This is a genomic window from Flavobacterium sp. AK-301 (assembly GCF_058310215.1).
In genome coordinates this window covers 519,042-634,384 of the sequence record NZ_JBZEES010000001.1, presented here as the reverse complement: position 1 = coordinate 634,384, position 115,343 = coordinate 519,042, and the positions used below count along the sequence as shown (strand labels likewise).

Annotated in this window: 106 protein-coding genes, 1 tRNA gene and 1 pseudogene (1 of these 108 only partly in view); 47 read left to right on the top strand and 61 right to left on the bottom strand. The window is 33.4% G+C overall.

Annotated elements, in window-relative coordinates:
* Nucleotides 1-159: 159 nt before the first annotated feature.
* Together AC4FQX_RS02895 and AC4FQX_RS02890 are read left to right on the top strand one after the other, a co-directional pair.
* Nucleotides 160-567: pseudogene (locus AC4FQX_RS02895) on the top strand (AarF/UbiB family protein); the annotation flags it as partial.
* 248 nt (nt 568-815) lie between these two features.
* Nucleotides 816-1,787, top strand: a complete 972-nt coding sequence (locus AC4FQX_RS02890) for an ABC transporter ATP-binding protein (RefSeq protein ID WP_491166159.1) — start codon at nt 816-818, stop codon at nt 1,785-1,787.
* Nucleotides 1,788-1,945: 158 nt separating this feature from the next.
* Here the strand turns inward: AC4FQX_RS02890 and AC4FQX_RS02885 are convergent, their stop codons facing one another.
* The 4 genes from AC4FQX_RS02885 to AC4FQX_RS02870 form a co-directional block, all read right to left on the bottom strand.
* On the bottom strand, nt 1,946-4,363 hold the full coding sequence (locus tag AC4FQX_RS02885; RefSeq protein WP_491166158.1) for an alpha/beta hydrolase family protein: 2,418 nt from the start codon (nt 4,361-4,363) through the stop codon (nt 1,946-1,948).
* Nucleotides 4,364-4,431: 68 nt separating this feature from the next.
* The gene (locus AC4FQX_RS02880) at nt 4,432-5,010 is read right to left on the bottom strand and encodes a DUF1287 domain-containing protein (RefSeq protein ID WP_491166157.1); all 579 of its coding nucleotides are present in this window, start codon (nt 5,008-5,010) and stop codon (nt 4,432-4,434) included.
* Nucleotides 5,011-5,164: 154 nt separating this feature from the next.
* The gene (locus tag AC4FQX_RS02875) at nt 5,165-5,380 is read right to left on the bottom strand and encodes a heavy-metal-associated domain-containing protein (protein WP_491166156.1); all 216 of its coding nucleotides are present in this window, start codon (nt 5,378-5,380) and stop codon (nt 5,165-5,167) included.
* Between the two features lie 164 nt (nt 5,381-5,544).
* Nucleotides 5,545-7,962, bottom strand: a complete 2,418-nt coding sequence (locus AC4FQX_RS02870) for a heavy metal translocating P-type ATPase (RefSeq protein ID WP_491166155.1) — start codon at nt 7,960-7,962, stop codon at nt 5,545-5,547.
* A 274-nt stretch (nt 7,963-8,236) separates the two neighbouring features.
* Between AC4FQX_RS02870 and AC4FQX_RS02865 the strand changes: the two genes are divergently transcribed.
* From AC4FQX_RS02865 to AC4FQX_RS02845, 5 genes are all read left to right on the top strand, one after another.
* Complete coding sequence (locus tag AC4FQX_RS02865) at nt 8,237-9,244, top strand: beta-ketoacyl-ACP synthase III (RefSeq protein ID WP_491166308.1); 1,008 nt, start codon at nt 8,237-8,239, stop codon at nt 9,242-9,244.
* A 320-nt stretch (nt 9,245-9,564) separates the two neighbouring features.
* On the top strand, nt 9,565-11,379 hold the full coding sequence (locus AC4FQX_RS02860; RefSeq protein ID WP_491166154.1) for a type VI secretion system Vgr family protein: 1,815 nt from the start codon (nt 9,565-9,567) through the stop codon (nt 11,377-11,379).
* A 3-nt stretch (nt 11,380-11,382) separates the two neighbouring features.
* A complete protein-coding gene (locus tag AC4FQX_RS02855; protein ID WP_491166153.1) occupies nt 11,383-13,332 on the top strand; it encodes a phospholipase effector Tle1 domain-containing protein in 1,950 nt (649 codons plus the stop codon).
* Nucleotides 13,319-14,476 carry a DUF2931 family protein gene (locus AC4FQX_RS02850; protein ID WP_491166152.1) on the top strand — a complete coding sequence of 386 codons (1,158 nt, stop codon included), beginning with the start codon at nt 13,319-13,321 and terminating at the stop codon, nt 14,474-14,476. The genes AC4FQX_RS02855 and AC4FQX_RS02850 overlap by 14 nt, the downstream gene beginning before the upstream one ends.
* Before the next feature lie 105 nt (nt 14,477-14,581).
* Nucleotides 14,582-15,757, top strand: coding sequence for a DUF2931 family protein (locus AC4FQX_RS02845; protein WP_491166151.1), 1,176 nt, complete (start codon nt 14,582-14,584; stop codon nt 15,755-15,757).
* 86 nt (nt 15,758-15,843) lie between these two features.
* Here AC4FQX_RS02845 and AC4FQX_RS02840 read toward each other — a convergent pair whose 3' ends face one another.
* The gene (locus AC4FQX_RS02840) at nt 15,844-18,234 is read right to left on the bottom strand and encodes a TonB-dependent receptor (RefSeq protein ID WP_491166150.1); all 2,391 of its coding nucleotides are present in this window, start codon (nt 18,232-18,234) and stop codon (nt 15,844-15,846) included.
* A 416-nt stretch (nt 18,235-18,650) separates the two neighbouring features.
* Between AC4FQX_RS02840 and argS the strand changes: the two genes are divergently transcribed.
* From argS to fic, 7 genes are all read left to right on the top strand, one after another.
* Entirely contained in the window at nt 18,651-20,429 is a 1,779-nt protein-coding gene (gene argS, locus AC4FQX_RS02835) for an arginine--tRNA ligase (RefSeq protein WP_491166149.1), read from the top strand.
* Between the two features lie 19 nt (nt 20,430-20,448).
* Nucleotides 20,449-21,930, top strand: coding sequence for an SGNH/GDSL hydrolase family protein (locus AC4FQX_RS02830; protein ID WP_491166148.1), 1,482 nt, complete (start codon nt 20,449-20,451; stop codon nt 21,928-21,930).
* Nucleotides 21,923-23,344 carry a LysM peptidoglycan-binding domain-containing protein gene (locus AC4FQX_RS02825; RefSeq protein WP_491166147.1) on the top strand — a complete coding sequence of 474 codons (1,422 nt, stop codon included), beginning with the start codon at nt 21,923-21,925 and terminating at the stop codon, nt 23,342-23,344. The genes AC4FQX_RS02830 and AC4FQX_RS02825 overlap by 8 nt, the downstream gene beginning before the upstream one ends.
* Nucleotides 23,344-25,029: an MBOAT family O-acyltransferase gene (locus tag AC4FQX_RS02820; protein ID WP_491166307.1), complete on the top strand. Its 1,686-nt coding sequence runs from the start codon at nt 23,344-23,346 to the stop codon at nt 25,027-25,029. Before AC4FQX_RS02825 ends, AC4FQX_RS02820 begins: the two co-directional genes overlap by 1 nt.
* Before the next feature lie 108 nt (nt 25,030-25,137).
* Nucleotides 25,138-26,475, top strand: coding sequence for a signal recognition particle protein (gene ffh, locus AC4FQX_RS02815; protein ID WP_491166146.1), 1,338 nt, complete (start codon nt 25,138-25,140; stop codon nt 26,473-26,475).
* A 142-nt stretch (nt 26,476-26,617) separates the two neighbouring features.
* Complete coding sequence (locus AC4FQX_RS02810; RefSeq protein WP_491166145.1) at nt 26,618-27,505, top strand: bifunctional 5,10-methylenetetrahydrofolate dehydrogenase/5,10-methenyltetrahydrofolate cyclohydrolase; 888 nt, start codon at nt 26,618-26,620, stop codon at nt 27,503-27,505.
* Between the two features lie 278 nt (nt 27,506-27,783).
* Nucleotides 27,784-28,338 (top strand): protein adenylyltransferase Fic, encoded by a 555-nt coding sequence (gene fic, locus AC4FQX_RS02805; protein WP_491166144.1) that lies wholly within the window; start codon nt 27,784-27,786, stop codon nt 28,336-28,338.
* 84 nt (nt 28,339-28,422) lie between these two features.
* Here fic and AC4FQX_RS02800 read toward each other — a convergent pair whose 3' ends face one another.
* Together AC4FQX_RS02800 and AC4FQX_RS02795 are read right to left on the bottom strand one after the other, a co-directional pair.
* Complete coding sequence (locus tag AC4FQX_RS02800) at nt 28,423-28,842, bottom strand: SRPBCC family protein (RefSeq protein WP_491166143.1); 420 nt, start codon at nt 28,840-28,842, stop codon at nt 28,423-28,425.
* 124 nt (nt 28,843-28,966) lie between these two features.
* Entirely contained in the window at nt 28,967-29,533 is a 567-nt protein-coding gene (locus AC4FQX_RS02795) for a Crp/Fnr family transcriptional regulator (protein WP_491166142.1), read from the bottom strand.
* Nucleotides 29,534-29,896: 363 nt separating this feature from the next.
* On the opposite strand from AC4FQX_RS02795, the gene AC4FQX_RS02790 reads away from it, so the two are divergent.
* Nucleotides 29,897-31,159 carry an NAD(P)/FAD-dependent oxidoreductase gene (locus AC4FQX_RS02790; RefSeq protein ID WP_491166141.1) on the top strand — a complete coding sequence of 421 codons (1,263 nt, stop codon included), beginning with the start codon at nt 29,897-29,899 and terminating at the stop codon, nt 31,157-31,159.
* 419 nt (nt 31,160-31,578) lie between these two features.
* On the top strand, nt 31,579-32,910 hold the full coding sequence (mgtE, locus tag AC4FQX_RS02785) for a magnesium transporter (RefSeq protein WP_491166140.1): 1,332 nt from the start codon (nt 31,579-31,581) through the stop codon (nt 32,908-32,910).
* A 162-nt stretch (nt 32,911-33,072) separates the two neighbouring features.
* Here mgtE and AC4FQX_RS02780 read toward each other — a convergent pair whose 3' ends face one another.
* A complete protein-coding gene (locus tag AC4FQX_RS02780; protein ID WP_491166139.1) occupies nt 33,073-33,531 on the bottom strand; it encodes a GNAT family N-acetyltransferase in 459 nt (152 codons plus the stop codon).
* 553 nt (nt 33,532-34,084) lie between these two features.
* On the opposite strand from AC4FQX_RS02780, the gene AC4FQX_RS02775 reads away from it, so the two are divergent.
* The 3 genes from AC4FQX_RS02775 (at nt 34,085) to AC4FQX_RS02765 (ending at nt 37,414) form a co-directional block, all read left to right on the top strand.
* Nucleotides 34,085-36,352, top strand: a complete 2,268-nt coding sequence (locus AC4FQX_RS02775) for a TonB-dependent receptor (protein ID WP_491166138.1) — start codon at nt 34,085-34,087, stop codon at nt 36,350-36,352.
* Nucleotides 36,342-36,476: a histidine phosphatase family protein gene (locus AC4FQX_RS02770; protein ID WP_491166306.1), complete on the top strand. Its 135-nt coding sequence runs from the start codon at nt 36,342-36,344 to the stop codon at nt 36,474-36,476. Before AC4FQX_RS02775 ends, AC4FQX_RS02770 begins: the two co-directional genes overlap by 11 nt.
* A gap of 347 nt (nt 36,477-36,823) precedes the next feature.
* A complete protein-coding gene (locus tag AC4FQX_RS02765; protein WP_491166137.1) occupies nt 36,824-37,414 on the top strand; it encodes a hypothetical protein in 591 nt (196 codons plus the stop codon).
* Nucleotides 37,415-37,458: 44 nt separating this feature from the next.
* Here AC4FQX_RS02765 and AC4FQX_RS02760 read toward each other — a convergent pair whose 3' ends face one another.
* The gene (locus AC4FQX_RS02760; RefSeq protein ID WP_491166136.1) at nt 37,459-37,815 is read right to left on the bottom strand and encodes a winged helix-turn-helix transcriptional regulator; all 357 of its coding nucleotides are present in this window, start codon (nt 37,813-37,815) and stop codon (nt 37,459-37,461) included.
* Nucleotides 37,816-37,905: 90 nt separating this feature from the next.
* Here AC4FQX_RS02760 and AC4FQX_RS02755 point away from each other — a divergent pair, with 90 nt between their 5' ends.
* Nucleotides 37,906-38,277 (top strand): DoxX family protein, encoded by a 372-nt coding sequence (locus AC4FQX_RS02755; protein WP_491166135.1) that lies wholly within the window; start codon nt 37,906-37,908, stop codon nt 38,275-38,277.
* 440 nt (nt 38,278-38,717) lie between these two features.
* Here the strand turns inward: AC4FQX_RS02755 and AC4FQX_RS02750 are convergent, their stop codons facing one another.
* The 6 genes from AC4FQX_RS02750 to AC4FQX_RS02725 form a co-directional block, all read right to left on the bottom strand.
* Nucleotides 38,718-39,134, bottom strand: coding sequence for a RidA family protein (locus AC4FQX_RS02750; protein WP_491166134.1), 417 nt, complete (start codon nt 39,132-39,134; stop codon nt 38,718-38,720).
* 75 nt (nt 39,135-39,209) lie between these two features.
* Complete coding sequence (locus tag AC4FQX_RS02745) at nt 39,210-39,779, bottom strand: Crp/Fnr family transcriptional regulator (RefSeq protein WP_491166133.1); 570 nt, start codon at nt 39,777-39,779, stop codon at nt 39,210-39,212.
* A 71-nt stretch (nt 39,780-39,850) separates the two neighbouring features.
* Nucleotides 39,851-40,675, bottom strand: coding sequence for a 23S rRNA pseudouridine(2604) synthase RluF (gene rluF, locus AC4FQX_RS02740; protein WP_491166132.1), 825 nt, complete (start codon nt 40,673-40,675; stop codon nt 39,851-39,853).
* A 91-nt stretch (nt 40,676-40,766) separates the two neighbouring features.
* The gene (locus tag AC4FQX_RS02735; RefSeq protein ID WP_491166131.1) at nt 40,767-41,639 is read right to left on the bottom strand and encodes an alpha/beta hydrolase; all 873 of its coding nucleotides are present in this window, start codon (nt 41,637-41,639) and stop codon (nt 40,767-40,769) included.
* Nucleotides 41,640-41,656: 17 nt separating this feature from the next.
* Complete coding sequence (locus tag AC4FQX_RS02730) at nt 41,657-42,436, bottom strand: zinc ribbon domain-containing protein (RefSeq protein ID WP_491166130.1); 780 nt, start codon at nt 42,434-42,436, stop codon at nt 41,657-41,659.
* 3 nt (nt 42,437-42,439) lie between these two features.
* Nucleotides 42,440-43,534 (bottom strand): Nif3-like dinuclear metal center hexameric protein, encoded by a 1,095-nt coding sequence (locus AC4FQX_RS02725; RefSeq protein ID WP_491166129.1) that lies wholly within the window; start codon nt 43,532-43,534, stop codon nt 42,440-42,442.
* A gap of 286 nt (nt 43,535-43,820) precedes the next feature.
* Here AC4FQX_RS02725 and AC4FQX_RS02720 point away from each other — a divergent pair, with 286 nt between their 5' ends.
* From AC4FQX_RS02720 to AC4FQX_RS02710, 3 genes are all read left to right on the top strand, one after another.
* Entirely contained in the window at nt 43,821-44,699 is an 879-nt protein-coding gene (locus AC4FQX_RS02720; protein ID WP_491166128.1) for a HEPN domain-containing protein, read from the top strand.
* 398 nt (nt 44,700-45,097) lie between these two features.
* Nucleotides 45,098-46,132 (top strand): tetraacyldisaccharide 4'-kinase, encoded by a 1,035-nt coding sequence (gene lpxK, locus AC4FQX_RS02715; RefSeq protein ID WP_491166127.1) that lies wholly within the window; start codon nt 45,098-45,100, stop codon nt 46,130-46,132.
* Nucleotides 46,095-46,907 (top strand): purine-nucleoside phosphorylase, encoded by an 813-nt coding sequence (locus tag AC4FQX_RS02710; protein WP_491166126.1) that lies wholly within the window; start codon nt 46,095-46,097, stop codon nt 46,905-46,907. Before lpxK ends, AC4FQX_RS02710 begins: the two co-directional genes overlap by 38 nt.
* A gap of 193 nt (nt 46,908-47,100) precedes the next feature.
* Here AC4FQX_RS02710 and AC4FQX_RS02705 read toward each other — a convergent pair whose 3' ends face one another.
* The 9 genes from AC4FQX_RS02705 to recF form a co-directional block, all read right to left on the bottom strand.
* On the bottom strand, nt 47,101-47,979 hold the full coding sequence (locus AC4FQX_RS02705) for a DMT family transporter (RefSeq protein WP_491166125.1): 879 nt from the start codon (nt 47,977-47,979) through the stop codon (nt 47,101-47,103).
* Between the two features lie 334 nt (nt 47,980-48,313).
* On the bottom strand, nt 48,314-48,745 hold the full coding sequence (locus tag AC4FQX_RS02700; protein WP_491166124.1) for a VOC family protein: 432 nt from the start codon (nt 48,743-48,745) through the stop codon (nt 48,314-48,316).
* A gap of 290 nt (nt 48,746-49,035) precedes the next feature.
* Nucleotides 49,036-50,085, bottom strand: a complete 1,050-nt coding sequence (gene gap / locus AC4FQX_RS02695; RefSeq protein WP_491166123.1) for a type I glyceraldehyde-3-phosphate dehydrogenase — start codon at nt 50,083-50,085, stop codon at nt 49,036-49,038.
* Between the two features lie 37 nt (nt 50,086-50,122).
* A complete protein-coding gene (gene lipA / locus AC4FQX_RS02690) occupies nt 50,123-50,995 on the bottom strand; it encodes a lipoyl synthase (RefSeq protein WP_491166122.1) in 873 nt (290 codons plus the stop codon).
* A 133-nt stretch (nt 50,996-51,128) separates the two neighbouring features.
* Complete coding sequence (locus AC4FQX_RS02685; RefSeq protein WP_491166121.1) at nt 51,129-51,680, bottom strand: RNA polymerase sigma factor; 552 nt, start codon at nt 51,678-51,680, stop codon at nt 51,129-51,131.
* The gene (locus AC4FQX_RS02680; protein ID WP_491166120.1) at nt 51,659-52,819 is read right to left on the bottom strand and encodes a glycosyltransferase; all 1,161 of its coding nucleotides are present in this window, start codon (nt 52,817-52,819) and stop codon (nt 51,659-51,661) included. The genes AC4FQX_RS02685 and AC4FQX_RS02680 overlap by 22 nt, the downstream gene beginning before the upstream one ends.
* Nucleotides 52,820-52,909: 90 nt before the next feature.
* Nucleotides 52,910-53,524 carry an FMN-binding negative transcriptional regulator gene (locus AC4FQX_RS02675; RefSeq protein WP_491166119.1) on the bottom strand — a complete coding sequence of 205 codons (615 nt, stop codon included), beginning with the start codon at nt 53,522-53,524 and terminating at the stop codon, nt 52,910-52,912.
* Between the two features lie 13 nt (nt 53,525-53,537).
* Nucleotides 53,538-54,683: a UDP-N-acetylmuramate dehydrogenase gene (gene murB / locus AC4FQX_RS02670; RefSeq protein ID WP_491166118.1), complete on the bottom strand. Its 1,146-nt coding sequence runs from the start codon at nt 54,681-54,683 to the stop codon at nt 53,538-53,540.
* 119 nt (nt 54,684-54,802) lie between these two features.
* Nucleotides 54,803-55,882 carry a DNA replication/repair protein RecF gene (gene recF, locus AC4FQX_RS02665; RefSeq protein ID WP_491166117.1) on the bottom strand — a complete coding sequence of 360 codons (1,080 nt, stop codon included), beginning with the start codon at nt 55,880-55,882 and terminating at the stop codon, nt 54,803-54,805.
* Between the two features lie 144 nt (nt 55,883-56,026).
* On the opposite strand from recF, the gene AC4FQX_RS02660 reads away from it, so the two are divergent.
* The 8 genes from AC4FQX_RS02660 to AC4FQX_RS02625 all read left to right on the top strand — a co-directional run bounded on the left by AC4FQX_RS02660 (nt 56,027) and on the right by AC4FQX_RS02625 (nt 63,638).
* Nucleotides 56,027-56,791 carry a tetratricopeptide repeat protein gene (locus tag AC4FQX_RS02660; RefSeq protein ID WP_491166116.1) on the top strand — a complete coding sequence of 255 codons (765 nt, stop codon included), beginning with the start codon at nt 56,027-56,029 and terminating at the stop codon, nt 56,789-56,791.
* Nucleotides 56,792-56,795: 4 nt separating this feature from the next.
* Nucleotides 56,796-57,290, top strand: a complete 495-nt coding sequence (gene ribH, locus AC4FQX_RS02655) for a 6,7-dimethyl-8-ribityllumazine synthase (RefSeq protein WP_491166115.1) — start codon at nt 56,796-56,798, stop codon at nt 57,288-57,290.
* A gap of 468 nt (nt 57,291-57,758) precedes the next feature.
* Nucleotides 57,759-59,636: a DNA mismatch repair endonuclease MutL gene (gene mutL / locus AC4FQX_RS02650; RefSeq protein WP_491166114.1), complete on the top strand. Its 1,878-nt coding sequence runs from the start codon at nt 57,759-57,761 to the stop codon at nt 59,634-59,636.
* A complete protein-coding gene (locus AC4FQX_RS02645; RefSeq protein WP_491166113.1) occupies nt 59,633-60,379 on the top strand; it encodes a rhomboid family intramembrane serine protease in 747 nt (248 codons plus the stop codon). The genes mutL and AC4FQX_RS02645 overlap by 4 nt, the downstream gene beginning before the upstream one ends.
* Before the next feature lie 24 nt (nt 60,380-60,403).
* Nucleotides 60,404-61,276, top strand: coding sequence for a rhomboid family intramembrane serine protease (locus AC4FQX_RS02640; RefSeq protein WP_491166112.1), 873 nt, complete (start codon nt 60,404-60,406; stop codon nt 61,274-61,276).
* A 19-nt stretch (nt 61,277-61,295) separates the two neighbouring features.
* Nucleotides 61,296-62,339, top strand: a complete 1,044-nt coding sequence (locus AC4FQX_RS02635; RefSeq protein ID WP_491166111.1) for an endonuclease/exonuclease/phosphatase family protein — start codon at nt 61,296-61,298, stop codon at nt 62,337-62,339.
* A gap of 20 nt (nt 62,340-62,359) precedes the next feature.
* The gene (locus tag AC4FQX_RS02630; RefSeq protein WP_491166110.1) at nt 62,360-62,941 is read left to right on the top strand and encodes a hypothetical protein; all 582 of its coding nucleotides are present in this window, start codon (nt 62,360-62,362) and stop codon (nt 62,939-62,941) included.
* A gap of 94 nt (nt 62,942-63,035) precedes the next feature.
* Entirely contained in the window at nt 63,036-63,638 is a 603-nt protein-coding gene (locus tag AC4FQX_RS02625) for a transposase (RefSeq protein ID WP_491166109.1), read from the top strand.
* Nucleotides 63,639-63,916: 278 nt separating this feature from the next.
* Here AC4FQX_RS02625 and AC4FQX_RS02620 read toward each other — a convergent pair whose 3' ends face one another.
* The 28 genes from AC4FQX_RS02620 to AC4FQX_RS02485 all read right to left on the bottom strand — a co-directional run bounded on the left by AC4FQX_RS02620 (nt 63,917) and on the right by AC4FQX_RS02485 (nt 90,366).
* Nucleotides 63,917-64,531: a WbqC family protein gene (locus AC4FQX_RS02620; protein ID WP_491166108.1), complete on the bottom strand. Its 615-nt coding sequence runs from the start codon at nt 64,529-64,531 to the stop codon at nt 63,917-63,919.
* A 262-nt stretch (nt 64,532-64,793) separates the two neighbouring features.
* Entirely contained in the window at nt 64,794-66,335 is a 1,542-nt protein-coding gene (lepB, locus tag AC4FQX_RS02615) for a signal peptidase I (RefSeq protein ID WP_491166107.1), read from the bottom strand.
* A 65-nt stretch (nt 66,336-66,400) separates the two neighbouring features.
* A complete protein-coding gene (gene dapB / locus AC4FQX_RS02610) occupies nt 66,401-67,102 on the bottom strand; it encodes a 4-hydroxy-tetrahydrodipicolinate reductase (protein WP_491166106.1) in 702 nt (233 codons plus the stop codon).
* A gap of 55 nt (nt 67,103-67,157) precedes the next feature.
* On the bottom strand, nt 67,158-67,721 hold the full coding sequence (locus tag AC4FQX_RS02605; protein ID WP_491166105.1) for a DUF5683 domain-containing protein: 564 nt from the start codon (nt 67,719-67,721) through the stop codon (nt 67,158-67,160).
* Nucleotides 67,721-68,620, bottom strand: a complete 900-nt coding sequence (locus AC4FQX_RS02600; protein ID WP_491166104.1) for a ParB/RepB/Spo0J family partition protein — start codon at nt 68,618-68,620, stop codon at nt 67,721-67,723. Before AC4FQX_RS02600 ends, AC4FQX_RS02605 begins: the two co-directional genes overlap by 1 nt.
* A 6-nt stretch (nt 68,621-68,626) precedes the next feature.
* Complete coding sequence (locus AC4FQX_RS02595; RefSeq protein ID WP_491166103.1) at nt 68,627-69,397, bottom strand: ParA family protein; 771 nt, start codon at nt 69,395-69,397, stop codon at nt 68,627-68,629.
* A 329-nt stretch (nt 69,398-69,726) separates the two neighbouring features.
* Nucleotides 69,727-70,608 (bottom strand): SDR family oxidoreductase, encoded by an 882-nt coding sequence (locus tag AC4FQX_RS02590; RefSeq protein WP_491166102.1) that lies wholly within the window; start codon nt 70,606-70,608, stop codon nt 69,727-69,729.
* Nucleotides 70,609-70,800: 192 nt separating this feature from the next.
* A complete protein-coding gene (gene scpA, locus AC4FQX_RS02585; protein ID WP_491166101.1) occupies nt 70,801-72,930 on the bottom strand; it encodes a methylmalonyl-CoA mutase in 2,130 nt (709 codons plus the stop codon).
* A 28-nt stretch (nt 72,931-72,958) separates the two neighbouring features.
* Nucleotides 72,959-73,252, bottom strand: coding sequence for a type II toxin-antitoxin system RelE/ParE family toxin (locus AC4FQX_RS02580; RefSeq protein WP_491166100.1), 294 nt, complete (start codon nt 73,250-73,252; stop codon nt 72,959-72,961).
* Nucleotides 73,242-73,685, bottom strand: a complete 444-nt coding sequence (locus tag AC4FQX_RS02575) for a hypothetical protein (protein ID WP_491166099.1) — start codon at nt 73,683-73,685, stop codon at nt 73,242-73,244. The genes AC4FQX_RS02580 and AC4FQX_RS02575 overlap by 11 nt, the downstream gene beginning before the upstream one ends.
* A 223-nt stretch (nt 73,686-73,908) precedes the next feature.
* Complete coding sequence (locus tag AC4FQX_RS02570; protein ID WP_491166098.1) at nt 73,909-74,205, bottom strand: type II toxin-antitoxin system RelE/ParE family toxin; 297 nt, start codon at nt 74,203-74,205, stop codon at nt 73,909-73,911.
* Nucleotides 74,195-74,680 carry a hypothetical protein gene (locus tag AC4FQX_RS02565; protein ID WP_491166097.1) on the bottom strand — a complete coding sequence of 162 codons (486 nt, stop codon included), beginning with the start codon at nt 74,678-74,680 and terminating at the stop codon, nt 74,195-74,197. Before AC4FQX_RS02565 ends, AC4FQX_RS02570 begins: the two co-directional genes overlap by 11 nt.
* 227 nt (nt 74,681-74,907) lie before the next feature.
* Nucleotides 74,908-76,272 carry a methylmalonyl-CoA mutase subunit beta gene (locus AC4FQX_RS02560; RefSeq protein ID WP_491166096.1) on the bottom strand — a complete coding sequence of 455 codons (1,365 nt, stop codon included), beginning with the start codon at nt 76,270-76,272 and terminating at the stop codon, nt 74,908-74,910.
* Nucleotides 76,273-76,276: 4 nt separating this feature from the next.
* Nucleotides 76,277-76,624, bottom strand: coding sequence for an FtsB family cell division protein (locus AC4FQX_RS02555; protein ID WP_491166095.1), 348 nt, complete (start codon nt 76,622-76,624; stop codon nt 76,277-76,279).
* Between the two features lie 34 nt (nt 76,625-76,658).
* Nucleotides 76,659-77,267: a uridine kinase gene (gene udk / locus AC4FQX_RS02550; RefSeq protein ID WP_491166094.1), complete on the bottom strand. Its 609-nt coding sequence runs from the start codon at nt 77,265-77,267 to the stop codon at nt 76,659-76,661.
* Between the two features lie 415 nt (nt 77,268-77,682).
* Nucleotides 77,683-78,915, bottom strand: a complete 1,233-nt coding sequence (locus AC4FQX_RS02545; protein WP_491166093.1) for a hypothetical protein — start codon at nt 78,913-78,915, stop codon at nt 77,683-77,685.
* Nucleotides 78,899-81,400: a DUF2339 domain-containing protein gene (locus AC4FQX_RS02540; protein ID WP_491166092.1), complete on the bottom strand. Its 2,502-nt coding sequence runs from the start codon at nt 81,398-81,400 to the stop codon at nt 78,899-78,901. The genes AC4FQX_RS02545 and AC4FQX_RS02540 overlap by 17 nt, the downstream gene beginning before the upstream one ends.
* A 283-nt stretch (nt 81,401-81,683) precedes the next feature.
* Nucleotides 81,684-82,673: a metallophosphoesterase family protein gene (locus AC4FQX_RS02535; protein ID WP_491166091.1), complete on the bottom strand. Its 990-nt coding sequence runs from the start codon at nt 82,671-82,673 to the stop codon at nt 81,684-81,686.
* A 284-nt stretch (nt 82,674-82,957) separates the two neighbouring features.
* The gene (locus AC4FQX_RS02530) at nt 82,958-84,001 is read right to left on the bottom strand and encodes a hypothetical protein (RefSeq protein ID WP_491166090.1); all 1,044 of its coding nucleotides are present in this window, start codon (nt 83,999-84,001) and stop codon (nt 82,958-82,960) included.
* A 12-nt stretch (nt 84,002-84,013) separates the two neighbouring features.
* Nucleotides 84,014-85,297 carry a glutamate decarboxylase gene (gad, locus tag AC4FQX_RS02525; RefSeq protein ID WP_491166089.1) on the bottom strand — a complete coding sequence of 428 codons (1,284 nt, stop codon included), beginning with the start codon at nt 85,295-85,297 and terminating at the stop codon, nt 84,014-84,016.
* A gap of 49 nt (nt 85,298-85,346) precedes the next feature.
* On the bottom strand, nt 85,347-86,165 hold the full coding sequence (locus AC4FQX_RS02520) for a hypothetical protein (RefSeq protein WP_491166088.1): 819 nt from the start codon (nt 86,163-86,165) through the stop codon (nt 85,347-85,349).
* Nucleotides 86,166-86,202: 37 nt separating this feature from the next.
* The gene (locus AC4FQX_RS02515) at nt 86,203-87,453 is read right to left on the bottom strand and encodes a TolC family protein (protein ID WP_491166087.1); all 1,251 of its coding nucleotides are present in this window, start codon (nt 87,451-87,453) and stop codon (nt 86,203-86,205) included.
* Nucleotides 87,454-87,496: 43 nt separating this feature from the next.
* A complete protein-coding gene (locus tag AC4FQX_RS02510) occupies nt 87,497-87,709 on the bottom strand; it encodes a hypothetical protein (protein WP_491166086.1) in 213 nt (70 codons plus the stop codon).
* 117 nt (nt 87,710-87,826) lie between these two features.
* Nucleotides 87,827-88,216, bottom strand: a complete 390-nt coding sequence (locus AC4FQX_RS02505) for a hypothetical protein (RefSeq protein ID WP_491166085.1) — start codon at nt 88,214-88,216, stop codon at nt 87,827-87,829.
* Between the two features lie 39 nt (nt 88,217-88,255).
* Nucleotides 88,256-88,711 carry a DUF2589 domain-containing protein gene (locus AC4FQX_RS02500; RefSeq protein WP_491166084.1) on the bottom strand — a complete coding sequence of 152 codons (456 nt, stop codon included), beginning with the start codon at nt 88,709-88,711 and terminating at the stop codon, nt 88,256-88,258.
* Nucleotides 88,712-88,732: 21 nt separating this feature from the next.
* On the bottom strand, nt 88,733-89,014 hold the full coding sequence (locus AC4FQX_RS02495; protein ID WP_491166083.1) for a hypothetical protein: 282 nt from the start codon (nt 89,012-89,014) through the stop codon (nt 88,733-88,735).
* A 36-nt stretch (nt 89,015-89,050) separates the two neighbouring features.
* Nucleotides 89,051-89,713 carry a DUF2589 domain-containing protein gene (locus tag AC4FQX_RS02490; RefSeq protein ID WP_491166305.1) on the bottom strand — a complete coding sequence of 221 codons (663 nt, stop codon included), beginning with the start codon at nt 89,711-89,713 and terminating at the stop codon, nt 89,051-89,053.
* 62 nt (nt 89,714-89,775) lie between these two features.
* A complete protein-coding gene (locus AC4FQX_RS02485; protein ID WP_491166082.1) occupies nt 89,776-90,366 on the bottom strand; it encodes a hypothetical protein in 591 nt (196 codons plus the stop codon).
* Between the two features lie 189 nt (nt 90,367-90,555).
* Here AC4FQX_RS02485 and AC4FQX_RS02480 point away from each other — a divergent pair, with 189 nt between their 5' ends.
* From AC4FQX_RS02480 to AC4FQX_RS02445, 8 genes are all read left to right on the top strand, one after another.
* Nucleotides 90,556-90,852, top strand: a complete 297-nt coding sequence (locus tag AC4FQX_RS02480) for a hypothetical protein (RefSeq protein ID WP_491166081.1) — start codon at nt 90,556-90,558, stop codon at nt 90,850-90,852.
* Nucleotides 90,853-90,894: 42 nt separating this feature from the next.
* Nucleotides 90,895-92,214, top strand: coding sequence for a sensor histidine kinase (locus AC4FQX_RS02475; RefSeq protein WP_491166080.1), 1,320 nt, complete (start codon nt 90,895-90,897; stop codon nt 92,212-92,214).
* Entirely contained in the window at nt 92,207-92,959 is a 753-nt protein-coding gene (locus AC4FQX_RS02470) for a LytR/AlgR family response regulator transcription factor (RefSeq protein ID WP_491166079.1), read from the top strand. The genes AC4FQX_RS02475 and AC4FQX_RS02470 overlap by 8 nt, the downstream gene beginning before the upstream one ends.
* A 534-nt stretch (nt 92,960-93,493) precedes the next feature.
* Nucleotides 93,494-94,723 (top strand): ABC-three component system protein, encoded by a 1,230-nt coding sequence (locus AC4FQX_RS02465; RefSeq protein ID WP_491166078.1) that lies wholly within the window; start codon nt 93,494-93,496, stop codon nt 94,721-94,723.
* Nucleotides 94,716-95,165: a three component ABC system middle component gene (locus AC4FQX_RS02460; protein WP_491166077.1), complete on the top strand. Its 450-nt coding sequence runs from the start codon at nt 94,716-94,718 to the stop codon at nt 95,163-95,165. The genes AC4FQX_RS02465 and AC4FQX_RS02460 overlap by 8 nt, the downstream gene beginning before the upstream one ends.
* Nucleotides 95,162-97,021 carry a DUF3732 domain-containing protein gene (locus tag AC4FQX_RS02455; protein ID WP_491166076.1) on the top strand — a complete coding sequence of 620 codons (1,860 nt, stop codon included), beginning with the start codon at nt 95,162-95,164 and terminating at the stop codon, nt 97,019-97,021. The genes AC4FQX_RS02460 and AC4FQX_RS02455 overlap by 4 nt, the downstream gene beginning before the upstream one ends.
* Nucleotides 97,021-98,055, top strand: coding sequence for a nucleoid-associated protein (locus tag AC4FQX_RS02450; protein ID WP_491166075.1), 1,035 nt, complete (start codon nt 97,021-97,023; stop codon nt 98,053-98,055). The genes AC4FQX_RS02455 and AC4FQX_RS02450 overlap by 1 nt, the downstream gene beginning before the upstream one ends.
* A gap of 504 nt (nt 98,056-98,559) precedes the next feature.
* The gene (locus AC4FQX_RS02445) at nt 98,560-99,282 is read left to right on the top strand and encodes an AAA family ATPase (protein ID WP_491166074.1); all 723 of its coding nucleotides are present in this window, start codon (nt 98,560-98,562) and stop codon (nt 99,280-99,282) included.
* A gap of 141 nt (nt 99,283-99,423) precedes the next feature.
* Here the strand turns inward: AC4FQX_RS02445 and AC4FQX_RS02440 are convergent, their stop codons facing one another.
* From AC4FQX_RS02440 to AC4FQX_RS02430, 3 genes are all read right to left on the bottom strand, one after another.
* Nucleotides 99,424-100,599 carry an MFS transporter gene (locus tag AC4FQX_RS02440; RefSeq protein ID WP_491166073.1) on the bottom strand — a complete coding sequence of 392 codons (1,176 nt, stop codon included), beginning with the start codon at nt 100,597-100,599 and terminating at the stop codon, nt 99,424-99,426.
* Nucleotides 100,600-100,664: 65 nt separating this feature from the next.
* Entirely contained in the window at nt 100,665-101,525 is an 861-nt protein-coding gene (locus AC4FQX_RS02435) for a helix-turn-helix domain-containing protein (RefSeq protein ID WP_491166072.1), read from the bottom strand.
* A gap of 98 nt (nt 101,526-101,623) precedes the next feature.
* Nucleotides 101,624-101,698: transfer RNA gene (locus AC4FQX_RS02430), tRNA-Pro, on the bottom strand.
* A 159-nt stretch (nt 101,699-101,857) separates the two neighbouring features.
* Here AC4FQX_RS02430 and trxB point away from each other — a divergent pair.
* Nucleotides 101,858-102,805, top strand: a complete 948-nt coding sequence (gene trxB, locus AC4FQX_RS02425; RefSeq protein ID WP_491166071.1) for a thioredoxin-disulfide reductase — start codon at nt 101,858-101,860, stop codon at nt 102,803-102,805.
* Between the two features lie 165 nt (nt 102,806-102,970).
* Here the strand turns inward: trxB and AC4FQX_RS02420 are convergent, their stop codons facing one another.
* The 5 genes from AC4FQX_RS02420 to AC4FQX_RS02400 form a co-directional block, all read right to left on the bottom strand.
* Nucleotides 102,971-103,804 (bottom strand): GIN domain-containing protein, encoded by an 834-nt coding sequence (locus AC4FQX_RS02420; RefSeq protein WP_491166070.1) that lies wholly within the window; start codon nt 103,802-103,804, stop codon nt 102,971-102,973.
* A 288-nt stretch (nt 103,805-104,092) separates the two neighbouring features.
* A complete protein-coding gene (locus AC4FQX_RS02415; protein WP_491166069.1) occupies nt 104,093-104,830 on the bottom strand; it encodes a head GIN domain-containing protein in 738 nt (245 codons plus the stop codon).
* A 2-nt stretch (nt 104,831-104,832) separates the two neighbouring features.
* Nucleotides 104,833-106,575 carry a PspC domain-containing protein gene (locus tag AC4FQX_RS02410; RefSeq protein WP_491166068.1) on the bottom strand — a complete coding sequence of 581 codons (1,743 nt, stop codon included), beginning with the start codon at nt 106,573-106,575 and terminating at the stop codon, nt 104,833-104,835.
* Between the two features lie 2 nt (nt 106,576-106,577).
* Complete coding sequence (locus AC4FQX_RS02405) at nt 106,578-106,910, bottom strand: PadR family transcriptional regulator (RefSeq protein WP_491166067.1); 333 nt, start codon at nt 106,908-106,910, stop codon at nt 106,578-106,580.
* 62 nt (nt 106,911-106,972) lie between these two features.
* The gene (locus AC4FQX_RS02400) at nt 106,973-107,428 is read right to left on the bottom strand and encodes a DUF4870 domain-containing protein (RefSeq protein WP_491166066.1); all 456 of its coding nucleotides are present in this window, start codon (nt 107,426-107,428) and stop codon (nt 106,973-106,975) included.
* A gap of 156 nt (nt 107,429-107,584) precedes the next feature.
* Between AC4FQX_RS02400 and AC4FQX_RS02395 the strand changes: the two genes are divergently transcribed.
* Both AC4FQX_RS02395 and AC4FQX_RS02390 read left to right on the top strand, forming a co-directional pair.
* Nucleotides 107,585-108,037 (top strand): DUF4442 domain-containing protein, encoded by a 453-nt coding sequence (locus tag AC4FQX_RS02395; protein ID WP_491166065.1) that lies wholly within the window; start codon nt 107,585-107,587, stop codon nt 108,035-108,037.
* A gap of 130 nt (nt 108,038-108,167) precedes the next feature.
* Nucleotides 108,168-109,073, top strand: a complete 906-nt coding sequence (locus tag AC4FQX_RS02390) for a TIGR01777 family oxidoreductase (RefSeq protein ID WP_491166064.1) — start codon at nt 108,168-108,170, stop codon at nt 109,071-109,073.
* 60 nt (nt 109,074-109,133) lie between these two features.
* Here AC4FQX_RS02390 and AC4FQX_RS02385 read toward each other — a convergent pair whose 3' ends face one another.
* Nucleotides 109,134-109,802 (bottom strand): YceI family protein, encoded by a 669-nt coding sequence (locus AC4FQX_RS02385; protein ID WP_491166063.1) that lies wholly within the window; start codon nt 109,800-109,802, stop codon nt 109,134-109,136.
* A 143-nt stretch (nt 109,803-109,945) separates the two neighbouring features.
* On the opposite strand from AC4FQX_RS02385, the gene AC4FQX_RS02380 reads away from it, so the two are divergent.
* The 5 genes from AC4FQX_RS02380 to AC4FQX_RS02360 form a co-directional block, all read left to right on the top strand.
* Nucleotides 109,946-110,518, top strand: a complete 573-nt coding sequence (locus tag AC4FQX_RS02380; RefSeq protein WP_491166062.1) for a nucleotide exchange factor GrpE — start codon at nt 109,946-109,948, stop codon at nt 110,516-110,518.
* Between the two features lie 86 nt (nt 110,519-110,604).
* Nucleotides 110,605-111,717: a molecular chaperone DnaJ gene (gene dnaJ, locus AC4FQX_RS02375; protein ID WP_491166061.1), complete on the top strand. Its 1,113-nt coding sequence runs from the start codon at nt 110,605-110,607 to the stop codon at nt 111,715-111,717.
* Between the two features lie 166 nt (nt 111,718-111,883).
* Nucleotides 111,884-112,813 (top strand): ABC transporter ATP-binding protein, encoded by a 930-nt coding sequence (locus tag AC4FQX_RS02370; protein WP_491166060.1) that lies wholly within the window; start codon nt 111,884-111,886, stop codon nt 112,811-112,813.
* On the top strand, nt 112,814-114,121 hold the full coding sequence (locus tag AC4FQX_RS02365) for an ABC transporter permease (protein WP_491166059.1): 1,308 nt from the start codon (nt 112,814-112,816) through the stop codon (nt 114,119-114,121). It begins immediately after the preceding gene.
* A gap of 89 nt (nt 114,122-114,210) precedes the next feature.
* A protein-coding gene (locus tag AC4FQX_RS02360) for a sigma-54-dependent transcriptional regulator (RefSeq protein WP_491166058.1) crosses the window boundary here: on the top strand, nt 114,211-115,343 show its 5' portion. It continues 31 nt past the right edge of the window; the window shows 1,133 of its 1,164 coding nt (coding positions 1-1,133); the start codon lies at nt 114,211-114,213; its stop codon lies beyond the right edge, outside the window.

Genomic DNA, 115,343 nt, shown 5'->3' with positions numbered 1-115,343 from the left:
TTGTAGACAACCTCTTTTTTATATATGGTTACCTAAAAGGAATAGTAATAATGTCAAATGAAAGAAGAAGCCTTTTCAGATAGCTTCTTTTTTTGTTTTAAGGATTTAGAAAAACATTCTGTTTATTAGGTATAGTTACATTGTTTAATCATTTCGTATCTTTATGATGCACTGAAAAATTTAAAAGGGAGTGTTTTTAAAAGTGGCACAGATGTTGAGTATAGAAAAGAATATTATACTGAAAGTTTATACAGATAAATTTTTTCTGGCACAATTTTCAGTACCGTCATTGTCGGAAACATTAGTTAGAAAAACGTTCAAGAAATATTTTAGAGAATATCCTGAGATTATATACGATTCTTTCACTCCCGATTCAATGAATGTTGCGAGCATCGGACAGGTGCACAAAGCGATCAAGGATGGGAAAAACTTGCTGTGAAAATCCAATGCCTGGGAGTGATAGAAAGTATAAGTTCAGATCTGGCAAAGGTAAAGCCCTTTGCAATAAAGATATTTAGTTTTCAGGAAAGAGGATTTTACAAAAGATACTCAGTTAAGAAAAATAAATAGTAATCGTAGATCCAAACATTTTTTATACATTAATAGAGCCTTTTTTATCTGTACCGTTTATTATATGCTTTAAAAGCATAAGTAAAAACGTAGCATTTCAGAAAATATATACAATAAATTTTATAATTAAATAGTTTGTTTATTGGTTAGGTTGGTAAGAGTGTATTTCCTTTACAGGAAGTGCGCTCTTATTGTTTATAAAGAGATTATATTTGTAAAAAAGTTTATACTCATAAAGCTACAAGATGTTAAAAGTTAAAAATATATCATTTGCATACGAAGAAGAAACAGTTATAGATAACATTGATTTTAGGATTGAAAAAGGTCAGAATATATCTGTTATAGGAGAAAGTGGTTGTGGAAAGAGTACTTTACTGAAACTTATTTATGGTTTATATGATCTGGATGAAGGAACAGTTTCCTGGGATCAGTTTCCGGTTCTTGGTCCTAAATTCAATTTAGTTCCCGGTCCTGATTTTATGAAATATCTGGCACAGGATTTCGATCTGATGCCCTATATCACTGTAGAAGAAAATGTAGGAAAGTTTCTTTCTAATGTTGATCCAGGTAAAAAAGCAGAAAGAGTACACGAACTACTAGCAATGGTAGAAATGACCCAATATGCAAAAGTGAAAGCAAAATATCTTAGCGGAGGACAGCAGCAACGTATAGCTTTAGCAAGAGTACTGGCGGATGAGCCAGAAGTATTGCTTTTAGACGAACCTTTCAGTCAGATCGATAGTTTTCGTAAAAATGCATTGCGCAGAAATCTTTTTGCGTATTTAAAGAAAAAAGGAGTTACCTGTATTATTGCTACACATGATAGCGTTGATGCTCTCTCTTATGCAGATCGTACTATAGTGATGCAGAATGGAAAAATTTTATGTGAAGAAAATTCGGTTGAATTATATCAGAATCCGAAGACAAGATATGTAGCTTCTCTGTTTGGTGAGGTAAATGAGGTTCCTGTAAACGTTCTGATGTCTTATGATGATCCGGAAAAAACAATTTTACTTTATACACACGAACTGTATTTAGCAGAAAAATCCGGTTTAGAAGTAATTGTTAAGCAAGCTTATTTTAGAGGAGATCATTATCTGATCAAAGCAGCTTATCAGAGAAAAGCCATTTTCTTTGACTGTTCTTTTCCAATTCCGGAAAATGAAACAATATTCTTAGAAGCAGATGAGGAACTTATTTTAAGCAGAATCCAATAAAAAAACAGAATAAAGTATACACAAAAGTGGTATGCCTTGTTCTGTTTTTATGCTTTGTTTCTTAAATTGAAGATATTTCAATATTTTATTATAAGACAAAAAAAGATTATTTTTATTGAAAATAAAATCAAATATAAAAAGCTTCGTTCTGAAAATTATTATTTTTTGTTCTTAACGTATTGTTCCAGCCACTGATCTTGTTCCCATAGCAAGTGCATTACAGATTCAATAGCAGCATAACCATGACTTTCTTTTGGAAGAATCACTAACCGCGTTGGTGCTCCAAAGCCTTTTAGAGCATTAAAATAACGCTCACTCTGCATTGGATAGGTACCGGAATTATTGTCCATCTCTCCATGAATCAGCAATAAAGGAGTTTTCATATTTTCAACATGCATAAAAGGAGACATTGTATTATAAACTTCTGGCGCTTCCCAGTAATTTCTTTCCTCACTCTGAAAACCAAAAGGCGTTAAAGTTCTGTTGTAAGCACCACTTCTTGCAATTCCGGCAGCAAACAGATTGGAATGAGTTAACAGATTAGCAGTCATAAAAGCTCCATAAGAATGCCCTCCTACAGCAACTCGTTTTCGGTCAATATAACCCAAAGCATCTACAGCATCAATAGCCGCTTTTGCATCTGCAATCAGTTGTTCTATAAAAGTATCATTAGGTTCATCTTTGCCTTCACCTACGATCGGGAAAGAAGCATTATCCAGTACAATATAACCTCTGGTTACCCAATATACAGGAGATCCGTAGTACGGAAAAGTAAACTGGTTTGGATTAGAAGTATTCTGACCTGCACTGTTCTTGTCTTTGAATTCAGCTGGATAAGCCCACATAATCATCGGCATTTTTTCTTTCTTTTTTATATCATATCCTGTAGGGAGATATAAAGTGCCACTCAGTTCTAGTCCGTCCGCTCTTTTATATTGTATTACTTCCTTATGAACATTCTCTATTTTTTTAAAGGGGTTTTCAAAAAAAGTAATAGCAACAGGAGCCATTCTTTTTTTGATATTTTTGATATAGTAATTAGGATATTCATTTTTAGATTCAAGACTTACCAGAATTTCTCCTTTTCCGATGTTTGTGATAGAGCGAATACTTTCTTTTTTATCTGTTAAAGTAGACTGATAGATACGTTCTTTTTTCTTTGTTTTTAGGTTGAACTGATCAATAAAAGGAAACTGACCTTTATCAGTAAAACCTTCCCCTATCAGGAAAGCATTATTTCCTTCAAGATTCAGGACATAACGTCCCCATTGGTTTTTTATCAGATCAAATTTTCCCGGATCACTATAAATGTCCTGATAGTTTCTGTCAAAAATAACTTCGGGAGTATAGGAAGCGTCAGAAGGATTGAAAAGATATGTTTTTGTATTTCTCGTATTCCACCATTTGTCACTTACCAGAGCAATCTTGTCTGTTCCCCAGGTAATTCCCGCATAACGATTAATGGTTTTAACCAGATTTTTTGGAGTACCATTAAAAGGAGCCTCCAACGCAAATACAGCATCACGATAAGTAACTTCCACAGCTGGATCTCCGCCATCCAGTGCCTCTGCCCAGACTAATGTTGCAGGCTGATCAGCTCTCCATGAAATATTTCTTTTTCCTTTTTCAGTAGCCATAAATCCTTTCGGCATATTTTCAATTAGAGGCTTTTCATTAAGTATTTTTACCAGTTTTCCATTTAGATCATATAAGATCATTTTAGTAGGGAAACGATAAAGAGGAACAATATAAGAAAAAGGTCTGTGTAAAGTTTCGATCATAATATATTTTCCATCAGGAGAGAAACTTTCATTGCTGTACATCGCTTTTTCTTTCCATAGTACAGCTTTTCCTTCAAGAGAAACTTTAAATAGCTCAGAAGTCGTTAAAACTTCAAAGTTCGTTTCATCATTTTTGTTTTTAAGCAAATCCTGATAGGTTCTGTTCTGTGCTTTTGTTCCGTCGCTTACTGTTACAATAGGACCGGTAGGTATTATTTCTGTTGTATTGATTATGGTACCTCTTTGAGAAGGAAGCATTCTGATAAGAAGAGACTGGTTGTCAATGAACCAGTTTATAGGATTTCCCATATTAGCATTAACCGTTGCGTCTGTTATTTTCTTTGCAGAACCGGAAGCAATAGTAATGATCCATACCTCAACACCGATTTCTGTAGTGTTAGTAAATGCAATCTTGGTCTCATCCGGTGACCATAAAAAATTAGCTAGTTTAGCCTGATCAGGAAGACCGGATATTTTTTTAGCTTCTTTTTCTTTTGTTTTTTTGTATTCAATATTGTTCACATAACGAACCGTACTGGAAATATTTGTTTTTGGATTGATACGCAATCCTCCAAGCTTCATTTCTGTTTCGGACAGTTCTGCTAGTGTTCTGTACATATTACTGTATAGCAAAAGCATATTCTCATTTTTACTGTCTATAATAACAGAAGGAGCTCTTTTAACATCAACCAGTTCAAGAATTTCAGAAGGAGGTTTCTGGTAGGTTACATTTTCCTGGGCAAATGTGATTCCTCCGATAAGCAGAAGAAAACAGGATTTAAAAAAGATTTTCATTTTTACAAGTTTAGTAATTGGATTAGAATTAAGTATTTGCTTTTTGAGCAGCTATCGGAAAATTACAATTACTGATAACTGTAATGTCCGATGATTGTATTTTTGAATAAACAGTCCTCCAGAACCTGTCCAGCTCCGATATTATGAACAATAAGAGGTCTTTTCTGGTCTTCTGATTTCTCTTTTGCTACAATCCCGATATGCGTTAGGTTTCCGTTAAGTCTCCAGCAGACAATATCTCCCGTTCTATATTCTTTTGGATTAGTGCTTACAGGTAATATTTTACCAAATCTGGAGAAAAAGGTCATTAAGTTCAGAACTCTTCTGTGATCAATATTTTTGTCAGTAGATTTTAATCCCCATGTTTTAGGGTATTTACTGAAATTCGCTTTCATATCTTCATGTATTTTTTTCTGAAGATCAATATCCGTTTTTCTATATGCTCTGATAATTACATCTGAGCAAACTCCTTTGTTTGCAGGAACATCACCATTAGGGTAATCAATTTTAAAATAAGAAGGATCATACTGGACTTTCTGATGAGTTAGTTCGACAGCAGCAACAGCCAGTTTTTCGTTAAAAGGCATTTGTCCAAAAACAGTTGCCTGAAAGAATAATAAGAAAAGATAAACTAAAATTTTCTGCATAATAAAAATAATTTTTGGATTGCACAATATATTAAAAATGTAGGAACAGAAGATGAGTTCTTGTTAAAATAGTTGTTATATGATTTTTTATTCCCGGAAATAAAAAAACCTTCTGATAGATTTATCAGAAGGTTAAAACTAAAACTAGGTACAGTTAATTAGAAACCTCTTCGATAGAAAATCCTAATTTTTTTATCGCTGTAACAATCGTATCTGTAGCAATATCCTGCGTGCTTACAGTTAATATTTTATCCGGGTTGTCAGTATCTACTTTCCAGTTCTCCTGACCTACAATTGTATTTAGAGGGTCAGTTACTTTAGAGACACAGCCTCCACAATTAATATTGGTTTTAAATTTTATTGTTTTCATGATTTTTATTTTTGTTTAAAAAGTTTAAAAAGTTGCAAAGGTACAGAGGTTTTAATAGTTGATAGTTTTTAATTGATAGTTCTCAGTTTTATCTTTAACCGTAAAGTTGTTTTGAATACTGTGACTGTATACTGAAAACCGAATACTTTACATCTTGTTTTTATCTATTTTAGTTTCTTCCATTTCAGTAATAAACTGTTGCTCACTACACTTACAGAGCTCAGAGCCATAGCAGCTCCTGCTATCATTGGATTTAGCAGGAATCCGTTAAAAGGATACAGTATACCTGCTGCAATAGGAATACCGATAACATTATAAATAAACGCCCAGAACAAGTTTTGTTTGATTGTTGCTACCGTTTGTTTCGATAATAGAATCGCCTGAGGTATTTTATTCAAATCCGAAGAAATGATTGTCATATTAGCAACATCCATTGCAATATCAGAACCTTTTCCCATTGCGATACTTACGTTTGCCTGTGCTAATGCAGCGCTGTCATTGATTCCGTCACCCACCATGGCAACTATTTTACCTTGATTTTGTAATTCTTTTACAAAATCGACCTTGTCCTGAGGTAATACTTCCGCTTTATAGCTTGTAATTCCGGTTTGTTTTGCAACTGATTGCGCAGTAGCCTCATTATCACCCGTAAGCATAAATACTTCAATGCCTAGATCTTTCAGTTCAGCAATAGCACTTACAGAGGTTGCTTTTATAGTATCTGCAATACCGATCACTGCCAGTACTTTTTTACTGTCTGCAAAATAGATTACAGTACTTGCGTTCTCATATTCCTGATCTGCATATGTTGCTAAAGTAGGGTCAAGTTGTATAGTATTTCGTTCTATTAATTTTTTATTTCCCACAAAATAAGTCTCATTTTCGATCTGAGCACTTACTCCGGAGCCGGTAAGACTCTGAAAAGAAGAGACAGGTACTAGCTGAGCATCAGTAAGATATTTTGAAACCGCCTCTGCGAGAGGATGTTCGGATTGTTTTTCGATAGAGAACAGGACAGAAGCTTTACTTTGATCATCCTGTAACCAGTATCCTTTTGTAACTTTTGGTTTTCCTTCCGTTATTGTTCCGGTTTTATCCAGTACAACAGCATCTACCTTTCTTCCCAGTTCCAGACTTTCAGCATCTTTGATTAGGATTCCGTTTTCAGCTCCTTTACCTACACCTACCATAATAGCTGTGGGAGTAGCCAGACCCAAAGCACACGGACAGGCAATTACCAGTACTGTTACCATAGCCAGTAGCCCCTGAGTAAAACCGTTTTCACCTCCAACGAAATACCATATAAAGAAAGTGATAATAGCAATTGCCATCACAACCGGTACAAAAATACCGGCAATTTTATCCACTAATTTCTGAACAGGCGCTTTACTGCCCTGAGCATTCTGGATCATTTCGATGATCTGCGCCAGAAGTGTTTCACTGCCTATTTTTTCTGCTTTGAACTGAAAGCTCCCTTTCTGATTAATTGTTCCTGCAAATACAGAACTGTTTTCTTCCTTAAGCACCGGAATCGGTTCTCCTGTAATCATACTTTCATCAATATAAGAACTGCCGGAGACTACTTTACCGTCAACTGCTATTTTTTCTCCCGGTCTTACTAATAAGATATGTCCTGTGTTAATTGAAGCAATAGGAATTTCTTTTTGTTCCCCATTTTCAATGATAATGGCTGTTTTAGGTTGTAATCCAATTAGTTTTTTAATAGCAGATGAGGTATTACCCTTCGCTTTTTCTTCTAATAGTTTCCCTAAAAGAATAAAAGTGATAACCACTCCTGCAGCTTCAAAATAAACATGGGCATGTAAACCTCTTTCATGCCAGTAACCGGCAGCAAGAGTATTGAAAACACTAAAAACATAGGCAACTCCAGTACTCAGAGCAACCAGTGTATCCATATTAGCAGAGCGGTGTTTTGCCTGTTTCCATGCATTGATGAAAAAATCTTTACCCAGCCACAATACAATAGGAGTAGATAGTATCCACATAATATAATCACCATAAGGCATATCCATAAAGAACATTCCTATTATTACCAGCGGAATGGCAAAAATAACTGCGGTACGTGTTTTGAACTGTAGTTCTTTGAACTTAGCCTGATTCAGGTCTTCCAGTGTTTCTTTAGCTTCATCACTTTCATCGATCATCAGGTCATATCCTGCGGACTGTAAATTAGCTTTTAATTCATTCAGGTTCGTCATACTTGGAACATACTCTATTACAGCACTGGTATTTGCATAATTGACGGAAGCATTTACAACTCCCGGAGTATTATTCAGTATATTCTGTGCAGAACTGGCACAAGAAGCACAGGACATACTCAGTACAGGCAGTGTCTTTTTAACAGTAGGGACATTATACCCCAAATCACGTATTGTTTTTACCGCTTCCGGTAATACGGTCTCAGGATGTGTTGTTTCCAGAATAGCACGTTTGTTATTTACTTCTACTTTAAGAGAAGTAACATCCTTAATGTTTTTCAGTCCGTTCTGAACGATTAGCGCACAATGTTCGCTTTCTACGTTCTCTAGCGGTATAATGATATTGTTTTTTTCGGGTTTCATATAAATTCTTTTTTAAGAACAGGACAAAGTTCCGAAAATTATAGTAGTAACAGTTGTACTATTTTGATTAAGAGTTGTAAGATTTTAGATTTTATACGGAGGTTTTTCTTTTGTATTTTCATTTTTTTAAATAAATCGGGAGATAATCATTATATCAAGAGAGTTGTTTTCAAAATTGCAGATATAGAAAAAAATGTTAACTTGTAGTGCTATATTTTCCGGGATGCTTAAATTTGCGCCTGTATTTTTAGTAAATAATTAAAGAAAAATGATGATGTATCACTCAAAAATAAAAGGGTTAGGCTATTATGTTCCTGAAAATATAGTTACCAATGACGATCTTTCCAAAGTTATGGACACTAATGATGAATGGATTCAGGAAAGAACAGGAATAAAACAAAGGCACCATATCAAAAAAGGAGACGGTAACTCCACAGCAGTAATGGGTTATAAAGCAGCAAAGATTGCTATAGAAAGAGCCGGTTTAGAGGCAAACGATATAGATATGATTGTTTTTGCAACACTAAGTCCCGATTTTTATTTCCCAGGTGGTGGCGTACAGGTGCAGGAAATGCTGGGAGTAGGAACCATTCCCGCTTTAGATATCAGAAATCAGTGTTCCGGGTTTATTTATGGTCTTTCAGTAGCAGATCAGTTTATAAAGACCGGAATGTATAAAAATATTTTACTGATAGGTTCTGAAAACCATTCAGGTGGACTGGATATGACAACCCGCGGTCGTGGAGTTTCCGTTATTTTTGGAGACGGAGCAGGAGCAGTTGTTCTTTCCCGAACAGAAGATACTTCAAAAGGAATTCTTTCCACACATTTACACTCTGAAGGTCAACATGCAAAAGAACTGGCTTTAATAGGACCAAGTACCGAAAGATGGCTACCGGAAATTATAAAAGCAAACGACCCCGATGATCTGTCTTACTATCCTTATATGAATGGAAACTTTGTATTCAAACATGCAGTAACCCGTTTTTCAGAAGTAATAATAGAAGGTCTCGAAGCAAACAATTTAAAGATTTCAGATATTGATTTGTTGATTCCACATCAGGCAAACCTCAGAATTTCCCAGTTCATTCAGCAAAAATTCCAGTTAAGCGATGATAAAGTATATAACAATATCATGAACTACGGTAATACAACAGCCGCTTCCATTCCGATTGCATTAACAGAAGCATGGGAACAAGGAAGACTCAAAGAAGGAGATATTCTGGTATTAGCCGCTTTTGGTAGTGGATTTACCTGGGGAAGCGCTATTATAAAATGGTAATGTTTTTGTAAGGTGTTATTTGTAAAAAGTAAAAAGTTTTTTGTAAAAGGAGAAAAGAGAGCTGTTTTCAGAGAATTTTCTATATAAGATTTTGGAAAACGTACAGGAAAACAACCTTAGATAAACCAGTTAAAGCATAAAAACAAGAGAAGTTGTCTGAAAAGGCAGCTTCTTTTTATTTTATACTATTTACAAAATTTAATAAAAAACAGATGATTTTAATTATAATACATTATATTAGCCATATTGTTGCGTTATTTTAATAAAAAATGGTAAAACGACACAAGAAGCAAACAGGTTTAATAAAATAAAAATTATAAATGAATTATTTAGCAAAAAACATAAGCAAAAGAGTTGTTATTCGTATTCCTATGTATGATAAATCTGTACACTTTTCCGATCTTGAAATACATCAGGAAATCCTTTCCCACAGTCGTTTTCAATTTTTATGGCGTATATCCGGAGATCTGAAAACCAACCCGCTGGAGGAGTTCGGATATTTTCAGAATAACCTGGATAATGAGATCACTTTTTCCTTTTATACAAGAGGAGGAAAAGAAGTAATTTATAAAGGGCTGATTACCGGTTTAAAGATGGTAAATAAGGATGGCGCTACACGTGGTTACTGGGTGACGGGTTCTAGTCATACAATAGCACTAAACGATTTTAAACTAAATCGTCAACATCTCGATAAAGATTTAGCTCAAATCCTTAAAGATACCCTCAAAGGAAGAATTCAGGGATTATGGGAACCGGAAGACCTACTACCTGAATTTACAGATAAAATACCAAGTGTTTTACAGTCCGGTGAAACAGACTGGGACTTTATAACCCGATTAGCACAACGATACGGAGAATGGCTTTACTGGGATGGTACCCGTTTACAATTCGGAAGAGTAAAAGACTCCAAAATGACACTGGTAAACGGGAGACATATCCGAAGTTTTGGAATGGAAGTACAGTTGCTGAGTAATAAATCCGCATTATCCGGTTATGACTATCAACAAGCAGCAATGTTGAAAACAGAGCTGAAGCAGACGAATAATCATTTTAACGACAATTTGATGGACAGTGCCATTGATGCACAGAGAAGTCAGTATAAGCAGAATACAGATTATAACGACACTGTTTTGTATCATAACTACAGTCCCGCAGTTTGCGATCAAAAAGAAATAGAGCATATGGTACAGTTAGATACAGCCGGAAAAGCAGCAAAAATGGTACGATATACCATAGAAACCGATGAACCTATAAATGTAGGACATGTAGTAACCATTCAGGACAAGACCGTGACCCATCATGTTATTGTGACTAAATGTAGTTTTTACAGTGTAGGAACAGGAAATTTTCGAAATGAATTCGAAGCAATTCCGGTAGACTGCATACAACCTCCCTATACCGATTCACAAGTAAGAGGTTTTGCCTGCGATCAGCCTGCTAAGGTAATTGATAACAATGACCCGATGGGTATGGGAAGAATAAGAGTACGCTATTTTTGGAGTGAACGTTCCGGAGAAAATGAAAGCGACTGGATCAGAGTACAAATGCTTCATGCCGGCGCCGGAAAAGGATCTTATTTTGTTCCTGAGCTGGACGAAGAAGTACGTGTGTCTTTTGAAGGAAATCATCCCGACGCAGCCTATGTATCCGGAACGAGTTATAACGGACAGCAGTTAAGCGGCTATCACACCCCCGGCAATGATATCAAAGCGATACATACCCGAAGCGATGCTAAAGTAATACTAAATGATGCAGAAGGCAGTATAAGATTAGAAGATCCAAGCGGAAACAACTATTTTATGGATGGAAAAGGAAACACGACCCTAACCGTTCCCAATACCTTTACTGTAAATGCAACCGATATCAACCTAAATGCCTCCGGTAATATGGTTTCTAACATAGATATGAATATCACAGAAATCGCAGGAATGAACATTATGCAGCATGCAGCAATGGATTATTCTCTGGGAGCCGTTAATATTACTAAATCAGCGAGTGAAAACTATGTCTGTGATGCTAAGGACATTCATAAACATGCCATTGAAGCCATAGAGACTTCTTCTATTGCTGATTATACACAGAATAGTGAGACTGTAGTAAAAAGTTTGTCCAGAGAGAAAAGTTTAATCGGCTAAATCATGAGTAAAGAAAAAAAGACAGGTCAAATCACTATTATAGCTAAAAATATAATTGATAATGCTGGAAATGAAATCCGGGAAGATGCTAAAGTAATAAAGAATCGTGCCGGAGGAAGATTTATTCAGAATGGAAAAGAAGGTGTTCTTTATGGCGAAAATATAGAAAGAAAACCGATACGATCCGCTATGCCCGAAGATGCCGTAAATGTTTTTGTAGGGATGTTCTTTGACGGTACCGGAAATAACCGGTATAACTCCGATAAAAAATACTATAGTGACATCACTTCTGGTGAAAAATTTTACCGGGTAGCCACTATCCCTTCTCAATATGAGTTTATAAAGGGTAAAGACGGAAAACAGAAAAAAGTAAAAGTAAGCGATCGTGACAGCTACTGGAATCCCTATTCGAATATTGCCAAGTTATTTGATCTTTATAAAGAGCAAAGAACAGAATTTAAAAATAAAGAATATGGAAAACATGTTATTCTGAAACAATATATAGAAGGAATCGGTACCAAACAGGATCATCCGGATGCTGTTTTATCTTCCGGTATAGGTAGAGGATCCTGGGGTGTGATTGCCAGAGTAGAAGAAGGGATTAAAAATCTGGTTAAAGAGCAGTTCGAATATAGTAAAGGAAAAAAGATCAATAAGATCACGTTTGATGTTTTCGGTTTCAGCCGGGGTGCAGCAGCAGCCCGTCATTTTTGTAATGAAGTAAAAAGAGCAGCCGTTTACAGAGATGAAATGCTCAGAGATCCGGGAGAACCTAAATTCCCCATTCTTACCGGAAAAAAAATAGTTTCTGTTCCTGCAGGCGGATTACTGGGCAAAGAATTAATCGCAAATGGTTTTGAACCTGCTAAAGAAACCTTTGAGGTAGAAATCCGGTTTTTAGGACTCTATGATACTGTAGTATCCGATATGATCGTAAAAGAACATATAGGATATAAAGCTGCAGCAGCCCTTTCTGTTATTCATCCCGGACTGGCAACTATTGCAGTACAGGCAGAAGCTTCATTACCGGATATAAAAACCAGCTTAAAAGGATTAAATATTAAAAAAGTATTTCATATTACTGCAGCCAACGAATGGCGAGAAAACTTTGCATTAACCCCTACAGATGTTGGCTATACACTGAGTATGTTAGGATCGCATTCAGATATTGGTGGCGGTTATGCACAATTAGATGAATATGGCGCTATACTGAATTATTTTGATGTTGCTGTAGGAGATACAGAGTTACTGATTCAGAAAGAAAATGTAAAAAAATATTATACCGATCGTCATTTTTGTAAACCGACAGAACTGGAACTGATTAATACCTATGATCATGTACAGCAGGATATTGATATTAGTTTTAGAGGACAAAGAGTAAAAACAACCGTTGTTATCGATGCTCCGCCAGAAGCGTATCAGGATCATAAAATAGTAAAAGAGAAAAGCAGGACTCAAGAAGGTGTTCGATTACAAACCCAATATACCAAGCTTTCCGATCATTATATTATTAAAGATCTCCGAAAATATATGTCCAATAAATATTCATTAGTAGGGTTAAATCTGATGCATCAGAAAGCACTGGAGCATAATGTGCCTTTTTTTGAAAATTATGAAGAAGCTAAACCGAAACCTCCTTATGAATTCGAATATAAAATTCCGGATACAGAACAATTTCGTCTATTAAAAGACTATCTAGCCCATATGCTGGAAATAAGCAAAGGAGAAGGCAACAAGATCTATTATTTACCCGATGAAATGTACCGGCATATTTGCAATAAATATGTGCATTTATCAGCACATTATGGAGGGTTATCAAATGATTATATTACCGTAAAAGGAGGCGATCACAACTGGATGGGAAATATCGGTTTTGTCAATCAGCCGGTAGATTGTACTGAAAATGAATCCGGAAGTTTAATTTATAAAAGAGAAATTTATGAACCGAGATAATTGGTTTTTTATATTATTAGTATTTATTTTTAGTAGTTGTAGTCCCCAGAAGAAAGATACCTTTAGCTGGAATGCGGGATTATCCGGAGCGGAATATTATCCATCCGGAGCACCTTATGTAGAATATTTTTATCAGGGAAAGAGTATTGCCGGAGCTTCTTCTGGTACAGGAGCCGGTCAGGGTTGGGGAACCACTAGTGGCGGTTATACCGGAGGAGAGCGATTTAAACCGGTACCGGATAGTATTTATGTAAAATGGGTATGCAGTGCAGATAATTTACTTTATAAAGGAGGCTTTCGTTTGCCTGGAGACAAGATGCTGGTTTTATTCCGCAGTGGAGTCCGGGATCCTTTTGGAGATTTAGAAGACTATAGTACGATTGTCGCCGGAATGGCACCGGGAGGTAATATTACGATCTGGCTAAAAGCCGGAGTAGTAAATACAGAAATTATAAAGTTTAAAATAAAGAAAGGTAAAGAAGATCCAACTATAAGCAAAAGTTATATAGAAAAAGATCCTAAATATTGGGGAGATTATTTAATTTACTGGAAGCTTCATGGCATTCCCTATTCCATTTGGGAAACCGGAGAGAGGGAATATAATTGGGATATTGGATTTACCAGTGAAAAAGAGGATATTGAAAAAAGTATATTCACTTTTTATACTAAAAGTGGTAGTTGGTATCAGGATGGACCATTATTTTCATTAGAAAAAAGTAGTTGGGATTTTTCCAAAGCGATACCTAATAACAATCTGGTTCAGGAAAGGATACTTCCAGTTCAGATAAAAATAGAATGGGAACAAATAAAAGATCAACAATATTTTAGTACTAATGTTGTGTTGCCCAATGATTTTGAGAAACGGTTTAGAACGCCCTATCAAGATTCTCAAACGGGAAAATGGATATATTATAATCGATTAATTATAGGAGCTTATAAAGATGGTGAAAAAGGTATTGTATGGATGGAGGGTCTGGGGAAAAGAGAAAAAGTAATGGAATTCAAATCATATGAAGCTGTAAAAGACTCATATGGAACTTTTCAGAGTGGTGGTTATTCCCTTCCTAAAGGATTTATTTTCCCAAAATGGGAGGGTAGAGAACCTTTAGTATTTCCGGAAATAGAGTACTGGCAGGAAGAATAGTTATTATAAAGTGTAAAATAAGATATATTACGCACTGCTCATTATTACTCAGTCAACTTTAAACCTTAAACTTTAAACCAATTTAACCTATAAAAAGAGAAATGTATGAGCCGAGATAGTTGGTTTTTTATATTGTTAGTATTTATTTTTAGTAGTTGTAGTCCCCAGAAGAAAGATACCTTTAGCTGGAATGCCGGATTATCTGGAGCAGAATATTATCCATCCGGAGCACCTTATGTAGAATATTTTTATCAGGGAAAGAGTATTGCCGGAGCTTCTTCTGGTACAGGAGCCGGTCAGGGTTGGGGAACCACTAGTGGCGGTTATACCGGAGGAGAGCGATTTAAACCGGTACCGGATAGTATTTATGTAAAATGGGTATGCAGTGCAGATAATTTACTTTATAAAGGAGGCTTTCGTTTGCCTGGAGACAAGATGCTGGTTTTATTCCGCAGTGGAGTCCGGGATCCTTTTGGAGATTTAGAAGACTATAGTACGATTGTCGCCGGAATGGCACCGGGAGGTAATATTACGATCTGGCTAAAAGCCGGAGTAGTAAATACAGAAATTATAAAGTTTAAAATAAAGAAAGGTAAAGAAGATCCAACTATAAGCAAAAGTTATATAGAAAAAGATCCTAAATATTGGGGAGATTATTTAATTTACTGGAAGCTTCATGGCATTCCCTATTTCATTTGGGAAACCGGAGAGAGGGAATATAATTGGGATATTGGATTTACCAGTGAAGAAATAAAAGGATATAGGTTTTCCCTAATATTTTATTCTAAAGACGGAACTGTTTCTTCAGGAGATTTAAGAGGTAGGGATACGGAGCATACCCAATGGTTAAAGCCTTATGGACAGCTTAATACCAATCTGGTAAAAAACGCAAAATTGCCTGTTCAGGTTTTTGTTCAGTGGATCTCTCCGGATAATAATAACTTTTATGAAGCGGAGGTTGTTTTACCGCAGGATTTTGAACAAAGATTTACTACCCCTTATACTAATCCGGGAACCAGAAAACCGGAAGTTTATAATCGTATTATAATTGGTATGGAAGCAGAGGATCCTAAAAATAAAGAATACGGATATGGTCGAATATGGCTGGATGGTCCGGGTAAGCAAGAAGAAATAATGCGTTTTAGAGCCGCTAAGCTAAATATGGAAACTAGGAAATTTACAGTATCTAAATATTCCCTTCCGAAAGGATTTATTTTCCCAAAATGGGAGGGCAGAGAACCTCTGGTATTTCCGGAAATAGAGTACTGGCAGGAAGAATAAGGCTACAAAACAAACAAAAAAACCGAAGTAGAAATTACTTCGGTTTTTTCTGACTAACTCAAATTTTAAAATTTGTATTTTAAAATTTAAAACATTCCTCCACTACTTTGTTTCGTGTTATCTTCTCTTTGTTTACGTTGTAACGCTTTATTTTTACCACCCCCGAACATATAGTTCAGACCAAAAAATACAGACTGGCTTTCCCATGTGAACTGTCCGTTTTGCGGATAAGGATTCTTAGCATCAAAAGCATATTTCATAGTATTGAATATATCGTTAAAACGTACACTGGCAGTAAGATTACCATTTAAAAGAGAATAACGTCCGCCCGCATCAATTTTATACATTTCTTTTGTGTTATTCTGGATTCCGTCCACAGGACCCCTGTAGAAACCAAACAGAAGGAATCGGAGGTTCTTAGTAGCTTTAAAGTTACTGTTCAGACGAGCGTTGAATGCAGCAGCATCAACTTTTACATCCTTAAAATCAAAACTACCCGATGTGTTTTTTACAGAGATCAGACCATTTTTGGTAATATTCGAAAAGTCAATACTTGGATTAATATCCCACCAGGAGTTGATCTTATAATTCAGAGAGAATTCAATTCCGTAAGCAGTATTCTTATCAAAATTATCAAAACTCATGATCTGATTATTTACATTTAACGGATCAGGATAAAGGACTCTGTTAATCTCATCATTAATATCTCTAAAATACACACCAGAAGTAAAAGAACCCTGTTTAAATTTTCGGGTATAATTCAATTCGACAGAATTTGTGAACTGAGGATCCAGTTCCGGATTACCAATTGAGGTAAGAGTAGGCGTACTGAATTCTCTGATTGGTTTTGTTTGCGATAAACTAGGACGATCCACACGACGACTATAACTTAGTTGAAACTGGTTGTTCTCCGTTAATTCGTAGGTTAGAGAAGCAGACGGGTATAATGTTACATAATCGTCTTTATAGATATTTTGTTTATCTAATTTAGCATTTACTTTATAACTTTCAAATCTGGCACCTAACTGGTAGCTTAATTTTTTAAATTTCTGACCAAAAGTAGCATAGAACGAATAGATATCCACATCATAATCATAGACCGCATTTGCAGACCCCGGACTGGTATTCGTTGTAATATAATCATTATCCGATCTGATAATTCTCGCTTCTGCCCCTAATTCAAGATTCGTTTTATCATTTAACGGATTGACATAATCTAAATTTATGGTAGTGTTCTTACGAATATCTTCAATAAAATCATTGTAGATTACCTGTGAATTATTACTGTTTTTAGTGTCAAAAAGAGTGTTTTGTACCTCTTTATAACGGTTATAATTGGCTTCCAGATCAAGAGTATGCCCTTCTTTGGCAAATAAATGTTTGAAAGCTAAATTATACGCTCCGTTCTTTTCATCACTGTGGTATCCGGCATCCTGAAAAATATTAGGAGTAGTTCCGGCAGAAGGATAAAGTATATTGGTATTAACCGTTACATCACCATTAAAAAGATTCTGATTAGTATAAACAGAAAGTGTGTTGTTATCATTAATATAATAATCCATTCCTATTTTATAAACATAGGAAGTGTTGTCGTTAATAATATCAATTAACTGTAAAGAGTGATCATCAAACCGGTTTATATGTCCTTCATTAAAACGTTTTCCAAAAGTATTACCGTAGCTCCCGAAGAAGTTTACTTTTCCTTTACGATAATTCATATCAATAGAATTATTGTATTTCGGTTCATCCGCAAAAGTGATACCCGCATTAAAATTACCGTTAAAACCGTCATTCGTGTTTTTATGTAATATAATATTGATGATACCCGACATTCCCTCAGGGTTATATTTTGCACTTGGATTCGTAATCAGTTCTATTTTTTTAATAGAAGTAGAAGGAATTTGTTTTAATAGCTGAGCCGCATCAATATTAGTAGGTCTTCCGTCTACTAAAACGCGTACGTTCTCATTACCCCGTAAGGATAGTTTACCATCCTGATCCACATTTACAGAAGGAATATTATTCATGATCTCAGAAGCTGTAGCTCCGGAAGTAGTAAGGTCTTTCCCTACATTAATTACTTTTCGATCTATCTTCTGTTCAATAGTAGAGCGTTCCGCAACAATATTTACATTATCCAGCGTAACGGCTTCTTCTTCCAGAATAATTTGTTTCAGATCCGCGTTTTTGTTGTTTACCAGATCAACCGTAGTAACATAGGTTTTATAACCAATATATTGTACCTCTACAGCATATTTTTTCAAAGTTATATTACTGATCTTAAAGTTTCCGTTGTCGTCAGTTAATCCCCCGGTGATTACTTTACCTGTGCCGGTTTCTTTTACCACAATATTAGCATAAGATACAGCTGTCTTTGTCGCTTTATCAGTAACTTTTCCGGATATACTTCCCGTAGTTTGTGCATTAACAGAGAGAATCGTACTGAATAGACACAATAAAAAGAGTTTTAGTTTCATTATATTTCGTTTTTGATTGATGATTAATACTACAAATATATACTATTATATAGTAGCTTGTATAGCAAAGTACTGTTCTATGTGTTTATTTAACTTTTATTTAACAAGTAATATAAATTGAATTTCTTGCTCATATGTCCGTTTTAGCAATACTTAGTATCCGTTTTACTTTGATAATATACAGAAGAATACGGATAGATTTCTATTTTACTTTAGCAGATTTTTGAAAATCCGTTCAAATACATATTTCTTAATAGACATCTTTTTGAATGATTTGTTACAGCATTTTCCAATTATTTTATTAAAATGTAATTTTCAGTACTGAAATCAACATATTGTCGTAGAAATAATCTTGTTCTCTGATAATCTAATTATGACAATATCACTATATTTGCAGGCTAAAATGAATATTGAAAATGACATTACAGGAAATCCTTACACAGCCTATTGAAAACGCCATTCAGGTCTTATTTGATGTGACTATTAATAAAATTGAGTTTCAGACTACACGAAAAGAGTTTGAAGGAGACATAACTATGGTTATTTTTCCTTTATTAAAAGTAATTAAAAGTAATCCTGTCGAGCTGGGAAATAAGATTGGAAACTATCTGGTTGAAAATGTTGCTGAGGTAGAACGGTTTAATGTTGTTTCTGGATTTTTGAATATTGTTATTTCAGATACCTACTATCTAAATTTCTTTAATGCGATAAAAGACGATAAGAAATTTGGACACGTAGCTCCAAACCCGGAGAATAAATCAATCATGGTTGAGTATTCCTCACCAAATACAAATAAGCCTTTGCACCTGGGGCATGTCAGAAATATTTTATTAGGATATTCCGTTGCAGAAATTATTAAAGCTTCCGGTAAGAAAGTATATAAAACCCAGATCATCAATGACAGAGGCATTCATATCTGTAAATCGATGCTGGCATGGCAAAAATTCGGAAACGGAGAGACTCCGGAAAGTACCGGTTTAAAAGGAGATAAATTAGTTGGGAATTATTATGTAGCTTTTGATAAAGCCTATAAAGAAGAAATAAATCAGCTGACAGCACAGGGGAAAACAGAAGAAGAAGCAAAAAAACAAGCTCCCTTATTGTTAGAAGCACAGGATATGCTTCGCAAATGGGAGGCAGGAGATAAAGAAGTAGTAGCCTTGTGGAAAAAGATGAATCAGTGGGTTTATGATGGTTTTGCAATCACCTATGACAGCTTGGGTGTTAATTTTAACAGTTATTTCTATGAAAGTAATACTTATTTATTAGGAAAAGACGTTATAGAACAAGGACTGGTAGACGGTATCTTCTTTAAAAAAGAAGATGGTAGCGTATGGATTGATCTGACTGATGAAGGACTGGATGAAAAGTTAGTTTTGCGTTCAGACGGAACCGCTGTTTATATGACACAGGATATTGGAACAGCGATTCAGCGTGTCAAAGATTTTCCCGATGTAGGAGGAATTGTATATACCGTAGGGAACGAACAGGATTATCATTTTAAAGTGTTGTTTCTGATCTTAAAGAAATTAGGTTTTGACTGGGCGAAGAACTTATTTCATTTATCCTATGGAATGGTCGACCTGCCTTCAGGAAAAATGAAGAGTAGAGAAGGTACCGTTGTAGATGCAGATGATTTGATGAAGGAAATGACCGATACTGCTCAGAAAATAGCAGAAGATTTGGGGAAACTGGAAAGTTACTCATCAGAAGAAAAAATGAGTCTGTATAAAACAATAGGTTCAGGAGCATTAAAATATTATATTTTAAAGATAGATCCAAAAAAACGTATTCTGTTCAATCCCGAAGAATCTGTAGATTTTGCCGGTAATACAGGTCCGTTTATTCAATATACCTATGCAAGAATTCAGTCTATTATACGAAAAGCAGATTTTGATTTCACAGCTGTTTTATCCGGAATAACGTTGCATGAAAAAGAAAAAGAACTGTTGAAACAACTGGAATTATATCCCGAAGTGATTCAGACCGCTGCATTAAATCGTAGCCCTGCATTAGTTGCTAATTATACTTATGATTTGGTCAAAGAATACAATTCATTCTACCAGACCGTGCCAATCCTGGGTTCAGAAAATCAAGAAGAAAAAGTATTCAGAGTGCAGTTGTCCAAAAAAGTAGCAGATACAATACAGTCCGCATTCCTGTTATTGGGAATTCAGGTACCGGAAAGAATGTAATTTTTATATTGATAATTTTGTGAAGACATCCAAGTCCTATTTTTTTCAAGCTTTTAGTATCGTATTACTATCAGCTATTATCTTTTTAGGTTTAAAAAAAGTTTTACCTAATAAGATTTTTTCCGAAAAACCTGCTACAACTAAAAATGTTGTGATAGATAGTTTATTGTTGGAAGCAGTTGCATTAGAAAAAGATACAAAAAAAGAGGAAAAAGACACGATTATATCCCCAAAAGATTCCACTATTTTTAAAGAATCCGAAGGAATAAAATCCGAGATAGAAAGTTTTGATACATACAAAGGATATCAGTATCTGATCTCTTTTTATGAAAAACTATTTCAACTTGAAACAGAAGAAAAAGGAAGCGTTCGTATCGCTTATTTTGGTGATTCCATGACAGACGGTGATCTGATCGTTAAGGATCTACGGACGAATTTCCAGAGAGCTTTTGGAGGGCGCGGTGTCGGGTTTGTCTCCATTACCTCAGAGTCTGCCGCTTCAAGAGGATCAATAACCCATCAGTTTTCAAAAAACTGGAAAATACAATCGTATTTAAATATAAAAAAACCAATGAAGCCTTTTGGTGTTAACGGACATGTTTTCTTTGTAAAAGATACCGTTAAAAGTACCTGGGTAAGATATAAAGCAAATAACACAGAATTCGCCACAACATTAGATAATCCGACACTTTTTTATGGAAAGTCGAATAATAAAAGAGGTGTTGTTGCCACCACTATTGGTAAAGATACAGTAAAGATCATTAAAAGACTGACTCCAAATAATCTATTAAATACACTTTCCATTACATCAAGAAGTATAAAAAGCCTTAAGTCGGAATTCATTCATGCCGATTCCATTCCTTTTTACGGTTATAACTTTGATGACGGAAAAGGAGTACATATCGACAACTTTTCAAACAGAGGAAATTCAGGGATGCCTATCTCCCTGTTCAATGTCGGTTTAATGCGTGCTTTTAACAATAAGCTGGGGTATAATCTGATCATATTGCATTACGGTACAAATGTTCTGAATTATGGCAGTTATAATTATGACTGGTATGATAAAAGTATGGCCAGAGTAGTAGAACATTTAAAAGAATGTTTTCCGGGGGTTTCAGTTCTAATCATATCAACAGGAGATAAGGGAACAAAATACGATATGGAAATGAAATCTGATTCAGCAGTTGTACCTTTAGTAAAAGCACAAAAAAATTATGCAATAAAAACAGAATCAGGATTTGTAAATTTATATACACTAATGGGAGGAGACGGATCTATGGTAAGATGGGTGGAAGAAGAACCGGTAATGGCAAATAAAGATTATACACATTTTAATTTTAAAGGAGCCGAAAAAGTAGCCGAAATGCTATATAACCAGTTAAATACCGGTTATCAGGAATATAAAATAAAGAGAAAAGACATAAAAACAGTTCCGTCCGGAACAAAAACAGCTAAGACTACCGATAGTCTCAATTCTAAAAAAGATTCTATCCATGAATAAGAAGTTTTATTTGTTTGTTTTGTTTGTTCTGACAGTGTATACCATTTCTGCCCAGGAAGTAGACTCTATCCCTATTACAGATTCTATTATTATTCCGGATGGCGTTATAATGCGACCGAAAAATAAATTAGTTAATGATTCCGCATTATTTCCTTTTTTCAGGAAGCTGAGCCAGTTAGAAAAAACAAAAAAAGGGAAGATTAATATAGTTCATATTGGAGATTCCCATATTCAGGCTGATTTTATGACAGCCGTAGTACGAGATTCTTTACAGAAGCATTTTGGAAACGGAGGACGAGGTCTGATCTTTCCTTATACTTTAGCAAGAACAAACGGACCCTGGGACGTAAAGTTCTCTTCAAACCAGAAATGGGAGAGTTACAAGAATATATCCACAGTAACAGAGAATCCCGTAGGTCTTAGTGGTGTCGCTTTATTCACAAAAAATAAAGATTTCGCTATTGAAATAAAAATGAAAGATGCGACAGATCGTTTCCAGACCATTAAAATTATTACACCACAAAATGAAAATATGTTTGATCTGGCAACAAGCTCTAAAACGATTACATTAGAGTCAACACAGCCTAAAGTAATCCGGTATAAGATTAAAAGAGGAGATGCCTTATCTACCATAGCAAGTAAACATAATATATCTGTTGTCGCCTTAAAAAAAGAAAATAAATTAACCTCTAATGTTATTAAAGCAGACGCTACATTAAAGATACCCACAAAAGAAAAAGAGAAAAAAAGTGTACAACGATCTGAATTTATTCCGATTGAATTACAGGAAGATTCTCTGACTCACTTTTATAAAAGTACAAAAGAGCTGGATAAAATTTATCTGTTACCAAATAAAGATGCTGAAAATTATGCCCTGAACGGTCTGATTCTCGAAAGAAATCACTCAGGAGTACTCTATCATAATATCGGTGTTAATGGAGCTAAGTTCTCAGATTATAATAAATATCCTTTGTTTTTCGATCAGTTAAGAACATTACAGCCAGATTTGATTATAGTATCTCTAGGTACAAATGAATCTTTTGATAAGATGCAGACAATAGATTTTATCAATCAGATTAATCTGTTTTTAGAGAATATAAAAAAAGAAGGTATTGATGCAACTGTTTTAGTTACAACGCCACCACCATCTTTACTTCAACGAAAATTCCCGAATGTTTTTGCCGCAGACTATTCACAGGTGTTATTAAAACATCCAACAGTTTATCCGGTGGCAGTCTGGGATTTGTTTACTCTTTTTGGAGGGTTGTACGGAGCAGAGCAGAATTATGCAAACGGACTGATGGCAGGAGATAGGGTGCATTATTCCATACGAGCATATGTTCAACAGGGACAATTTCTTAAAGAAGCAATTTTAAACGCGTATTCCAATTTTAAAAATCCCATACAAAATTGATACAATTAGTTAACATACAGAATTCGTTTCAGTTCGGTTTCACTTTTGATACAAGCGATATAATACGTTGGGTTACCTATAACCCTAAAGAGCCCTTGTTGTTCAATACCGGTTTTTTTCTGGGATTGTTCCTTCTTTTTTACAGTATTTATGTTTTTACCAGAAAGACATTCCATCTCCGGTTAGTCTATGTGATTCTGTTTTCACTGTTTTTTTATTACAAATCGAGCGGGGTCTATTTTCTTTTACTGATACTTTCATCCGTTGTTGATTATTCGCTTAGTAATGTCATTTATAAAGAGCAGCGTCAGGAGTATCGAAAACTGTATCTGTGGATCAGTATTATTGTTAATCTGGGACTTTTGGGATATTTTAAATACACCAATTTCCTGATTAGTAATTTTAATGAACTGTTTCAAGGAAATTTAGAGCTTCATAAAATATTACTTCCTGTTGGAATCTCATTCTATACCTTTCAGTCCATAAGTTATATTATTGAGATCTATCGTAAAGAAATAGAACCGACAAATAACTATATTGAATACCTGTTCTTTGTGTCTTTCTTCCCACAGTTAGTAGCAGGACCAATCGTAAGAGCAAAAGATTTTCTTCCTCAGATTTATAAGAAATTAAACCTGACAAGAGACGATGTAAACAGTGCTCTTTTTCTGATTATTGGTGGTTTAATTAAAAAAACATTTATATCCGATTATATCTCAATTAATTTCGTAGATCGGGTTTTTGATTCACCAAACAGCTATACTGCTTTTGAAAATTTAATGGCTTCCTATGGTTATGCGATTCAGATTTATTGTGATTTTTCCGGTTATTCAGATATGGCTATCGGTATTGCTTTGTTGTTAGGGTTTAAACTTCCTACAAACTTTAGAACACCCTATAAATCAGCTTCCATAACAGAGTTCTGGCGCAGGTGGCATATTTCGTTATCTACCTGGTTAAAAGACTTTCTATATATATCCGTAGGAGGAAACAGAGAAGGAACCTTTGCCGGATTTTTATTTCCGTCTTTATTTTTTACAGGATTGATTATTTGGGGAATCTCTTATTCTCCAGTTAGTGGAGTACCTTTATTATTAAGTATTGTAGCACTAATTGTTTTTATTTTAACCTTTTTATTATCTAAAGATAAGAACAGAACCATGTTTACCAATGTCAATTTAATGACCACAATGTTATTAGGTGGTTTGTGGCACGGAGCAAGTTTACGTTTCATTATCTGGGGAGCACTTCACGGACTGGCATTAGCCGTTCACAAAATATTTATAGAATTTTATCCGTCAAATAAAGAAAATAAGAATAAATTCCAGAGTATTGCCTGGAATATATTTTCAATTCTGCTGACCTTTCATTTTGTAGTCTTTTGTTGGTTGTTTTTCAGAGCAAAAGATTTTTCCACAGCATTACAGGTGCTGAATAACATAAGTCAGTTACAATTTGATTTTGAACAATGGAAAATAATTATAATAGGATATAAGAATGTATTTCTGGTAATGCTTATAGGTTATATTTGGCATTTCTTGCCGGAGAAAGTAGTAGATGAGATGAAGTCAGTGTTCAGTGCTGCGCCAATGGTTGTAAAAGCAATTATTCTGGCGCTAGTTTATTGGGTTGTTTATGCTACAGCAACCAGCGGACCACAACCATTCATTTATTTCCAGTTTTAATACAATAATTTTATATCAGGTAAGGATTGAATCTAATTTTTCAATTGTTTAATTTTCAAATTGCTTAATTAGTTTATCTTTGCAAATCAATAAAAGACAGATACAGTTATGTTTAATAATTTAAGTGATAAACTAGACAAAGCCTTTCATATTTTAAAAGGGCATGGGAAAATTACAGAAGTTAACGTTGCCGATACTTTAAAAGAAGTACGTCGTGCTTTATTAGATGCCGATGTTAACTTTAAAATTGCAAAAGATTTTACTGCCAAAGTAAAAGAAAAAGCAATTGGACAAGATGTGTTAACTACTTTACAACCAAGTCAGTTATTAGTTAAATTAGTCAAAGACGAATTAACTGAATTAATGGGAGGTGATGCAGCAGGGATTAATCTTTCAGGAAATCCTACAGTGATCTTAATGTCAGGATTACAAGGTTCCGGTAAAACAACCTTTTCCGGAAAACTGGCAAACTATCTTAAAACAAAAAAATCAAAGAATCCTTTATTAGTTGCCTGTGACATTTATCGTCCCGCAGCTATCAACCAGTTACACGTTGTAGGAGAACAGATAGGAGTAGAAGTATATTCCGAAGAAGGAAATAAAAATCCCGTAGAAATTGCTAAAAATGCGATTAAGCATGCAAAAGCAAAAGGATTTAATGTTGTTATTGTCGATACAGCAGGACGTCTTGCTGTTGACGAACAAATGATGACAGAGATCGCAAATGTTCACAAAGCAATCCAACCACAAGAAACGTTATTTGTAGTAGATGCAATGACTGGGCAGGATGCGGTAAATACTGCAAAAGCGTTTAATGATATTCTAAACTTTGATGGTGTTATCCTTACAAAGTTAGACGGTGATACACGAGGTGGAGCAGCTATTTCCATTAAATCAGTTGTAAACAAACCAATTAAGTTTATTGGTACAGGTGAAAAAATGGAAGCGATCGACGTGTTCTATCCAACACGTATGGCAGAACGTATCCTTGGTATGGGTGATGTTGTATCTTTAGTAGAAAGAGCACAAGAACAGTTTGACGAAGAAGAAGCAAGAAAATTACAAAAGAAGATTGCTAAAAACGAATTCGGTTTTGATGATTTTCTGACACAAATACAGCAGGTTAAAAAAATGGGTAATATGAAAGACCTGGTAGGAATGATACCCGGTGCAGGAAAAGCCCTGAAAGATGTTGAAATCGAAGATGACGCCTTCAAACATATCGAAGCGATTATTCACTCCATGACACCTTTAGAAAGAAAGAGACCTTCTTTATTAGATGTAAAAAGAAAGAACAGAATAGCAAAAGGATCAGGAACCTCTATTCAGCAGGTCAATCAGCTAATGAAACAATTCGATCAAATGGGGAAAATGATGAAGATGATGCAGGGACCAGGAGGCAAAAATATGATGCGAATGATGGGTGGAATGAAAGGAATGAAATAATTTTATATAAAGGTCTGAAGTTTTTATAAATACTATTTTTATAGAACTTCAGACCTTATTTATTTAGAGGAATACAACAACACAACCAATTAAAGTTTAAATAGCTCTGCAACTTTAAACTTTAAACTTTAAACTAAATATAATGCAACTACTAGACGGAAAAAAGGTCTCTAATGACATTAAAAATGAAATCACTGCAGCAGTGCAGCAGATGAAAGACAACGGTGAAAAAGTACCCCATTTAGCAGCAATTATTGTTGGTAATGACGGAGCAAGTTTAACATACGTAGGAAGTAAAGTAACCGCATGCGAACGTGTGGGCTTTGAATCCACATTAGTAAAAATGCCAAGTACTACTTCTGAAACTGAATTATTAAAAAAGATCAAAGAACTGAATGAAGACGACAATATAGATGGCTTTATTGTTCAGTTACCATTACCAGAGCAGATTGATACACAAAAAGTATTGATGGCTGTAGACCCAAGTAAGGATGTAGACGGTTTCCATCCGGAGAACTTCGGGAAAATGGCATTAGATATGACTACCTTTATTCCCGCAACCCCTTTCGGTATTCTTGAATTATTAGAAAGGTATAACGTAGAAACAGAAGGAAAACATACAGTAGTAATAGGACGTAGCCATATTGTAGGTCGACCGATGAGTATTCTGATGGGAAGAAAAGGATTTCCCGGAAATTCAACCGTTACCTTAACACATAGTCATACCAAGAATATTACACAGATCACAAGTCAGGCAGATATTATCATAACCGCTTTAGGAGTGCCTAATTATCTAAAAGCAGAAATGGTAAAAGACGGAGCCGTTATTATTGATGTCGGAATTACCAGAGTTGCAGATGAAAAAGCAGAAAGAGGATATGTAATTACCGGAGATGTCGATTTTGAGAATGTAAGTAAAAAAGCCTCTTTTATTACACCCGTTCCCGGAGGAGTAGGACCAATGACGATTGCTATGTTGCTGAAAAACACACTACTGGCAAGAGAACAGAAGAGATTAAAGAATAACTAAAAGACCAGATATAAAGTCCTGAATTTTTGTTCAGGGCTTTTTTATTTAAAATTCTTGTGCATGAGTGGCTGTTGGTACTTAGTTACTGGTTAATTTTTGTCAAATATATTCTCGTATATTTGAGAGTTAGCAAACACTGTTTGCAAAGTTAAAAACTTTGCTAAACAGAGGATTTGAAGCTGGTTTAAGTGCACAAAAAATAATCTGTTTTAAAGTAAATCACAAGTATTTAAAGTATTTTTGACAAAGAATCTCCAGATGCATAAATCTGAATTTATATGAAAAACATTGATAAAGAAAGTTTAGAAAATGCGTACCGCTTGTTTGAATCCAATGATATTGAAAAAATCGAAATAGGTACAACAAAAGGGTTAAAACAAATACATAACTATTTATTTAATGGCTTGTATGATTTTTCAGAACAAATACGAACAAAAAATATATCGAAAGGTGGTTTTAGATTTGCAAACGCTTTGTACCTAAATGAAATTTTGGTAAAAATTGAACAAATGCCCGAAAATGATTTTGAAGAAATTATTGCTAAATATGTAGAAATGAATATTGCTCATCCTTTTATGGACGGCAACGGCAGAACAATGCGTATTTGGCTGGATATGCTCTTAAAAACCAAACTTATAAAGATGATAAATTGGCAATTTGTAGATAAATCACTTTATTTACAAGCAATGGAAAGAAGTCCAATAAACGATTTGGAATTAAGAACTTTGCTAAATCTTAACTTAACAGAAGAAATTAATAACAGAGAAATTATTTTTAAAGGAATAGAACAATCCTATTATTACGAAGGTTACACCAAAGAAGAAGACGAATAGTCTAAAAATCAATTTATTGAAAAGTCCAGAGCCGTAAAGCTGTTTTGAATACCGAATACTGGAAACTGAATACTTTCCTTTAAGTTAAGAGTTTTCCACACGTTCTTTCAGGCTTTTATTAAAAGCAATAAAACCACTTTGAGTTTCCATTATTGTCTTTTTCAGAAAAGGAACCAGAATCCCTTTAAACGTTTCATTCTGTTTAAAAGTGGTGGTGTTGTTACCGTTATCTACCAGAATAAAAGAATGTTCCCCGTCAAAAATTCCTTTAAAAAGAAAATGTCCAATCCAGCGTAATTCTTTATTAGGAGTATACGTAAGGACAATAGGCTGAAAAGACATTTTTTCAAGTTCTATTTTAATTTTATTTCCAACTTTTACATTTCCGGTCAGTGATTTTATAAAAGGATTCCATTCCTTATATTTTTCAAAGTCGGTTAGTATCTGCCAGACCTGTTCAGGGCTTTTCTGAATTATTATTTCAGTTGTTATTTTCGTTGCCATAATAGATTGTTTAGTTTTTGATTTAAATCAATTTTGTTCTGCAAGGTATTTCTCTGTCTTACAAGTTTCGTAATTAACAATAACAAAGTTAGAAAGGAAAAGTACAGAATGGTCTTGATAAAAATCAAGATTTTTTATTACGTATACGGCTAAAAGTTTCGGCAGTCATTCCTAACATTGACGCAAGATACTGAAGAGGAACCTGATTAAATAGAGAAGGATTACTTTCAAATAAGATGTCGTATCTTTCTTCTGCCGTCATCGATAAATGATTGAATATTCTGTTTTCCATAGAGGTAAAACACTGCGTGATAAAGCGATTCTGGATAGCATCCCATTTAGGTATTTTTTGTCCTATATTTTTATAAGATTCTTTGTCGATTGTATATAGTTCACAATCCGTTAATGCCTGAATGGTCCAGCGGGCGGTCTGTTGAAAAGTGAAACTCTGCAGATCTGTAACAAATGAACCTTCCGTAGCGATCCATTGTGTAATTTCTTTCGTATTAGAAGGAGCACAAATTCGTAACAGTCCACTTTTTACGAAACTCAATTGGTTGCAGTAATGATCTGTTTTTACAAAAAAAGCTCCTTTTTTCAGTGTTGTTTCAGTAAACTGAGCTATAATTTCCGTTAATTCTTCTTCTGTAACTCCAAAATAGGATTTGATATAATATTTAAGATCGGCCATCTGCTAAAGAGGTTTCGGGATTTTGTCTGTATATCAAACTTACTATTTTTTATAAAGCAAAAGCATAATTTTAAACAGGAAGTCTTTTTCAGATTTATTATCTCCATAAAGAATATATTTTATAAACCATGTATTCCTCTTTTCTGAATACCGTTTTAAATAGTTTTAGCTTTATTTTTTATGAGTATACTGCTAAAATTTTTGAGAGTCACTTCAATCATCAGCTAAAGCAGTTTCAGGATTTTATCTGTAGAATCTTATATTTAACATTGCTGAATATAAAATCAAATAATATAGTAATTATGACTATTTCATGGTATTTATGTTAAAATATTTTTTTATTTTTATATAAAGAATAGATTTATGCAAATACAGTATCAAATAGTTATTATTGGTGCCGGAACAGCCGGAATAATGGTAGCGGCACAGCTTTTAAGAAAGGATCGGTCTTTAAATATTATGTTGATAGACCCGGCAGAAAAACATTATTATCAACCGGCGTGGACACTCGTAGGAGCAGGTGCTTATGCATTTGAAAAGACAGGGAGGTCTATGAAGGAGTTAATTCCTAAAGGTGTAGAATGGTTACAGAATGAAGTTACTGCTTTTTTTCCTGAAACATCACAAATCCTTACCAATAAAGGAATACGAGTTAGTTATGATTATCTTGTGGTTGCACCAGGACTTGTAAATGATTTAACATTGATTGAAGGATTGCAGGAGGCAATTGATAAAGGCGTTGTTTGTAGTAATTATATTGACCCTGAATATACCTGGAAATGTATTCAAAATTTTAAAGGAGGTAATGCTGTGTTTACACAGCCTGTAACACCCATTAAATGTGGAGGAGCTCCTCAAAAAGCAATGTATCTTGCAGCAGATTATTTCCGAAAAAAAAGAAGAGATGTAACTACTAATATAACATTTGCAACACCAGGAGCAGTGATTTTTGGTGTAAAGAAAATAGCAGATACTTTAATGCAGGTTATCCGTAGGTACCAGATAGATTTTAAACCCTTTTATAGTCTTATTAAAATTGATGCTACTCGGAAAATAGCTTATTTCAGAAGTGTTGCCCCTCAACAAAATGAGTGTATGATAAATACGGGAGATGTTTTGGAAACAAATCAAAAACGAGAATCATTTCTCGAAATACCTTTTGATTTTTTACATCTGGCACCTCCGCAAACAGCCCCAAAGTTTGTAAAAAATTCTGTTTTAGTAAATGAAATGGGATGGCTTGATGTAGATATAAACAGCCTTCAACATAAAAAATACCCGAATATTTTCGGATTAGGAGATGTTGCGGGCTTGCCTACAGCAAAGACCGGTGCAGCGATTCGGAAACAGGCTCCCGTTGTAGTTGAAAATCTTCTTAAACTTATATCCGGAAAAGTGGCTGATAATAACTCTTATCAAGGTTATTCTTCTTGCCCTTTAGTTACAGGTTATGGTAAAATGGCATTAGCTGAATTTAACTATAAGAATGAATTTACTCCTGATCCTAAATTAAAGTCAATATTACTTTTTGATAGCCATAAAGAACATTGGAGGTTATGGATTGTTAAGAAATATATATTGCCTTATTTGTATTGGAACAAAATGATGAAAGGTAAAGAAGTATAAAATAGCTGGTTAAAAGGAGAAAATTGTTGTCAGATTCTCTATCTTTTCCGATTCTATTTAAAGTTGCGTTAAAAAATCAATTTCAGTTTCAGTTTGTCTATAAAGCAGTATCTTCGCACCGAAATTTTAAATCAAATTCAAATGGACGATTATTATTCGGAGAACAGTTAGATTCAGAATAGAGGCTTAAATCAAAGTGATACCCTATTCAAAAATTATTTATAGTGTATTATTATGAAAGTTTCTTGCAGAAATAACGACGAATAGTTTTCATAAAGAATAGATTTTATAAATCGTGTATCCTACATCTTCTCAGGATATCGTTCTTTACCAGATAAACTTTAGTTTAATATCATTTTAAATGATATTAAAGTTGTTCCATTGTAAGTAATCATAGTGTACAAAAACATTTATTGATTATGACATTTACAAAAGAAGAATTAAAAACAAAACATCCAAGTGATATTGCAGAAGCAATTGCAAAATTAAGTAAAGAAGAACAATCTATTTCTTTCTTCTTATTGTCTTCAGGAGATTTGGAAGGAGAAGTGTTTTCCTATCTGGATAAAGCAACACAGGAAAATATCCTTAAAGGGCTGGGCTCTGAAAAGATCAGAGATATTTTAAAAACGATGTCACCAGATGACAGAACAGAGCTGTTTAGTGATCTTCCGGATCATATTATTAAAAAAGCGGTAAACCTGTTACCAGAAGAAGAACGAAAAATGGCGCTGACCTTATTGGGTTACGAAGAAAAAAGTGTCGGCAGAATTATGACACCTTACTATATTCAGGCAAATAAAAACTGGACGATCCGGCAAACATTACAACATATTAAAAAAAACGGGCAAAAAGCAGAAACGTTAAACTTTGTTTATGTTGTTGATGAAGATCTGAAATTAACAGATGATATTAAGATTGGTAATATTTTAATGGCAGACGAAGAAGATACGCTTCAATCTATAATGGACGATCATTTTATTGCACTATATACCACACAAAAAGTAGAAGAAGCAATTACCATATTTGAGAAATATGACCGATCAGCTTTACCTGTAATATCCGACAAGGGGGTTCTGGTAGGAATTGTGACTTTCGATGATATGTTAGATCAGGTAGAGAAAAGAGATACAGAAGATATTCAGAAATTTGGAGGATTGGAAGCATTAGAACTACCTTATGTAAAAACACCGATTCTTGAAATGATAAAAAAACGAGCCGGTTGGCTTGTTATTCTGTTTCTGGGAGAAATGCTTACCGCTTCAGCAATGGGTTATTTTGAAGGAGAGATAGACAAAGCAGTTGTTCTCGCTCTATTCATTCCGTTGATTATATCCAGTGGCGGAAATTCTGGTTCTCAGGCTGCTACTCTTATCATTCGTGCTATGGCATTAAAAGAGTTGAATTTAAAAGACTGGTGGTATGTAATGAAAAGAGAAATTACTTCCGGATTTATGTTAGGTTCTATTCTTGGAGCTATCGGTTTATTAAGAATCTGGATATGGCAGGAAACAGGATTATATGATTATGGGATATATTGGTTTTCAATAGGACTGACTGTGGCTATCTCGTTGATTTTTATTGTACTATGGGGAACTCTTTCCGGTTCTATGATCCCTTTTGTTTTAAAGAAATTTGGACTGGATCCGGCAACTTCATCTGCTCCGTTTGTTGCAACCCTAGTAGATGTAACAGGATTGATTATTTACTTTCTTGTCGCAATGGTGATTTTAAGCGGAAAACTACTGTAAGTTTTGGATTGATTTTTAGATTATTCGACGGTTCGATTTTCAGACGGTCTGAATAATCTAAAAATTCAAATAATGTTTTACTTCTAAGAACCAAAGGGATAATTCTGGAGTAATCCAAAGGTCTAACCATCAAATAATCTAAAAGTCCAAGAATCAAACTATCTAATTATCAAACAATCTTTTCTTCATGCAAACGCTACTTTCCACTCCTTCATACTGATCGTAGTTGGGGATGATCTGATAGCCTGCTTTTTTATAAAGTCCAATAGCTTCAATTTGTTTTATTCCGGTTTCTAGGATACATTCAGTAAAAGATAGTTCAGAAGCCCACTCCTCCAGTTTATTTAAGATAGTTCCGGCAATTCCTTGACCTCTGACTTCAGAAGAGACAAACATTCGTTTGATTTCGGCAATAGAGTCAGAATAATATTTTATAGCACCACAGCCAACAGGTTTATCATTTTTGTAGGCTACAATAATATGATTTATTTTATCAACAGTATTAAACTGAGCAAAAAAAGAATGTTCATCACCATCTGTTATTTTAAGTACTTCGTCCAGTTGGCGGATAAGTTGTTTGAAATCGGGGTTATCCGAGTTGGTTTTGGTTAGGTTGAGCATAATTCTTTATAAATAAATTCTCTTAATAATCGGAACTAAAGATATTGTTTTTATTAGAAGAATAAACAAAGTCATATTTAAATTTATGAAAAATTATAAACTCATTTTTTTTTATTTTGGGGAGTTAGTAGTGTTTTATATTTTGTAAAAGTAGATAACGAATTATAATTTATTTTCAGTTTATATTCGCTGGTAATATATTAGTTTTTATTTCTATAAATAAAGTAAATAATCTTTTTGTATTTTTAAATAATTCAAAACTGGCTTTTTATCTAATTTTGTTAGATGTTAAACGTTGATTTATAATGATTTTATTTCAAATGTAATTAAAGTGTAAAATTTGTTAAGATAATATTAGTTATTAAGAATTATTTTTCTCTTATTTGCAATGTTGATTAAAATTAATTTAAGCGATATAAGTAATACAAGTGTAAAAAAATATATTAAAGTTTATTGATAGTTTTGTTATTTGTATAAAAAACAGTAGATATTGTTAGTGAAGCTTAGTGAGTTTTAAAATCATTTAGAATGTATTAATGTTAAAATTTAAAATATGATATTTAAAATTAAAAAAAAGAGTATTCCTTTATTTTTTTTAGGGTTTATGTCTTTCAGTGTGTTTTCACAGCAGGAAGTTAAAAAAGTAATAGTTGATTCTGTCGCTATTAAAGAGGAAACAAGAAACGTAATGTTAAATGCATCAGATAATAATGGTCCTCGTAATGTAAATATAGGTTTACCATCCAGTATTGGAGGAACTACAATTCTGGAAAATGGTTTACCGGTAACGTATTCTTTTCATGCCCAAAAAGCACTTACAGTATGGCGTCAGGATTCCGGTATTGCAAAATTTGGTATACTAAATCTTGGAGAAACCGCTATTACCATTGGCGATGTAGGTGTTTCAGTAAATACTTATACAAACAAAGGAACAGAAGAATTTCAAGGGAAAGGATCTGTTTCATCTAATAGTTTTGGTCTTTTGAGAGGTGATATTAATGTAAGCGGACCGCTAAAAAATGGTTTTACATATTCTCTTACTGCTTTTGCTAATTTCGATCCAGGAACTTTTGATGTTGGTTTTACCGATTATATAGATCAGACCCAGATTTATAAAGGAGTACTGAATAAAAAATATAACGATGGAAAAGGAGAAATAGGTATTCAGTATAAACTAGCTATTTCTAACAGTGTTACTACTAAACAAAGCCCTTATATTTATAAAGAAAATGGAAAAGTAGATCAGCTTGATGGTTTTAGAATTGGTAGAGATTCCTATTTTGAACGTTCAGGTCTTGCTCGCGTAATAAATCCGTTAACAGGACAAAAAGAAGATTGGAGCGCTATGAGAGATATGGGATCTACAACACATGTAATCGATGTTTTTGGAAAAAATAAATTAGAAAATGATTTTAATCTGGATTACGTAGTTCGTTACAGTTATGCAGAAGCTGGTTTATTTAATCCCTATGTTTCTTTGATTAGTAAAGCGAATCAGAATGCTACAACCAGATATATTTATGCAGATGATAAAACAGCCTATTCCCCTGATGGATTAGTGCAAGCCGGAATGATGCAAGCCACGCCAAAAATACCTATTAATACCATAATGAGTAGAGTAGAACTAAGTAAAGAAGTTAAAAACCATAATTTGACTTTAGGCTTTAACGAATGGCACTATAATATCAATAAATCTGTTACAGCTTCATATTCTTTTTTTCATGAAGTAGCCCCTCAACCTCGTCAGTTGATCCGTCAGATATTACAAGATGGTGTTTGGGAAAATGTTGGAGATGAATATGGTCAGCGTTCCTATAATTCAGCGATGCAGTATTATGATGGCTGGGAGAACAAAGCGGCATTTTATCTTATCGATAAATGGAAAATATCAGATGCATTTTCCGCTGATTTAGGAGTCCGTTTAGAATGGCACAGAATTAAGGGAGACTGGTATCCGGAACAAAACAGAAAAGCTGCCGGTACAAATTGGGTGTCAGGAGAAACTCAAAAAATTCAAAAGGACTGGATGAATAAATCTTTCTCAGGTAATTTTATTTATAAAACAACAAAAAACTTTGGTTTGTTAGGAGACCTTAACTATGCTGAAGTAGCAGGTAACTTAAGTAGTTATTCAGGAGCTGATGATCCTATGACTGAACAGTCCATTATTTCCGGAGCGGCTTTTGGAGTTTATTTTAATCATCCGTTATTTAGCGTTGTTTCAAAAGCAACCTTTATTGAACGTACGAAGTTTAAAAATAATTCCTCTTTTGTAAATCCGTTTGATCTTTCTCAGCAGTCTAAAAAAACCATAACCTATGATGTTCAGACTCTGGGTTGGACTACCGATTTGGTTTTCAGTCCCGTAAATGGTTTTGATCTTCATTTATTACTTACGATGCAAAATCCGGAGTATAAAAATTTTAAAGTAGATGTATTTGGATATCAATATGATTTTGACGGAACAGTTGCACGTAGCGTTTCTAAAACGATTGTAGAAATAGATCCGAGTTATACTTATAAAAAGCTGAAAATATGGGGAAGTGCACGTTATTTTAGTCAGGAATCTGCAAATTATCCTAATACTTTATTCTTTGCAGGTCGTTGGGAAACCTTTGGAGGGTTGAATTATAAACATAATAAAAGTTTAGAATTTAGCTGTAACGTAGTGAATCTGTTAAATCAAAAAGGAGCACAAGGAACCATATCAGGTACAAATACAACTACAGCAGAAGAAGCAAAAGGATATTATAATATGCCGGTAGCAGGAACCTATATACGACCTTTTACAATAGAATTTGGGATGAAGTATAAAATATAATAGTGTTACTCCACTTACTCCGGAAGGAGTAAAAGTCGCAGAATATTTAGGCAAAGGATTGAAAGATATTTCTTTTAAAGCTATTTATTCCAGTGATTTAGGCAGAGCTCGTCAGACTGCTTAAGTTGTATTAGATGCAAAAGAAGATAAAAGCAGAGCTATTGTTATCATTGCGTTAATTATTTAATAAAATAAATATAAATATTGTTTCTTTTATGTTATAATTATTTTTTATGTTTTATAAATAGGTACATTTGTTATGGATTAAACGCCTGAAATTGAATAATATACTTCTGATAGGATAACTTAAGAAATAGTAAACAGGAAAAATAAAAACAGAAATTTTCAGAAAAAACACCTCCCGTAATTTTATTGATTTAAAATTATGGTATTGGTGTTTTTTTGGTCTCAGATAAGCTGATGTGATTATAATTAAGTTATATTTTTTTATTAATTTAAATACAGATTATCATGAAAAAATTAGTTTTATTATCGATGGTCATTCTGTTTTCATTAGTGACAAGCCAGGCTTGTCCACTATTAAAAGAAAGACAGATCAAAAATGAAGTGGACAGCATAGGAGAGAAAGGTAAAAAAACGAGTACAGAGAAGAAAGTAGAAAAAAAAATGCTGAAGAAAATGAAAACCAATCTTGCAAGTTATCGATCCAAAACACAATTTCTTGAAGATTTTGGTAATAAACAATATGTTGTATGGAAACGAGTAGGTCAGTATGATGAAGCTTCTTTCATAGATAATAACGGTAAAAAAACAACTGCTGTTTATGATTATGATAGTCAACTGATGGGAACTGTAACACATAAAACATTTTTAGACCTGCCTCTTAAGGCTCAGCGTATAATCAAAGAAAAATATAAAGAATATTCTGTTGCAGATATTGTATTTTTAGATGAAGATGAATCGAATAACCCGAATAAGGTTATTTACAATATTGATTCTAAAATAGATAATGATTATTTTGTGAATTTGGTAAAAGCAGACGATAAAATTGTTTTGCAGGTTGAATCAACCGGATCCGTATCTTGTTATAAAAACAGATAAAAAAGTACCATTAAATCAGGCAGAATAATAATAATAACTTATTATTATTCTGCCTGATTTTTATTTTTCTCACCCCATTCATTCATTTTGTCTAAAATGTTTTTCAGCGACAGTCCGAGTTTGCTTAATTTATATTCAACTCTCGGTGGTACCTCAGGGTAAGCAATTCTTTCTATAAGTCCGTCTGTTTCCAGTTCTTTCAGTTGAGAAATGAGCATACGTTCCGTTATGCCCGGTATACTTCTTTTTAACGCTCCATATCTCAAACAGCCATTGTTTGAAAGTACAGCAAGAATACTTATTTTCCATCTTCCTCCTATTAAGGATAAAGTAAAAAACATGCCACAGTTTTCATCAAGATATTTCTTATTTACAGAATTAGTAGAGCTTTCTTTTTTCATTAGATATTATTTTAGTAAGTACATACAATTTTGTATGTACTTGTAAAATGTAAAGTAAAGAAATACTTTTGACAATTAAATAAAATAATTATGGAAAAAATAATGAGAGTTTTACATTGGTCAGGTTATGTTTATTTCCTGTATATATTTGGTTACGCAAGCCTTTATAAAGTATTTCAGAAAACCACAATGATGGAAAGTATGCAGTCATTTGGATTTAATAAGATCTGGACGATTATGATAGGAATTGGCGAAGTAATAGGAGTTTTAGGTTTATTGATTGGTTTCTGGAACCATAAAGTAAAAAACAGTGCTGTTCTATTCCTTTTCCCTTTTGCCGTTGGAGCATTAATAACTCATTTTGCACATCAGGAATATAATCATTATTACAATGCCCTGATTTGTTGCATATTGTCCGCTTTTCTTTTAGTGACAGATAAAAATTTTAGAATAATTATTTGATTTGTATCTAATTAAAAAAATAAAAGACAACCATTAAATTAGGCAGAATAATAGTTTCTCACTAATTCTGCCCGATTTAATATTCCACTGTAAGGAAGCAAAATCTAATTATAATTCTATTTTTTGGAACGATTGTTTAGCAAGAGCTGAAATAAATAAAAGAACACAGCAAATATAGCAATATAGTACCTATTGCAGAATAACCGATTAAAAAAAAGGTATCATGAATATTGAAGTCTATCAGGAAATCTGCTGGATGAAAATATCCCCATATATAAAAGAAAAGACCTGAAATTAAAAGTAAGTATGTGATTTTTTTTATATTATCCTTAGTTAGATGAGTAATTTAAGGATAAAAAATAATTATATAAAAACAATAAGAGTATAAATAGTAAAAAAGCTCTGAATTCAGGACTTTTTATTACAATGTATTAGGTTTATTATTTTATTGCTACTGCATCTATTTCTATAAACATATCATTTAACGCAAGTTGAGAAACTGGAATTAAAGTGTTGACAGGAAACTTTCCGTCTGTCCATATTTTTTTACATTCTTCCGCTAAGATCTGAAGTTTTTCAGAATTATAATCCACTATAAGAGTAGTAAGCTTAGCGATATGCTGCATTGTTAATTCTTTTGACTGTAAAGCATGCTCAATATTTTTAAATGTTTGTTGAATTTGTTTACGAAAGTCAATGTTTGCTTTTCCATCTTCAGTATATTGTCCGCTTTGTCCGGCTATGAAAAATAAAGAGCTGTTTTCCGGAATAGCAGCAATATGAGAGTAACCATGATCCGTAGAGTCATAAAGTGTTTTTGGGTTTGAGATTTCAGGAAGTTTTTTTTGTGGTTTCATATTTTGTTTTTTAATTTTTAAAAAACAAAATTCATTCATTATTTTTTATTACTTCTTTACATATGTTGATATAAACTATAATTCACTTCGAATTCGACTTAACTGAGTAGGAGTAATGCCCAGATAAGATGCAATGTGATGTTGTTTCAGTCGTTTTTCTAATGTTGGGTAATCTCGTATAAAAGCAAGATAGCGTTGTTTTGCTGTTTGGGATTTTAGGATAATCTCCTGTATTTCTTTATCAATTACCCAATTTTTTTCCAGATATTTAATGTAAAATTGAGATAAGTCCGAATGTTTATTTACAAGTTGCTGAAACTGTTCTGCATCATAAACCAATAATTCCGTTTCTTCTAGAGCCTGAATACTGAATATACTGGGGGCTTTTTCCAGTAAAGCTGAGGTAGAAGTAACAAATGTATTTTCCGGAAAGAATTTTTTAATTACAGAACTACCATTTTCGTCCATATAATAATAAGATAAAAGCCCCTTTTTAATGTATGCAATTGTTTTAGGTATTTCACCTTCTTTAATATAAAAACTATTTTTTAATATTGTTTTTGGATAGATAATATTCTGCCAGTTTTTTCTGGTTTCTTCATTTATAGAAATATATTTTTCAGTTTCTTTCCAAAAAGCGGTCATAACAATTATTACAAGATTTAAATTTTGTTCTGGAATAAAAAAGCCTTTCAGATTAATAAAAGACCCTAAACTCAGGATTTTTTATTATTCCTGTTATCAGAAGAACGATTACCATATCGGGTAGGAGCCGGTCTGCCAAAAAGTCTTCCCGTTGGTTCCTTTTCCAGAGAACCTTCCTCCGTTTTCAGAGAAGGAGCAATCAGTTCATTCATTTCTTTCATTTCAGCATCCGTTAATTCACGATATCTGCCCACAGGAACATCTAACGAGATGTTGATGATTCGGATACGCTTTAAGTGTGTTACCTCATAACCCAGATATTCACACATTCTTCGGATTTGTCGGTTCAGACCTTGAGTAAGAATGATCTTGAAGATATATTTGCTGATCTGTTCCACTTTACATTTTTTAGTAACCGTGTCGAGGATAGGAATACCATTTCCCATTCTTTCAATAAAGCGATCCGTAATAGGACGGTTTACCGTTACCGTATATTCTTTCTCATGATTGTTCTTTGCACGCAGGATTTTGTTGACAATATCACCATCATCCGTCATAAAAATCAGCCCCTCACTTGCCTTGTCCAGCCTTCCGATAGGGAAGATACGTTTAGGATAATTAATATAATCAACAATATTATTCGGAGTACTTAAATTAGTAGTACATTCAATTCCCACCGGTTTATTAAAAGCCAAATAAGTGAATTTTTCTTTCTTTTCACTGATTAATTTACCATCAATTCGGATCACATCATCAGGAGTGACTTTTGTGCCCATTTCAGGAACAATTCCATTAATAGTTACACGACCCTGCTCAATCAGTTTATCCGCTTCACGACGAGAGCAGAACCCAGATTCACCTATAAATTTATTAAGACGTTTAGAATTTTCTTCCATAACTGCAAAAGTAAGATTTATTTAATGATTTGAAAACAGGATTGTCAAATCCTTTAGTTACTTCCTCTGTTTACTCTTTCAGGCTTGAGTGTTAAAGGATCGGATTTTTATCCTGATAAAATAAGAAGTCATAAATACGATGATACAATTGTTCATCGTGTAAACTGTGTCCAAGTCCTTTTGTTTCTATAAATTCAGAAAACGCCCAAGTTTCAGCAATTTCTTTTCCTTCCTTAAAAGCGACTATATTATCCTCAATATCATGAACGATCAGTCCTTTTATTTTAAGCTTAGAAGCAAATTTTTTTCCTGAAAACTCTGTAATCCTGATTTTGAAATAAGTAAACAAACGTTTTTCAAGTAATCGAAATACTTTTGTATTCAGACTCAATAAATTTACATAGTTGTTGATAATAGTTCGTAGTTCACTTGGAGTGCCTAAAAGAACTACTTTGCTCAAAGAGTCATTTTTATATTTATTTAAAAAATAAAGAGTAGTAGCTCCACCAAGAGAATGTCCTACAATGAATTGAGGCTGGTGTTTTTTCGCCAGAATAGAAACAAACTCCGCATATTTCGGAATATTGAATTCTTTACCGGTTGATAGACCGTGTGCAGGAGCATCTAACGCAATGATAGTACTACCTGATTTTTTCAGAATATTGATAAAAGGTTCCCATCGGGAAGCATTACTTTCCCATCCGTGAACTAAAAGGATAATCTGTTCATTTCCTTTCCAGGTATACGTCTGAAGTGTGACATTATTACGAGTTATGGTATTCGTTTCTGCTTCCAGAAGTATAGCAGGCATTTTATCAAGATGCAGTCTGCCGCTCCGGGGTTCACTAAAAAGGCGATATGCCATTTGTGAAGCTCTGGAAGGAGCAACATAGCTGAGAAGGTTGATATATAAACCTATGGACTTGATAAGGACTTTACGCATAAAACAAAAAAAAGCCTCCATGTTGGAGGCTTATATTTTTAGAATTTAGAAAATATTTTTTCCATTTTTTCCTTTTCTTCATCAGCCATTGCACTATCAATAAGAATTCTTCCACTATGCTCATCTGTGATGATTTTTTTACGGGAAGCAATTTCCATTTGTGTTTGTGGCGGAATAGTGAAGAAAGAACCTGCAGAAGCACCTCTTTCAATAGAAACAACCGCTAAGCCGTTTCTTACACTAGTTCTGATTCTTGTATAAGCAGCTAATAATCTTGGTTCGATAGAAGCTTGATACTCTGCTGATTTGTTTAATAAGAAGTTCTCTTCTTTCTCCGTTTCAGACATAATTGAATCTAATTCAGATTTCTTATGTTTTAAGTGAGATTGTTTTCCGTCTAATTTTTCTTTAGATTGAGAGATTGTTTCTTTTTTGTGGTCAATTGAAGCTTTCATTTCTTTAATGTGCTTTTCTGCCAATTGAATTTCTAATTCCTGAAACTCAACCTCTTTTGTTAAAGAGTTGAACTCTCTGTTATTACGAACATTTTTTTGTTGTTCAGTATATTTTTTTATTGAAGCTTTATGCTCATCAATAGCGTTTTTCTTAACTTTGATTTGCTCTTCAATATTTTCCAGGTCATTCTTCAGTTTCTCTAAACGAGTGCTTAAGCCAGCGACTTCATCTTCTAAATCTTCTACTTCCAGAGGTAGTTCACCTCTTACTCCTCTGATTTCGTCAATTCTAGAGTCAATTAACTGCAGGTCATAAATCGCTCTTAACTTATCTTCAACATTTAATTCTTTGATATTCGCCATATTTTAAAAGTACTTAACTGGATTTGTATTTTCTTCTGATAAAATGATTGCAAAATTAAGGATTTTTTTCGTAAGATAACTAACTATATAGTTTTTTGTATAACGTTCACTTTCAAAATGTCCGATATCTGCTAAAAGAAGTTTATTTTCTGCTTCATAAAACTGATGATATTTTAGATCTGCTGTTAAAAAAACATCTGCTCCCGCCTGAATTGCATTTCGAATAGCAGCACTTCCAGAACCGCCCAGAACTGCAACTTTAGTAACAGGTTTATTCAGAAAAGCACTGTGTCGGATTCCTTCGGTTTGCATTTTTTCCTTTATAAAAGACAGGAAATCATTTTCAGACATTGGTTGTTCCAGTTCCCCAATCATTCCCAGTCCGATATTCTGATGAATATTTTCTAAATTGTACATCTCATAAGCCACTTCCTCATAAATATGATTCGTAAATAACGCTTTTAAGATTTTGTTTTCCAAATGTTTTTCAAAAAGAACCTCAATTCTGATCTCATCCGTTGTTGTCAATTTTTCTTTTTCACCAATAACCGGATTGCTGTTTTCATTTCCTTTATAAGTCCCCGTTCCGTTAGTATTGAAGCTACAATTATCATAATTACCAATGTTTCCCGCACCGGCTTCAAATAGTGCATTTCTTACTTTATCCGCATTTTCAGGGACAGTATAAGTAACCAGTTTTTTAATAAAGTGTTGTTTCGGGATTAATATTTTAGTGTTTTTTAAACCTAAATGATCACAAAATATTTTATTGACTCCCTGAGGATGATTGTCTAGTGCAGTATGAACCGCATAAATAGCAATATCGTTTCTAATTGCTTTGATAATAGCTCTTTCCACATAATTTTTACCCGTAATTTTTTTGATCCCGGAAAATAGAATAGGATGGAAACAGACCACAAGATTACAGTTTTTAGCAACCGCTTCATCAATAACACTTTCTAGAGCATCATGGCAAACCAAAACGCCCGTTGCTTTATTTTCTGAATCGCCGATTAATAAGCCGACATTGTCAAAATCTTCCGCATAAGCAAGAGGAGCCATTTCTTCAAGAACAGTGATGATTTCTTTTATTTTCATTTTTAGAGATCTTAATAATCAGGTGAAAGTCAAAAGTAGAAAGTAAAAAGGTTTTAGTGAAACGTTTTCGTAAAAAGTTTTCAGTCCCGGTATTCAGTTATCAGAAGAACTTTGCAACTCTGTTAACTTTGAACCTTAAGCTTTAAACGAATCAAAACGGGTTAGGAGATATATAAAATAAAAAAGAGAATTTATTCTCCCAATAGTTTTCTTTTTTAACTACATTAGTGAAAAATAAATCTCAAAAAATAGAATTATTTTTGTTCTGTAACTATTTAATCATCCCATGAAGAATTCTATCGCTTATCTGCCACAAAAGAAACAAAGAGACCTCCTCCGTTTTGTAGAACAAATAACTACAAGACTTCCAAAAACTCAAATGATTATCCTCTACGGAAGTTATGCAAGAAACGAATATGTAGATCATGACGAAAGAGTAGAATTTGGCATTCCCACCTCCTACAGAAGTGATTATGATATACTCGTAGTAACAGAAAAAGTAACCGAGCAAAGAGCAACCAAGATTCTTGATACAATCGATAATATGTATTATCAGGATCCGGACTTACAAACTCCCGTTGAGTTTATACATGAAAACATTCATCGGTTAAATGACTATATTGATGCAGGCAGATATTTTTATACCCAAATCAAAGAAGAAGGGATTGTACTTTATGACACAAAAAAACATACCCTTGCAGAGCAACGTCCGCTTCGTTTTGACGAAATAAAACAACAGGCTGAAGAATATTTTAAAGATAAATTTGAATGGGCTAATAGTTTTTTGAGAAGTGTTAACTATGATTATAATGATAAGGAGTATAAAAAAGCTTTTTTTCATCTTCATCAAGCTTGCGAAAATAGTTTTCAGACGATCCGATTAGTATATACGCTAACCAATCCAAAACTACATAATTTATCCAAAATGTTTTCTTTCGTAAGGAAATATTCATCAAATTTACCGCCTATTTTCCCCAATGATACTCCCGAAGAAAAACGATTATTCGAACTCCTCAAAAGTGCCTATATCGAAGCCCGTTATAATCCGCAATTCATAGTAACAAAAGAAGATATTGACGCACTGTTACCCAAAGTAAAACGTTTGCTTGAAATCACAAAGCAAATAAGCGAAGATAAAATCGCAGAATACGCAAAACAGATTTAGTTTAATTTGAAGCTATTCCTGCTTTCGCTTTTATCTCTCCATTTCATTACGAGGATATCAGCTCTATCAGGGCTAAACAGTCTCTAAACAGGTTTTTTTTAACCTGTTTAGGTATGATTAAGCGGTATATTGATAAAGTAAATCAGTCAAAAGTATAGAGTTACAGACTTTGCAGAAAAAAATATTCCTAACAGATTTCTTTTAATCTGTTAGGAGAATATTTGCTTTAAAAAGATTAAAGTCTTTGTTGCAAGCTTTTCGGTTAAACTTCATTCCAACTTTAAACCTCTATGACTTTACGAGAAACCTTTGTAACTCTGTTTCTTTATAAACCTTAAACTTTAAACAATTCAAACCTTTTTATTTCTTTTCAGCTAAAAAAAGTATACTTTCGTTGCATGATTGTATTGCGAAAAATAGTGTTCCCATTTGCTGTTTTATACGGATGGATTACACAATTCCGTAATTTTTTGTTTGATAAAGGAGTTTTAAAGTCCTTTCGTTTTTCTGTTCCTGTTATTGTAGTTGGAAATCTGAGTGTAGGAGGAACCGGAAAAACACCACAAATCGAATATCTCATTCGATTATTATCTCCGCAATATAAGATCGCTACTTTAAGCAGAGGATATAAAAGAAAATCAGAAGGATTTGTTCTGGCAGATACAACCGCAGACGCCGCTCTTTTAGGAGACGAACCGTTTCAGTTCCATCAGAAGTTTCCGGAAATTATAGTTGCAGTAGATGCCAATCGGAAAAACGGAATAGAACAGTTGTTACAACAGCCTGAAAAACCGGAAGTAATACTGCTGGATGATGCCTATCAGCATCGCAAAGTAACAGCAGGATTTTATATTTTGTTAACCGCTTATGGTGATCTGTATGCAGATGATTATATGTTGCCGACAGGAAACCTGAGAGAAAAGAGAGCAGGAGCAAAACGTGCCGATGTGATCATTGTAACAAAATGCCCAAAGAATCTTCCCTTAGAAGAACAATATAAAATCAAAGTTCAGTTAAAACTTTTACCGGAACAGAATATCTATTTTACATTTATAGACTATGATGACGCTGTTTTTTCCGAAGATGAAAAAAGAGAAGTAAAAGAGATACAGCAGCAGACTAAGATATTAGTAGCGGGAATTGCAAAACCACAACCGTTTTTTGATTATTTATATTGCAAAGGAGATGAAAAGCTGGTCTTCCCAGATCATCATGATTTTACAGAAAAAGAAATACAAGAAATACAGCATAAAGCAAATAATAGAATTATTATTACAACCGAAAAAGATTATGTACGTCTGAAAGGGACTTTGCCAAAAGAGCAATTGTTTTATTTACCAATAAAGAGTACATTTATTTCAGCAAGTAAAAATTTTGATAAAACAATATTAAATTATGTGGGAAAAAGTACAGAAAACCGTAAATCATATTAAAGAAAGAGTTGATTTTGCTCCCGAATATGGAATTATTTTAGGTTCAGGATTAGGTGGATTTACAGAAGAAATAAAAGTTGAATACAAATTATATTACAGTGAAATTCCAAATTTCCCTGTTTCTACCGTTCAGGGACACGAAGGCGCTCTTATTTTTGGATCAATAGGAAATAAAAAAGTAGTAGCAATGCAGGGACGTTTTCATTATTATGAAGGCTATAATATGCAGGAAGTAACCTTTCCGGTACGAGTAATGAAATATTTAGGCGTTGAAAAATTAATCGTTTCCAATGCTTCAGGAGGAGTAAATCCAACGTTTAAAGTAGGCGATGTAATGATTATTAAAGATCATATCAATTTTATGCCCGAACATCCGTTAAGAGGAAAAAATGATGAACGTTTCGGACCGCGTTTTGTAAACATGAGCGAGCCTTATAGCAGAGCGATGATACAGAAAGCAAAAGAAATAGCAACAACTTCTGTTATGGATGTAAAAGAAGGAATTTATTTTGGTTTACAGGGACCTACTTTTGAAACACTGGCAGAATATAAAATGGTTAAGATCGTTGGAGCAGACTGCGTAGGAATGTCTACCGTTCCCGAAGTGATCGTTGCCCGCCATATGGATATGGAATGTTTTGGAGTATCTATCATTACAGATATGGGAGATGAAGAAAACATTGATACCGTAAGTCATGATGAAGTACTGGATGCTGCTAAAAAAGCAGAACCAACTGTAAAAAAACTAATCAGAGAGCTGATTCTTAATTATTAAATAGTCGATAGTTTTGTGAGATGTGATTTGTAAAAAGTAAAATGCGTGGATCGGTTAATAATTGTCAATTGATAATTATTAACCGAGACGCAAAGTTGTTTTGAAGACTGATTACTACGACTGAATACTTTAATCTCTTTCTTCTTGACTCTTGGTTCTTTCTTCTAAATATATATAATAGACAAAACAGATTCTATTTTTTCTCCGCCATATAAACACCCAGTAATATAAGAAAAGAACCGATGAGAGCAATAACCGTTATCGTTTCATTTAGTACTATTGCAGAGGTTAGTAAGGTAACTAACGGAACAATATAAATATAATTAGCAGTACGCAGAGCTCCCAGATGTTTCATTGCCATATTCCACATGATATAACAGATCATCGAAGCTACAATTCCCAGAAATAATAAGTTAATAAGAATAATAGGTTCAAAAATAAGGGTATAATTAAGCTGGATCGGGTGAATAATAAATATAGGTATTAAGGTCACTATTCCATAAAAGAATATCTTTCTGGTGATAAATAATGTAGAATAACGTTGATCCAGTTGTTTAAGGATCAAGCAATAAAAGGCCCACATTAGAGAAGCTATTACAGTAAGGAAGTCTCCAAGAGGATTGATCTTCAGAATAAAACTACCGTTAAAAACAACCAGAGCAACACCGGCTAAAGCAATAAAAGAACCTATAAACAGATTAGAATTTATCTTTTTATCTCTGAAAAACAGTAAGGACAAAAGTGCTGTTAAGATAGGTGCAGTACAAATAATCAGAGAAACATTAGAAGCCAAAGTGATCCCTAAAGCAGTGTTCTCTGCAATAAAATAGAGTGAACCTCCACAAAGTCCCGAAGCAACAAATAATAATTCATCTTTTTTAGTATCTGCCCATAAAGTGCGTGGAGCAACGAACCAGATACAGATATAAGCAAGAATAAACCGATACAGAAATATTTCAGTAGGATGAAGTCCATGATTGATCAGAATCTTTGTAGAAACAAATGTTGTTCCCCAAATTATGACAGTAATAATTGCCATAAAATGAAACTTAAAATCTTTAATTATTTTCATAGTTAGTTGATAATCTTTTGTCTGTCAGTAGTTTCATATATTGTTGTTGCTGACAGATCAGATTGTTGTCTTTAATAATCGATTCCTTTATTTATTCTTTTGGTTTCTTAGTAATCTAAACTACAAATATATTTAAAGAAATGATTCTAAGATTAACATTAACTTGTATTTTATCTTAGAATCTTTAATGACTTAAAATTCAAAACCCTACCGATTTTATTTTCAAATCTGCAGGGTTTCGTAGATTTTTAGTTTAAGGTTTGAGGAGCTACCCATATCAAGTACGGACAATATTTCACATTTTACTAAAAACATTTCACATCTCACAAAATTATCAACTATTTTTATTGTAATCATAATTAACCATCCATTGTATACCAAACTTATCAGTGAACATTCCAAAAAAAGCTCCCCAGAATGTTTTTTGCAGTTCCATTTCCACTTTTCCTCCCGCTGACAGACCTTTAAAAAGTTTTGTAGCTTCTTTTTCACTATCAGCATCAATAGAAAGATGAGAATTATTTCCAATTGTTAGTTTTTGCCCTATAGATTCAAGAGTATCCGTAGCCATTAAAATAGTTCCTTTTCCGATTGGTAAAGCAATATGCATTATTTTATCTTTATCGGCTTCAGGCAGTTTATCTACTTCTCCGGTATCTCTGAAACGTTGTAACATAAGAAACTCACCTCCAAATACGGATTTGTAAAAATTAAAAGCTTCTTCAGTAGTACCGTTAAAGTTTAAATAAGGATGAATTGTTGCCATAATGTATTGTTTTAAATGATTAATTAATAGGTTGGTATTCCAAATTTAATCAAATAAATGTTAAAAAAAAGACAACAACAAGAAAATACAAAGATAAAAATGTTTAAAGTTTAAGGTTCAAAGTTAGGATAAGTACAAAGGTACTGAGGTTTTCTCGCAGAGCTGCAAAGGTTCTTTGATCTGTTTAATGTTTAAAGCTAGTTGAGCTATTAATAATATTTTACTTTTCACTTCTTACACAATGGATCACTTCTTTTGAGTACTGATTTACTGTCACTGAAAACTGTTTACTATCTGTCTTTCACAGAACTATCAACTACCAATTGTGAACTATCAACTTTTTTTGAAAATAAAGTAATCAGGTCGATAATTCTTGAAGAATAACCAATCTCATTATCATACCAGCCTACTACTTTCACCATTTTTCCAATAACAGAGGTAAGCTGTGAATCAAAAAGGCAGGAGTTTCGGTTTCCCAGAATATCAACCGATACGATTGGATCTTCCGTATAGGCAAGAATTCCTTTTAAAGAAGTTTCCGAAGCCGTTTTAAAAGCAGCATTAATTTCTTCAATTGAAACCTCTCTTTTTACATAACAAGTAATATCAGTTAAAGAACCATCCGGAACCGGAACACGAATACCACTACCACCGATTTTTCCGATCATATCCGGAAATATTTTTGTCAGCGCCTTTGCTGCTCCCGTAGTGGTTGGTACAATAGATTGTGTTGCACCTCGAGCTCTTCTGAGGTCTTTATGGGGCTGATCGTGTAAACTCTGATCAGTTGTATAGGAGTGAACAGTTGTAATATAAGCCTGTTCAATAGAACACAGTTCCTGAATAACTTTGACCATCGGAGCAGCATTATTTGTTGTACAGCTCGCATTTGAAATAATAATTTCAGTACCATCCAGTATTGATTCATTAACACCAAGGACTACTGTTTTGATAGTATCTACTTCAGAAGGAGCAGAAAGAATTACCTTTTTTGCTCCGGACAGGATATGCTGATGGATTTCTTCATAGGTTTTGTATTTTCCGGTTGATTCGATCACAATATCAATATCTGATGATTTCCAGTCTAAATTTTTTATTTCTTTTTCATGAAAAAATAAATATGATTTTCCATCAATATAAATTGCTTTTTCATCGTGAGATACCGGATAAGGTAAAATTCCGTGAATACTGTCATATTTAGTAAGATGCCCCATTGTTTTATTATCAGCAATATCATTGATAGCAACTACCTCAATAGTGGGATGATTTAGTAGTAATCTAAATAAATTACGACCGATACGTCCAAAACCATTGATGGCGATTCTTATTTTTTTATCCATTTGTTTAAATTAGAAAAATTGGAAAATATTATTTTATTTATAGAATATGTTTCTGAGCTTTATAAGAAGAACGAACCAGAGCACCGCTTTCTACATGGCGGAAACCTAATTCTAAACCTATTTTTTCATATTTTTGAAATTGTTCAGGAGTAATAAATTCCTTTACAGGTAAATGTTTCTTACTGGGTTGTAAGTATTGACCAATAGTTACAATATCTACATTAGCGTCTTTCAAATCATGTAATGTCTGGATCACTTCATCTTCTTTTTCACCAAGACCTAACATGATTCCGGATTTAGTTCTTCTGATTCCCTGTTCTTTCAGGTATTTCAGTACAGCTAAACTTTTATCATATTTTGCCTGTATGCGAACCTCACGAGTCAACCTTCTTACCGTTTCCATATTATGTGAAACCACTTCCGGATTAGCTTCAATGATTCGGTCAATATTCCTTTCTATTCCTTGGAAATCAGGTATTAAGGTTTCAAGAGTCGTTTCAGGATTCATTCTTCGGATTGCTTTTACCGTTTCAGACCAGATAATAGAACCACCGTCTTTTAAGTCATCTCTGTCCACACTTGTTACTACTGCATGTTTAATATTCATAAGCTTAATAGAACGAGCTACCTTTTCCGGTTCATCCCAGTCAACCGTTTCAGGACGACCTGTTTTTACACCACAGAAACCACATGAACGAGTACAGATATTTCCCAGAATCATAAAAGTGGCAGTACCTTCACCCCAGCATTCCCCCATATTAGGACAACTTCCGGAAGTACAAATTGTATTTAACTTGTATTTGTCAACCAGGCTACGAAGTTCAGTATATTTTTTACCCGTTGGTAATTTTACTCTTAACCATTTCGGTTTAGGAGTAGGTACTATATTGGTTTCTAAGATACTTTCCATTTATTATAAATTTTGAAAGTACAAAGATACGGATTGTTGTTTATCTGATGATTTCTTTATTTAGTTAATTTGATATTGTAGAAAACAAGAAGGATTTTCAGAACAAAAGGAATAGAATCTTCTATAGTACAGATCAGCGTTTCTGCTGAATAATAACAGCTAGTAATTTTTTGGCTCGCAGAAGTTTTACTTTAACATTATTTAAAGGTTCGTTCAGCTGATCCGCGATTTCCTGATAACTTAATTCCTGAAAATAACGAAGTTGTATCACTTCCTGATAATGAGGTTTTAGTTCTTTAATATATTGTAGTAGCTGAGACAGGTTCTGTTCAATGATTAGTTCATCCTCTGCAGAAGGAGTTGTGTCTGCAATATTATAAGCCTGATTTTTCTCTTTATCTGTAATTTCTACAAACAGACTTGATTTCTTTTTTCGAAGGAGATCAATATGTACATTTTTTGCAATAGCGATTAGCCAAGTGTTAAAAGCATAATCAGGATTATAAGTACTGATCTTATCAAATGCTTTAGCAAATGTTTCTATAGTAATATCTTCAGAATCCGTTTCGTTTTCTGTGCGTTTCAGCATAAAACCATAGACTTCGTTCCAGTAATGATCCAATAATGTAGTGAATGCAATCTGGTCGTATTTTTTGGCTTTTTCTATCTGTTTTTTAATTTCCAATAGATGTATTTTGAAAAATTTTTGATTTGTTTAATTGTAAACTTGAAAGAATATGCTATAAAGATATTCATTTGTATATATATAATCACAATTTCCAGAAACGGATACCAGTATAGTAGTTCTTTTTCATTTAATTTTTTAGCAGTATATCCTAAAGTACTGAATGTAATACTATATCGTATGATTATAATCGTTAGCACGGCAATCCAGTTAAACTGAAAAAGTAATAGTATCAAAGCAAGTGCCAGAAATAAAAACTGAGAAATCTGAAACAAATGTAATTTGATCTCATCGATAATTTTGAAATGTTTTTCAGTATCAAAAGCTTTTACCATATTAGCATACAGACTTTTATAATCCGTTTTAGCTTTCGAACAGGTAAAACTTTCCGGAATAGAGCAGACCGCTGTATTTTCTTTCGTTGCAATCTGATTAATAAATAATTCATCCTCTCCAAATTTTATTTTCATGTGATTGATGAAACCGCTTGCTTCAAAAAACTCTTCTCTTTTATAACCCATATTCTTTCCTTTTCCGGTGTAGGGGCTTCCTGCTTTTGCCCATGAAAAGTATTGAAGAGTATTGAGTATATTTTCAAAACGAAATACTTTATTTATGAAAGATTTCTGTACCTTCTCATAACCACTGTAACCCAGAACAATTGTTTTTTTATCTGTAAACTGAACGCTCATAAGCTGAATCCAGTTCTCTGAAACAGGATAACAGTCCGGTTCAATAAAAAGAAGATATTCTTTTTTGGCAGCTTTTATTCCTAATGTAAGGCTATATTTTTTATTTGCCCAGAAGGCCTCATTGTTTTCTACATTGACCAGTCTGATATTAGGATATTCTTTTTCAAAGTTCTCAAAAAGGTCTTGTGTGTCATCTGTAGAAGCATCATTAATTAGAATAATCTCATAATCTGGGTAGTTCTGACTAACTAGTAGAGGAACAAGCCGGGTCATATTTTCTATTTGATTTTTTGCCCGCACAATTACCGATATCGGTTTACTGATGTTGTTTTTTTGAGAAGAAGAGTTTTCTTCATTGGAAAAGGCAAACTTGCTGAAAATAAAGAGATAATAAAAAATTTGTATCGCTGCAATTCCAATAAAGAGAGAGAGTAGAATTAGTAACATATGCAATTCAAAACAGGGTTAGGTTAGAGCAAAGGTACAAATCAAAATTTAATACTTTTAATTTGATTTCAGTAAATTCAAAATGAGAGTTTATTCTCTTATTTTTTTCATTTCCCGCGCTATTTCACAAGCATTGTGCTCTTTTGTATTTTCTAATTTAGAAACGATTGTATTGTAGTTTTTATTATCTCTGTTCTGAGATAATTTTTTTATCGCCTGAATAGTATCAATCGTTATTTCAAAAGCAACTATTCCATTTACCTGACGCATAGTTGATTTGGAAAGATTTTCAATTTTCACAGGATTTTCTGAACTAGCTTCATATTTGTCGACTAATTTTTTTAAAGAATACAGTAAATCATCTCCTTTAATAATTTTGATTTTTCCGTAAATATGCACAGCAATATAATTCCATGTAGGAACATTTTCATGATCGTACCATGAAGAAGAAATGTAAGAATGAGGCCCTTGAAATATTGCTAAAACGGTATTATCCGTTTCAAAATCTTTCCATTGTGGGTTTTCTTTGGCAATGTGACCAAATAATACTTCTTTTCCTTCTTTATTAATTTCTAGTTCAAGAGGGATATGAGTTCCCCAGGGTTTTCCCTGTACCTGATTGATAAGGATGCCAAAACTATTCTGTTTTATAAAAGCTTTTATATCTTCAGTATCTTCATTTTTGTTAATGTCAGCAATAAACATAAGCTTGAGAGTTTTAGATAATATTTACTTCTGCTTCGATAGAGATTCCAAATGTTTTTAAAATCGTGTTCTGTATGTTTTTAGCCAGATCCAAAATTTCCTGTCCGGTTGCAGATCCGTAATTTACTAATACTAGAGCCTGGTTTTTATGAACACCCGCATCTCCAAAACGTTTTCCTTTAAATCCGGTTTGTTCAATTAGCCATCCTGCCGGAATTTTTACTTCTGTTTCAGAAACAATATAATGTGGCATTTCAGGGTGCAGCACTTGTATTTTTTCGAAATTACTTTTTGAAATAATAGGATTTTTAAAGAAGCTACCACTGTTGCCTAATTCTTTCGGGTCGGGAAGTTTGCTTTTCCTGATTGCCGTTACAGCGTTGCTTATATCTTGTAAAGTAGGGTTTTTGATATTGTTTTTAGCCAATTCCGTATCAATAGCGCCATAAGAAGTATTGATATTATGATTTCTTTTTGTCAGCTTAAAAGTAACTGCCGTAATGATGTATTTGTCTTTTGCTTCGTTCTTAAAAACAGATTCCCTGTAACCGAACTGACAGTCTTCTTTAGAAAATGTGATTGGTCTTTGCGTAGTGATTTCAAAAGCCTCACAAGAAACAAAAAGATCTTTCATTTCAACTCCGTAAGCCCCTATGTTTTGAACAGGAGTAGTGCCTACATTTCCTGGAATTAAAGATAAATTCTCCAGTCCACCAAAGTTTTGTGAGATCGTCCACAGAACAAATTCATGCCAGTTTTCACCCGCTTTAGCTTCGACCCATACGAAATCATCATTTTCTTTAAGAATTCTTTTCCCTTTAAGATCAACATGGATTACCAGAGCCTTAATGTTTTTAGTAAGCAACATATTGCTACCTCCACCCAAAATAAATTTTGGAGTAGAACCATTTTCTTTTAAAACCGTAATAAGTTCAGCTTCTGAATGCACATCAGTAAACAGGAGTGCTTTTGCTTCAATCCCGAAGGTATTGTAGTTCTTTAATGAAAAATTGGTAATGACTTCCATTGAGCAAAACTTATTTTTTTGAAAAAACAAAAATACTGTTTTTAAAATGGAATCAAAATGCAGAAAAGGAAAAGTTAGAGAAAAGAAATTAAGATACAAGAATAAAGAGATTCCCAAAATGGTTTTCAGCATACAGCTTCAGTACTCAGTTATCAGAAAAACTTAAAACATTAAGGTCTTGAGTCCTGATAATATAGTAATTAAAACCTTGTGGCTCTACGGCTTCAAGAATTTTAAACCTTAAACCAATTTTACAACTGAAACAATTTATAACTCTGAAGCGTAGATTTTACAATAGCTTCAGTTCGTTCTGTATGGGTATCTGATATAAAAAGCTGTCCAAAAGTATCATTATTGACCATTTCTATGATCTTACTGACTCTGGTTTCATCCAGTTTGTCAAAAATATCATCAAATAGTAAGATAGGATTTACGCCACTTTGTTTTTTGATAAATTCAAACTGAGCTAATTTTAAGGCGATCAGAAAAGATTTCTGTTGTCCCTGAGAGCCAAATTTTTTAATAGGGTAGTGGTCAATTTCAAAAGCCAGATCATCTTTATGAATGCCAACACTAGTATATTGAAGAGCCCGATCTTTAGCAATATTTTCCTGTAATAATGACAATAGATCTTTCTCATGAAGATTACTCTCATATTCCAGCTGTACCGTTTCCGCAGAACCCGTAATCGCCTGATGATGTTTATTGAATATTGGGATAAAATCAGCTAAAAACTGCTTTCTTTTTTCAAATATCTCTTGTGCCAGACCATTTAGCTGTTCATTATAAATAGAAAGAGTATCCGTTTCAAAAACATGATTGATTGCAAAATATTTCAGTAAAGCATTACGCTGACTTAATATTTTCTGATACTGAATAAGCTGTGTGAGATATTTGTTGTCCAGTTGTGAAATAACACTGTCAATGAACTTTCTTCTGGTTTCGCTTCCTTCAACAATCAGATCCCTGTCAGCAGGAGAAATAAGAACCAGAGGTATAAATCCGATATGATCTGAAAACTTATCGTAAGCTTTTCCGTTTCGCTTCATTATTTTTTTCAGTCCTTTCTTTAAACTGCATACAATCTGTTCCGTTCTTTCATTCTTTTCAAATTCACCGTCAATTACAAAAAATTCCTCACCATGTCTGATATTCTGAACCGCTAACGGATTGAAATAACTTTTACCATAAGATAAATGATAGATCGCATCAAGCACATTCGTTTTACCAATACCGTTTTTGCCGACAAAACAATTGATTTTGGCATCAAAGTCAAAACTGACTTCAGAGAAGTTTTTATAATTGAGTAAGGATAATTTCTTTAAATACATCTGTAAATGTCGTACTGAAAGTGAGAAGTTTGGAGTTTTTGCCTCTGTTTTTCTAAAAGACCGCAAATTATTGAAAAATATCGAGAAAAGACCTTTTAGATTTGAATAAAAATTTTATTTTTGCCGTTAACTTAATTATTGAAAATGGCAACTTATAACAAAAGAGGATATAAAGCTCCAAAAGTAAACGGAGAAGACGAAAATGCAGATGATAAAAATCAGCACAGTACAACAGCTGAAGTATTTAGTACTCTTGACAAAGGTGCCTCCAGAACTGAAAACTGGATCGCTAAGAACCAGAAGTACATTTTCGGATTCGTAGGAGTAGTAGCATTAGCTACAGCAGGATATTTGTTGTATGGTAAATTTGTTACCGATCCAAAAGAGGATGAAGCAGCAAATGAGATGTTTCAGGCACAACAATACTTTCAACAGGCAGTTGACGGTACTGCAAGTGATTCTCTTTATACATTATCTCTAAAAGGGGGAGAAGGAAAATACGGTTTCCTTGATATTGCTGAAAAATACTCAGGTACAAATGCTGCAAATCTTTCACACTATTATGCAGGAATGGCGTATCTGAACACTAATAAATTTAAAGAAGCAATTGCCGAACTGGATAAATTTAAAGGAGATGACGCTCTTTTAGCTCCGATCGCAAAAGGCGCAATAGGAGATGCTTTCGTACAGATCAATCAATTGGATGAAGCACTTAGTTATTATGTAAAAGCAATTGAGCTGAATAAAAATGATCTGACAGTACCTCATTATTTACTAAAAGCAGGTCAGACAGCATTAGCTTTAAACAAAAAAGATAAGGCATTACAGTACTTCACAGATATTAAAACAAATTATGAAAATGCCCCGGAAGCTTCAAATATTGATGCTTTAATAGGTATGGCACAATAATAATATGGCAACGATCAATAAGAATTTATCGGATTATGATAAAGACTCCATTCCTGATGCAAAAGAGTTTCGATTTGGAATTGTTGTTGCAGAGTGGAATGATACTATAACAGAAGGTCTTTTTAACGGAGCAAATGAAGCGCTATTAGAAAATGGTGTTGCAGCAGAAAATATTATCCGTTGGAATGTACCCGGAAGCTATGAACTGATTTACGGTTCCAAGAAAATGTTACAGACTCAGAATGTAGATGCTGTAATCGCTATTGGAAGTGTAATCCAGGGAGAAACAAAACATTTTGACTTTGTTTGCGAAGCAGTATCACAAGGAATCAAGGACTTAAATGTTCAAACAGATATTCCGGTTATTTTTTGTGTCCTGACAGACAATAATATACAACAGGCTATTGAAAGAAGTGGAGGGATTCATGGAAATAAAGGTACTGAAGCTGCTGTAGCCGCAATTAAAATGGCTTACTTAAGACAACAAGCTTCTCTGTAAAGAAAATATAATAATTTTATAAAGGGCTATATGATTTTAAATTATATAGCCTTTTTTTATTTCAATAGGTTGATTAATATTATTTTTGTCTTGTCCTGAAATCACATGACAATGTAAAAACATTGTTGAATATCAAATACAACTGGAAAAGCCTCAATTTTAGTTTTTTATATTTTGAGGAGTTAAACAATCTGTTTTCAAAGACTTTATTCTCAACCATATAAATAGGAGTTGTATAGAAATAGGTTTGCAAAAAAGTGTAATAAAATAGGGATTTTTTCCGTGCTCATAACGAATGTCTCGCTCTAAAAAAATGATATAGGATTAAATAAATGAAAATTCACAAAGAAACAGTCTATGTTCAAAAGGCTGTTTTTTTATAACGGTTTACCGTTATAAAAGCAGTATAATTTTCTTAGATTTGTAAAATCATAAGAATCAAGTTTTATAATTCGAAATCCATTTTTAATGTCCAGTATAATCCAGTTACTTCCAGATCATGTTGCGAATCAGATTGCCGCCGGAGAAGTCGTTCAGCGACCGGCTTCTGTTGTAAAAGAACTTTTGGAAAATGCTGTTGATGCAAAAGCCACAGAGATTAAGCTAATTATTAAAGATGCCGGAAAAACTCTGATTCAGGTTATTGATAATGGTACAGGAATGTCAGTTACAGATGCTAGAATGTGTTTTGAACGACATGCAACCTCTAAAATCCGTCTTGCAGAAGATTTATTTTCTCTCGATACAAAAGGATTTCGTGGAGAGGCACTCGCTTCCATTGCGGCAATTGCTCATGTTGAAATGAAAACCAAACCTGATCAGGAAGAACTGGGAACACATATTGTGATTGAGGGGAGTAAGTTTATTTCTCAGGATGTAGCGGTTGTACCAAAAGGTACTTCTTTCTCTGTAAAAAATCTATTTTTTAATATTCCTGCCCGACGTAATTTTTTAAAGTCAGGAAATGTCGAACAACGTCATATCGTAGATGAATTTCAGCGTGTCGCTTTAGCACATCCCGGTATTCATTTTGTTTTATATCATAACGGAAGCGAATTGTTTAACCTTCCTTCTTCTAATTACAGACAGAGGATTGTTAATATCTTCAGTGGAAAAATGAATGAAAAATTAGTTCCAATTCAGGAAAATACAGAAATTGTAGAAATACAGGGGTTTGTAGGGAAGCCTGAGTTTGCTAAAAAAAACAGAGGAGAGCAGTTTTTCTTTGTAAATAATCGTTTTATAAAAAGTGGTTATTTACATCACGCGATTATGTCTGCTTATGACGGATTGTTAAAAGACGGAGCACAACCAAGTTATTTCATTTATCTTACCGTACCACCTAATACGATTGATATTAATATACATCCTACTAAAACAGAAATCAAGTTTGATGATGAACATGCGATGTATGCCATATTACGTTCTTCCGTTAAACATAGTCTGGGACAGTTCAATGTAGCTCCTGTTCTGGATTTTGACAGAGATTCTAATCTGGATACACCTTATAATTATCAGAATAAAGAAGCAGAAACACCTTTAATTCAGGTAGATTCTAATTTTAATCCGTTTGCAGAAGAAATGAAAAATCCTGTTTCTTCCACGAAGAGTTATTCAGGAGGAGGAAGTAGTTATTCCAACTATAAAAAACCAGAAAACACATCCCATTGGGAAAGTCTGTATGTTGGATTAAAACAGGACACCGAAGAAATTGCCGAAATAGAATTTGAATCAGAAGAAGTAACCGGATCATTATTCAATGATAAAGAAGTAGAAGAATCAGTTAACAGAACCTATCAGATTCATAAAAAATATATTGTCAGTCCTATAAAATCAGGAATGGTTATTATAGACCAGCAGAGAGCACATCAGCGTATTCTGTATGAACAGTTTCTGTCGAATATGACCGTTTTACAGGCAAACAGTCAGCAATTATTATTTCCACTGACATTATATTTTTCTGCTTTTGAAATAGAACTGATAGAGGAGTTAAAGACCTCACTGATTAATACAGGTTTTGTATTTGAAGAAATAATAGAAGACAGGATTACCATTTCCGGTTTACCGATTAATGTGGCAGAAAGTGAGGTTTCGATTTTACTGGAACAGTTACTGAGTGATTTACAGGACGGAATTCCGGACAGTAGTTTTAGTCAGAACGACAGTATTGCAAAGTCAATGTCAAAGAGTTTAGCCGTAAAAACCGGAGTGTATTTAACCGAAAAAGAACAGGAAAATCTGGTGAATGCACTTTTTGCCTGTAGAGAGCCCAATGTATCACCTTTTCAAAAACCGACTTTTATTACCATAAGTGTAGAAGACTTAGATAAAAAATTTGCTATATGAGAAACATCCCTGAAACTGTAAAGCAGTTAATCATTATAAATATTATATTTTTTCTGGGTACTCAACTTGTAGGTGATGCAGCCTATAAATTTTTATCCCTGTATTATCCTGAGAATCAAAATTTCCAATATTGGCAACCCATAACACATATGTTCATGCATGGTGGATTTATGCATATTTTCTTTAATATGTATGCTTTGTTTGCCTTTGGTAGTGCACTGGAACAGTTCTGGGGAGCTAAGAAATTTTTATTCTTTTATATTTCTGCCGGATTAGGAGGAGCATTACTTCATATTTTGAGTAATTATTACTTTTTCCATGAAGGGTTAAATACACTACTTGCTAATGGATTTTCAAAACCTGAGATTCTTGATCTGCTAAATCAGGGAAAATATGATACCCGTTGGGAGTCCATATTATCTACATCCGATTTTAAAAATTTTGTAAGCTCATTTATGACTCCTGCAGTAGGAGCATCAGGTGCTATTTATGGTGTTTTGGTTGCTTTTGCCTTTATGTTCCCTAATGCAGAACTGATGATTATCTTTATTCCGATTCCCGTAAAAGCAAAATATTTTGTTCCTGGACTAATCGTTTTGGATTTATTCTCCGGAGTAACCGGATTTTCTGTTTTTGGAGGAGGAATAGCACACTTTGCACATGTTGGAGGAGCTTTATCCGGATTCCTAATGATGTGGTACTGGAAAAAGAATCAGTTCAATAACAATCGTTGGGACAGATAATTATTAGTATTTAAAAGAAAAGGTATGAGTATACTGGATGATCTGAAGTTACAATATAAACTGGGAGGAATAGAACAAAAGATAATATTCTGGAATATAGGAGTATATATTGTCTCTTTAGTTTTCTTCTATAATTTTACACAAGGTGTTTTTAATTATCCTTCCTGGATAACATTATCATCCGATCCGGTTAATCTGCTATATAAACCCTGGACGATCGTTACCTATGCTTTTTTCCATGCTGGGTTTTTACACATTCTGTTTAACTTGATGGTGCTGAATTTTGTAAGCAGAATGTTCCTGACCTTTTTTACGCAGAAACAATATTTAGGTTTATATCTGTTGGGAGCTGTTTTTGCCGGAGTAGTGTTTATTGTCAGCTATCTGGTGATTCCATCATTAGCCAGTCGTGATGTAACCATGGTAGGTGCTTCGGGAGCGATTATGGCTATTATGGTTGCAGCTGCTACTTATGCCCCTTATATGGAAGTAAGGTTGTTATTGATTGGTAGAGTGAAATTGTGGCATATTGCACTGGTTATCATTATATTGGACTTGATACAGGCTCCTCTTGGAAATACTGGTGGACACATTGCCCATTTAGGTGGTGCTTTTTTTGGGTTCATCTATATAAAACAGTTACAGAGAGGTGTAGATATGACCAAATGGATTACCCGTTTTATAGACTGGATACCAACTCTTTTTAAACCAAAGAAAAAAACACCGTTTAAAAAAGTTTATAAAACGCAGACAACAACAAATTCGGTAAAAAATACGTTAACAAAAGATAAATCTCAGCAACAAATAGATGAGATCTTAGATAAGATCAGTCAGTCCGGTTATGATAGTCTGACAAAAGAAGAGAAAGAGTTTTTATTTAAAGTTGGAAAAAACTAATTAATGCCTACAAGATAAAATGAAAAATCTTTCATGGTTCAATAAAGTAATGTTCTTTTTCAATATAGTATTAACTATATTGACCTTTGTTGCTTATATTTTACCTTTTCTGGCACCAAGATTATTTCCTATTTTATCAGTGTTTACGTTAATGATGCCTTTAATGTTGATATTGAATGTATTCTATTTTATATACTGGATTATACAGTTCAAAAAGCAAATGTTACTGCCCGGTCTGGTATTGCTTTTAGGAATTACCTTTATTAATAAATTCTATAAATTTTCTAAAGAAGAAGTACCGGAGACAAAGCAGGATTTTACGCTGATGAGTTATAATGTGCGTCTGTTCAATCTGTATAAATGGTTGCCGGATACAGATATTCCTGAAAAAATATCCGGTTTTGTAAAAGAGCAGAATCCGGATATTCTGTGTATACAGGAATACTCTCCTCTGGATAAATTGGATTTTGAACAGTACAAACACCATTTCATTCAGTTGCGAGGAGGTAAAAATAAATACGGACAAGCTATTTTCTCTAAATTTAAAATTATAAATAAAGGAGAGATTGAATTTCCTAATTCCGGTAATAATGTCATTTTTGCTGATATTAAAAAAGGAAAAGATACTTTACGAATTTACAGTATGCACATGCAGTCGATAAAGATAAGTCCGGATATTCACGAAGACAAACTGGATCAGATCGATCAGAAAAAATCAAAGATCATTTTTAAACGTATCAGTTCTGCTTTTAAGCAACAGCAAAAACAGACGGACATATTCAAGGATCATAAAAAAGACTGCCATTATGCCCAGATCATTTGTGGTGATATGAATAACAGTGCGTTCTCCTTTGTGTACAGCAATATTCGGGGCAACTTAAAAGACTGTTTTGAAGAAGCAGGTAGTGGCTTTGGAAAAACATATAACTTCAGATATTATCCTGCAAGAATTGACTATGTTTTTGTAGATAAGAAAATGGAAGTAAAAAGCTTTAAAAATTATACCTCCTTTATTAATTCAGATCACTTTCCCTTAATGGTTCGATTGGCGATAGAGGAGTAAATCAACTTTATTTTAATTTTATGGAAATTAAAGATTATTTAATTATTGGATTAGGTTTATTAGGATGGGTTTGGGGAATAATTCAATTCCGTCTGAACAGAAAATATCAAAAATCTGACAAAGCACTTGAAAAAAGATTTGAGGTTTATTCAAATTTTTTGAATCAAATGGATGAAATGAGTTTAAGTATGAGAACTGATCCAAAAATGATTTATGGTATAACAAATGAATTTATGGCTGAAATAATAACAGGTGAAGAAGAAAGAATTAACAATGCGTTATTAAAATTCAATTCTGATTTATTAGAGACAACCAAAAAATCACTTCAACCAATTCTGATTATAAATCAAGAGATAAATAAATTAAAATTAGTTGCGAGTAAAAAAATGTTGCCAAAAATAAATGAATATAAATCTATAGTCAACGATTATACGGATGATTTTCAAACAGTTTTAAATAAGATGTCAACTTCTAATGATTTAGAAAACAACGCAAAAGAATTACAAAGTTTAGGACACGAAGAGCGTGGAAAACGAATGGGTGATTTATGGTCGGAAATTGAAAGTTTAATGCGTGACGAAATTGATTACTATAAAAAATAAAATCTATACAGAACAACAGTTAAATGATATTTAGATCATAAATTAAAACGTGATTTTATAATTAAAAACGAATCAGGAATAAATATTATAAAAAATGTCTGAAAAATATCAAAATAAATATCGCGTAGCATCAGCCCGATTGAAAAATTGGGATTATGGTGCAAATGGGATCTATTTTATAACCATTTGTACCCAAGACAGAGAACATTTTTTCGGTGAAATTATAGAGAGACAATTTATTGCATCTGAATTAGGCGTATTAGCAGAAAAATATTGGTTAGAAATACCCAATCATTTTCCGTTTGTAGAATTGGGGAATTTTGTGGTTATGCCTAATCACACGCACGGAATTTTGATAATTAATAAAAACGCAAATATTGGCGTCGATAATTCGGGGGTAGAGACGTTGCATTGCAACGTCTCTACCCCCGAAACGTCTGAAACGTCCGAAACAACCACCCCCGAAACCCCAAAAAACGAACAAATGGCAAAAATTTCACCTAAATCAGGTTCAATTTCAACCATAATTAGGTCGTATAAATCAGTTGTTTCAAAAAATGCCCATTTTATTCATGCTGATTTTGGTTGGCAGTCCCGATTTCACGATCATATTATTCGCAATTCACAAGAATTGGAAAGAATACAATATTATATAGAAAATAATCCTTTGAATTGGAAAGAAGATAAGTTTTTTTAGTATGAATTACGAAACAAAAAAACCAATATTGCGTTTCCCTGAGTTTAAAGAGCCCTAGGGATTGAAAATAATAGAGGATAAGATATAAAGAAAATAATTGAAAGATCGACTCTGTCAAAATTCTTTGCGAACTTTACGTTTAATTTTTACATGATTACAAACTATCAACTGTAAATTATCAATTCTTTTGAATACTGATTTACTGCGACTGAAAACTGTTTACTTCTAAATTTTTACACGATCACAAAAACTATTAACTATCAACTAATAACTATCAATTATAAATTCTGTTTCTTTAAATAATCCAGTGCATAACGTCCTTCGTTAAATAGCAGATCCAGAATACTCAGATTGTTCTGATAGCCATGTTTGTCGCCAAATACCTGCGTATAGTTTTCAAAAACAGCCGGATCTTTTTTACCATTTGCTAAATATCTAAAATCTTTAACGCCTTCTGCTTCACGGAAGTATTCAGTTGTTTTCTGATACGTAAAATCCATTCCGAGGCAGTCTGTAACAATTTCCAGTGTTTTAAAATTCAGATCAATAAGAAAGTCATATTTCTTCTCAAAAACAGGCATCAGATCATCTTCAAAATACTCAAAGAAAGGAGAGCTTCGGTAAGCCGCTTCCAGAGATTTAAAATGAATTTTCTGCCATCCAAAAGCGTCCTCAATACGGATATCTTTATACTTCTGATGCGGATCGTTTTTAGAATGTTTAATAGGGATATTTAATAACTGAATCCCATTAGGACTATAAATATACATCCTGTTTCTATTCGTTTGTTTCTGGAAGTTATCCTCCATTTCAAATGTAATAGTATCTGCCTGTGCCATAGCCACAAAATGACTTATTGAAGGAAAATAAGTAGGGTGTAATAAAATATTCATTTTTGGTTTTTGTTATTTTGATTTTTAGAGGGTTTGATTATTCGATTTTTGGATTATTCGATCGCTACAAAAAACAAGAATACTTGAAAATTTCAACTATTTAATGTTATATAATCAGTAGTAATTAGTTAATCCAACGATCTATTAATCTATAACATCAGTCAGAGACTGATTAATACTTTCGCAAAATCAGAGATTTTGCAAAGTCGGATCTCTTATATCGCTCGAATAATCCAAAAATCAAACCATTGAATAATCGAAATTAAGCTTTATTCTTCTTTTTTCTTTTTAGGAAATAATCTAATCCCACACCAAGAACAACCAAAATCAGAAAATATCTGAAATAAGATTGAGGCTGACCATCACCACTTACAGTAGTAAACATTCTGTCCCATCTGATTTTATTAAATCCTTTTTCATTAGCATCCAGACTTAACCAGATAAAAACCGGTTTACCTACAATGTGGTCGTTTGGAACATACCCCCAAGTACGGCTATCTTCAGAGTTATGACGGTTATCACCCATCATCCAGTAATAATCCTGTCTAAAAGTATAGCTGGTCGCCGGTTGTCCGTTAATTTTGATTTCATCTCCATTTACCTGCAGATCATTCTTTTCATATTCAGTAATGATCATTTTATAGAAAGGTAGAGAAGCAGTGTTTAAAGCAACTGTTTGTCCTTTTTTAGGTATATAGATGGGACCGTAGTTATCCACATTCCAGTTTTTAGTATATGGGAACATACTTGTATCTGCTTTACCAGAAATAATTCTTTCTACTTTTTTGATGTTAGGGTAGTTTCTAAGTCTCTGAGCCATTTCCTCGGTCATTGACTGAACGAAATACGTTGTATTATCGAATTGTCCTACATAATCCGTTACTTTTAATTCTTTCTGAAGATAATATACATTTAATGGTGTACCATCTGTTACAACAGTATAAGAAGTTTCCGGTTTTGCTCTGTCCGGTAAAATTAGTTTTTGTCCGTTGATATAAATATCACCCATTTTAATAGAAAGAGAATCTCCCGGAAGACCGACACATCTTTTTACATAGTTTGATTTCTTGTCAATAGGTTTTCTGATACCGATACTTTTAGTATCTCTAAAGAAACGTACAGTATCAACAGGCCAGTTAAAAACGACGATATCATTCCTCTTTATATTCTGAAATCCCGGAAAACGAAAGAAAGGCAGTTGTGGCTTTTTCAGATATGATTTTGTCTTGGCTACCGGAATAGTATCATGAACCATTGGTAACGCTACCGCTGTCATAGGCGTCCTTGCTCCATAGTGGAATTTACTAACGAACAGAAAGTCACCTACCAGTAAAGTCTTTTCAAGAGAAGAACTCGGAATAGTGAAAGGCTGCATGACATAGGTATGTACTATTGTTGCTACAACAATAGCAAAAAGTAAAGAACTTACCAAATCTGCCACCTGGCTTCTTGGTTTTAAACTACGATTTTTGATGTAAGTTACATCCTGTGTATAATTGATATAATAGATATACAGTCCGCAGGTAATTACTCCAAGAATAGTATCTAATGTTGAATTTTTACCAAAACTTCTTAAGGTTTCCACCCAGATAACCGGAAACATAATTAAATTGATTACCGGAATAAAAAGCAAAATAACCCACCATACCGGTCGGTTAATGATCTTCATCAGCACCATAGAATTATAGACCGGAATGATTGCTTCCCAAGACTTTCTGCCTGCTTTTACATATAATTTCCAGGTTCCTAAAAAATGAATAACCTGAATGATTAAAAAGAAAATAAGCCACTGTGTTGTTGTCATAAATAGTATATTGTTATATTGTATTAGTCTTTATAGATAAGAATTAGTTACTCTTTTTTCAGTAATTATTTCAAATTTAAAACATCTTTCATGGTAAAAATACCTTTTTTTCCAAAAAGCCATTCAGCGGCAATTACAGATCCCAGAGCAAAGCCTTCACGGCTATGTGCAGTATGTTTGATTTCGATAGTATCTACTTCCGAATCATAAAAAACGGTATGTGTACCCGGTACGTTTTCTATTCTTTGTGCATCAATGAAGATTTCGTTTTCTTTTGGCTGATCCAGCGTCCAGTCCGTATAATCCGAATTACTGATGATTCCTTGAGCCAGAGTAATTGCTGTGCCACTTGGAGCATCTAATTTCTGAGTATGGTGTACTTCCTCCATGTGAACATTATATTGCTCTAACTGTGCCATCATCTTTGCAAGATAATTATTCAGTTCAAAGAAGATATTAACTCCGAGACTAAAATTAGAGCCGTAGATAAAAGCACCGTTCTTTTCCTTACAAAGAGAAACCATAGTGGGATAGTCGTCTAGCCATCCAGTTGTTCCGGAAACAACAGGAATATCATTGTTTAAACATTCAGATATATTATTTACAGCTGCAGCCGGTGCACTGAAATCAATGGCAACATCTGCTTTTTCTAAACCGGTATAAGGGTCTGAAATAGATTTTCTTAATACAATTTCATGTCCACGTTCTAAAGCAATTTTTTCAATTACCTGTCCCATTTTTCCGTATCCTAAAAGAGCAATTTTCATTTTTATAATTTAATTTGAAAAAGAATAACAAAAAAGTTTAGTTGTATCTGATATTTTAGAAACTATAGTTTAATGTTATTGCTAAATTCTGTTTGTAATCGATTGGATTTTGATAGAGATCGGGTTTAAAAGAGAGATTCTCATCTACGTTGAACTGTAGTAGGTGAGCACTGACATTCGCATCAATAATGTTCAGAATGTACAGTCCTGCTGTTATAAGTATAGATAAATCTCTGTTTTTCTGATAGAACTTCTGAGCTCTGATGAGACGGTCATTGTCCAGATTCTGAAATTTATCATCGTTATTACCCGCTAAACGCCTTTTATAGGCGTCTCTGTAATCATGATATTGTCGGTTGTTTTCTGCATAAAAATAAATACCGGTTCCTAAAGCGGCATAGATAACAGGAACTTTCCAGTATTGTTTATTGTATACTTGCCCAAGACCGGGAACAATAGCAGAATAAAAAGCTGCTTTTGCCGGTTGTAACGGGTTTATTGTTCTGTTCTGTAAAATAGTATCTTTTACGATAAGAACAGTATCGTTGTTTTCTTGCGCGAAAAGAGAAATATTTCCGAGAAGGAAACTAAAAACGAATATGAAAAAAAGCTTATACACTAACCTTTAATTAGTTTTAGAATACGATTGTAATCTTCTTCGGAATGGAATGGAATCGTAATTTTTCCTTTTCCGTTATTCGCTACTTTCACGTCTACTTTAGTTCCAAAATAATTAGTAAATGTTTTTTGCTCCTCTGCATTGATCTCAAAACCAGTTCCTCCTGTTTTTTTGGCAGGAGTAGGTCTCAAGCTTTCCTGGTATTTTTTAACTAAAGCTTCTGTTTCTCTTACGGACAGATTCTGACCAACGATTTTTTGGTAAATATCAGTTTGAACATCCTGATCTTCGATATTAATAATAGCACGACCATGACCCATACTGATAAAACCGTCACGGATTCCGGTCTGAATGATTGGATCCAGTTTTAAAAGTCTTAAATAGTTAGCAATAGTAGAACGTTTTTTACCAACACGGTCACTCATTTGCTCCTGTGTCAGTTGAATTTCATCAATCAGTCTCTGGTATGATAAGGCAATCTCAATTGGATCCAGATCCTGTCTTTGAATGTTTTCGACCAGTGCCATTTCAAGAGATTCCTGGTCATTAGCAATTCTGATATAAGCAGGAATAGTGGTTAAACCTACTAATTTAGATGCTCTGAACCTTCTTTCTCCAGAAATTAACTGATAGGTATTGAAATTTAATTTTCTAACAGTAATCGGCTGTATAACACCCAGTTCTTTAATAGAAGAAGCTAATTCCTGAAGGGTTTCCTCATTAAAATTAGTTCTTGGCTGATATGGGTTTATATCAATAGCATCAATCTCAAGCTCAACAATATTGCCTACAACTTTATCTGCATTCTTATCATTAACCGACTGAATATCATTTTCAGGATCTTTTAATAAAGCGGATAATCCTCTCCCTAGAGCTTGCTTTTTTATTGCCTTTGCCATAAAAATCTATTTATTACTGTTTTTTTTAATTATTTCTTCTGCTAAATGGATGTAATTAACCGCTCCTTTGCTGGTTGCATCATAATTGATGATACTTTCTCCAAAACTAGGTGCTTCACTCAGCTTGATATTTCTCTGAATGACTGTTTCAAAGACCATATCATTAAAATGTTTCTGAACCTCTTCTACTACCTGATTGGAAAGACGCAGTCTGGAATCATACATCGTCAATAATAGACCTTCGATATCTAATGATGGATTGTGTATTTTTTGTACACTTTTGATTGTGTTTAACAGTTTCCCTAAACCTTCAAGAGCAAAATATTCACACTGAATCGGAATAACCACAGAATCTGCGGCTGTTAAAGCGTTTAGTGTAAGCAGACCAAGAGAAGGAGCGCAGTCGATCAGAATATAGTCATATTTGTCCTTAACACCTTCCAGAGCCTTTTTCAACATGTATTCTCTGTTCTCTTTATCTACTAATTCTATTTCGATCGCTACTAAGTCAATATGCGCCGGAATAAGATGCACATTAGGAGCACTACACTCAATAATGGCTTCTTCCGGGGTAGCACTATGTTCTAATACCTGATACGTTCCGATTTCTATGTTTTCAATATCAATGCCTAAACCTGAACTGGCGTTGGCCTGAGGATCAGCATCGATAAGTAACACTTTTTTCTCCAGCACACCTAATGAAGCGGCTAGGTTTATAGAAGTTGTTGTCTTACCAACACCACCTTTTTGATTGGCAATTGCAATGATTTTACCCATTATAGTTTATAAATTTTGAACGGTAAAAATACGATTTTTTATGAGTTTTAAAAATCTTAATTGTTAAGAATCTCTTATAAATAATAGAGTTTCGTTTAAAACCCCGTGACCAGTAAATTTTTAGCGGTTTTTAAATTGTATTTCTGAAATTTAGAATAATTAGATTCTGTATGTATTAAGGTTGTTTTTGCAAATTTATTTTATAAATAGTATTTTTTATTTGTAACGGTTCTTCGATTAGTTACAATATAACGAAAAAACATAATCTAAAGTCTAACTTCGGATCATGTTTTTTGGAAAAAATTATACTATTTAAATTATAATCTGAGTTATTTACTTTTTTTAGCCTTTATCATTGCTTCCAGCATATCCCACATATTTTCCGGGATAGCTTCCAGTAAATTGAACTGTCCGGCACCTTTTAGCCATTCACCACCATCAATAGTAATCACTTCTCCGTTTATGTAAGAAGAAAAATCAGATACTAAATAAGCAGCTAAATTTGCTAGTTCCTGATGATCGCCCACTCGATTCAGAGGTACTTTTTTAGCCATATCGAATTTCTCTGCCAGATCACCCGGTAGTAATCTGTCCCAGGCGCCTTTTGTAGGGAATGGTCCCGGAGCAATAGCGTTAGAGCGAATTCCGTATTTAGCCCATTCGACTGCTAAACTTCTGGTCATTGCCAGTACACCCGCTTTTGCAGTTGCAGAAGGAACCACATAAGCAGAACCAGTCCAGGCATAAGTAGTAACAATATTCAGTATAACAGATTGTGTTTGTTTTGTTTCGATCCAGTGTTTACCAAAAGCCAGTGTACAGTTTTTCGACCCTTTTAAAACGATATCGATCACGGTATCAAAAGCATTAGCAGATAATCGTTCTGTTGGAGAAATAAAGTTTCCGGCAGCATTATTAAGTAAAACATCTGCTTTACCAAAAGCGTCTATAGTTGCTTTCAGCATATTTTCAACCTCTTCATAATGACGTACATCACACTGAACCGGTAAAACTGTTCCACCTGTTTCTGCTTCTAATTCTTTAGCAGTATTTTTTAATTTTTCAATATCTCTTGAGGTAATTACCACCTTAGCACCTAATTCAAGGAAATATTTAGTCATTGCTTTTCCAAGACCGCTGCCACCACCGGTAACAACAATTACTTTCCCTTGTAAAGCATTATCCCGAAGCATTTTTTCTTTAAAGTTCATAATAAGTATAGTTTTATTTAATCGTTTATTTAAGGTTCAAAGTTAGTATAGGTACAAAAGGCTTAGGAGTTTTCTCGCAAAGAGGCAGAGATGCAAAGTTTTTCCAGAGACTGTATATTGAATACTTTACATCTTTCTTCTTGTTTCTTTCTTCTTCCCTCTAAAAATATCGTAAATCGTATATCAAAAATATTATTCTGGATTATCCATTAAAATTTCCAGAATTTTAATGGCAGCTTCACTGATCTTGGTTCCGGGACCGAAAACGGCAACCGCTCCGGCATCAAACAGGAATTGATAATCCTGAGCAGGAATAACCCCGCCTACAATGACCATAATATCCTCACGACCATATTTTTTTAGTTCTTCAATTACCTGAGGCACCAGTGTTTTATGTCCTGCTGCTAAAGAAGATATTCCGAGAATATGGACATCATTTTCAACCGCTTGTTTTGCCGCTTCTGCTGGGGTTTGGAATAAAGGACCTATATCTACATCAAATCCCACATCAGCATAACCCGTAGAAACGACTTTCGCACCTCTGTCATGACCATCCTGACCCATTTTCGCAACCATAATACGAGGACGACGTCCTTCCTGTTTAGCAAACTGATCTGCTAATTGTTTTGCTTTTTCAAAGCTTTCATCATTTTTGATCTCTTTACTATACACGCCACTAAAAGATTTAATTTGTGCTTTATATCTTCCAAACGCCACTTCCATAGCATCGCTTATTTCCCCTAAAGTAGCCCTATATCTTGCCGCTTCAATGGCTAAAGCTAATAAATTTCCTTCACCGGATTTAGCTGATGTTGTTAAATTTGCTAGTGCTTCCTGTACTTTTACAGTATCTCTGGAAGCTTTGATCTTTTCTAACCGTTCTAATTGTTGTTTTCGTACCATTTGGTTGTCAACATCCAGAATATGCAGAGGATCTTCTTTTTCTAATCGGAATTGGTTTACACCCACAATAACATCCTGACTGCTGTCAATACGAGCCTGTTTTCTTGCAGCGGCCTCCTCGATTCGAAGTTTGGGAATTCCTGCTTCAATTGCTTTTGTCATTCCTCCGAGTTCTTCTACTTCTTCAATTAAAGCCCAAGCTTTTTCAGCGATCTGGTCTGTTAAACTTTCTATATAATAACTGCCTGCCCAAGGATCGACCGTTTTGGTTATTTTTGTTTCTTCCTGTAAAAAGAGTTGTGTGTTTCTTGCAATACGGGCAGAGAAATCAGTAGGTAAGGCAATTGCTTCATCCAGAGCATTTGTATGTAAAGATTGTGTTCCTCCAAAAGCTGCCGCTGCTGCTTCAATGCAAGTACGAGCGACATTATTAAAAGGGTCTTGTTCTGTTAAACTCCATCCGCTAGTCTGACAATGGGTACGCAAAGCCAGTGATTTATCATCTTTAGGATTAAATTGTTTTAATAGTTTAGCCCATAACATCCTTCCGGCACGCATTTTAGCAATTTCCATAAAATGATTCATTCCTATTGCCCAGAAAAAAGAAAGGCGTGGAGCAAACTCATCAATTGCCATTCCCGCAGCGAGTCCTGTTCGGATATATTCTAAACCGTCTGCCAACGTATAAGCAAGCTCTATATCGGCTGTTGCACCTGCTTCCTGCATGTGGTAACCGGAAATACTGATAGAATTAAACTTTGGCATTTTTCTACTTGTAAAGTCAAAAATATCAGCAATGATCTTCATAGAAGGAGCAGGAGGGTAGATATACGTATTTCGAACCATGAATTCTTTCAGAATATCATTCTGAATCGTACCGGATAGTAATTCCGTCGGAACACCCTGTTCCTCTGCTGCTACAATATAAAATGCCATGATCGGTAATACCGCTCCGTTCATTGTCATTGAAACTGACATTTCATTTAAAGGGATTTGATCGAATAATACTTTCATATCCTCAACCGTATCAATTGCAACACCTGCTTTACCCACATCACCGACAACACGTTCATGGTCACTGTCATAACCTCTATGTGTAGGTAGGTCAAAAGCAATGGATAAACCTTTTTGACCAGCAGCTAAATTACGTCTGTAAAAAGCATTACTTTCTTCAGCAGTTGAGAAGCCTGCATATTGGCGTACCGTCCAGGGACGACGAACATACATAGTAGAATAAGGACCACGTAAATTAGGTGCAAAACCGGCACCAAATCCCAAGTGTTTCAGATCAGTTATATCTTTTTCAGAATAGGTTGATTTTAATTCAATTCCTTCTGCCGTTAAAAAGTTAGCATCTGATGATGGTAAAGTATCCGTTTCAGAGGGTTGTAACTGTATATGTTGAAGCTTTTTTCTCATTGCACAATTTATAGTCTGTATAATGGTTTTATTCAGGATATTTATCCGGGTATTGATCGGTTTGAAAACAGGATACAATAATAATGGATTTATTTTCTTCGTCAACTATAAAAAACAATAAAAAAGGAAACCCTTTTATTGCAATAGCTCGGTAATTTTTATATCTGATTCTATAAAATGGATTTTTAGATAATTGAGAATACGTATTTTCTAAATTTATAATCAATCTGGCAGAAGTCGATTTGCTAAGATCAGTATAGTAATCTATTGCTGATTCTATTTCTTTTTGGGCTTCCTGAGATAAGATTATATTAAATACCATATTTTTTTTTTAATCTTGAAATAGATTCTTCTGCACTTAAATAATTTGTTCTGTCTTCATTGATTCTGGTGTCTAAAATATTTTTCATAGTATCAGTAATTGTAAAATGATCCTCTTTAGGGAGGATAATTACTTCCACTTCTCTTGCACTAAAATCTTTTGGTATTGTAATACTCATTTTACGATCTTTTAAAATTATAATTTGTCTGAAAGCTTCTGTCTTTTTGTTGAAATTTGGAAAAGGTTTTTCAGTGTTTGAATATTGCGTTCCGCCTTCATTAACCATGTCATTTATTGAATCAATATTGCTAAAAGAATCTTCTTTAGGTAGAATAATTATTTCGACTTCTTCTTCTGTATTGAAATCATCCGGCAACGTGATACTGATCTTGTGATTTTCTATGGTAAAAGTTTCTCTGAAAAAAGCGGTCATAATTTCTGTTTTTCAATTGAAGTAAATATACTGCTTTTCTGATTGTTATTCTATACTATAAACTATAAAAATAACTATAAACCATTTGTTATACTATTAATGTGTTACGGCGAAATTATGGCTGATGATACTATGATTTTTCGATTGCTAAAAATAGGTGTTTTGAAGAAGATAAAGAAGCTGTTTTTAGAAGGTTGTAGCTGAATGTGTTGAGTTTTTTATGCTAATCTCTTTCAGTCCATATTTCAGCATTTCTGGATGAATGGTATACGGCTTTAATAATTATAGTACTATTATAGATGGTGAAATGAATCAGATAAGGAAACGCATTTACCGTAGCAGTTCTGGTATCATCATAACGAATGCTGTATAACAAAGGGTTCTTCTGTATTTTTGTAATTTCTTTTTTTATAAAAGTTATAAATTTTTTCCCTAAATCTTTTTGTTTACCGGTATACCAAACGGTTGTTTCTATTATATCCTGTTTTGCAGGAGGATGAATTATTATCTTATAATCCATCCGAAAACTTTTTTACTTCAGCCTCAATTTCTTTTATCGCCTCCGCAAAATCCTGAGCAGTTGAAGGGTCTTTTAAGTAATTTTTAGTGCGTTCTCTTACTTGTTCTATCTGCCAGTTAGGGATAGTATATTCTTTATTTTTAGTAGGGAAGACGATTGTTTCAACTTCCTCAGCATTAAAATCTGTGGGTAATGTAATGTTCATTTTGTGGTTTTTTAAAAGTATAATTTGTCTGAATGCCTCTGTTTTTCGGTTGAAATTTGAAACAGAATTTCCGGTATTTAAATATTGCGCTCCACTTTCGTTAACGCTGTTGTTTATAGTATCGGTACTGTTAAAAGTGTCTTTTTTAGGCAGAATAATTACTTCTAATTCTTCTTCTATAGTAAAATCATCGGGTAGTGTGATACTGATGTTGTGATCTTTTACGGTAACAATTTTTCTGAAAAAAGGGGTCATAATTTTATTTTTCAATTTTAAGTAAATGTACTGCCTTTTAATTGTTATTTTGTCTTTTTATAGAATTAATTCTAGATAATTTAAATAATAATTATTCTATACTAATGTATTGTTTTGAGTGGAATAATGGGATTGATTACTGTATATTGAGTAACCATAAAGTGTACAAAGATTGATACTAAGTGTATAAGGTTTTTGTGAAAACCGGAAACCGATATTGAAAACGTATTGATCGTTTGCTATTATTTTTCTGCCTTTAATCGTTGTTGTTCCGTTTTTTCTGCTAAACGTCTTTCGATAATTGGGACAATTAATGTTTTGCGAGGATTCTTTTTTACAAATGGAAATAGTTCTAAGTTATGTTCCATTTTATCTTCTTTATTAGGATATTTATTGGTTCCTAATAAAACTTCTTTTCCACTGTCAAAAAGAGCCTGTTCTTTATCAGCACTTTCCTGTATCTTTCTCTGGATTGTACCTTCTATCAGTTGTTTCAGGAAACCTCCGTTAGCTTCAATATCTTTAAACAGTGTCAGTGCTTTTTCAGCTAGTTGATTAGTAAGATGTTCAATATAATAAGTTCCGTCAGTAGGATTGCTCACTTTATCAAAGTAACTCTCATGTTTCAGGACTAACAACTGATTTCGCGCTATACGGTCTCCAAATTCATTATTCTTATGAAATACAGCATCATAAGGCAGATTAGAAACGGCGTCCGCACCACCCAGAATAGCACTCATACATTCTGTTGTTGTGCGCAGCATATTCACATTATAATCGTAGATTGTTTTATTTCTTTTTGTTGGTTTTGCTAGAATATGGCATTCTGTATTACCTCCATATTCTGCTACAATTATGCGGTATAGAAGACGAATAGCTCTTAGTTTTGCAATTTCAAAAAAGTAATTGGTGCCTATAGATACCTGAAACACTATCGGTTTGACAATAGTAGGAATACGGTTCAGATATTCATTAGCATGTGCCATACTGTAAGCGATTTGTTGTACTATATTCGCACCGGCATTCTGATAAAGAGAAGTATCAACGCTCAGAACAGAAACTTGTTTTGTTTTCTTCAGGACCGTGTTTAATTTTCCAAAATCATGGTTCATATCCTTAAACCAGTTTCCGTCTTTTGTTAATCGTCCTATAGGGTCTATATTACAATAAACAGAAGCTTTTTTTGCAACGGCAATCTGTTCAATTTTATTCACGAAATCGATTGAGAAAAAATCTAAATTAAGATAAACGGTTATATTGTCTAAAGGTAATTTTTTAAACAGTTTTTCAAGATCTGTTTTCTCATCCCGAATGGTAAAACGGATACTTTCAGCACCTCGTTTAATGGTTTCTAAAGCGCGATAATTTGATTTTTCGACATCATGAACAAAAATATTCTGACAAATTTTAAACGAATCGGTTTTTGTATTTACGGCAAATATTTTTTCCGGTTGATCAGAATGATAAAAAGGCCGTACTTTAATACCCTCAGGACTGTCCCAGACCAGAGTTTCATTATAATCAGCACCTTTCAGCTCAAACTGTATCTGTTGTTTCCATTGTTGAGAGGATACTGGTTCAAATTCGTTAAATAAACTTTTGCTCATTCTCTTAAAGTGATTTAGATTTTTCTTCAGAAATACTGTCTTCAAATTCTATTATATATATATCTTCATTATCACGTTTCATGAAATATTTTTCGCGGGCATACTTTTCGATTTGTTCCGGGTCTTTTAGTAACCGGACATTTTCAAGATCTTTTTTGATTTCTTCCTGGTAATATTTTTTATTATTTTCCAGTTCTTTAATTTGTTTATTTAAAACCCGGTGTTCAACATAGGAATAGTTGTCAAGAAAAAGCATCCAGATACTGAAAAATAACAGTACCAGAAAATACCGACTGCCAAGGTATTTGACCCAAGGGTATTTTTCTTTAATATTTTGGAATCTCTTTTTCATTTTATATTGTATAGATCTAAAAGTAAGGAATATTTTATAATATACGTTGATTTATTACAGTTCTGACGATATCTATTGCAACAGTGTTGTATTTATCGTTTGGAATTATAATATCAGCAAATGCTTTTGTAGGCTCAATAAACTGTTCATGCATCGGTTTTAATGTGGTCTGATACCGGTTTAAAACTTCCTGCATATCACGCCCTCTTTCTGCAATATCTCTTTTTAATCGTCGAATCAGACGTTCATCAGGATCTGCATGAACAAATATTTTAATATCAAATATATCGCGAAGTTCCGGATTAGAGAGTATTAAAATACCTTCCACGATCATTACTTTTCGGGGATGGGTAACTATGGTATCATCTGTTCTGTTATGCGTAACAAAAGAGTAAACAGGCTGTTCGATTATCTTTCCCTTTCTTAAATCTTTTAAGTGTTCTGTCAGTAAATTAAAATCAATAGCTCTCGGATGATCAAAATTGGTTTTTGCTCTTTCTTCATAACTTAGGTTACTAGATTCTTTATAATAAGAATCCTGAGAAATGATACCTACTTCAGTTTCCGGAAGTTCATTCATGATCTGGTGAACTACTGTTGTTTTACCACTTCCTGTACCACCGGCTATACCTATAATCAACATATGTTTTTGAGATTTTTTTATTTCTGCAAAAATAATAATTAATCAAGTAACAGCTGTCTTTTAGGGATAATATTATCCATTTTATGTAAAGATATAAAACTTTAAGGTCAAAACTTTAAAAATCAAAAAGATATACAATATTTATAGAGGTATTCGCTGCTTCGCAAAATCTCTGATTTTGTGAAAGTATTTGTCAGTTTCTGACTGACGTTACAGGTTAATCGATTATAATATTTTACCAAGGTCAGGAGACCTTTTAACACCTCTGCAAAGTTGAAAAACTTTGCAGAGCAGATTTATTACATTCTGTGAAGTTGGAAATTTCTGATGAGTGGTCAATAACATTTCACTTTTTACAAATAACCTCTCACAAAAACTATCAATTATCCATTATTAACTATCAACTAATGAAAAACTACTTCCTCATATCCTTTAAAAGACTGACTGAAAAATAAACAGTTGTAAGCGCTCCAATTCCAATACATATCCACAAGAACCAAGGTTGTTGCCAGAAAGGAGAGGACTTTAATTCAGAAACGGTTTTGTTTTCCATTACTTTAGTTGGTTTTAAAATAGACAGGTCTTTTGGTATAGAGTTTCTGAAATATCCCAGATCATAACTAGGAGCAGATAGTTCCGGATTACCAGTCTGTATCGTATAATTTTCTCCTGCTTTCAGATTGGTAATGATATAAGCAGGTATTTGCATTAATTTTGCAGAAGCAATTGATAAAGGAAGATTGTCCTCATTATCTATTTCGATAATAAATTCTTTCTCAAAGAAGCGGGGGAAATCAATATGATTCAGATTGTTTGAATTCAGTTCAAATGTGTAATAGACTTTCTGATAATTCTCAGTTCGTTTTTTTACTTTTTTGGTTTTATTTAGTAAGATTTTGGCTTTTCTATTATAGAATGCCGGAGCCGTAATCGCAAATACGATCTGATCTATGGTTTGAGGATGTTCGAATTTAAAATGAAGCTGCGTCTTCTTTTCTTTGGAAAGTTCCTTTACAGCATAATTTTCTGCTTTTATCTCATCAAAGCGAACCGATACAGTATAATTAAAATAAGTACCTGCTTTTAAAACATGTATTGGTAATGTTTTTTTATCATCAAATTCTATTTTCAGATAGCGATAAGAACACAACGGAACAGCTATTTCTTTATCAACAGAAGTAGTTTTGTGACTGTACAGATCATATAATTTTTGCTGATTAACAAGACCAAACCATTCTTTCTGATTGTTACTTCCGCTGATGTTATAGGTTTTTGTAACATCTGAGTTGGCTATAATTAACCGAATCTGTTTGATAGAAGCAGTAGTAGGGTTTTCTATTATGATGAAAGAACTTGTATCCGCAATACTGCCTCTGGCGATAATAGGGTATTCTGTAAACTTACCCTCTTTTACTGTTAATGAGTTGTAATCATCGCTGATAAAATAAGGAACTTCTTTTTTCTGGCTACTGTAAATTCGGAGATCGTTCAGGTATTTATCAGAGTAGGAACGAATTTCCGGTGTAATCAGAATACGGTACATTCCGTCCTGTTCCACTGTTGGTATTTTTGATTCTACAGCAAATTTCTGAGCAATTGCTGTAGTTGTAATGCATAACAGTACTATATAATTAATTATTTTTTTCATCTGAATTTTTATTAGTTGGAACTTTTGGAGTATCACTTAACACCAGTACTTTTATTTTTTGGTACACAAACGAGATAATCAGAATTAGTATACCCAGTAATATAAAAGCAATTATTTTTCCTGTTTCAGACACATTTCGGATATCATAAAGAAATAATTTAAGAATAGTAAGTCCCAGCAGAGAAAGCGCTATAATTCGTAGATTCTTCCATTGTTTTTTAATACCGATAATTAAAAAGAAGAAAGCAATTACACCCCATAAGATCGGATAAGCAATTTTAATGATCTGAATTCGGGCTTCTGATACCGTTCTGTATACAACTTCTTCATTAACAGCTGTGGTACCATAGTAGCTGTATTCCTCTGCAATTTGTTTTGCTAATACAGTTTGTTCTGCTGCCGATTGCGTGGTAAGCATTAAACCATGTAACATTACTTGTGAACTAGCAATATAAATAATAAAAAAGGCTGCGATCCAGGTAAAAACGGGATTATTGAAAACGGCTTTTTTAGTATTGATCCTATACAATATGAATCCAAAATAGATGATACAGATCAATGACAGATAATGAGCAGCAAAAATAATTTTATTTGTCGTACCAATAAGGAGATAATTTTCCAGTTCATTAAGTGCAATTCGGGAGAACAGAAAAGTAAAAAGGACAATATTGATAATTGCAATAACAGTGGAGATTTGTCGGCTTACACTGTTTTCCTCTTTATAGTAAAAATGAACTGTTATAGCGCAGAATACCAAGTGATAGAGTACAGGTAATGCATAAACCATAGCAGAATCGATATAGTTGTAAGCCTGAAAATAAACTTCCAGTATACCGGTTAGATATAAAAGAAAGACAGCAATAACCAAAGCATACTGATTGTACCATTTTGGATTAAAGATCAATCCGAACTGTTTGAAACTTTCTTCCTCTTTTCGGATCAGGAAATAAACCGTAACAAAAGAAAGCACAGCGGCAATACCGGCAATGAAAGCACGATTGAATACGATATTAATTATTTCCGGATTACCATAAATCTGATACCAGTCCATAACTAAACTGAAAATCATTAAAATATGAATGATCACGGAGCCAAATCTAAAAGCAGGCATTTTCGACTTTTGTGCCAGCCACATTAATAACACTGCTTCTGTTGCCCAAAATATGGTAATTCGATTCCCCTGAAACTGTATTGGAATAGCTAGTGTTATAAAGGTTAGTGTTAATCCGATAAGCAGATAGACTACTTTCTTGTCAGTACCGAATTTTTTATACAGGAACCAGGCATATATTAAATTGAATATAGCCAGTATAGTAGTAAATAATCCTTTGAACTCCGGATGATACTCGTTTAAAATAACCATTCCTGCGGTATAGAACAAAAATGTATTAGCAGTTAGTATTGATAATTCAATTCTGGTAAAAGCTCCTTTTGTTCTTATATTATTAATAATATTGATCAGAATAAAAATAAAGTAGAAAATAAAAGCAAACAGTAATGCTCCGGCGTAAGGAGCGTCTTCCTTATCTTTTACAGAAAGTAACCATCCGAAATAAAGTATAGTGGTAAAAACATAGGACAGTATATTAATAATACTCCATTTTCTGTAATAAGCCATCGTCAGAATACCAACATTTAATATGGTAATATAAGTAAACAATACGACATAATTACCGGATCCGGTACTGACCATAAACGGAACTGCAAAACCACCTATAAGAGACAAAATGGCTAATTCTACTCTGTTATAAGATAATGAGATCAGCGCACTGAAAGCGGTGATTGCTACCATGATAATAAAAGTGGCGGTCTGATTAAAAAGATGATAGTCATGGAACGCAATGGCTATTGTAAAATAAAATATAGCAATCGCACCAGCAACTAATACAGAACTGAAAGCACTGTAGTTTTTTCTAAGTTTATGAGCAAAAGCCATTACCAGAGCACCACATAAAATACCGATACCTACTCTTGCCGGTTCATTGATCCAGTCTTTGTCGATTGCAAACTTTACAAAGTAACTGATGCCCAGTACAAGAATAAGAACACCTATTTTATTGATCAGATTTTCACCGATAAACTTTTCCAGATCGGGGTTTTTCTCTTTAAAATTTTCCCACCATGATTTTTTTGGTACGACTGGTCTCAGAACCATCTGAGGTTTTGGAGTCTGTGCCTTTGGAGGAGCAGGAGGAGTTACAGGAGCTTCTATCGGTTTTGGAATAGTATTTTCAGGAACAGGGATGCTTTCTGTTGGTTTTTTCTCCTCTGTTTTAATAACAGGAGATGTATTTTCGGGCTGAACAGGAATAATTTCTTTCTTTATTTCTAACTGTTTTTCAGGTATATAAGCTTGTTTTCTGAGAAGATCGATCTTTTTATTCAGATCATTCAGATGATTGTCGATTTTATTAAATCTTGATTTAATATTATTTAGTATAACAATAAGCAAGATAATAGCTATCAGTATTAGAGTTTCTGTCATAGTCTATTGTGATAATTAGTCTTACAAATGTAAGATAATAATAGGATTAGCCTAATATTCAAAAGTATAAAGCTTTGAAAGAACTATATTTTATTAATATACAGTTCTTTCAATAGCATAGTTTATAGAGGATAAACTAAAGGGAGAACTAAATGAAGAAAGAAATTAACCTTTATAGTGAGTTGTTCTTCTTTAGCATAAGCATAACTAGAAATAATTGCAATTGATATCAGACCGGATTAATTTATTCAGTTATCCCGGGATTGGATATAGTACAACGAATCTATTTCTTTTCAAAAGGATAGTCTGTACGATATAGAATATTGCCATCATATTCCCGAATATACGTGTGAAATCCTTTCTTTTTTTCATTTATCTGTATTATTCTTGCTCCATTTTTTTCTCGCAGATAAGTATTTTCACTTCCCGAAAAGCAACCATAAGCTAAACCGATACCATAATAATTGACCAAATAATCATTTACGTGATCATGACCTACAAATGTACCGAGAACATCTCCTTGATGTAACATTGCTACAAACATTCCTGAATTCACAATTGGACTTGCTTCACGTTCATATCTTACCCCGATCCGTTTATAAGAAAGGTCATCAAAAGCAATTCCATATTCCGGAAAGGGGATATGAAAGAAAGCCAATGCAGGAATTACCCGACCATTTTTATTTTTGATCATATTACTTTCCTTGAGATACCATTCGATTTGATTATGTCCAAACCAGCCGTAACCTTTTATTTCTTTTACCTGAGAGTATGCCTTGGAGTCCATTGCATATAGTATGAATGCTGTTTTTCCATCATTTCCAAATATAGGTATACTTGCATTTAGTACACCATCGACACCATCTATGATTGCTTGATTATTTACTAATAATGGTTTTTTAACCAAGTATGCCGCTATCTGCGCCCTGTTCAATTCACTTTCATCATCATGATTACCGAGGGTCACGATATATGGGACATTTTTAGAAATAACGACATCCAACACTTCATCCCACCCTTTTGTAGTAGGTGCCTTGACTACCACATCACCTGTAAATATTACCAAATCAGGTTGTTCGTTTTCTAAAGTGCTTATCATCATGCTGATAGACTTCTGTGAAGGTATGGCTCCCGCAATATAATGTAAATCGGTAAATTGGACGATTTTGAAGCTTCCATCCTTATTGAATTTTAGCTGTTGAGCATGTAAACCCTGTGTTGTAAATGCTAAAATAACACTTGCGTAAATAATAGAGAGACGTAAAATATTCATAATTTAAATTTAATGGTTAATACTTTATAGAATTATATTTTCAATTTTTATGATGACTTAAGTAAAGTGTAAAGTAAGTTTTTAATCATTAATCTAAATTTATGCTAATCTGATGTTATAGTTAAGAATAAAAAGGATCATAATACCTAATTAAATAAATAGTTAATTTTAAAGTCTTTTTGTAAGATAGAAACAGACTATAAACCGCCAAGTGGAGTGTTATTCATTGTATATAATTAAACCTATAATAGTATTGAAATATAAAGCTTTGAAAGAATTGTGTTTTATAAAAAGATACTAAAAATTAATATCATAATATACACAAGATAAAGTAACGGGAAAAGCAAGCGAAAAAAGAAATTAATTCTTGTGGTAAGTTGCTCTTCTTTTGTGTAGGCATAATTGAAAATGATTGCAATTGTTGTCAGGAAAATAGAGATATAGCCTGAAATGATTACCATTTCTATAAATGTATTATAAGGCAAAGCAGGTAATAAAGAAGAGGTGTAAAAGTTAAAGGTTACCATGGTTAACATTAAAGTAAATGATATGCTTAATTGATTAGTAAAATCTTTTACCCAGAATACCAGCCAGGATGCAACGATCAGAATACCCACAGGTAAAATAACTTTCCATAAATAATATTCTATTTTACGTTGCGCTATAATTTCAAAATTGCAGCGGGAAAACAATTCAGACTTTTTCGAATTCAGACTCAGATGATTGTATGCCATGTCATTGACATAATTTTTAGTTCCCAGAATAGTCCATTCTTCCATATAGGATTCATCCAGTTTTTTAGGGAATAAATTAGGATGAACAAATATAAGTTTGTTTTTTTCCAGAGAAAAAGATTCTAACTGTAGAGTAAAGCGTTGTTTATCATTGGGATACTGATGAAAGTCCATTGATGTGGTAAATCTGCCGTGAAAACGTTCATTATAAGTCACTAATCCGTTTGAATATACAATAAGACGTTTATTGATAATTTCTCTGTTTCCCAGAATATTGATAAATTCAAAAGAAGGTACAGCTATTTTTTTTGGAAAATCCTCATTTTCATAAATGGTCATTGTGCTGTCAGATTGTGTACCCGGATTTTTTGTAGTATACCAAGAGAGAACAAGATAAGCATCAATAAGATAGGTTTTGTTTACAGTATTAATATCATATATCTTATTCAGATGTACAGATACAGTTACAAGAATTGGTTCTGATAAACTTTGTTTTTCAGAAAGATTCTGCTTTAGCGTAGAGGCATGCAGAACAAAACATTGTAGTATTATCAAATAACACATTATCGATAAGAATACAGATTTTACTTTCATTAGATTATCGAATTAATACCTAAGTAAACTTAATTTTTTATAAGTGGAAATCAGATCATGGCTAAGCATATTCGCCATAACAGGACTAAAATTTTCTTTTATGACAATTCTTATCAGAACTTCATGGCTCATATTATCCGGCATTTTGTAAACCGGAAGCATCCAGTTTTTTTCTCGCAATTGGGCAACTAATAGTTCCGTATCTACAATTGCGGGATTAGTTATCTGAATAGCAACAATAGGAAGTATACGGTCATCTATTATTTTAAAACAACCGGTTTCTTCTAAATTATTTCGTAAGCGATCCGCTGTTTTACAACATTGAGCTATGATTTTTTCATATCCCTCAATCCCATGATGCAGCATTGTAAAATATTGAGCTAAGATCATAGAAGCTCCTCTCGAAAAATTTAAGGTATAAGTATCAATAGGTTCTGTCAGATAATGAGAAGTGAATATCAATTCTCGTGGTAGTGCTGTCTGATCCCGAAACAAAAGCCAGCCAATTCCCGGATAGACTAACCCGAATTTATGACCGGATAAATTGATGGTACGAACTAAGGGCAGTTGAAAATCCCATTGCAATGTTTTGGTTTCAGATAAAAAAGGCAGTATAAATCCCCCTATAGCAGCATCAACATGAATACCTGTATCCCGGTTATTTTCCAGATTCAGTAGTTGTAATTTATCATTTAATTCCTGTATAGGATCCATACCACCTGTATAAGTATTTCCCGCTATAGCGCCAACGCAAATAGTGTTTTCATCAATATTTTTCAGAATTTCATTTATAGGAAATTCTTTAAAAGAAGAAATAGGGATTTTACGGGGTTCCACATCAAAATATAAAGCAAACTTATCCCAGCATACATGCGCGTTACTACAATAAACAATATTAGGATTAGCCACAGATTTACCTAATGCTTTTTGTCTTTTTTTCCATTGCCATTTATGCGCCAGTAAAGCTAATTTTACCGCTTCCGAAGAACCTATGGTTGCTGTTCCTGTAGCAGTTGATTTTTCAGGAGCATGTAGTAAATGTGCTAAAAAAGAGACCATACGATCATGGATTTTTTTAGTTTGCCGATATTCAGAGAAATCGATGAAGTTTTTTCCAATTTGTTCCATGATTAGTTTATCTGCATAAGGATCCATTGAGGTCGTGGTAAAACTACCCAGATCAAGATGGATATTACCATCCATTGTAAGTTCCTCGCATATAGTACGATAAGCAAGTGCAGCATCCATTCCTTTTTCAGGAAAATAGTCAGAGAAGTAAAAAACAGGTGTCTTCATGGGATAACGGTTAAAAGATTTACTTTAAATTTTAAGATGCAATCATTAGTCAGATAGTAGCTATTACAGCTGTAATTTTTTTGAATATTCGGTAAAGTACATCACCGATTAGTCCGCCTGATAAGACTAATAAAGTGTGGTTTATAATAGGGTTTTCTGTTAGATAAGGATACAAGATGTGGCTTTCCGTTAAAAGGATTCCACTCAGTATTCCAAGTAAAAGACCGATTTGGTAATCCGAAATACTGTCAGTGGTAAATGTTGCCTCCCGGATTTGTTTCAGTAGTTTTAACAAGTAATAAACAAAAGAACCAATACAGGCAGAAACGATAATATAAGTCCAGTTTATAATTAATATAGTTGTATCAGTAAATACTAAATCAGGTTTTATATTTTCCGTTATTATTTCACTCAGACTAATAAGCAGAGCCATTAATAACAGGGAGATCATTATACTATTGATTAGAAAACGGACAAAAGGAATTTTAAAAAAGTTTATTTTTGTCGTGTTTTCCTGTTGATATTGAGTTAAGAACCGAACACCTTCAGGAGTTGCCGGAGCAATTGTTCTTAAAAGGATCGCATGTAATCTGATTCTGCCGGATAGTTCCTTATTTCCGATCAGTACCGCCGTTTTTGGCGGTAGTGTTTTTTGTTTCTGTATCGTGTATTGCAGCATTTGTTCAATATCAGTATTGATTTGTTGTTCTAATTTTGCTTGATAAGTCTCAGCCGTTTCCTGAGATGAGATAACAGTTGTTTTTTTCTCTGTTATTGAACTATCTGTATTATGGTTCTCCATAGTTTTTTCAGTTTCAGGTATTGAATAAACCGAACGATTTTGTATTTTTTCATATATAGCATTCATGATCGTGAAGAATTAAAGGTTTAGGAAAAACAAAGATTTAAAGTTCGATTCCGGTATAAAAGTCAAGGAGTTTAGACTGTGTGATGATCTCATATTTCAGTAGGATTAGTTCCATAGTCGCTTTTTTATTCCAGTTTCGGGCAATCAGATACTCTTCATTGGAACCTTTGTTCCGATATAGTTTTTTCTCCGTCTCGGAGAATAACAATTCTGTTTTAGTCTGCGTTTGTGTTGCTGTTGGAAAAAGATTTTGCTTGTTATTTAAATTCTGAACAATAAGATTGATGACATTATGTAGCTTTTCCTTTCGATTGTCAAGTATAGTTTCCTGTAATTTCAGACTAATTGTAGCACGTTCAACCATTGTTTTCTGCGCCTTCAGATTTAAAAGAGGAATAGATAGTCGTAAACCCGCATAATGTTGTATTTTTTCCGGTTTTGCCAGGTTATTCAGTATATAGTAAGGGGTATACTGAAAGTTGATTTCGGGATACAGATGACTTTTTGCAACAGCAATTTCTTTTTGAGCGATTTTAGCAGCAATGATAGTACTACTGATCGAAGGGTCGGCAGTTATTGCTTTCGGATAAGCCGTTTCCGGAGTTGAGTAAGTTGGTACCGAAGTGGGGATTTCTCCAATCTCAAAAGGAATAACAGCAGGAAGGTTTATGAGTTGCCTTAGTTGCAGTAATGCTATTTCATAGTATTGTTTCAGTATTTTTAATTCCTGTTTATCCTGCTGTAATAAAGCATTAAAAAAGACATTCTCTAGAGGTAAAAGAGTATCCTTTTTAGGATAATACGGAGAGTTAATCACATATAACAATCGGTTATAGAAATCAATGGTCAGATCATATTGTTCTTTATTCAACAGTACCTTTATATAAGCATATAAGATTTGTTCTTCAACTGTATTTTGTGCAATTGCAAGATCATAGTTTTTCTGATCAATAATAAGATCCACTTTTTGAAGTTCCTGTTTTTTTCTGAATCCAGCTGAAATAATAGTGTTTATTTCGAATCCCAAACGAGTCTGGAACTCTGTTTTATCGATAGTATTGTCAGTATAAGAAGGATTTAGAATCCCGTTTATTTGAGGCAGATAATTTGCCAGAACAGCTTTTTTATCTTCCTTATAGATTCCGTTGTTTATAGAGATTTCTTCATAATCAAAACTATGTGCCCTTCCATAGGCGATACACTCTTTTAAGGTCCATATTTTTTGTCCCTGAACGCTGATAACAGAGCATAACAAGGCGATACTGATTAATACAATACGTGTTTTCATAATACGGTTATTCGTTGAGGTAATGAATGTTTTTCAGAAAGAATTAACCTTGAATTAATTTATCCAGATCAATTGCTTTGTAGAGAGAGATGTCTACTTTATGCTGTATTTCACAAACAGGATATGACACTTTATTTCTGACTGAAAAGTCAGCTAAGGCACAAATACATAATTCATCATCTAATGCCAGTTTGTCGATCTTAGTAACATATAAAGCCTGTTGTTTTTTTCCTTTAACGGTAATTAAACTTCCCATGATCTTATAATTTAGAGTGAAACAGTGCAATAGGATAACCTCATTACATCCGGATGTTTTTTTGAGGAACTCAATTAGAGTTTTTAAAAATTCAATTCAGTATTTTAATGAAAGCGATTATGATCTGTAATCACTTATGAACTGTTTACCGTCACGGTAGCTGATTTCCATAATTTTTGGCGTACCATCTATATTTTGAAGAATATAAAAATGGAAGCCGTAATTATAATTATCATTACCGGTAAAGTGCAGACAGAATCCACCACCTACTAAATCTTCAGGCTGATGCGTTCCCTGTTGAATAGTTACCGTTTCCGATCTGTTGCTGTTGGTTGCAATATCAATGAATTCAAGAACCCAGTGATCTGAAAAATGATTTCGTGCGTCGCGAAAAGCACCAATAATAGAGGATTCCGTTAAGGTGTCCAGAAAAGCCTGATACTGCCCATACTTTTTTGTATACCCTGGTTTAGCTGTGTTCCAGCCTTTTTTAAAAACTAGTCCCATGATTTTAAGATTTAAATAGTTAATAATTACGTTGATTAATCAGACAACACTCTTTACCAGGTAATCGTTGATTCTTAAAAAAGATTCGGACGGATCACCCGATTCAAAAGAGATTTCTATTTTTGCCGTGGCCTGTTTTTTCCCAAAAATTCCGCCACCGCCGCCCATATCAATGTCCAGACTTGGTCCGCTTTTACCATTAGGTTGTTCCAGCTTTATTTTCCCGAGCCCCACTTTGAATTTCAGTTTCAGTTCCCTTATTTTGATTGCAGAAGGAGGAAGTAAGCTTAATAAAGGAACCCGTAAAGTGGTCATGTTTCCCGGATCATCATCCGGATCGAGTGTAGGCACATGAAGCTCCTGTATAATTGGTTTTCCTTCCTCGTCAAAATATTTAGCCAGTTGCTGAATGTGCTGTTCCTCTGTTAGTTCCTGAGCACGAAGTACAGCGTTGTGAATAGCCTGTAATAAATGGTCAAATCGTTGTTGTGACATGATATAGGTTTTTAAAGTTTTTTAATTTTCATCCATCCAATACGGTTTCCTTGTAAAACCGATGTGGTAGGTTGTACTTTGCATATTCAGTTCATGCTCACCCATTATGAAAGTTCCTATCGAAATATCTTTTCCGATAATAGTTCCTTTAGGGTGCTGAGATAAACATTTATTCAGCAACGCCAACTGTTCTTCACGTTTTTCCTCCGAAAAAGGAGCACTTGGATTAACAGTTCCTATGGTTACTTTTTTGACATATCGTATCTCTGCAATAGCGGTCTTTTTCGAATTATTAGGTATCATAACAGTTGGCGTTTAGTTGATTAAGGAAACAGACGTTTATTCAGTCGGAGTTTCAGCCGATGTACCGTCAGCATTTACTAACTTCCCTTTCTCAAGCGGTTTACCATCTTCACCTCTTCCGATTTCCCCGTTTTCATTCGGTTTATAAGCAATTACCTGACGTGGTTTAGCAGCATCGTTCATGATGTCCAGTACCCTCGCAAGTCCCTCAGGAATACCGTGGTTCGTTGCTTTTACCTCAACATGGTATTTCGCCGATTTATCAGACGAACGAGTATTTTCCTTACTCGCAGATACCGCTCCCGATACCTGTGCATTGATCGTAAAAAATCCAATTTTAGCCGTTAAACTGGCACTGAATTTTCCTTCAGAAGCCGATTTATCAACCGATTTAGTAGAGCTTTTTACCTCCATGTCAAATGTGATGTCAACCAGATCCACCTGTAGATTTGGAATTGGTACTATCGCCAGCATTGGAACTTTCATTTTTACTTCCTCCACCGTTGCATTACCTTCCTTATCCATGCCCGGACGTTCAAATACAAAGTCGACCATTCGCGCAGGACCCGGAAGATATTCTCCTTCCTCATTCTTGATCTTTTCAAAACCGATATCATTAATAAAAGCAGCCGTAGATTTAGCCAGATCCACATTAGATTTGACTGCTGCAGATAGCGGTCCGCCTATAAGATCCTCCATTGGAAGACCTTTAAACTGATTAGCAATGTTCATAGTGTAAATATTTAAGGGTTATTAATTCATTAAAAATCCGCTTCTTCCAGTAGGGTATAAGTGAAAGAGTTACCATACAGATTCTTTGCTTTATGACAAATACCCATAAAGAAATCGAAGTCAGCTGCTTTTTTAAAAACCGTACAGCCTGCCGACCATTTTTCGACAGTCTGAGATTCTGTCTGCGGATTACTGCGGTGGATATTAACTCCGAATATTCCTTCATACTGCTGACCTGAAAAATTCAGTACCCCGTCTTTATTAGCATCCCTCCATACTTTGAGTGGCGTTTTCTGTACTAAAGCCTCATACTGACCTTTATGCAGTCCTATTTGATGTGACCCTCTGTATTGTCCAGGAACAAGTATTGCCGTTCCGTTAACATTCAGAGGATTTTTTAACCAGTATAAACCGGGGTCTGTAGTAACCGGAAAATAAAAAAGCCGTTGAGTAAGGCTATCATCACGATAGATAAGACATAAGGTGTCATCAAAAGAATTAGCGATCTCATTTTTATTCCGAATCCCGATAATATTGATATTATAAGGTTTGTTCTGATCAAAAAAGAGGTATCCCTTTTTAGTAAGAACCGTTTGGATTTCGTTTACTGATGGTTTCATTTTCTCTGTTGTTTTTAGTGTCTGAAAAAAAAATTAAGACCTGTTTACAGAGCAATATTACAGCAGGAGTATAAAGGATTTTAACAAAATGGTATAAGTGGTTCTATCTGTGTCATAGGTGGTTATGTAGAGAATATAAATATTATTTAAGTATCTTTATTTACACTAACCAACTAAAAATAAATGATTATGAATGCAACCGTTCCAATTGAGAAATCAGAACCGATTTCTATAGGAAAATTTAAAGATTTGTCTTTCGTTCCTTTCTTAAATACAGTTTTTAAAAAGGAAAACGAAGTGTACAGAAAACTATGGGCGAACAATTTTATGCGCTATGTTAGTATTTTAAAAGAATACAAATTGCAGCTTAAACTGACCATGCGCCAGAGTATGGAAATGTTTAAGATGTTATTACCTGTAAAAAAGAAGTGTCTGAAAAATAGTTCACATATTAATTCCCACATTCACTATTTAATTCGTTTTTAAGATGATGAAAACTACAATAGTTATTTTTTTTTAGGATTATTAATGGCGTTTGGACAACAAACCGTATCTCCTAAAGACTTTTTGGTATTATCCGTAGAGGAATGTCTGACCTACACAAAGAAGAATGTTTTTCTTTCAGTATATGAAAATGCACCCGAAAATTTCCATAAAATAGAATCAGAAGATAAAGTATTATTAAAAAATACAATATTACAGGAGTTTGTACATGATACTATGGCTGATAGTAAAGTCTATGATTTTAAAAACATAGAGAATTATTATAAAAAGAGTCCGGCGCTTCATCAGAGATTAAAGGATAGTTCAGAATCCAAAAGAAATCCTGAAAAGACTCCCGAATATTATAAGACCTATGTTGAAATGGAGGAAAATAGTCAGTATCGTGATAAAATATGGAAATTAGCAGAACAGGAAAAGAAATTTATTATCAGTAAAAAAGAAACGAGGATTCGGTTACTCGAAAAAGAAGTGAAACTTCGGAATATACTTTTACAAGTTGAAAAGACAGAAAGAAATCTCTTTCTTTTTACTGCAATTTTTTTTTTGCTGTTATTGTTGGCAGGTATTATTGTTTATTGTCAGAGTATAAAGAAGAATACTATAATTGCCCGGCAGAATATCCGGTTGGATGAGCTGAATCAGGCAAAAGATCATTTGTTTTCCATTATTGCTCACGATCTCCGATCCCCCGTTTTTATGCTGAAAGAAAGTAACTTAAAGCTAAAAAAAGCCTTACTAAAAGAAGAGTATGCCACTTTTCAGAGCTTACTGGAATCGAATATTATAGTAGCAGAAAACACTTATTCTTTATTAGATAATTTATTGTACTGGGCTCTCGAGCAGAATAAAACCCTTTTTTTCAATAAAGAAAAACTTTCTTTTCATACGGTTATAGAACAGGTATGTAGTAATTATTTCGAGTTACTGAAACAGAAACAAATCCGGTTTACAAAAGATATTCCGGTTTGTTTGTGGATTTATGCCGATTTAAATGCATTGAAAATAACCATAAGGAATCTGATAGACAATGCCATAAAGTTTACCAAATGTGGTGGAGAAATCAGAGTATATACAACTGTAAAAGAGGAGGTTGTACAACTAATTATTGAAGATAACGGAATTGGTATGGCAAAATCCGTTCTCCATTCTATTTTTGACCCCCGTAGTGAGAAACGACAAAAAGATATCCATGGCAGGACCAGTACAGGATTAGGACTAGAACTTTGTAAAGCAATGACTGAAAAGAATGGAGGGAAATTAATACTCGAAAGCGAAGAAGGAGTAGGCACAAAGGTTTTCATTACTTTAGAATTAACAACAAACGACACTCATGCTCATGACTAAAATACGTATTCTTCTTATAGAAGACAACCCGGAACAAGGACAGTTATTACGAGAAACATTAGAAGAAAAAGGCTATGAAGTAACCGCAGTAGTTACAAGATTAAAAGATGCCTTAGGTTGTTTCTATGCTCAGAAACCCGATATTGTGATTGTAGATGTCTATTTAGAAGGGCAGCCGGACGGTATTGTTTTTGCTGAGCGGATCAATGAAAACCCTTCCACATTAAAACCCTTTGTGTTTTTAACCAGTGCAAGAGACAGAGAAACATTTGAACTCGCCAGACTAACCAATCCTTACAGCTATCTGATGAAGCCATTCAACATTTTAGAACTACAGTATGCATTAGAATTGGCACTGGAAAAATTCACTAATCAGGTAGGAGTATTTTCTTTAGGAAAAATAGGAGGTTCGCTGTTAATGGAAGCTTTTTTTCTGATAAAAAAAAGAGACGCATTAGTGAAAGTTTCATTTGATCGTATTGAATGTATTGAGATAGAAAGGAGGTATGCCACCATAACAACAGAAGAAGAATCCTTTCTGGTCGAAATATCTTTAAAAACAGTACTTCAGAAACTACCCGAAAAACAATTTGTTCAGATTCATCGCAATTATGTAGTAAACCTGAATAAAATAAAGAAACTCTATTTGACAGACCATCAGATGGAATTATTATCAGGAAAAAATATTGTGATGAGCAGACGGTTCAAAGAACAGTTTCTCGAACGGTATTCCGTTTTGAAATAGAAGATGGTTTATAGAGGTCAGTCAGGGACAGAAATAGGGTTTTAAGCGAATTATTTTTTACAAAACCCTTTTAGAAGCGAGTATAATTTATAGAAAATATCTTATAAACGGATAATCTGTAGCTTGTGTATACGTTTGTAAAACGGTAGCAGTAAGAAATGAATGAGATACCGGAAAAAGGAACCATGTTGTCTTTTATAATTCTGCTCTCTTTCTGACCTTATATAAACCACTTTTATTGTGGTCTCGTTGAGGTTTTGTTTTATGATATATAAGTAATTTAAACTAGTGTATTTTTTAATTTTAATGTGAGTTTTTGTAATTATTTTTATGAATTATGATTCTTTATTGATTTAGTTATTAAAATAAAATTTGAATTAAATAAAAAGATAATATATTAAATATTAGTACTATTTTTAACATCTTAATGTTAAGATATTAGAATAAAATAAGTGTAATTCTTTAGTAAAGATTAGATTGTATAAACCATAACTTTTTAGACTTATTTTAGTTTTATGCTTTAAATAAACAATAATGACCAATAAATTTAAAATTAACGAAGAGCATACGGCAGGTCCGCAGCTTATAGGGTTTGATTATCAGCTTTTTTATTTTCTTTATTTAGCTTTAGATCTTAATCCCGGAGAAAAATTAGGTTTTGAAGTTTTAGATGATGTTCATATAGAATTTCCTAATGGAAAGATTGAATTACTGCAAACAAAACACACTATTCAAAAAAACGCGAATGGTTATAATATAAATTTGACAGAAAGAGATTTGGACTTATGGAAAACAATAAGTAATTGGTTGTCATTTGTAGAAGCATCTGATGATTTAGAAAAATATATAAAGAATACTAAGTTTAAAATTGTAACTAACAAATCTATTGATAGTAATTCCTTTTTTCGAAATTTAATAAAATTACAAAGTGGTGAAATTGATATAAAGGTAATGTCAGCTTATTTAGTTAATTTATTGATTGACACTACAGATAAAGATATAAAAGAAAAGATTAGCCAACTAAGTAAATTAAATCAAAAGATTAAAAAAAAGTTTTTATTAAAATTAGAGATCATTTCAAATCAAGAGAATATAATTTTACAGATAAAAGATAGGATTTATAAAATAATTAAAAGACCTGAGAAAATAGATGATGTTTATAACTCTTTTTATACAAATATTCAAACAGATAAATTTTTTACAATAGTTGATAAATCAAAATTTATTATTTCATTTGAGGATTTCTCTAAAAAATACAAGTCTTGTTTTGATTTAGCTTTTGGATTAAATAGCCTTCCAATAAGGAATTTACCTCTTATTTTTCCTGAAGACTTGAAATCTCAATTGTTTATAAGACAATTAATTGATATTGGAGAGACAGATGAAGATGAAGAAGTTTTAAATTACACAACTTCAATGCTGAAGTTTTTTAATCAGTTAAAAGATTGGATTAATGAAGGTGATTTGTTGGAAACAGATAAATCAAATTTAGACAAAGAAGCAATTTTTAGATGGAAACGAATATTTAAAGAAAAATACAGAGAAATTAAGATTAAAATTAGTAATGGAGAGGTTATTGAAAATCTTGAAGGAAAAATTAAAGAAATTGCAATATTCTGTGTAAATGATATGAGGAGAGAGAAATTAAGTGTGAAAAATAATGAACTAACAGAAGAATTTAGTAATGGTCAATTTTATTTGCTTTCTAATGAACCATTGATTGGTTGGCATCTTGATTGGGAAAATAAATATAAAAATGAGTAAAAGTTACTACGTATATAATAATGAGGCAATTTCATCAATTATTATTGAAAGAACTTTAAGTTATCTAGGGTCTATTGATATCACAAGGCTTTTACTTGTTTTACCAATTTTACTTGACGATAGAATAACCATAAAATTTGAAAAGAGAAGTTTCGAAGATTTTGAAGATTTCGTTAATAAGCACCCCGTTTTATTTAATAATTTTAATGATAAATATTTGGATTTACTCCCTATTGCAATAAATTCAGTCACACTTCTTAGAGAGATGGGGATTTTAGAAGTAAAGAAGAATAAGGTTTTTTATTTGAGAGAGCTGAATTTAGAGGAATATGATTTAGGATTTAGATTTGAAAGAATAGCCTTGCAAATTAATAATTTTATAACGTTAATAATGAAGCATGAAACAAGTACACTTTATAAAATACTAAAAATTAGATTATGAAATTTAATATAAATAATATCAAACTTTGGTTTAAAAATGAGTCAAAGTCCAAAGTATATAATTTTTTACCTAATAAAATTAATGTAATCACTGGTGATGCAACAACTGGAAAGACAAGCTTTTTGAGTGTTATAGATTACTGTTTATTATCTAGTAAAAATAGAATTATTGAAGAAACAATAAATGAGAATGTTTCTTGGTATTCAATAGATTTCCAGATTAATAATAATAATTTTGTAATAGCAAGAAAATCTTCAAGTAGTGGGACTGTGTCTTCTGAAGTTTATTTTTCTGGAGTAGGAGAAAAACCAGATATTCCTTATTCAAATATTACGATTGAGGAGCTCAAAGAAAAATTAAATGTTGAATTTGGAATTACGACTTCTGAAGATTATATCACAAATAATCTCAAGACAATAAGTTATAGGCATTTTTTACTTTTTACTTCTATTTCAGCTGATATAATAATTACATCAAATAATTACTTTGATAGAAGTTTTTATGAAATTGAGATGGAAGATACTTTAGAACAAATTTTTTTAATGTCGATTGGTGTTGATAAGATGGAAAATATCAAAAACCGAAAAAAATTAGAGAGTATAAATAAAGAGATGATTAGGGTTACTAGAAAAATTAAAGGTGAAAAGAAAAAGAGAGAGAATATTGATTTATCGTTATTTAGTTTAATACAAGAATGTAAAGAAAATAATTTAATTAGTTTTGATTATGATTTCAATGCTATAGAAGCAATAGATTTATTAAAAGATATTATTGGTGAGTATGTTCAATTAGCAGATAATGAAAAAGTATTTTCTACAGTTGATAATTTAAATAAAGAAAAAAGAGATATAAGTCGAAAAATAAATTCTATAGAGCGTTATAAGAAAGAAATAATTTCTTATAATAAAAACCTTACAAGTTATGAGGATAGTTTAAAACCAATTGAGTATATAACTGAAAATTTTGAGGAAATTATTAAAACTCATGAGGTGTTGATGTTTGTTAATGAGCTTGGAAAATCACTAGGTAATATTAAGAAAAGTTATTTGAAGTCTGATTTTAAATCATTTAATCTGCATGATGAATTAGAAAGTCTAAAACAAGATCAAGTAAGAATTCAGAAAGAGATTTCAAATTTACCTAAAATAAAGCCCTCTTTTTCTAGTGAAGCTACAAAATATATTTTTGTAGGAACAATTAAAAATAAACTTAATTCAATTGAACAACAAAAAAATGATTTAGGGTTTACTGATGTGAGAGAATTAGAAAAATTAGTAAAAGAATTTGAATTACTTGAAAAGACAATTAATGATATCGAAAGTACAAAATATGTGATGGGAGAAGAACTGGATAAGTCAATACAGAGAAATTATAGTTTAGTAAATTCCATGCCTAATTATAAGGATTATAATATACGATTTTCTATTGATGACATGATTTTAAAATTAAAAAATCCGGCTCAATTATTTGAAATAGAAACTACAGGGAGTTCTTCAAATTATATGTTTTTGCACTTATGTTTTTACCTCGGATTACATGAACATATGATAAAAGTTCAACAACAACATGTTCCACAGTTCTTATTTATTGATCAACCAAGTTTTCCATATTATTCTGGAGAAGGAGATGTTAAGAATAATGATAAGTCCAAATTGATAGATGCTTTCAAACTTTTAAATTCATTTTTAAAATATATTGTTGAAGATTTAAAAGATGAATTTCAAATATTTATGGTTGAACATGCACCTAAGGAATATTGGGAAAATAATAATTTGGAATATTTTCATACAGTAGAAGAATTCATAGATGGTAATGGATTAGTGCCTATGTATGTACTATCAAACAATAATTATTAATGAGGATTTCAATAGATAAGATTAAAAGTTTGGTGATTCATTTCGTGGGAAATAAATCCAGAGGAGAAGGGGTCAAATTCTCTCAACTAGAAACTAATTTTCAAAATGCAGAGAGTAGTATTTTACAACAAGTTAAAAATACATTTAACTTTAATGAGTTTTTCGAGTTTTTTTACACTTATGATGTTAATTTAAATCCTATATATAATCTTATTAGTATACTTTTTTCTGATCATGAAAGATTGATTGAGGTATCTCAAAGTATTGTAAGCCACCTTTACAACCAAAGTACACATACTAAAATTAAGAGCGGAGAATTATATGTTTTATATTTTAAGGATTGTCTAGTAGAGGATGAAGTTGTTGATGCAGTAGGTATATTTAAATCTGAGAATAAAGATTCATTTTTAAAAATAGATTCTAGAGAAGATAGTTTTGAAATTGAAAGCTTACAAGGAATAAATATAAATAAGTTAGACAAAGGCTGTATCATTTTCAATACAAGTAAAAAAGATGGGTATTTAGTATCTATTGCTGATAATACTAATAAAAATTCTGAAGCACAATATTGGTTAAATGATTTTTTAAATGTTCGACAAAGGAAAGATGGTTTTTATAATACTCAAAATACATTATCCTTATGTAAAAAATTTATAACGAACGAATTATCAGCAGAATTTCAAGTGTCTAAAGCAGATCAAGCAGATTATCTAAACAAATCAGCAGTTTTTTTTAAAGAGCAAAATATTTTTGAAATTGAAGATTTTTTTGAAAAAGTTATTGTAAAGCCAGAAATAATAGAGAGTTTTAAAAATTATAAAACTCGATTTGAAAAAGAGCAAGGTGTAGAGATTGCAGAAAATTTTTCAATATCTGAAAATGCAATAAAAAAACAATCACGTATTTTTAAAAGTGTACTAAAATTAGATAAGAATTTTCATATTTATATTCATGGAGATAAAGAGTTAATCCAAAAGGGAATTGATGAAAATGGCAAGAAGTATTATAAAATTTATTATAAAGAAGAAAACTAAATAATTATTCTTTATTAGAGTCAAATCTAGAATTGATAAAGAAAGTTGTACTTTGTTTTTGTACAGAATAGTAATCTATGGTTATTTTAATCTTCGCAATAACTCTTTCAGATTCGTTTAATTCATTAGCATTTAAGGGGCTAATTTGGTTTTTTCTTCTAAACGTGCGTTTTGTTGTACTCGAAATAAGAATAAATCAGGTTTCAGGTTTAATGTATCGCTAAAAATTCCTGAAGATGTATTATGATGATATTTTCTAAGTATGAAGATTCTTTTTTAGTTCCAAAAATTCTAAAAACATAAGTTTAATTGTGCATACAGTGTGTGCACAATTGAAAACGTGTGATATATTTTATTAAGTTCAAACAGGATGAGGGGTAACCCCGTTAAAAATTATTTTTGTTCTCTGAATTGCTTAATATAAAGTTTAAAAAGAAAGCTGAACTATATTAGTTTTAAAATAAACCAGTATTTTTATATAGAAATAATTAATATAGTGTAGAAATGAATTTATATGATTTAGTGATCAGTGACAAAAGAGAAGTATTGTTATCCGATGTTTTTTTAAATAAAAAGAATCAGAACAGTATCCAACAATTGGTTAAGGAATATAAATATGTAGACGAACTCAACAAATTCGGACTATCTGTAAATCATAAAATACTGCTTCACGGACATTCCGGTTGTGGAAAAACGACCACAGCAAAAGCCATTGCAAATGCAGTTGGTAAAGACATAATAATCCTTAATCTGAGTACTATTGTCAGTTCCCGAATTGGAGAAACAGCGCAGAATATTAAAAAAGTTTTTGAAAAAGCCGGAAGAGAAAAAGCAGTTCTGTTTTTAGATGAATTCGATCAGATTGGTAAAGCAAGAGGAAACGATGATAAAGATGTGGGCGAAATGAGAAGACTCGTCAATACCATTATTCAGCTGATCGATTATTACCCTGAAAACGCTTTGTTGATCTGTGCAACCAATCATCCCGAAATTGTTGATACAGCCTTATTAAGAAGATTTCAGTTAAAAATCAGTTTTGAAATGCCTGTAAAAGATGTTCTCGATGCGTATTACGATCAGTTATTACTTCGATTTCCCGAGAGTATGCAGAATATCGAACGGAAGTATACTATCTCCTTTGCCGAAGCAAAAGACTATGCCTATACAGTAGTAAAATCCTTATTGATAGAAGAATTGGAACAACAGGAAAAAGAAGTTGAATTATAAAGGGAGGTAATGGAGCTTTAAAATAAAGCTAAAAATAAAAACGGAACAAAAAAGAATATTTCTTCTCTGTTCCGTTGTTGAGGTACGATGATACCTTTTTTACTCAAATACCTGTAACCGATTAGTGTGCCCTAAACACAGCTATGTGTTTTTATTTTTTTCAAATACTACTACTACAATAGCAATAAAGCAACTGATACCACCAAATAGATAAACAGATTGGTAATTGAAGTAGTTCGCTATCAGTCCGGCAAGAGGAGCAGCTATTCCTAACGATAAATCGAAGAAGGCTCCATAAGCACCTAAAGCCGTTCCGCGAATTTGTGGTGTTACTTTATTGACAACAAGAACACCTAGCGAAGGAAATATCAGAGAAAAGCCAGCCCCTGTCAAACCACAACCAACTATCGCCATCAGTTTAGAAGTAGAAAAACCTATAAATAATTGTCCAATAACTTCAATTAACAGAGAAATTAACGCAACCTTATAGGCTCCGTATTTATCTGGGAAAGACGAAAAAAATATTCTGACAAGCACATAAAAACCACCAAATAACATAAAAGCTAAAGATGCATTTCCCCACTGTTTCTGAACAAATAATAGTGCGACAAAAGAGGATATACATGCAAAGCCAATAGAAGAAAAAGCCAATCCCAGACCCAATCCGGAAATTTTCCTTACAACTTTATAGAATGGAGTTCTGATATGTCCCAAATTAACACGTAAATCAGGAAGATTTCTCGTGACAACCCAACTGATTAAAGACAAAATTACGATTGTTCCTAATGCGGTTTCAGCTCCAATACTATTGCTAAGCCAAATTCCTAATGGTGCACCAATGGCAATACCGGCATACATCGAAATACCATTCCATGTCATAACCCGACCAGATTTGTCCGCACCAACCAATCCAATTCCCCAAGTTAATGCTCCGGTAACCAGGAAACTTTCTGAAATTCCGTGTACTATTCTTGACAACAAAATAATGATCAGGGCATATATAGGACTTGGACTAAGTAAAGTTGCCGATAAATATAAAAAACCAGCTATCATAACCAACAATGAGCCATATTGACTGCTTAATTTGGGACCTTTTGTATCTGTTGTTTTGCCGGCATAAGCTCTTGTCAATAAAGTAGCCAGTGCCTGCAAACCAATAACACAGCCAACTATTATGCTTCCAAATTTTAATTCGTGTTGAATATAACTGGGGAGTATACCTAATGTCATTCCAATAGTGAGGTATACAGCAAATACCGATAAAATAATTGGAATCATGGTATTGTAAAAATTTGTTTTATTAATTATTGCATTCATATAGAATTATATTAAAAATTTATGATGCAAAATTAAAAAGCTACATTGGTTTTAGGAGCAGATATTTAATGGGTATAATTGGATAAATCATGGTTTTTAATTCTAAAAGCAGAAGCATTAATACCTGTATTTTTTTTAAAGAATCTCGAAAAATAAGCATAATCCGAGTAACCTAATTCATATGCAATTTCCATAATGTTTAAATCAGTATAATATAGAAGTCTCTTTGCTTCCAGAACAATTTCCTGATGAATCCAGTAGCTTGCAGCAAAACCAGTTGTTTTTTTCACAACCTCATTAAGATAAAGTGGTGTAATATGAAGTAAATCCGAATAATCTTTGACCTGCTTGATTTCCTTATATCTTTCTTTTACCAACTGTTTGAATTTTGTAACCAATGTATATTTGGAGCTACCAATTTCTCCTCTGAATTTCTCCTGAGTAATTAGAATATGAGTCGTGACCATGCCAATAATAGTATTTGTCAAAGATTTCAATAAGCTCCTTTGTAGAGGCTGCTTATTGTTATTCAGTGTTTTCACTAAAATAGCTGTTATAATGAAAATGTCATTTTCCTTTTGAACAGAAACAATCTGGTCGTTATGCAACAAAGCATCAAAGATTTCCCGATATTGTAGAGTAATTAAATCGGTTTCCACAAAAAGAAACCAACCTTCGCTATTTTTTTGATGAATGTATTTATGAACCTGTCCGGGAGTAACAAAACCAAGGGATGCACCTTTTGAAGTTATACAGTTAAAATCTAATTCCCATACTAATACTCCTTTTTGCTGAATAACAAACATATAATGATCATCTCTATGAACTATTTTCGTGAATTTATCCAAATCCTTTATTGGCTTAATCTCAATTCCGATTGCATTTAGTTCATCTTTATGAAGTGTTATATCTTGCTTTTTACTCACATTTAGATTGATATTTATTAGGATATTATGAAATAAAACAAAAAAACCCGCAAATCTATAGAATTTGCAGGTTTTCGATCTTACTTAGTTAAGTGTTGTCGGGGTGGCAGGATTCGAACCTGCGACCTCCTGGTCCCAAACCAGGCGCGATGACCGGGCTACGCTACACCCCGTAAAAGTGAGTGCAAATATAATAGTATTTTTTATTCTGTGCAATTCTTTTTTTCAATAAGTTAATTTTATTATAAGATAGTCAATTCCAATCCGTTTTTGACTGTTTTTTTTGAATTAAAACTTACTTTTGTTTTTCAAAACAAAACAATTATTGAATTATGTCTGATACAATTGAAAAAATTAAATGTTTGATTATCGGTTCCGGACCAGCTGGTTATACAGCAGCCATTTATGCTGCCAGAGCAGATATGAAACCGATTTTATATACAGGAATGGAGCCCGGAGGACAATTGACAACCACAACAGAAGTTGATAATTTCCCAGGTTATCCGGAGGGAATCGATGGACCAACCATGATGACGCAGCTACAAGAGCAGGCAGAACGTTTCGGTACAGAAGTTAGAATCGGGATGGCTACAGCAGTAGAATTTAGTAAAACAGCAGGAGGATGGCATAAAGTAACCATTGATGGTACAAAAGTTGTTGAGGCGAGAACCATCATTATTTCTACAGGAGCAACAGCAAAATATTTAGGATTACCAAGCGAACAAAAGTTACGTGGTGGTGGAGTATCTGCTTGTGCCGTTTGTGACGGTTTCTTTTACAAAGGTCAGGACGTTGCCATTGTTGGAGCAGGAGACACAGCAGCAGAAGAAGCAACCTATTTAGCAAATATCTGTAAAAACGTAACCATGTTAGTACGAAAAGATGTGATGAGAGCTTCAAAAGCAATGCAGCACAGAGTAGAGAATACGCCTAATCTGACCGTACTTTACAATACAGAAGTAGAAGAAGTAATAGGAGATAACGTAGTAGAAGGTTTAAAAATGGTAAATAATGTTACCGGAGAAAAATCCACTATTGCAGTAACCGGATTATTTATAGCAATCGGTCACAAACCGAACACCGATATTTTTGCAGGTCAGTTAACCATGGATGAAACCGGATACCTGATTACAGAAGGAAAATCGACTAAAACCAACGTTCCCGGAGTTTTTGCTGCCGGAGACGTACAGGACAAAGAATACCGTCAGGCGATTACAGCAGCAGGTACAGGTTGTATGGCAGCATTAGATGCAGAACGCTATTTAGCAACCTTAGAATAGAAGATAGTTGTCAGATTTATAAAAAGAAATAGGCTGTTGAAATTTTTCAACAGCCTGTTTCTTTTTGTTTTAATAAGTAATTTTATTTCATTTTCAAATCTTCAAATTACCTAATTTTCAAATCCTCTTGATTCTTGTCTCTTTCTTCTTTTCTCTAAATAAAGATTATTTCTCTTTCTTATAAAGTGTGGCAGTATCTGCAAAAACTTTCAGGCTTATTTTAGCCGTTCCGAAGATCTGAGTCTGTGATTTCCCCGAAGCTTCCATTTCTATCGTGTTCACACCCGATATATTGGAAATTGAAGATCCCTCAGTGATTAAAGATATAGTATTAGCAGTCATATTTTTTCCCGTAAAATTAGCGTTGTTGTCCAGTCGTAATTTAAATTCATTACTATCTCCCTCAACATTAGCAATCGCTCTCTGATACATATCAATATTCAGAATCGGAGAAGAGATCAGTGCTTTCAGCTGTGTGTTTCTACTTAGTTCAATAGTTCCCTTATCTGATTTCAGATTTAATTCTATTTTAGATTTATCCGTTGCGATAAGTGTAAAGTTAGAAGAGATCACATTCAGATACGATTTAGAAAAATCACTGTTTTTGACTGTGATATCAGTCAGTTTCAAATCTTCTATTGCATTTACAGTAGCCGAATGCCTGACATTAACCACTTTCAGAGCATCATTATATTTTATAGTAACACTCAATTGCTTTGCAGAACTAATATCTTTTGTCGTATACAGACGTAAAGTTGTCCCGTTTACTTCAGATCGGATAAATTCATGTAAATTATCATCCGCTTCCACATCAATACTGAGGTTTTCCGCTTTAACAAGAAACACTTCAAGATTATCTTCCACCTCAACATTCTGAAAATCACCAGTTACTCTGCTTTCAGTAGTAACCACTTTCGATCCTCTAATTTTTTCTTTCTTTTGTCCAAATCCATAAGAAGCAAACAACAAGACGAAGGACAAAGCCAATATTTTTTTCATACTTAAATTTATCAGGTATATGTAACCAACCGATTTAAAGAATTGTTATTCAATAAATACTGCTATCACACGTAATTATTTATAAATAGGATTATTTTACAAATATAGAAAAAACACCTGCATAAACAGGTGTTTTCATCAGTAATCCTTTTTTAATCCTATTTTAAAACAAGATATGATTCCCCTCCTCCGGAGGGGTGCCCACAGGGTAGGGTGGGTTTTGAATATTGAGTACTGCGACTGACTACTAGAAACTGAATACTTTACATCTTTCCTCTTGTCTCAAAATTATCTTTTAGAAACACTTCCGCCAGAGCCGGAACGTTTATTAATTGATTTAGGGTCGTTATAGTATCTTATAGAAGCACCACTTGATGCTTTTGCTTCTAAAAAAGCAATCGGATTAATATCCGTAGAACTTCCACTGGAAGCCTTTGAAGTAACCTGAGAAGCGGTCAGGTTTTTAGCATTTATAACACCCGCACTCGATGACTTGGTCTGCAGATTATCAGTTTTTCCATTTACGTCGATCTGACTTCCACTACTAGCTTCACAATAAAGAGTATTCGTTTGAACCGAAATATTGATTTGACTTCCACTGCTGGAATCCAGATACAGTTCCTCCGCTTTTATATTATTTTTACCGTTTACAGTTGCACCACTCGTAGACGTAACACTTTCTAGCTCAGGTAATTTTATATATACCTTTTTAGTGCTTTTCCCTTTCATATTCCTATTTAAGGATACCTCTAATACTTTATTTTTAACAGTTGTAATAATATGCTGTTGCATATTGTCGTCTGCCTGAACCGTTACTTTATGAGTGTCAGATTGCTCTATAGTTGCTTCAATCCCTCTACTGATCTTAACAGAGGTAAAATCAGTACCAACATTTCTATTTTCCGTAGTTATAATTCCACTTCCTTTAAAAGTTTTTTCATTACAGAAAAAATTACATCCTGTAAATAACAGTACAGAAATAATTGTGACTATTAATTTTGTCAAAAAAACAATTGCTTTTATCATGATTACTCCGTTTTAATTATTACCCCGTTTTTATTGATCTCAACTTTTTTTACCGCTTTTTTACCTTTTTGGTTTTTCTGAATCAGAACCCCTTTTCTATCAATGGTTAAATGAGTTGTAGTACTGTCCTGTTCCTCAATATTTTCTGTATCCTCAGAAGTTTCTTCCGTGCAGGTTAAACATTTCAATTCACTATTTTCCACCTTATAATAATTGTTTTCCCTTCCATATTCAATGTAGAAATTAGCATCAGAATAGTACGATCTGTGATAATTTTGAATACTCTGATCCGGATAAATAATAGTTCCTTTAGGTAGATAAATAAAGACTTTTACTTTCTGATTTCTGTATTTATTAGCGATTTCTGTTAATAAATAGTTATCAAACACCAGTTTGTTTTTTTCAATTTTATAACCATACTGAATTTTCTCAGCTCTTTGTTTCGCTTCCTCAAACGATTTACCTTGAGCGATTTTCTCTATTTGTACAAAAGCATATTTCTCATCCGTAGGTAAAAAATGGATCTCAATCTCATTAGAATAGATCAGATTCGTATTCAGTGAATCCCGAACAAATTCAAAATCAGTTCTGTTTCGCAGACTTTTAGTATAATAATTATTGTGTATTACCTTAACAAATAAAGTATCTTTTTCCTGTAGTGAAATAATCTCTTTTTTAACCACTTTACCGTCAAAAGCAATTTCTGTAGCCTGTTTCACTCCATAAACAATCAGCAACGCAACAGAAATTAGCCATATTGCTAATAAAGTATATTTAGCAGCGTTTCCGATTGATTTAGTATTATTTGCCACTAATTTTAAACCTAAGATAAAAAGGAAGAAGAATGGAATACCAATCGCAAAGAAGCATAACAGCCCTATTGTCCATATCGGAATCTCAGTATAATTTATTGAATTAAGATACTCCATCCACGGCACATGAATAAAACTCGTAGAACCTAAAGTAAATATACTTACCAGTAAACCAATCAGAATAGAAATAGCAACAATAATAATAATTACCCCGATAATTTTAGAAAATATCTTAAGTGTCGATATAATCACTTCCAGTAAAGCAGATACTATTTTTTCGATTCCTGTTTTGGCAGAATTTCCAAGTTTATCATAATCCGTATTTTTTATTTTACCCGAAACATTATCAAAACTCTCCTTTACTTTTTTTTCGATATTTGAAATAGTAACAGGTTCCCCGGTCATTTCCAGTTTTTCAGTCGTCGTCATAGCCGCAGGCATAATGATCCATAAAATAAAATAAGCCACAATTCCCGAACCGAAACCGGCAAAAACCAGAATAACTAACAGAATTCTTAACCAGAGAGGATCAATCCCTAAATAATGTCCAAAACCCGAAGCAACACCACCTAGCATTCCCGTATCCCGGTCTCTGTATAGTTTTTTAGAGATCTTTTTAGCAGTACCGCTAAAAGATTCCTGTGCAGAAGAAGCAGAAGAAGTATCATCATCCAGTCTGTAATCTTCCGGCTGTCCCATAACCTCAATTATTTCATCAATATCCCTGTTGTTTACAACCTGTTTATCACTTTTCAGTTTTTCAGAGAGAAGCTCAGAAATTCTCGTTTCAATATCGCTCATTATTTCTTCCTGTCCGTCTGAATCAGATAAATAGCGTTTTATCGCTTCAAAATAATGAGTTAATTTTTGATAGGCATCTTCATCAATATGAAAAAACATACCTCCTAAGTTGATATTTATTGTCTTGTTCATGGTTATAGTTTTTGGCGGGTTATAATGTTTACAGCATCAGACAATTCTGTCCATGTGGTGTTTAATTCATTTAAAAATAGCTGACCATCTTCCGTAATTCCGTAATATTTTCTGGGTGGTCCCGAAGTTGATTCTTCCCAACGATAGTTGAGCAGTCCGTCGTTTTTTAATCTTGTCAGTAAAGGATAAACCGTACCTTCAACAACAAGCAGTTTTGCGTTTTTTAAAGTCTCCAGTATTTCAGAAGTATAAGCATCTTTTTCTTTTAAAACAGAAAGGATACAGAACTCCAGAATACCTTTTCGCATTTGGGCTTTTGTGTTTTCAATGTTCATAAGGATTCTTTTTTGCGATTAAATAACTGTTCATTTTTTGATTGATGATTGATGATGATTAATTATTTTATAAAATGTATAGTAAAAGGGTATCTGAAATCTTCATTATTATAGGTTTTTATTGCAGCATATATTGTTAATAAAAATTCGAACAACTTCATAAATATAAATATTAAAATTCCTATAATGATAAGAACCACAAGACCACTGAGATTTGCAATATTCAAAGTATCCGGAACAAAATGACCATTATTAATAATAGTCTGAAAATCTATAGAATTAGAAGCAATGAAAATTACGATAAAAACAGAAAGTAATATCAATAGTATAGTGTAAAGCAGTAAACTTAACTGAAAGTTAATAACCTGTTTTCCATTACGATCAATGAACAAGTTTTCTTTTTTATTTAAGCCCCATAATAAGACCGGGAAAATATAATTTCCAAAAGGAATAAAATATTGTGTCAGAGTACTCAAGTGGATCAAAGTTGCAACGTTTTTAGTAGTAGAGGTTTCCATGATATAAAGTTGGTTGTGTTTTCTTATACAAATATATATCTAAAAGCAGGTAGTGTGTAACGCATGGTACTGTAATTTAACTTAAATTTAACAAATGAAAATATTTCGATATATTTCAATTATTTAGTATATTCGATAAAAAATAAATCATCAATAATGGAATTTACTTCTTCAAAACTGAATAAATTTTTATTCTTTAAATTGCCTTCCGCTTATTTCTGCGGTGTACGCGTTAAAGAAATAAACGAGAATAATTGTTCCGTTTCAGTAAAACACAGATGGATTAATCAGAATCCTTTCAATTCAATGTATTTTGCCGTGCAGGCAATGGCGGCAGAATTGTCTACCGGAGCTCTTGTAATGTATCAGATCAATAAAAGTAAAAGAAAGATTTCGATGCTGGTAGCCCATAATAAGGCAGGTTTTACAAAAAAAGCAACAGGAAGAATTTCTTTTGTATGCAAAGACGGTCATTTAATAGCAGAAGCTATCGAAAGAACAATTGCCACTGGAGAAGGACAGACCTTTTGGATGAAATCAATAGGAACAGATGAAAAAGGAATACAGGTTTCTGAAATGGATTTCGAATGGAGTGTAAGAGTTAAATAAATTAAGGAATTATCTTAAAAAAATAAAAATTATGTTTTTTAAACTCATTTTAATATTAAAAACTTCGTTAAACCTTACTTAAATATCTTTTATACTTGTGTTTCAAGCCGTAAATTTGAAATAAAAATAAATGAAGATATTAATAACAGGCGCGACGGGATTAGTAGGGAATGAATTAGTTACGTTATTACTTCAAAACGGAGTCAGTATACATTATCTGACCACTTCCAGAAAAAAAATAGAAGATGAATCGCATTACAAAGGATTCTATTGGAATCCCGGACAGGGAATTATAGACGAGAACTGCCTGATGGGAGTCGATGCTGTAATACATCTGGCGGGAGCGGCTATCTCTAAACGTTGGACCAGATCTTATAAAGAGGAAATAATTGAAAGTAGAATAATGTCTTCAAATCTACTATATAAAGCACTTAAAAGTAATCCAAATCAGGTAAAACAAATTGTTTCAGCATCAGCTATCGGAATTTATCCCGATAGTTTAACAGAAGTATATACAGAAGAATATATTGATTTTGAAGATTCCTTTTTAAGTAATGTAGTTCTAAAATGGGAAGAATCAGTAGATAAGTTTAAATTATTAAATATAAAGGTTTGTAAATTAAGAACCGGACTAGTTCTTTCCAATAAAGGAGGTGCGTTGCCTGCAATGGTAAAACCTGTAAAAATGGGACTGGGAGCTCATTACGGAACAGGAAAACAAATACAGTCCTGGATCCATATTCACGATTTGGCAGCCATGTACTTTTTTGTAGCAGAACAGGAGTTAGAAGGAGTATATAATGCTGTGGCACCTAACCCTGTCAATAATACAGAATTGATTACTTCTATTGCAACTGTTTTACAACGACCACTTTTTATACCACATTATCCTAAGTGTTTATTGAAACTGATAGTAGGAGAAATGCATATTCTATTATTTGAGAGCCAGAACGTCAGTGCCGGAAAGATTTCAGATATTGGATTTCAGTTCAGATACAAATTATTAGAGAAAGTACTTCAGGATTTATTACAATAAAAAAAGCTCCAACAATTTATTGGAGCTTTTTCAGAATAGTTGCGTAAGATGAATTAATAACTATTTAGTAGCTTTAACATTAATTTTTAATGCAATATCGTCATCAACAAATTTATCACCCAAATTATCAAATACTGATTTTGATCCGAAATTGATTTTCCATAAAGTTCTGTTGATAGTGAAAGTTTCACTTACAATAGAAACAGTAGTATCATCAGCAGCAATTGTAGCAGGGAATTTAATGTTTCTTGTTTCTCCTTTTAGAGTTAAGTTTCCTTCAACAGTAGTAACACCTTCAGTCGTAGTTACTTTTGTGATTTCAAAAGTTCCTTCAGGATATTGTTTTACATCAAAGAAATGATCTTGTTTTCCTTCAACAGTCCCCTTTAAGTGCGCTTCAAGGTCTGCTTTTCCTTCTTCGTCAGAAATATCAGTAACCACGATCGAATTCATATCGATTGTAAATTTACCAGATGTAACATTACCATTCTCAACACCGATTTCACCGTTAGAAAGACTAATAGTCCCTGTGTGTTTTCCGGTTGGTTTTGATCCTGTCCAGTCAATAACAGATGCTTTAGTATCTACATTATATTTTACAGTTTGTTCTGTTGCAGCCTGAGCATCAACAGCGTCAGTCGTTTCAGCTTGGTTCGCTTTATCATTTTTACAAGCAGTAGTTAATGCTAATACTCCTAAAACAAAAAGGCTTAAAATGTTTTTCTTCATGATATGTAAAAGTTTAATTTTGCCAAATATATCAAAACAATAAGGATAAAGTTCTTAATTTTTTCTTAAAACTAAAAGATGACAATTTGACATTTTAATAGATTTGGCAGTAATTTTGCTTGCACTTTATGCATGAAGTTAGGATGTCTAAAGAAAATTTAAAAAACATGAGCAATACAAATTCAGATAATATAGAAAAGGATTCCGTTGATGAAACGATAGAGAACAATACTGTTAACACAGAAGATACCAATACTACTGAAATTAGTGTTGAAGATCAGTTAAAAGAAGATCTCGCAAAAGAGAAAGAGAAATTTTTAAGATTGTTTGCAGAGTTTGAAAACTATAAAAAACGAACTACAAAAGAGCGTATCGATTTGTTTAAAACAGCAAATCAAGATGTTTTACAGTCTTTATTACCTGTTTTAGATGATTTTGACAGAGCTCTGGTTGAAATAACTAAGTCAGGAGAAGATACTTTGCTTGTAGGAGTAGAATTAATTTATAATAAACTGAATACCACATTAGCATCTAAAGGTTTAGAAGCAGTAGAACTGGTGGCAGGAGATGCTTTCAATGCAGATTTTGCAGAAGCGATTACTCAGATTCCGGCTCCAACAGCCGATCTAAAAGGTAAAATTGTTGATGTGATTGAAAAAGGATATAAATTAGGAGATAAGATTATTAGATTTCCAAAAGTAGTTGTGGGACAATAATTGATTAAAGAAATAGCTGAATATGAAGTTTTCATAATTATATTCCAAAGCTATCCTCTCTTAATAAAAGAACAATTTAGATAAAGATGAAGAAAGATTATTACGAAATTTTAAAGATCACTAAAAGCGCATCTGCTGATGAGATAAAAAAAGCTTATAGAAAAAAAGCAATAAAATATCATCCGGATAAGAATCCCGGAGATCACGAAGCAGAAGAAAACTTTAAGGCTGCGGCAGAAGCTTATGAAATCTTAAGTGATCCCGATAAAAAAGCCAGATATGACCAGTACGGGCATGCTGCTTTCAATGGCGGTGGCGGATTCAATGGCGGTGGTATGAATATGGATGATATCTTCAGTCAGTTCGGAGATATTTTTGGAAGTGCCTTTGGCGGTGGATTTGGCGGTTTTGGCGGTGGTGGTCAAAGACGTGCAAAAGGAAGCAATTTGCGTATTAAAGTGAAATTAACACTTGAAGAAATTGTTAACGGCGTTGAGAAAAAGGTAAAAGTAAAAAGAAAAATACAAGCACAAGGAGTAACCTATAAAACATGTCCGACCTGTAATGGTCAGGGACAAGTAATGCGTGTTACCAATACTATTTTAGGTCGAATGCAGACTGCCGCAACCTGTAGCTCTTGCGGAGGTTCCGGACAGGTAATCAATTCTAAGCCATCCAATGCTGATGCACACGGTATGATAATGGAAGAAGACACCGTTTCGATTAAAATTCCTGCGGGGGTAGCAGACGAAATGCAGCTTAAAGTTTCTAATAAAGGAAATGATGCCCCTGGAAGTAACAGTATTCCTGGTGATCTGATCGTTGCTATCGAAGAAGTAGAACACGAATTTTTAAAGAGAGAAGGAGAAAATCTTCATTTTGATCTCTATATCAGTTTTGCAGAAGCGATTTTAGGTACCTCAAAAGATATTGAAGCCGTAAATGGTAAAGTGAGAATTAAATTAGAAGAAGGTATCCAATCCGGAAAGATATTAAGACTAAAAGGAAAAGGAGTACCTAATATAAACGGCTATGGAAGTGGGGATTTGTTAATACATGTTAATGTATGGACACCTAAAAAGATGTCAAAAGAGCAGCGTCAGTTTTTTGAAGAAGCTTTAACAGATGAAAACTTTATTCCAAACCCTGAAAAATCAGAAAAATCTTTTTTCGAAAAAGTAAAAGATATGTTTTCATAAGATTTGTGAAAAAAAAGTTATATATTTGGAATTCGCTAGTTCACTAGCGAATTTTCTTTTTCATAGCAATTTTTCCCATCCTTGCGTAAAATCAGGGATGGGTTTTTTCTTTAAAAACAATATTTAGACTTATAATTTTTTACTTTTACAAAAATCTTTGAAAAGAATGAGTAGTACTATACTTGAAGTTAAAAATGTTATAAAACAATATGGAGATTATGTTGCTCTCAATAATGTCTCATTTACCGTTCCCAAAGGAAGTATATATGGATTATTAGGTCCTAACGGAGCAGGGAAAACATCGCTAATCCGTATCATCAATCAGATCACTATGCCGGATAGTGGCTCAATTATTCTTGATGGTGAAAAATTGCAACCCCAACATGTTCAGAATATAGGATATATGCCCGAAGAACGAGGGTTGTATAAAACAATGAAAGTAGGAGAGCAGGCTTTATATCTTGCTCAGATGAAAGGGATGTCAAAAGAAGAAGCAAAAAAACAACTTGAATACTGGTTTGAAAGATTAGAAATAGGCGACTGGTGGAATAAAAAAATTCAGGAACTGTCCAAAGGAATGGCACAGAAGATACAGTTTGTAGTGACCGTACTTCATAAACCGAAATTATTAATCTTTGACGAACCGTTTAGTGGTTTCGATCCTGTAAATGCGAATATTATTAAAGATGAGATTCTTTTTTTAAGAGAGCAGGGAGCTACCATTATCTTTTCTACACACAGAATGGAGAGTGTCGAAGAATTATGTGATAATATTGCACTGATTCATAAATCAAATAAACTGATTGAAGGCAAACTAATCGATGTTAAAAAACAATATAGAACTAATAGTTTTGAAATAGGGATCATTACAGAAAATAAAGAAAATCTGATAAATGATCTCAAAGAACGTTTCAAAGTAACACCCGCAAATTTCAAATCGTTAGATGACGATCTGAAATTAGATATTCAGTTAGAAGAAATGGCATCGTCCAATGATCTGTTACAATATCTGGCAAATAAAGGAAAAATCACTCATTTTGTAGAAAAGATCCCGAGTGTAAACGACATTTTTATTCAAACCGTTAGTAAAAAATAGATGAGTATTTTAACTTTAATTATAAAAAGGGAGTTTATTGCAAAAGTGCGTAATAAATCATTTATTGTAATGACTTTTCTAAGCCCCGTATTAGCCGTGGGGATGGCTGCCTTAATAGGTTATCTGGCTAATATCAATCATGGAAATATAAAACAGATTGCAATTCATGATTCCTCAGGACTATTTAACGGAGAATTTACAAATACCGCAGAAATAGCATATCACGATGTTTCACAAATCCCGTTAAACGTCATAAAAGATTCCATTTCCAACGGACATTATGACGGAGTATTATTTATTCCGAAAACAACCGATTTAAAAACACTCGAAAGCAAGATTCAATATGTTTCCAACGATAGTCCGAGCTTAAGTTTTATTGCTAACTTAGAACATATTCTTGAAAAGAAACTGACAAGAGATAATTCGATAAAAGCAGGAGTTGATTATGAACTCGTAGACCAGTCAAAAGCACATGTAAGCATTAATTTGGCGAAGATATCCGGAGAAGAAAGCGTAAAAGGACTCAATGAGATTAAAGTAGGCATTGGTGCTTTTTTCGGTTATATGATTATGATGTTCATTATCATTTATGGTAATATGGTAATGCGAAGCGTTATAGAAGAGAAGACCAATCGTATTATTGAGATTATTATTTCCTCCGTAAAACCATTCCAGTTAATGATGGGTAAAATAATAGGCACCTCATTAGCCGGGTTACTTCAGTTTGCTATCTGGGCGATTATCGGATTCATTTTACTGGCAGGTCTTTCCACTTTTTTCGGTATGGAACCCGGGCAGACCACCATCATGCAGCCCGAATTAATGAATACCGCACAAGAACAGTTTACCACCACAGTTCAGACCTATATTGCCGAGTTATGGAATTTACCTATACTCACTATACTCGTTGCTTTCCTTGTCTACTTCATAGGAGGATATTTCTTATACAGTTCATTCTATGCAGCAATCGGAGCCGCTGTAGACAGTGAAACAGACACACAACAATTTCTATTGCCAATCATAACACCTTTAATGCTGGCAGTCTATGTTGGTTTTTTCACAGTAATAAGTAATCCGCACGGAACTATTGCAACTATATTTTCTATTTTTCCATTAACATCACCTATCGTTATGATGATGCGTGTTCCTTTCGGAGTACCCTGGTGGCAGCTGGCACTATCCATAACCTTACTGTTTGCGACTTTCTTTCTGGTAGTATGGTTTGCAGCAAAAATTTACAGGATAGGAATTCTGATGTATGGTAAAAAACCAACCTATAAAGAATTGTTCAAATGGTTAAAATATTAAAATAAATTTAGAAGCTACTTCCTGCTTTCACCTTTATCTCTCCATTCCATTACGAGGATATCGGTTCAATCAGGGCTAAAAACAAGACTATGTCAAAAATATTAATTATAGAAGACGAAGCAGCAATTCGAAGAGTATTATCAAAGATACTTTCAGAAGAAAACGACAGTTATCAGGTTGAAGAAGCCGAAGACGGTCTTGCCGGTCTCGAAAAGATAAAAAATGAAGATTACGATCTGATTCTCTGTGATATTAAAATGCCGAAAATGGACGGTATCGAAGTGTTAGAAGCAGCCAAAAAACTAAAACCTGAAACCACTATGGTAATGATATCAGGTCATGGAGATTTGGAAACAGCCGTAAATACAATGCGTCTAGGTGCATTTGATTACATTTCAAAACCACCCGATTTAAACAGATTATTGAATACAGTTCGTAATGCTCTTGACAGAAAAGAACTAATCGTAGAAAATAAATTACTGAAAAAGAAAGTCAGTAAAAATTATGAGATGATTGGATCCAGTGAACCGATCAACTATATAAAAGAGATCATAGAAAAAGTGGCCCCTACCGAAGCCAGAGTTCTTATTACAGGACCCAATGGAACCGGAAAAGAACTGGTAGCACATTGGTTACATGAAAAAAGTGACCGTTCATCCGCTCAGCTGGTAGAAGTGAATTGTGCCGCAATTCCATCAGAACTAATAGAAAGTGAATTATTCGGTCATGTAAAAGGAGCCTTTACATCCGCTGTAAAAGACCGGGCAGGTAAGTTTGAAACCGCAAATAAAGGAACGATCTTTCTCGATGAAATAGGCGATATGAGTCTTTCCGCTCAAGCTAAAGTACTAAGAGTTTTACAAGAAAACACCATATCCAGAGTAGGTGGAGACAAAGACATCAAAGTAGACGTAAGAGTCGTTGCAGCAACCAATAAAGACCTAAAAAAGGAGATAGAAGAAGGGCGGTTCAGAGAAGATTTATACCATCGATTAGCCGTTATTCTGATCAAAGTACCCGCACTGAACGAAAGAAGAGAAGACATTCCGTTGTTAATTAACCATTTTGCAGAAAAGATTGCTTCAGAACAAGGAATCGCGACAAAGCACTTTTCAGAAGAAGCGATAACCCTACTAAAACAATATGACTGGACCGGTAATGTCAGAGAGTTGCGTAATGTAGTAGAACGACTTATTATTTTAGGAGGAAAAGAAGTAACCGA

Excerpts from the sequence above, each read along its gene's own strand:
- AC4FQX_RS02890 (WP_491166159.1), top strand. The coding sequence starts at position 816 with ATGTTAAAAGTTAAAAATATATCATTTGCATACGAAGAAGAAACAGTT.
- AC4FQX_RS02885 (WP_491166158.1), bottom strand. The coding sequence starts at position 4,363 with ATGAAAATCTTTTTTAAATCCTGTTTTCTTCTGCTTATCGGAGGAATC.
- AC4FQX_RS02880 (WP_491166157.1), bottom strand. The coding sequence starts at position 5,010 with ATGCAGAAAATTTTAGTTTATCTTTTCTTATTATTCTTTCAGGCAACT.
- AC4FQX_RS02875 (WP_491166156.1), bottom strand. The coding sequence starts at position 5,380 with ATGAAAACAATAAAATTTAAAACCAATATTAATTGTGGAGGCTGTGTC.
- AC4FQX_RS02870 (WP_491166155.1), bottom strand. The coding sequence starts at position 7,962 with ATGAAACCCGAAAAAAACAATATCATTATACCGCTAGAGAACGTAGAA.
- AC4FQX_RS02865 (WP_491166308.1), top strand. The coding sequence starts at position 8,237 with ATGTATCACTCAAAAATAAAAGGGTTAGGCTATTATGTTCCTGAAAAT.
- AC4FQX_RS02860 (WP_491166154.1), top strand. The coding sequence starts at position 9,565 with ATGAATTATTTAGCAAAAAACATAAGCAAAAGAGTTGTTATTCGTATT.
- AC4FQX_RS02855 (WP_491166153.1), top strand. The coding sequence starts at position 11,383 with ATGAGTAAAGAAAAAAAGACAGGTCAAATCACTATTATAGCTAAAAAT.
- AC4FQX_RS02850 (WP_491166152.1), top strand. The coding sequence starts at position 13,319 with ATGAACCGAGATAATTGGTTTTTTATATTATTAGTATTTATTTTTAGT.
- AC4FQX_RS02845 (WP_491166151.1), top strand. The coding sequence starts at position 14,582 with ATGAGCCGAGATAGTTGGTTTTTTATATTGTTAGTATTTATTTTTAGT.
- AC4FQX_RS02840 (WP_491166150.1), bottom strand. The coding sequence starts at position 18,234 with ATGAAACTAAAACTCTTTTTATTGTGTCTATTCAGTACGATTCTCTCT.
- argS (WP_491166149.1), top strand. The coding sequence starts at position 18,651 with ATGACATTACAGGAAATCCTTACACAGCCTATTGAAAACGCCATTCAG.
- AC4FQX_RS02825 (WP_491166147.1), top strand. The coding sequence starts at position 21,923 with ATGAATAAGAAGTTTTATTTGTTTGTTTTGTTTGTTCTGACAGTGTAT.
- ffh (WP_491166146.1), top strand. The coding sequence starts at position 25,138 with ATGTTTAATAATTTAAGTGATAAACTAGACAAAGCCTTTCATATTTTA.
- AC4FQX_RS02810 (WP_491166145.1), top strand. The coding sequence starts at position 26,618 with ATGCAACTACTAGACGGAAAAAAGGTCTCTAATGACATTAAAAATGAA.
- fic (WP_491166144.1), top strand. The coding sequence starts at position 27,784 with ATGAAAAACATTGATAAAGAAAGTTTAGAAAATGCGTACCGCTTGTTT.
- AC4FQX_RS02800 (WP_491166143.1), bottom strand. The coding sequence starts at position 28,842 with ATGGCAACGAAAATAACAACTGAAATAATAATTCAGAAAAGCCCTGAA.
- AC4FQX_RS02795 (WP_491166142.1), bottom strand. The coding sequence starts at position 29,533 with ATGGCCGATCTTAAATATTATATCAAATCCTATTTTGGAGTTACAGAA.
- AC4FQX_RS02790 (WP_491166141.1), top strand. The coding sequence starts at position 29,897 with ATGCAAATACAGTATCAAATAGTTATTATTGGTGCCGGAACAGCCGGA.
- mgtE (WP_491166140.1), top strand. The coding sequence starts at position 31,579 with ATGACATTTACAAAAGAAGAATTAAAAACAAAACATCCAAGTGATATT.
- AC4FQX_RS02780 (WP_491166139.1), bottom strand. The coding sequence starts at position 33,531 with ATGCTCAACCTAACCAAAACCAACTCGGATAACCCCGATTTCAAACAA.
- AC4FQX_RS02775 (WP_491166138.1), top strand. The coding sequence starts at position 34,085 with ATGATATTTAAAATTAAAAAAAAGAGTATTCCTTTATTTTTTTTAGGG.
- AC4FQX_RS02765 (WP_491166137.1), top strand. The coding sequence starts at position 36,824 with ATGAAAAAATTAGTTTTATTATCGATGGTCATTCTGTTTTCATTAGTG.
- AC4FQX_RS02760 (WP_491166136.1), bottom strand. The coding sequence starts at position 37,815 with ATGAAAAAAGAAAGCTCTACTAATTCTGTAAATAAGAAATATCTTGAT.
- AC4FQX_RS02755 (WP_491166135.1), top strand. The coding sequence starts at position 37,906 with ATGGAAAAAATAATGAGAGTTTTACATTGGTCAGGTTATGTTTATTTC.
- AC4FQX_RS02750 (WP_491166134.1), bottom strand. The coding sequence starts at position 39,134 with ATGAAACCACAAAAAAAACTTCCTGAAATCTCAAACCCAAAAACACTT.
- AC4FQX_RS02745 (WP_491166133.1), bottom strand. The coding sequence starts at position 39,779 with ATGACCGCTTTTTGGAAAGAAACTGAAAAATATATTTCTATAAATGAA.
- rluF (WP_491166132.1), bottom strand. The coding sequence starts at position 40,675 with ATGGAAGAAAATTCTAAACGTCTTAATAAATTTATAGGTGAATCTGGG.
- AC4FQX_RS02735 (WP_491166131.1), bottom strand. The coding sequence starts at position 41,639 with ATGGAGGCTTTTTTTTGTTTTATGCGTAAAGTCCTTATCAAGTCCATA.
- AC4FQX_RS02730 (WP_491166130.1), bottom strand. The coding sequence starts at position 42,436 with ATGGCGAATATCAAAGAATTAAATGTTGAAGATAAGTTAAGAGCGATT.
- AC4FQX_RS02725 (WP_491166129.1), bottom strand. The coding sequence starts at position 43,534 with ATGAAAATAAAAGAAATCATCACTGTTCTTGAAGAAATGGCTCCTCTT.
- AC4FQX_RS02720 (WP_491166128.1), top strand. The coding sequence starts at position 43,821 with ATGAAGAATTCTATCGCTTATCTGCCACAAAAGAAACAAAGAGACCTC.
- lpxK (WP_491166127.1), top strand. The coding sequence starts at position 45,098 with ATGATTGTATTGCGAAAAATAGTGTTCCCATTTGCTGTTTTATACGGA.
- AC4FQX_RS02710 (WP_491166126.1), top strand. The coding sequence starts at position 46,095 with ATGTGGGAAAAAGTACAGAAAACCGTAAATCATATTAAAGAAAGAGTT.
- AC4FQX_RS02705 (WP_491166125.1), bottom strand. The coding sequence starts at position 47,979 with ATGAAAATAATTAAAGATTTTAAGTTTCATTTTATGGCAATTATTACT.
- AC4FQX_RS02700 (WP_491166124.1), bottom strand. The coding sequence starts at position 48,745 with ATGGCAACAATTCATCCTTATTTAAACTTTAACGGTACTACTGAAGAA.
- gap (WP_491166123.1), bottom strand. The coding sequence starts at position 50,085 with ATGGATAAAAAAATAAGAATCGCCATCAATGGTTTTGGACGTATCGGT.
- lipA (WP_491166122.1), bottom strand. The coding sequence starts at position 50,995 with ATGGAAAGTATCTTAGAAACCAATATAGTACCTACTCCTAAACCGAAA.
- AC4FQX_RS02680 (WP_491166120.1), bottom strand. The coding sequence starts at position 52,819 with ATGTTACTAATTCTACTCTCTCTCTTTATTGGAATTGCAGCGATACAA.
- AC4FQX_RS02675 (WP_491166119.1), bottom strand. The coding sequence starts at position 53,524 with ATGTTTATTGCTGACATTAACAAAAATGAAGATACTGAAGATATAAAA.
- murB (WP_491166118.1), bottom strand. The coding sequence starts at position 54,683 with ATGCTGAAAACCATTTTGGGAATCTCTTTATTCTTGTATCTTAATTTC.
- recF (WP_491166117.1), bottom strand. The coding sequence starts at position 55,882 with ATGTATTTAAAGAAATTATCCTTACTCAATTATAAAAACTTCTCTGAA.
- AC4FQX_RS02660 (WP_491166116.1), top strand. The coding sequence starts at position 56,027 with ATGGCAACTTATAACAAAAGAGGATATAAAGCTCCAAAAGTAAACGGA.
- ribH (WP_491166115.1), top strand. The coding sequence starts at position 56,796 with ATGGCAACGATCAATAAGAATTTATCGGATTATGATAAAGACTCCATT.
- mutL (WP_491166114.1), top strand. The coding sequence starts at position 57,759 with ATGTCCAGTATAATCCAGTTACTTCCAGATCATGTTGCGAATCAGATT.
- AC4FQX_RS02645 (WP_491166113.1), top strand. The coding sequence starts at position 59,633 with ATGAGAAACATCCCTGAAACTGTAAAGCAGTTAATCATTATAAATATT.
- AC4FQX_RS02640 (WP_491166112.1), top strand. The coding sequence starts at position 60,404 with ATGAGTATACTGGATGATCTGAAGTTACAATATAAACTGGGAGGAATA.
- AC4FQX_RS02635 (WP_491166111.1), top strand. The coding sequence starts at position 61,296 with ATGAAAAATCTTTCATGGTTCAATAAAGTAATGTTCTTTTTCAATATA.
- AC4FQX_RS02630 (WP_491166110.1), top strand. The coding sequence starts at position 62,360 with ATGGAAATTAAAGATTATTTAATTATTGGATTAGGTTTATTAGGATGG.
- AC4FQX_RS02625 (WP_491166109.1), top strand. The coding sequence starts at position 63,036 with ATGTCTGAAAAATATCAAAATAAATATCGCGTAGCATCAGCCCGATTG.
- AC4FQX_RS02620 (WP_491166108.1), bottom strand. The coding sequence starts at position 64,531 with ATGAATATTTTATTACACCCTACTTATTTTCCTTCAATAAGTCATTTT.
- lepB (WP_491166107.1), bottom strand. The coding sequence starts at position 66,335 with ATGACAACAACACAGTGGCTTATTTTCTTTTTAATCATTCAGGTTATT.
- dapB (WP_491166106.1), bottom strand. The coding sequence starts at position 67,102 with ATGAAAATTGCTCTTTTAGGATACGGAAAAATGGGACAGGTAATTGAA.
- AC4FQX_RS02600 (WP_491166104.1), bottom strand. The coding sequence starts at position 68,620 with ATGGCAAAGGCAATAAAAAAGCAAGCTCTAGGGAGAGGATTATCCGCT.
- AC4FQX_RS02595 (WP_491166103.1), bottom strand. The coding sequence starts at position 69,397 with ATGGGTAAAATCATTGCAATTGCCAATCAAAAAGGTGGTGTTGGTAAG.
- AC4FQX_RS02590 (WP_491166102.1), bottom strand. The coding sequence starts at position 70,608 with ATGAACTTTAAAGAAAAAATGCTTCGGGATAATGCTTTACAAGGGAAA.
- scpA (WP_491166101.1), bottom strand. The coding sequence starts at position 72,930 with ATGAGAAAAAAGCTTCAACATATACAGTTACAACCCTCTGAAACGGAT.
- AC4FQX_RS02580 (WP_491166100.1), bottom strand. The coding sequence starts at position 73,252 with ATGGTATTTAATATAATCTTATCTCAGGAAGCCCAAAAAGAAATAGAA.
- AC4FQX_RS02575 (WP_491166099.1), bottom strand. The coding sequence starts at position 73,685 with ATGACCGCTTTTTTCAGAGAAACTTTTACCATAGAAAATCACAAGATC.
- AC4FQX_RS02570 (WP_491166098.1), bottom strand. The coding sequence starts at position 74,205 with ATGGATTATAAGATAATAATTCATCCTCCTGCAAAACAGGATATAATA.
- AC4FQX_RS02560 (WP_491166096.1), bottom strand. The coding sequence starts at position 76,272 with ATGAGCAAAAGTTTATTTAACGAATTTGAACCAGTATCCTCTCAACAA.
- AC4FQX_RS02555 (WP_491166095.1), bottom strand. The coding sequence starts at position 76,624 with ATGAAAAAGAGATTCCAAAATATTAAAGAAAAATACCCTTGGGTCAAA.
- udk (WP_491166094.1), bottom strand. The coding sequence starts at position 77,267 with ATGTTGATTATAGGTATAGCCGGTGGTACAGGAAGTGGTAAAACAACA.
- AC4FQX_RS02545 (WP_491166093.1), bottom strand. The coding sequence starts at position 78,915 with ATGAAAAAAATAATTAATTATATAGTACTGTTATGCATTACAACTACA.
- AC4FQX_RS02540 (WP_491166092.1), bottom strand. The coding sequence starts at position 81,400 with ATGACAGAAACTCTAATACTGATAGCTATTATCTTGCTTATTGTTATA.
- AC4FQX_RS02535 (WP_491166091.1), bottom strand. The coding sequence starts at position 82,673 with ATGAATATTTTACGTCTCTCTATTATTTACGCAAGTGTTATTTTAGCA.
- AC4FQX_RS02530 (WP_491166090.1), bottom strand. The coding sequence starts at position 84,001 with ATGAAAGTAAAATCTGTATTCTTATCGATAATGTGTTATTTGATAATA.
- gad (WP_491166089.1), bottom strand. The coding sequence starts at position 85,297 with ATGAAGACACCTGTTTTTTACTTCTCTGACTATTTTCCTGAAAAAGGA.
- AC4FQX_RS02520 (WP_491166088.1), bottom strand. The coding sequence starts at position 86,165 with ATGAATGCTATATATGAAAAAATACAAAATCGTTCGGTTTATTCAATA.
- AC4FQX_RS02515 (WP_491166087.1), bottom strand. The coding sequence starts at position 87,453 with ATGAAAACACGTATTGTATTAATCAGTATCGCCTTGTTATGCTCTGTT.
- AC4FQX_RS02510 (WP_491166086.1), bottom strand. The coding sequence starts at position 87,709 with ATGGGAAGTTTAATTACCGTTAAAGGAAAAAAACAACAGGCTTTATAT.
- AC4FQX_RS02505 (WP_491166085.1), bottom strand. The coding sequence starts at position 88,216 with ATGGGACTAGTTTTTAAAAAAGGCTGGAACACAGCTAAACCAGGGTAT.
- AC4FQX_RS02500 (WP_491166084.1), bottom strand. The coding sequence starts at position 88,711 with ATGTCACAACAACGATTTGACCATTTATTACAGGCTATTCACAACGCT.
- AC4FQX_RS02495 (WP_491166083.1), bottom strand. The coding sequence starts at position 89,014 with ATGATACCTAATAATTCGAAAAAGACCGCTATTGCAGAGATACGATAT.
- AC4FQX_RS02490 (WP_491166305.1), bottom strand. The coding sequence starts at position 89,713 with ATGGAGGATCTTATAGGCGGACCGCTATCTGCAGCAGTCAAATCTAAT.
- AC4FQX_RS02485 (WP_491166082.1), bottom strand. The coding sequence starts at position 90,366 with ATGAAACCATCAGTAAACGAAATCCAAACGGTTCTTACTAAAAAGGGA.
- AC4FQX_RS02480 (WP_491166081.1), top strand. The coding sequence starts at position 90,556 with ATGAATGCAACCGTTCCAATTGAGAAATCAGAACCGATTTCTATAGGA.
- AC4FQX_RS02475 (WP_491166080.1), top strand. The coding sequence starts at position 90,895 with ATGGCGTTTGGACAACAAACCGTATCTCCTAAAGACTTTTTGGTATTA.
- AC4FQX_RS02470 (WP_491166079.1), top strand. The coding sequence starts at position 92,207 with ATGACTAAAATACGTATTCTTCTTATAGAAGACAACCCGGAACAAGGA.
- AC4FQX_RS02465 (WP_491166078.1), top strand. The coding sequence starts at position 93,494 with ATGACCAATAAATTTAAAATTAACGAAGAGCATACGGCAGGTCCGCAG.
- AC4FQX_RS02460 (WP_491166077.1), top strand. The coding sequence starts at position 94,716 with ATGAGTAAAAGTTACTACGTATATAATAATGAGGCAATTTCATCAATT.
- AC4FQX_RS02455 (WP_491166076.1), top strand. The coding sequence starts at position 95,162 with ATGAAATTTAATATAAATAATATCAAACTTTGGTTTAAAAATGAGTCA.
- AC4FQX_RS02450 (WP_491166075.1), top strand. The coding sequence starts at position 97,021 with ATGAGGATTTCAATAGATAAGATTAAAAGTTTGGTGATTCATTTCGTG.
- AC4FQX_RS02445 (WP_491166074.1), top strand. The coding sequence starts at position 98,560 with ATGAATTTATATGATTTAGTGATCAGTGACAAAAGAGAAGTATTGTTA.
- AC4FQX_RS02440 (WP_491166073.1), bottom strand. The coding sequence starts at position 100,599 with ATGAATGCAATAATTAATAAAACAAATTTTTACAATACCATGATTCCA.
- trxB (WP_491166071.1), top strand. The coding sequence starts at position 101,858 with ATGTCTGATACAATTGAAAAAATTAAATGTTTGATTATCGGTTCCGGA.
- AC4FQX_RS02420 (WP_491166070.1), bottom strand. The coding sequence starts at position 103,804 with ATGAAAAAAATATTGGCTTTGTCCTTCGTCTTGTTGTTTGCTTCTTAT.
- AC4FQX_RS02415 (WP_491166069.1), bottom strand. The coding sequence starts at position 104,830 with ATGATAAAAGCAATTGTTTTTTTGACAAAATTAATAGTCACAATTATT.
- AC4FQX_RS02410 (WP_491166068.1), bottom strand. The coding sequence starts at position 106,575 with ATGAACAAGACAATAAATATCAACTTAGGAGGTATGTTTTTTCATATT.
- AC4FQX_RS02405 (WP_491166067.1), bottom strand. The coding sequence starts at position 106,910 with ATGAACATTGAAAACACAAAAGCCCAAATGCGAAAAGGTATTCTGGAG.
- AC4FQX_RS02400 (WP_491166066.1), bottom strand. The coding sequence starts at position 107,428 with ATGGAAACCTCTACTACTAAAAACGTTGCAACTTTGATCCACTTGAGT.
- AC4FQX_RS02395 (WP_491166065.1), top strand. The coding sequence starts at position 107,585 with ATGGAATTTACTTCTTCAAAACTGAATAAATTTTTATTCTTTAAATTG.
- AC4FQX_RS02390 (WP_491166064.1), top strand. The coding sequence starts at position 108,168 with ATGAAGATATTAATAACAGGCGCGACGGGATTAGTAGGGAATGAATTA.
- AC4FQX_RS02385 (WP_491166063.1), bottom strand. The coding sequence starts at position 109,802 with ATGAAGAAAAACATTTTAAGCCTTTTTGTTTTAGGAGTATTAGCATTA.
- AC4FQX_RS02380 (WP_491166062.1), top strand. The coding sequence starts at position 109,946 with ATGTCTAAAGAAAATTTAAAAAACATGAGCAATACAAATTCAGATAAT.
- dnaJ (WP_491166061.1), top strand. The coding sequence starts at position 110,605 with ATGAAGAAAGATTATTACGAAATTTTAAAGATCACTAAAAGCGCATCT.
- AC4FQX_RS02370 (WP_491166060.1), top strand. The coding sequence starts at position 111,884 with ATGAGTAGTACTATACTTGAAGTTAAAAATGTTATAAAACAATATGGA.
- AC4FQX_RS02365 (WP_491166059.1), top strand. The coding sequence starts at position 112,814 with ATGAGTATTTTAACTTTAATTATAAAAAGGGAGTTTATTGCAAAAGTG.